Here is a 115343-nt window from a genome sequence, read left to right on the forward strand (position 1 = left end):
GTGTTCAGGAAGAGTGCCCAGATAAGGATATCTGGCTATGGACAGGCTATGTTCTCAGTGAATTAAGTGCAGCTCAACAAGAGGTCATCAATTATCTTCATGTTGTGGTCGATGGGAAATTCGAGCAAAAACTGTATGATCCCTCGTTAATCTGGCGGGGTAGCCATAATCAGGTTATTCACTATTTAAAATAACCCATTACGTTCACTGGGCGGGCAGAGCCATCAACGCTGCCAATGCAATTTTTTGCCAAAACCCAGCGTGTTATTCACCATTTTGATTTCATTGATATTGAGCTGCCAGATTGGAGATTTGGCCTTGAGTGCGATCGGAAACCGGCGGCAATAGCGCTTTCGGGCAGTCGCTTCAGCTTCACCTGTCAACGCAATGACTTCGCCCCGGAATTGAATGCCTTTGATTTGTGCAATGTTGCGTGTTTGCCCTGCAACAGTACCCGCAACAATGGGATTGTTTTGCATCATCTGACCGTGCCGGGTTTCCGATTCAGTCATAAACCAGAATGCCATCCCATCAGCATCAAAGACATAAAAACAACTGGCACACCATAAATCTTGTGTTGAAGAAGTGCAAAGCGTGAAGACATGCTGTTTAGCAAGATACTGGCGGATAGTTAAAATTTCTTTACTTAAATCCATGTATTTCCGTACCGTTATTTTATTTACCTGCTATAGAACACGAATGGATATTATCCGGCTTCGTGTTCTAAATTTAGCAAGATACACCAAGAGGGTTGTACGGAAATACTATAAATTATTTATAGATTTCAGCAACACCATTGAGGTTATTTTGCCCATGAGCAGCAACGATGCGGAAGTATTTCGCCCCAGCTTCATCAGCTTTTTTGGACAACTTTTGCGTCAGAGTATCAAGTGTTTCTGCGCCAGTAACTGAGACAACACCAATTTTGTCGCCTTTAGCATCTTTAACTTCTGTAGCAGCCAATGAGCCAAATGAAACAGCACTTAACGCTAAAACAGCTACGATACTTTTTACAACTTTCATCTTTCGATCCTCTGTTCATACTTGAAATAGAGCTTATCAACTCGTGATGTTGTACATGTTATACGCCTGTTTCCAAAATGATAATTAGCAATTATTGCTATATTATTTCAGTAATTTTGAACAAATAAATTATCGTCGTTCGTTTGATGATATATATTTTTAGATAATTCATCTGGTTACATGATAAGATATCGATAATTCAATCTTAAGCAGAATAATCGATAATCCTTATCCACAATAAAATCGTGATAAATTATTAAAAATAAATAATGAATAAAGACTCCCATTGGTATATTTACCTAATCAGGACACAAAGCGGTTCCGTTTATACCGGGATCACTACCGATATCTCTCGTCGGTTTATGCAACATGAATCAGGGAAAGGCGCAAAAGCCCTCAGGGGTAAGGGACCATTGACATTGGTCTATCAATGTTTGGTTAAGGATCGGGGGCTGGCATCGAAAGCCGAGTACCGTGTGAAGCAGCTCAATAAGCAGCAAAAAGAGAGACTGATCATGAACCAGCCTCCCTGTATAGTGACTTACTTGATGGCAATTGGCTTATCTGAGAAGTTTTTCACTCACTCAGTGAGTTCTCAAGCAATCATCACTCAGACGGCTACCAGAGAGCCTCAAATTGAGTTGGATACGTAACCAGACCTTGATATTCCTTCAGCGAGAAATCAGCCAAAGGATAAATCAGGAAATATTCCTCACAATCAGGCCACGGGCAATGTAACTGATATTCACTGGCGGGCTTGAAGCCAAAACGAAGGTAATATTCCGGCTCTCCCAGTACAACAACTGCGCTATATCCAAACTCATTCAGGCTATCTAAGCCTTCATAAACCAATTTTTCACCAAGCCCACGATGACGGTATTGTTCTGCCACCGCCAATGGCGCGAGACCAACCCATTGACGATCTTCGCCATTGATGTCGACTGGCGTAAAGCCGGCATAACCAATCACTTGACCTTCATCGTCAGTCGCAACAATACCCAGTGTCAACAAGCCATCTTCTCTTAATTGTTGAACTAACTCAGCTTCTGCCGATGTCTCAAAAGATTGACGCAATAAACTGTCAATCCCCATTGCATCGACTGGAATTTCGACCCTGATTAACATGACGATAATGCGCGATCTTGCTGATCAACGCCCTCTTTCTGTCCCGCTTTGATCAATTCAGCCAGACGTAAAAAACCAAAGCGAAGAATGGATGGCCTAAATCTCATATCAATGAGATCCGTCAGATTTTTCACATGCAGTCCCAATTCTGTATTTCCTTCAATCCGTAAGTGACGCTGAAAAAACAGTGTATCAGGATCTTTTCTGCGGATAGCAATCAGGATGAAATCATTTGCATCACCACTGAAACTGATTTTTTCATTGGCATTCTGCCGAACTATCAAACGATTACTCAACACTGCGGCCTCCTTTTCGTGTAAAGCGATCCGCTATTCCGCCAAAACCCTGCTACATTTCCCGATCCTACATCAAGAGTCGATAATAAATCTCTCATAACAAAACGTCTACAGATTGACATACCCCTCGCTCTAAAGGACGAAGATCCCTGCCACGCCCAAATCGATGTCTGAATCATTTCGGCAAGCGCCAAAACAAAGTTAAAACAATTTTTGAGCATGGGCACAGGAAGTTTGTTCTTGGCGTTGACACATACAGTGAAGGACTGCGGGGTACAGGAAATGCGGGAGTATAGGAAATAGCCGCATGGCTGACCGGATAGCACACACTATTTCCACTGTTAACGATTCCTCTGTTAACGACTCCCCTGATAACCACTTTGATATTCGCTATTTTTCTACTAACGGAGAAAAAGCTCCACCAGCGGGAAAAATACTACTCCGTATGCGTTTTCTGTTTATTGTTATTGGCAAAAAAGCGTTTGATGCTCTGGGTAACTTCCCTCATTTCCCCGTTACGCAACGTTCCCATCAAAATGCCGAGGAACATATATATCACGCCAAGCAGCAGCATCATGCCAATATCCTGCAATACACTGTATATCGGCATCCCCATCTGATTGACTCCCGCGATCGCTTTTGTCGCCCAAGTGGATGGCAAAGAAGATGAAATCACTTTTACCCAACCAGGCATCGATTGAATCGGCCAGATGGTGCCTGAAATGTAAAAAATGGGGGTCGTAATAAAAGCCAATGTCAGGTAAATCATTTCCACACTGCGCAAGCACTCGGTGACCAATTTCCCCAATCCCAACACAGCCAGCAGGAATGGAAATGTCAGCAGCAGCACAATATGAATCGACGCATCCTGCCGGTATCCCAATACCCACGGCCACAGGACAAAGAAAATCACGGATAAGAACAGCCAGATGGGAACCAAAGCAGACAACGCCCCCAAATAAACAGGAAGGGGGGGCTTGCCCTTGGGAGCGCCTCGTACGGCAATGCTGACGCGAACACAGGCAATCAATAAGGAATGCTGCAACAACATGACCAGCAAACCGGGAAAGACTATCGCCGCATAACTCACTCCCGGATTAAATAACCCAATGGTTTCGCCCTTAATCGGTTGCAGCAATATTTTTACCTGTTCCACGCTAAAGCCTGCTTTCAAAAGCAATACCCCGTTGTATTCAGATAAAAGCTCTTGATAAGCCAGCGCCAAATCCTGTTGGATCTGCCCATTGGCAAGCCGGTTCGTGGCATCCCCGTACACCGGCACTGTCAAATTTTGCCCATTAATCAGACGCTTTTCAAAATTGACGGGGATGATAATGATGGCGAAAATTTTTCGCTGCAACATGTCACTACGCGCGTTATTTAGATTGCTATAGCTTCGGGTTTCAACTTTTGCCGTCGAATCAATGTGGCGAATCAGCGCCCGGCTCGCATGGCTATTGTCCTGGTCGATCACCGCAACCGGCAAATCCCATAGGGAAGGACGAACATAAACCAAACTCATTATGCCCAATGAAACTATGAGCAATAGCCACATGGGTTTTTCCAGCATGCTCAACAATACATTGCGAAATGTTTGCCAGTACAGCTTCCAATTGACTTGTTCATTACCCGGCATCATGCAACTCCTTCTGGTTGGTTTAATCGTACCCATAAACGGTTGCGGATTAAAAACCCACAGACTGCCGGGTAGATAGACAATATCAGGCAAACATGCAGGATAACGCCCAGTGAAACTTCCCGCAGGAAGATGTCGAACATGGCATTCAAGGCGTGCGTCAATGGCTCAAGGTTAGAAATGATCCTTGCCGGTAATACCATCGATAATTCAGGTACAACCATGCCGGAAAAGGCCATTGCAATACTGACCAACATCCCGATTAAGGTGTAAGCCGTGATTGCACTGCTGGTAAAAGTAAACAGCAACAAGCCGATGCTTTGTGCCGCGATAACATAGAAGAACCCAACAATCGGCATATACAGTGGGTTGCCTGTCACTTTTGCATCAGAAAAAGCAACCATTGCCGTGATTTCGACTATCAATAACAACGTGTAAATCAGGGTATAAGGAACCAGTTTTCCCAATAATGCCCCTACGAACGATTTCGTTTTCAGAAGCTGCTTGTCTTTGGACATCGTATAAATGGTCGATGTCACGACAAAAAGCTGCAATAGGTGGATGATCGCGGCAAATTGTTGGTAGTAAATATAGCTGCCACTGGCATTGAACAAGCTGTCATAAGACATTGTGGCTTTCGCCAGCGGAGGAAGTTTCTGACCGATTTCTGACGCAATGATTGCACGGTATTTCGCATTTGCTTCCGCCATCAACCCGCTGAAATCTTGGGTGGAATAACGGCCGGCCCCATAAAATAACGCATTGTAATACATTCTCACTGTTGGCTGTTTGCCGCTCAATGCGTCTTTTTCAAAGTTTTCAGGAAAATACAGCAGTGCATAATCCTGCGCACTGCCCAGCCGCTCCAAAGATTTTGACAAGCTATTATCATAATATTTGATATCCGCATGAGGTGCGGCATTCAAATTACGGCTCAACGTACGTGATAGCGTACTTTGATCATTATCCACCACTGAAACGGGCAGGTTTAACAATGTTCCTTCTGAAAAGTTTGCATTGATGAGGATAAACAGCAACAAAGGAAACAGCCAACCCAGCCAGTGAAAAATCGGGCTGCGAAGCGCAGCCCTGACTTCTCGTGTAAATGCCTGTTCGAAACTGATCCATGCAGCTTTTTTGTTCATCAGACCGCCACCTTACTTATCCCAGACCCACAAGGCACTCATGCCGGGACGTAATCCATCAATGGGTTGCAATGGGTATAACCTGATCTCAAACGTTCTCAGGTCAAAATCCCCCGTCGCGCGGGTTGCGCGTTTGGTCGCATAATCCCCCATTGGCGCGATATAACGGATTTCCGCTTCAATTTTTTTATTGCCCAATGCTGGTACACTCAGTTCAATTTTGTCGCCCTTGCGCACTTTTGCCAGAATATCTTCGCGCAAGTTATAGACAAAATAAGCCTGCGGAATGCGAACCAGTGTCGCCAGAGGGCTATTGGCATTAAAGAGCTGGCCAACCTCTGCGGGCAACGGCCCGACTTCTCCATCAACAGGCGCCTTGACTTGTAAATCATCGTGCTGGATTTTCAATTCTTGCAGCTTTTCGCTCGCTTCATTCAAAGCAGCCCGATACTGTTGCCGCAACTCAATGCGATCGCCATTTTTTCCGGCATCCAGCTCTGCTTTCGCCCCTTGCATTTTCTGATAGGCAATATCCCGCGCATTGCGCGCATTGTCCAACTGACTGGCGGAGACATAACCTTTAGACGAGACATTACTGAGGCGCTCATATTCACGTTGTGCGTTTTTATATTCCGATTGAGCTTGTGCAAGAATGGATTCCAGATTGCGGAGACTTTCTTCACGTGTTCCATGCAAAGACAACTCGAGTTTTGCCTTTACCTGATCACGGGCCGCCTGCGCGGCGGCAACTTTGGCTGCCAGTTCAGGGCTGTCAAGACTCACCATCAGTTGCCCGGCTTTAATATCATCACCCCGATTAACATGGAGCTGGGTAACCCGACCAGAGGCTTTTGAAGCAACGATGACTTCTGGCGCATCAACTTCTCCCTGCAATAACAACTCTTGATTTTTAGAGTGAAAAAGCACCGCCATCGCGATCAGGAAGATGATTAGCAATATTGTGAAAAGTGTTCTTTTCTTCATTATGTTCTGTAAGCCCCAAGAATACTGTCAGGTCAAGGTTCTCTATAAAATTGACGGGTTGTAAAAAATAACGGCGTAGTGTGACACTACTAAGCAAGATTCTTTTTAGAAATCCGTGCGCCTGATCACTGAAAAAATAAAGTTTCCCATTGAAGTACACGAACACAACACTAAAGCGTGTAAACCTTAACCGCACCTCAATTTTAGCAGCCATCCGGCAAATCGCCCGAATGTTAGCTATAAATATCACCTTAAATAATATATAAGATAATTAATCTTAAATGGAGCACTGGTAAATGCAAATTACAGAATTATATTTCGTAAAACCACAATGATTAATATATCATCACGTCAATTTGAAATAGTAAACAACAAAAAATCAGTTAAGTAATTTTGATATTCTTCTGATATTGAGAAGTGAAATAGGCAGAAAATCGAATTAATTGCTGAATTAAAACATCTGGTTATCATGATAATCAACTAGAATTATTGGTTATCTAATTATTACCAATTAATACATATTAACGCTAATGTCATTCTTTTCAAGAAATAGATTTGCGCAAGATATGGAATGGCAGCTTCAAGGCGAGATCAACAAACGATTATGAAGAAAAATTTCACATTAAAATTTCACAACAATTAACGATGATATTTTATATATTAATTTTTTTAAGATATTTGAGTGTGACATTCCTTTATTACCCATTCTAACCAGCATTTTTGTTATTAAGGTTTCATTGTATTTTCATTAGGGAATATAGGGGCATTTATACCTTATTTGACTTCATTTTATTTCGCGTTTGAGTTCAATTTAAATAACATACTATAATAATAACAAACCAATAATTGCATATAGAAATAAAAACTCTCGGTATAAAAATCATCTTATTCAGTTTTATAATATTCCGATACCTTGATGGAATAAATAAAAAAACCGGATAGATACAGTGATCTCTCCGGTTTAATTTTGATTAATTGACCGAATATTTATTCTATCCAAACATGGTGTTATTCAAAAATAGCGTTATTCAAAAACCGTATTATTCATAAACCATGTTATCCAAAAGCTATGTTGCCCAAAAGCTAGGTGTAATTTACCAACAGCATTTGGCATCATTGTAAAGAAAAGCGTATACCCTATGGTTTCGAATGGCGTCGAGGCTGCAATAGCCATCTTTCATATAAGCCAGCCATTAAGAGATAAAGTATGCATTACCTTCTATTTTCAGCTTCTGCTTACGCTGCCAGGCCTTCTGGAAGCGTTCTGGATTACTCGCAGTATAATGCATGGTATGACGTATATTTCGGTGCCCCAGATAATCCTGAATAAGGCGTGTATCCAGCCCTTGGTTAGCCAATTCGAACCCGCAGGAATGCCGCAATTTATGTGGGTGCAACTTGATGGATAACCCCGCCTTTTCGCCATACCGCCCCATTAATACATGTACCCACTGACGGGATAATCTTCCTCCTTTGCGCGAAGGAAATAGCCACGGAGAAGACAGGTATACTGAGTTGCAATTTCTGACTTGCAACCATTTTAAAATAAGGCTTCTTTCCGTTGTTGAGATGGGATGTGTCGTCGAAAAACCGTTTTTTAATCGCTTTATATAAATGCTTCTTCCTGTGATATCGATATCGGAGACTTTTAATGCAGTCAACTCACTCACACGCAGGCCATGAATATAGGTTAAGTATAACAAACACTGATCGCGTTCTTTATTTACAGAATTATTTAATGTTAATACAGCAAAAACACGCGTCCATTCGTCTTGTGTGATGTATTTTCTCATGACAATCTCCAATAAAACGAACCCAGCACTACTCCAATTTCATACTTTATGTTTGAACAAAATACTAACTTGATAAGAATATCGATGTGTCTATTACTCTTGCAGCAATAAGATTTCCCCTGACAGAAAAATATCTGTTAATAATGTTGTTGCGATCATTTTTTGGCCTATGACATAAAATATTTATGCCTTATTAATTATATGACCTATATGCAAATTTGCAGGATATAAACAACATCTAAATCACAAAAAACATATTAACTGGTTGTAAAGCATGATGAACAGTAGTGCCAACCTTACATAATAAATTCTTAACGCCATTAATAGATCACTTTTTGATCTGTGAAAAATAATTCATCAATTACAAATAGCCATTTATGATAAAAATTAGTATTGCAATAGTGTTATGTGATTAATGACTGTACATTATTGCATCAATGATGACAGGAATAAGAAAAGGGAAACACAAACAAAAGAGAGAAATAATAGGACTCGACAAAATGCGTAAATACATCATATTTTTTTATATTTTATACAAATCTTATTCCGGTTGGTTTGACGATATATAGATAATATAAAAGAAAATGATAACTATTTGTTTTTACTTAACTAATGAAATAAAACATATTTTAATTTCTTATATAATATCTTATTCCACCAAGCCTATTTTTTCCTCCACTCTTTTATTTGTTCAAAATGATTTATAACAAAAGTTATATTGATCGTTAAATGATTTTATGCTGGAATAAAAAACCTCTCAAAGAACAAAATTCAGATCAATAGTCTGGACATTACCATACTACAAAATTTTTTAACTGCTTTGAGATATCTCTGATCGGGCAATGACGTGTTGTCATTTTTAATTCCGTCATTACCTGATGTCGTTCCTCCTGATTACATGACTCATGACCAGCTATAAACAACAGGTAATATCCTGAAATGGATAGGTTTGATGCTGGTTATCGCTTGATGTTTTTTGATTGTTACAGGTTTACAATTATGAACAAAAAATTCGATAAGCAGTGGTTGCAAAACCAGCAAATCCTGCTGAAACGTGTAGCTTGGGTAAACATTTTCACCCAGCTTGCGTTTCCAGTTGCTAGTGCACTCACTCCCTCTATCGCCGCGGCTAAAACACACACAATTTTTCAAAATAAAAATGGAGAGTGGGCAATACCAACAGAGCCTTATCTTCTGAAATCCGGGGAAACGGTTGGTAGCGTCGCGGCACGTTACGGGCTGACAGTGAATGATCTGAGAAAAATTAATCAACAACGTGTCTTTGATAAACCTTTTATAAAACTTGGGGCTGGCAGTGAAATTGATGTGCCACAACCTCGAAAGAATAAATTCCTGCCTTTCAACTATTCCTCATCAGAACAAGCAGCCGCAACGGATGAAAACCCCCGCCGTTTGGCCGAAGTCGTTTCTCGTGTTGGCAGCTTGTTAGCCAATGAAAATACGGAGAAAAATGCTGCCGGGGAGTTAAGCAATCTAGCTATCGGCGAAGCAAACCAGCAAATTCAAGATTGGTTGGGGCGCTATGGTACAGCACGTATACAGGCCAATATCGATAACCACGGCCGCCTGAATGGCAGCCAATTTGATATGTTGCTGCCCCTGTATGACACTCCCGGCCAAATCACTTTTACCCAATTCGGATTACGCCGTATCGATAAGCGCAATACCGTCAATATTGGCTTCGGGAAACGCCATTTATTCCACGATTGGATGTTGGGATATAACGTTTTTATCGATCATGATATCACCGGTGATAACTCGCGCTTTGGTCTCGGTGCAGAATATGCCCGCAATTATCTGAAGCTGAGTGCAAACGGCTATTTTCGCCTGAGTAATTGGAAAGAATCCCACCTGCTGACTGATTATGATGAGCGTCCGGCCAACGGATTCGATCTGAGAGCGCAAGGTTACTTACCCGCATATCCACAACTCGGTGGAAAGCTGGTGTATGAGCAATACTTTGGTGATGAGGTTGGGTTAATCAATAAAGATCACCGCAGTAAAAACGCAGCTGCATTTACCGCCGGAATCAAGTATACCCCTATTCCATTACTGACTTTCGGCGTTGACCGCAGGCAAGATATGTCCGGTAGCGGAGAAACCCGGTTCAATATGGAATTGAATTATGAAATCAGTACACCGTGGTCAAAACAGATTGATCCGCAGGCCGTGACGTTTAAACGCACGCTGCAAGGTAGTCGCTATGATCTGGTTGATCGCAATAATCAGATTGTGCTGGAGTACCGCAAGCGTGAAGTGATCTCTTTAGCCATGGACAATCTGGTTATTGGCCATGACGGTGAGACTAAGCCTCTGAATGTTACAGTAAACAGCAAGTATGGATTTAAAAATATCCAATGGAACAAAGCCAGTCTGGTTGCCAACGGCGGTGAAATCGTTCATCAGGGCGGTACACACTATCTGCTGACTCTGCCGAGATACCAATATCACGGCAATAACAGTTATACCGTCGGTGCCATTGCTTATGATGAACGCGGTAATGCTTCCAAACAAATGGAAATGCAAGTTCAGGTGCTTCCCGCAGAAATCAGTGTCAATCAATCGACTTTCATCGCGAAAGATCCGGAGATGGCCGCGGATGGTCATTCCACCACCCGTTTGATCCTGACGTTGAAAAATAAGGATAACAAACCAATCAGCGGTATTGCCTCGAATATCAAATTGCTCACTAATGAATTAAGCGGGGAAGGCAACGCGCCCAAGATTGAAAGCATGAAAGAAACCCAGCCGGGTATCTATGAATCCCAATTAGTCGCGGGTAAAAAAGTCGGGGTACTGAAAATTACGCCACAAGTCGATGGCATTACCATCAAACCCGTTGAAATTTTGTTCGTGCATCCTGATGCCCCCCTTGTCAAAAATCTGACCCTCGTTGGTAAGTTAGAAATGGGGCAGAAATTGAGTGCCACTTATACCTTTAACGCCAATCATGGCGATACAACAGATAAATCCCGCTATATATGGGGCAATAAAGGGCATACTGACATCACCAAAGGCCATACGATCACTGAATCGGGTAAACTTCCTGACTATACCCTGACTCTGGAAGACGCAGGAACGGTGAAAGAGATTGCGGTACAGGCCCAGAATGCACTTGGGATCATCGGAAATACGAAGGTTGTTGATACCGGAATGAGCGCCGAACAAGGCAATTACACCCATGATGGCGGAAAAAACGGCACTGTCAGAGGGCTTGCCGATAAAATGACGATCACGATGAGCGCCGACAAGGCCAAAAGGGACGACCCAATTACCCTGAAAATACAGACATTCAATCACGGGCAGCCAGTCAAAAATGTAGCAACCAGAATCAAGGCCATCAAAGCATTGAACCGCCAAGAGCACAGTGAAAAAATAACTCTATTGCTCAATGATGATCTTGGAGAAACCCAAGATTATACGGGTGATCAAGGTGTACTTTCTGTCCGCGTAGCCGATCCGTTTGGACTTGGGGTAAAAACGACGATGTCTATCTCGGCTGATGGCACTGTCTCATCCGAATCAAGAGATGCGACTTTTACGGTTGCAACCAGCCCCGACGTATCAGTCGCAAACTTTTGGGGACATATGGCGGACACCATCACCGTTAATGGCATCACTTTGAGACGTCCAGTACTGGAAGCCGAGCTGATAAAGAATCAGGAACACAGGCATGAAACCATTTTTACTGAGTACGGTGAAATATGGCCACGCCGCATGAATACAGGTGCCAAGTGGTTCTGCGGGCTGACAAACACCACTGTCCCGACAAAAGACGATTTTCATAATCTGTACCAAGCCTATTCTGAAAACAGAATTCATGAGCAATTCGGCTGGCCACAAGGCCGCTCTTATCGTACTTCAACACCGGGAATTAACGATAAAGGAAAAAATGCCCATTATTCAGTGAACATCAGCGACGGATACGCGCATATCATTGACGAAGATGTCACCGATTATGTTGCCTGTAAGCAATAATCTGTTTATTGGCGGTTAGCGAAAATAACTGACGAAATTATCCGCCTCCATCCGGGCGGGTAATTTCTCTCCACTCAATCTTGTTCAATTCATTGCCAATCATTTACCCCCCGGCCATTTGCTACTAACGGCTTGCTCGCCCTGTGAGGCAATGCCCTATTGACGAGGCTAAATTCCACCTTTGATAATGGCTGAATCAATATATTAATCACTCAATAAAAATATGTACGAATTTAACCTCGTGTTGTTATTGCTGCAGCAGATGTGTGTCTATCTGGTGATCGCCTGGCTGCTGAGTAAAACACCACTATTCATCCCCTTGCTGCAAGTGACCGGTCGCTTGCCTCACAAGTTGATGTGTTACGTTATTTTTTCCATTTTTTGCATTATGGGCACCTATTTCGGGCTGAATGTTAATGATTCAATCGCAAATACCCGTGCTATCGGTGCAGTACTGGGTGGCTTTCTCGGCGGGCCGACGGTAGGCGCAATGGTAGGATTTACCGGAGGGTTACACCGTTATTCCCTCGGAGGAATGACAGCGTTCAGTTGTATGGTATCCACTATTGTCGAGGGCGTATTGGGCGGTCTGGTACATAATTACCTGATGAAACGCGGGAGAATTAATAATTTATTGAATCCGTGGACAGCCGCCATTGTTACTTTCTTCGCTGAATGTGCCCAAATGGGCATTATTTTGCTACTGGCAACGCCTTTCGATGAAGCGCTGAGTTTGGTGAAAAATATCGCCGCCCCCATGATTATCGCCAATAGTATTGGCTCGGCTATGTTTATTCGCATTCTGTTGGATAGACGGGCTATTTTCGAAAAATATACCAGCGCTTTTTCTGCCCAAGCGCTGAAAATCGCGGTCTGCACGGAGGGGATACTGCGTAAGGGATTCAATGAAGATAACAGTATGCGTGTAGCAAAAGTCATTTATCAGGAATTGGAAATCGGTGCCGTTGCTATCACGGACAGAGAAAAATTACTGGCGTTTATCGGTATTGGCTCCGACCATCATTTGCCCGGCACGCCCATTGCTTCGGAGCAATCCCGCCGAGCCATTGAAAACAATGAAGTCGTGTATGCTGATGGTAATGAGACGCCTTACTGCTGCTCTCTTGACCCAACGTGTAAACTTGGCTCCGCGCTAGTGATCCCTTTACGGGGAGAAAATCAGCAGGTGATCGGCAGCATCAAACTTTACGAGGCTAAAAATCGTTTATTCAGCTCAATCAACCGCACACTGGGTGAAGGAATTGCCAGTTTGCTCTCTGCCCAAATTCTTGCCGGGCAGTATGAACGTAATAAACAGTCTTTGCTGCAATCAGAGGTGAAGCTGCTTCACGCGCAAGTGAATCCTCACTTTTTATTTAATGCCCTAAACACATTACAGGCAGTGATCCGGCGGGATAAACAGCAGGCAGGCCAACTGGTGCAGTATATTTCAACATTCTTCCGTAAGAATTTGAAGCGACCGGAAGAAATTGCCACGCTGGAAAATGAAATAGAGCATGTAAATGCTTACTTACAAATTGAGAAAGCCCGTTTTCGTGAGCATCTTCAAATCACCATAGAGATACCCGAATCCCTGCGCTCGGCAAAATTGCCAGCATTTTCCCTGCAACCCATGGTAGAGAATGCCATTAAACACGGTACTTCACAGTTGCTCGATACAGGAAGAATTACCATCAGAGCCTATCAGGAAGACAGTTTGCTCATAGTGGAAATAGAAGACAATGCGGGACTTTATTGCCCCAAACAAGCAGGAGATGGACTTGGGATGAGTCTGGTAGATAAACGTTTACAGCTTCGTTATGGTAAGCAGTATGGCATCAGTGTTAATTGCCAATCAGAAGAATTTACCCGTGTCATTTTACGTTTACCATTAGAAAAAGAGGCTGAAAAGGCGGCGTAAATATGAATGTATTGATTGTTGATGATGAGCCGCTGGCTCGCGAGAATCTACATTGCCTACTGGAAGAAGAAACGGATATTCAAATCATTGGTGAATGTGCCAACGCCGTAGAAGCGATTGGCGCCATCCATCGACTGAAACCGGATGTCGTTTTCCTCGATATTCAAATGCCCCGCATTACCGGGCTGGAAATGGTCGGTATGCTCGATCCTGAGCATCGTCCTCATATTGTTTTTCTGACAGCATTCGATGAATATGCGATACAGGCCTTTGAAGAGCACGCATTTGATTATTTATTGAAGCCGCTGGAAAAAGAACGTTTGGACAAAACATTGCAGCGGCTGCGCTCTGGTTATCAAAAGCAAAATCTGGCGGAATTACAGCGCGAAGATGAGCACCTGAAATATATTCCTTGTACAGGGCACAGCCGAATATGGTTGGTGCCGTTGGATGATGTCCTGTATGTCACTTCTCGCTTGAGTGGTGTGTATGCAATGAGCACCAGCGGGCAGGAAGGTTTTACTGAGTTAACGCTGAGAACGCTGGAGAACAGAACGCCATTAACCCGCAGTCACCGTCAATATCTGGTCAATATGACCCATTTGCGGGAAATTGTTTTCGGAGAAAGTGGTCAGGCTGAGTTGGTTCTAAGTAATGATGAGCGTATTCCGGTCAGTCGCCGCTATTTACGGCCACTGAAAGAAGAATTGGGGCTAAATTAAACAAAGGAGATATTCTTGGCAGATTTTTATTTCAAAATAAAAACAAACCACATGATTCTGAAAGACCTTAAGACACAAAAAGAGCTAGAGATTAAAGGCAATTTCAGTACCTCACGTTTGCTGGTTGGTGACTTTTATAACGCAACATCTCAGTTGGCTACATTAGTTAATCAACATGGTTTCCGTAAAGGGCTAAGAAGGCTTTTAGACAGGAGCCATCGAGTTGTTATTCATCCTTTGGATCAAAGTGAAGGAGGCCTGTGTTCTGTAGAAGAGCGTGTTTTACTGGAAGTTACTCATGGTGGTTTCAGATGTATTCTAAAGAAAATGGTGATTCATCAAGGTGAGCGCTTACTTTCAGATATCGAAATCAAAGAAAAATTGCAATCCAGCCCCAAAAGACCTAAAGGCCACTAATAACTACAAACTGGCGCATACTGACGCCAGTTTGCGCATATTGGCGACCATTTAATGATATTGCTTCTTATCATCCCGTGAGTGCCTCTATCTACGGGCTCCATAATGAAATCTAAAATACTGCCCAAATACCACCCCCACCATATTCGGTACTTTAATTTCGACTCTAAACAGTCCGCGAAGAATGTCGTTAAATTCGTCATCTGAACTGGCACTTAGAATAACCTTTTGATCTTCCGCGTTTAATTCTCTGGCTACCTCTATAATTGATAAAGCCAGTCCGTTTAGAATATCTTTTCGGCTATAAAAGCAGAGTGAATGGCGTTTGTATAAATAGAAACGCATGCTTAGAGTTCGCAGCCCCTCGCGACTTAATCCGCCTATTTGACAGGATGGGGTCTCCAATGTGAGTAGATCCAAAAGAGCCATGGATGAAAAATCAAAAATAGAATTGGTGAAAGGAATTTTATATAACGTATTTCCGAATCGGCTGCCTTTGCCATCTATCGGATTTTTGCTGGGTTTAAGACCAATTTCCAATGAGAAAAATACATTATCGTCACTTGCAATCATGTCTATATCATGGCGGTTTGTGTTTTCTTCCGGAAATGGAATATTTTTTGCGATCAATTTTTTCCTGGAAAATAAAACCAAATCTGCTTGGCGGTTCATAACATCTTGGCTATTTGTCGCGTGAACAGCGTAAAAATCAGCACCTAACAACCGCCGGTAGAAATCTCTCTCCTCTATCGTTAACGGATTTAATCTTGCCTTTAGTTCATCAAGGTTTGTTTTTGATAATGTTGGCAGGGAAAGGTTCCGTTTCCGCCTCCAAAACTTCCCCGTGTTTATCATTTTATCATTGGTTTTTGTTGCCACTAAATGGCGGTAACGATCTCTGAACGTCGTACCTGCAATGTCATTTTTCTCTTGATCTGTCAAAATGTTATTTAACAATGACTGGGGCTGGCGATATTTCTTAAACATGGGAACACCTCGAGTGAATGCAAATTTCACGTCACAGCTTGAGGTTCTGATTTTCCTTCAAGATCAATTGAGTTAAATCCAATCAATGGGGTTCGAGTTGCAGTACGACGGCAAAGGGAAGCTCCATCAACAGCATAGATACCGATAGCGATAAATTTATAAAAACAGTATCTGGAGCGCAGTTATAAGAAATTGCAGTTTTAGAAAATAGTGTTTGAAAATAACCGGTTCGAAAATAACCGTTTCAAACATAACATAGTGATGAAGCCAACAAGGCTACAACTTGAACGATGCCGGATAAAAAATATCCCTGCATGGAAACCTTACTATTCCATCCAAGAAAATGAAAGCCCTTTCTCCTGTTCAGAGAAAGGGCTTATTTCAATTTAATCTTTCAACATATTATGTGTTGTTGACGCACGTATGATGCCTCAGCCAACAATAAACGATGGATTAAACGTTACCATTGCCTTGTGGCTGTTGCTGACGGCGACGTGTTGCTCCGCCATTGGAATCATCGTTGTTGCGACCACGGAAAGAACCACGCTCACCGCCACCACGACGTTCGTTGTTAAAACGACGACCGCCATTGCCAGCATTATCGCGGTCACGGCGATGACCATTGCCACCGTTGCCGTTTCCATTGCGGCCACCACCACCACGACGCTCACGGCGTTCGAATGGTTGTGCATCGCCCATCAACTGCATGTTCAGAGGCTTGTTCAGGATGCGAGTACGGGTAAAGTGAGACAGTAATTCGCCTGGCATTCCTTTTGGCAGTTCAATCGTAGAGTGAGTTGCAAACAGTTTGATATTGCCGATATAACGGCTGCTGATATCGCCTTCATTCGCAATGGCACCCACGATGTGACGCACTTCAACACCATCATCACGGCCCACTTCAATGCGGTACAGTTCCATATCACCCACGTCACGACGTTCACGGCGTGGACGATCACCTCTGTCACTGCGATCACCGCGGTCACCGCGATCACGCTCACCGAAACCATTGCTGTTACGGCGACGGTCGTCACGGTCGTTGAATTCACGGCGAGGACGACGGACTGGATCTGGTGGCAGGATCAATGGACGCTCACCTTGTGCCATTTTCAGCAGGGCTGCGGCCAGTGTTTCCATGTCCAGCTCTTCATGCGTACCCAATTTAGACAACAGGGCACGGTATTGATCCAAGTCGCTGCTTTCCAGTTGTTGCTGGACATTGGTAGCAAATTTTTCCAGACGACGCTGGCCCAGCAGTTCCGCATTCGGCAGTTCAACTTCTGGAATGGTCAGTTTCATCGTGCGTTCGATGTTACGCAGCAAACGGCGTTCACGGTTTTCAACGAACAACAGAGCACGACCCGCGCGACCTGCACGGCCTGTACGACCAATACGGTGTACATAAGATTCTGCATCCATTGGGATGTCATAGTTGACAACCAGGCTAATGCGCTCAACATCCAGACCACGCGCAGCAACGTCTGTCGCGATCAGAATATCCAAACGGCCGTCTTTCAAACGCTCAAGTGTCTGCTCACGCAAAGCCTGGTTCATATCACCATTCAGCGCCGCAGAGTTATAGCCGTTACGCTCCAGCGTTTCTGCCACTTCCAGCGTTGCATTTTTGGTACGTACGAAAATGATAGCAGCATCAAAATCTTCTGCTTCAAGGAAACGTACCAGCGCTTCGTTTTTGCGCATACCGTAAACAGACCAGTAGCTCTGGCTAATGTCAGGACGGTTTGTAACGCTGCTCTGAATGCGAACTTCTTGTGGATCATTCATGAAACGACGCGTAATACGGCGAATCGCTTCTGGCATAGTTGCCGAGAACAGCGCAGTCTGGTGTTCAGCAGGGATTTGGCTCATGATGTTTTCAACATCTTCGATAAAGCCCATACGCAACATTTCGTCGGCTTCATCCAATACCAAACCTTTCAGGTTGGACAGATCCAAAGTTCCGCGTTTCAGATGGTCAAGCAAACGGCCTGGTGTTCCTACCACAACTTGTGGCCCCTGGCGCAGGGCACGCAATTGAACGTCGTAACGCTGTCCACCATAAAGAGCGACAACATTCACATTACGCATGTGTTTGGAAAAATCTGAACATGCTTCAGCAACCTGTACCGCCAGTTCACGGGTTGGTGCCAACACAAGGATCTGTGGAGCTTTAAGTTCAGCATCAATGTTATGCAGCAAAGGCAAACTGAATGCCGCAGTTTTACCACTACCAGTCTGTGCCATGCCCAATACGTCACGGCCATTCAGCAGGTGAGGAATACACTGTTGTTGAATAGGAGAAGGCTTTTCGTAGCCCATGTCTCCCAGTGCAGAAAGAATAGGTGCCGATAATCCTAAATCAGCAAAAGAGATTTCAGTCTCAGTGGTCATGTAATGGTGCCTCATTAATCGTGGCGGCCAGTCTACATAACACAGTGAAAAGAATTTCTGTCATTTTCATTTAAAATGTGAACTGGCTCAAATTATGTTATTAAACGAACAAACAAGCCCTCACCCTTGAAGGTGTGGACTTTAAAATCTGTCGTGAAAATGTTCGTCAGCTATTGTTGGTTCGATTCCGATAAGTCATCTTGTCTTTGGCCCAATAATGCCAATTCCAACAATGCATAGCGGTGCTCAACAAAGTTATGAACGTTGTTAGCTACCGTCAGCTTGAATAACGCAGATGCGCTATCCTCATCCCCCAGACTTAGGTAATGCTTACCTAAATAGAAGTCAGTTTCACTGAGATGCTCAGCGAGCGAAGTGTTATCTGTTGAACTCTGTTTCAAACGCTCCATCAATGTTTTCTCACTGATTTTGCCCAAATAGAATTCAACGATATTCCAGCCCCATAGCCCCCGGTTCGCTTTGTCAATACGATGTGACAAGTTAGTCATTGCAACCTTAGGATCAATTTTTTCTTCCACAAGGTACAACCACAACGAACGGAAGGGATCATTTGGATCGTCTTGATAAAACGCCTGCAGATCATCCTGCGCCAATCGATAGCGGCCGCCGTAATACAGAGCAATGCCGCGATTCATTCGCGCGTAGTTGTAAGTTGGATCAAGCTCTAAAACAGAATCAAACGCTTCATAGGCAGAATCAAAATTGCCTGCCTGCGTAAAATAAATTCCCAGATAATTAAAAATCTCAGGAATATCAGGGCGAATAGACAAAGCCACCGAAAAATCATTCTGTGCCAGTGCCCTCAGCCCGAGACTATCATACAGCACACCTCGCTCATATAAAAGCTGTGCGTACTCATCTTCCGTAAGTGAGCGACTCGCAAGTATTTGCTCCATACGAGCCAAGATAACCTCTTGTTGCAATGTTGGCTGTAACGGAATAGCAATAACTTCATTTTTACGCCACCCAGTGCTGCCACATCCCACAAGGAGAAAAATAGCCGCAACATAACACCAGCGCAGAAAAGAATTCATTTCCCACTCCCGAAGTCAGACATTAATCAGAATGCCCTGTTACTCCACCCACATTGTAAATTTCAGGCATCCTGCCCAAAATTGACTTTCCCTTTGTTTTCCGCCAGTAATCATTTCATGGGTTACAATTCGGAAAATATTTTGGGAACAAACGGCGCCCTTTTTACAGGACGCCGCTCTTTACGTCAAATTTATTCTACTGATGATTCTGGTGCTTTTGGCTCTTCATCGGTAGTAGATACTGCTTCTTTCATGCTCAGGCGGATACGACCCTGACGATCGATTTCCAATACCTTAACAGGTACTTCCTGGCCCAGTTGCAGGTAGTCAGTCACTTTTTCTACACGCTTGTCTGCGATCTGAGAAATGTGTACCAGACCTTCTTTTCCACCGCCAATGGCAACAAATGCACCAAAGTCAACAATACGGGTTACTTTACCGGAATAGATGCGGCCAACTTCAACTTCAGCCGTAATTTCTTCAATGCGGCTGATAGCATGACGTGCTTTGTCGCCATCAGTTGCGGCAATCTTCACCGTACCATCATCTTCAATTTCAATGGTAGTGCCGGTTTCTTCGGTCAGTGCACGGATCACTGAACCACCTTTACCGATCACATCTTTGATCTTGTCTGGATTGATCTTGATGGTGTGAATGCGTGGAGCAAATTCAGAGATGTCATTACGTGGGCTTTCGATAGCTTGTTCCATCACGCTCAGGATGTGCAAACGAGCACCTTTAGCCTGATTCAGAGCAACCTGCATGATTTCACGGGTAATGCCTTCAATTTTGATGTCCATCTGCAATGCGCTGATACCATCACGGCTACCTGCAACTTTAAAGTCCATGTCGCCCAGATGATCTTCATCACCCAGAATATCAGACAGAACAACAAAGTTATCGCCTTCTTTAACCAGACCCATAGCGATACCCGCTACAGCGGCTTTAATTGGTACGCCAGCATCCATCAGTGCCAATGACGCGCCACAAACGGAAGCCATGGAAGAAGAACCGTTGGATTCAGTGATTTCAGATACGACACGCACGGTGTATGGGAATTCGTTAGCGTTTGGCATCACTGCCAGTACACCACGTTTCGCCAGACGGCCGTGACCAATTTCACGACGTTTTGGTGAACCAACCATGCCTGTTTCACCAACAGAATATGGAGGGAAGTTATAGTGGAACAAGAAGCGATCTGTACGCTCGCCCATCAGTTCATCGATAACTTGAGCGTCACGCTCTGTACCCAGCGTTGCAGCAACCAATGCCTGTGTTTCACCACGGGTGAACAAGGATGAACCGTGAGTACGTGGCAATACGCCAGTACGGACATCCAGAGCACGTACCATGTCTTTTTCGCGACCGTCAATACGTGGCTCACCACGCAGAACACGACCACGAACAACATTTTTTTCCAGCGCAGACAGAACATCAAGAACTTCTGATTCTTCTAACTCAACGCCTTTTTCCGCCGATTCTGCCACGATAATTGCAGAAACTTCTTCTTTGATGATATCAACTTGAGCATAGCGCTCTTGTTTTTCAGTAATGCGGTAAGCATCGCCCAGACGGCTTTCAGCCAATTCTGCAACACGATCATGCAGTGATTGGTTAACAGGCTCTGGAGACCAATCCCATTTATCTTTCCCTGCTTCAGCAGCCAAAGAATTAATGTTATTAATCACAATCTGCTGTTGCTCATGACCAAATACAACCGCACCCAGCATTTGCTCTTCAGTCAACAGTTCTGCTTCGGATTCAACCATCAGAACTGCACCTTCAGTACCTGCAACCACCAAGTCCAAACGGCTGTGCTTAAGCTCATCACTTGTTGGGTTCAGCACATACTGGTCGTTGATATAACCAACGCGGGCAGCACCGATTGGGCCATTGAATGGAATGCCAGACAATGCCAGTGCAGCAGATGCACCAATCATAGCAACGATATCAGGGTTAACCTGTGGGTTAACAGAAACCACGGTCGCGATGATCTGAACTTCGTTCAGGAAACCTTCTGGGAACAGGGGACGCAGAGGACGGTCAATCAGACGGGCAACTAATGTTTCGCCTTCACCAGGGCGGCCTTCACGACGGAAGAAGCTTCCAGGGATACGACCCGCAGCGTAAGTACGCTCTTGATAATTTACGGTCAGTGGAAAGAAATCCTGACCTGGTTTCATTTTTTTCTGGCCGACAACGGTAACAAATACCGCCGTGTCATCCATATTTACCATAACGGCTGCTGTCGCTTGACGAGCCATCATGCCGGTTTCGATGGTCACAGTGTGTTGACCATACTGGAATTTACGAACAATCGGATTCAGCAAAATTATTTACCTTTGTTAGTGTTGCCGATTCTCAATCTCAGCAACAATGGATTATATCTTCTTGCTACACCCTCACGACTAATGACAGTGCTCAAGCCATTAAGGACTCTCATTAGCCGCGCGAGTCACTGTAGCGGAAGAGGTTCAATTTTCTAGAAGAAAAGGGGCCCAATTTGGCCCCTTTCCTCTGAAACTTGTCGATTAGCGACGCAGACCCAGACGCTCAATCAGCGCAGTGTAGCGAGCCAAATCTTTGCGCTTCAGGTAGTTCAGCAGCTTACGGCGGCGTGCAACTTTTTTCAGCAGACCACGACGGCTGTGATGATCTTTTTTGTGCTCAGAAAAGTGACCTTGCAATTTGTTGATGTCAGCGGTCAGAAGGGCAACCTGAACTTCGCTGGAACCACTGTCGTTCGCGCAACGGCCGAAATCAACAACAATCTGCGCTTTTGCAGTAGTACTTAGAGACATAGTATAACTCCAAATATGTAGTTTTTTAAAATGACGAGCGCCGATCTCTAATTCAGCTACTCAGTAGACAGACGCGGTATTCTACGCTGCAAATAGATGAAGCGCAAGACAGCACAATCGCCGCCATTCCCGACTTCGATACAATTTACCTGCTTAAAATTTCTCATCTGCTATATCATTAATTAATATCAAATTAATTAATGAACATTACTCAATTTCAGCTTCAACAACCAAACGGCGTGGCGCAATCATCCCATCTTGGTCAATGACAGCGATACCGATGAATTTATTTTCATCCCCTTCGGCAACGCGTACCCATTCACCTGTAGGCAAATCATGCCCGCTTCTGACTGGTTGTCCCTGCTTAAAATATGATGCAACTATGGATGGCAGATGGATCAGCGGAAAATGTGCAACGGCAGTATCCATTGGCAGCAGCAATGGATCAAGCAATTCCCCTGCTTCAATTTCTTGATCTTCAGCCTGTTGTTTTAGCTCAAGCAACTGCTCCAGTGTCACCATCCGCTGGTTGGGATAGTTAGCCACTTGCAGGCGGCGCAGATAAATAACATGAGCACCACAGCCCAAAAGTTCACCCAAGTCATCAATGATGGTACGGATGTATGTTCCCTTTGAGCAGTGAATTTCCAATTCCAGCTCATTCCCTTCCCAGCGAATGAACTGCAATTCATAAACAGTAATTGGGCGAGCTTCCCGCTCAATTTCAATGCCTTGGCGGGCATATTCATACAGCGGCTTCCCTTGATGTTTCAGAGCTGAATACATTGAAGGAACCTGCATGGTATCACCACGGAATGTATCCAGAGCGGCATCAAGCTGCGCTTGGGTAATTTGTACTTCACGTTCACTAATGACAGAGCCATGTGAATCCGAAGTATCTGTACGCTGCCCCAAGCGTGCAATCACCCGGTAGCGTTTGTCAGAATCCAGCAAAAATTGGGAAAATTTGGTTGCTTCACCAAGGCAAATCGGGAGCATGCCTGTCGCCAGTGGATCTAGCGCGCCTGTATGACCTGCCTTGCTGGCATTAAAAATCCGCCTGACTTTCTGTAACGCATCATTGGAGGAAATTTCCTGTGGCTTATCCAGCAACAGTACACCGTTTATTGCACGGCCTCTACGACGGCGTCCCATCACTTTTCCTCATTGCGATCCGTAGAAACCCGACGTTGTTCATCATTTTTTACAACGTTGCTAACTAGGTTCGACATGCGCATCCCTTCCACCAGGGAACTGTCATAAGAAAACGTCAGCTCAGGAACAATTCGCAGGCGCATCGCTTTCCCCAACAGGGAACGAATGAAACCTGATGCTTCGTTCAATGCCTTGATGCCTTCGTTAACCTGAGATGCATCGTGACCGTCTACCAGTACATTCAAAAAGGTTACGAATACCTTAGCGTAGGCCAGGTCACGGGAAACCTCAACACCAGAGACAGTCGCCATACCGATACGCGGATCTTTGACTTCACGCTGTAAGATGATGGCAATCTCTTTTTGCATTTCCTGTGCAACGCGCTGAGTACGACTATATTCTCTTGCCATTGTTGTATCTCCTGACATTTTGGGGGGCATTAAGCCCCCCAAGAATGGAATAAATCTATTGGATAGATGGTGGTATTAATCGATGGAGCGTTTAACTTCAATCACTTCAAAGACTTCAATCATGTCGCCAACGCGAACATCATTGTAGTTCTTCACACCGATACCACATTCCATACCATTGCGGACTTCGTTAACGTCATCCTTAAAGCGGCGCAGGGATTCCAGTTCACCTTCGTAAATCACCACGTTATCACGCAATACACGGATAGGGTTATTACGTTTGATGTTACCTTCAGTCACCATACAACCTGCGATTGCACCAAATTTCGGTGACTTAAATACGTCACGTACTTCAGCAAGTCCCATGATCTGCTGTTTGAATTCTGGTGCCAGCATACCGCTCATCGCCTGTTTGATTTCGTCAATCAAGCTATAGATAACGGAGTAGTAACGCAGATCCAGACTTTCGTTCTCGATGACACGGCGTGCAGAAGCGTCAGCACGAACGTTGAAGCCCAGAATGATTGCATTGGATGCTGCAGCCAGAGTTGCATCAGTTTCAGTGATACCACCCACGCCAGAACCGATAATTTTAACTTTCACTTCATCGGTAGACAGTTTCATCAGTGAATCAGAAATTGCTTCACATGTACCCTGAACGTCAGTTTTCAGGACGATGTTCAGTTCAGATGCTTTACCTTCTTCCATGTTAGCAAACATGTTTTCCAGTTTAGATTTCTGCTGGCGAGCCAGTTTCACTTCACGGAATTTACCTTGACGGTACAGGGCCACTTCACGCGCTTTTTTCTCGTCACGAACAACAGTCGCTTCATCACCTGCAGACGGAACATTGGACAGACCCAAAATTTCCACTGGGATAGATGGGCCAGCCGAAGTCACTTCGCGGCCAAGTTCATTACGCATCGCGCGGATACGGCCATATTCGAAGCCACACAGAACGATGTCGCCTTTGTTCAGAGTACCTGACTGAACCAGAATGGTTGCAACTGGGCCACGGCCTTTATCCAAGAAGGATTCGATAACCACACCGTTCGCCATGCCGGTACGCACTGCTTGCAGCTCAAGAACTTCAGCCTGAAGCAGAATCGCTTCCAGCAGTTCATCAATACCGATACCTGCTTTAGCAGAAACGTTGATGAACTGAGTCTCGCCGCCCCATTCTTCAGAAATGACGCCGTACTGAGACAGTTCGTTCTTAACGCGATCAGGATCAGCTTCTGGCTTATCAATTTTGTTCACTGCAACAACAACAGGAACATTTGCAGCCTTCGCATGCTGGATAGCTTCTATCGTCTGAGGCATGACGCCGTCATCCGCAGCGACAACCAGAACCACGATATCCGTTGCCTGTGCACCACGAGCACGCATTGAAGTAAACGCAGCATGGCCCGGAGTATCCAGGAAGGTGATCATGCCTTTTTCAGTTTTCACATGATATGCACCAATGTGCTGGGTAATCCCGCCAGCTTCTCCAGAAGCCACTTTGGTGGAACGGATGTAGTCCAGCAGAGAGGTTTTACCGTGGTCAACGTGACCCATGATGGTCACTACCGGTGCACGGGATTCTGCTTGAGTTTCACCTGTATCACGATCGCTCATCAGCGCTTCTTCCAGCTCGTTTTCACGACGCAGGATAACTTTGTGCCCCATTTCTTCGGCAACAACTTGCGCAGTTTCTTGATCGATAACTTGGTTGATCGTTACCATTGCGCCCATTTTCATCATGGTCTTGATGACTTGGGAGCCTTTAACAGCCATTTTGTTAGCCAGTTCTGCAACTGTAATTGTTTCACCAATCACAACATCACGGTTAACCGCCACGACAGGTTTGGTAAAGCTTTGCTGCAATGTGCTGGTTTTACGCTGCTTACCTTTAGTACGGCCTACAGCGCGTGCTTCTTCGCGGTCAGCTTTAGATTCAGAATGTTTGTTATTCTTCTTCTGGCGGGTAGCTTTGCCTCCGCGGGAGCGGGAACGGCGATCGCCTTCAACCTTGGCGTCATTTTCGTCTTCCGCATCACGAGCGTAACGGGAAGTAGTTACATGGTAATCACTGTTGTCACTAGAATCAGAATCATTAGACCATTTTTCTTGGTTCTCTTCTGCCATCCGGCGAGCCTCTTCTGCAACACGTTTCGCTTCAGCTTCAACCTTACGGCGCATTTCTTCTTCAGCTTTGCGTTTTAAATCTGCTGCTTCAGCTTCACGGCGCGCTTTTTCATTTAGCGCGGCAGAATCATTCTGAACTGGTTTTGATTTGTTTTCGGTATGTTGCTTAGTCACTTTTTCTTTTTCCGCCGCCTTACGGTGAGACAATTCAGCCTCTACGCGCTTGGCTTTTTCTTCTGCTTCACGTTGAGCGCTCACTTCAGCTTCACGCTTCGCTTTTTCTTCAGCTTCGCGTTTAGCTTGCTCTTCCGCGAGTTTTTTCGCTTCAGCTTCAAGCCGCGCCTTCTCTTCTGCCTCGCGCCGAGCTTGCTCTTCCGCTTCACGCTTCGCCTGTTCTTCCGCTTTAGATTCTTCAATCACATCGCGGTTTACATATGTGCGCTTTTTGCGGACTTCAATCGCTACCGATTTACTTTTGCCACCGGTGCCAGGGACGTTCAATGTACTACGCGTTTTACGCTGTAGTGTTAATTTACCTGGCTGGCCGCCAGAACCACCTTGTTCGCGGTTCAAGTGAGCCAGCAAAGATTCTTTTTCTTTCTGGGAAACAGAGTCAGTTGCGGTTTTCTGAATGCCAGCATCAGAAAATTGCTGGATTAGACGCTCTACCGATGTCTGGATCTCTTCTGCCAGTAATTTTACGGTTACCTCTGTCATTCTGTTCCTTCCTGCTACAGTTTATTTATGCATCATCGCCAAACCAACAGATATTACGGGCCGCCATAATGAGTTCTCCTGCTTTCTCATCATTCAGTCCTTCGATGTCAGATAAGTCGTCGATACCCTGCTCGGCAAGATCTTCCAGAGTGCAGATGCCACGGGCAGCCAGGTTAAACGCCAAAGTACGTTCCATGCCAGGCAGATTCAATAAATCTTCGGCAGGTTGCTGATCACCAAGACTCTCTTTTTGAGCCAGTTCCAGCGTAGTCAAGGCCGCTTTTGCACGTTCACGAAGAACTTCAACGGTTTCCTCATCAAGACCTTCTACCGCCAGAAGTTCATTGATTGGCACATAAGCCAATTCTTCCAGAGTAGAGAAACCTTCCTCGACCAATACGGTGGCGAAATCTTCATCAATGTCGAGATGCTTAGTAAAGGTATCAATAGAAGCATGAGCTTCTGCTTGATGTTTCGCTTGCAGCTCTTCCGCAGTCATGACATTCAGTTCCCATGAATCATCACCACGATGCTTTTTCAATAGTTGTGCCGCCAGACGAACGTTTTGACCATTACGGCCAATCGCCTGAGCAAGATTGCTGTTTTCAACAGCAACATCCATTGTGCAGTTGTCTTCATCTACTACGATAGATGCGACATCCGCCGGAGCCATTGCATTAATGACAAACTGCGCAGGGTTATCATCCCACAGCACAATGTCAATTCTCTCACCGCCCAGTTCGCTGGAAACAGCCTGTACCCTTGCACCACGCATACCAACACACGCACCAACTGGATCAATACGCTTGTCATTGGTTTTTACAGCGATCTTAGCACGGGAACCTGGATCACGGGCGGCCGCTTTGATCTCAATAATCTCTTCGCCGATTTCAGGTACTTCGATACGGAACAGCTCGACCAGCATCTCAGGACGAGAGCGAGTGATGAAAAGCTGTGCACCACGTGCTTCAGGGCGAACATCATACAGTACACCACGCACACGGTCACCCGGGCGGAAGTTTTCCCGTGGCAACATATCTTCACGTAAAATAACCGCTTCTGCGTTATTACCCAAGTCCAGTGTAATATTTTCACGGTTCACTTTTTTGACCTGAGCAGTCACAATTTCACCTTGCTGCTCACGGAATTGCTCAACGACCATCGCTCGTTCAGCTTCACGTACTTTCTGTACGATTACCTGTTTCGCTGTCTGGGTTGTAATGCGGTCAAAAGTTACTGATTCAATTTGGTCTTCAATATAACCACCCAGATCAATTTCTGGGTCTTCATATTTTGCTGCATCCAGCGTGATTTCACGAGTTGGCAGGGTGACTTCTTCAACCACTAACCAACGGCGGAATGTGTCGAAATCACCAGATTTACGATCAATACAAACGCGGACATCGATTTCCTGTTCATATTTTTTCTTGGTGGCTGTCGCCAGTGCAATCTCTAATGCTTCGAAGATTTTTTCGCGAGGGAGAGATTTTTCATTAGAAACCGCTTCCACAACAGCCAGAATTTCTTTATTCATCCTAGTTGCCTCATCCGAACTTTAAAAGTGGGGTACCAGGTTCGCTTTCTGGATGTTGCTCAGTGCGAACACTTCGTCTTTTCCATCCACCGTAACCGTAATCATTTCACCATCAACAGCCTTGATGATACCTTGCCATTTGCGGCGGTTCTGCATTGCCATGCGTAAAACCAAACTGACTTCTTCCCCTACGAAACGCTGATAATGTTCAGCCTTAAATAGTGGACGCTCAAGCCCCGGCGAAGATATTTCCAGGTTATAAAGCACCGAAATCGGATCTTCAACATCAAGCACTGCACTGACCTGGTGGCTAACATCAGCACAATTATCAACAGTGATACCTTCTTCACTATCGATATAGACCCGCAAAGTTGATACTCGTGCGCGAATAAACTCCAGGCCCACTAATTCAAAGCCCAAAGCTTCAACTGGTGCTGAAATCATCTCTGTTAATTTTTGCTCTAATGTGGACAAGCCCACCCCCAAGACATAAAAAAAGGGCTATATTAGCCCAGTAGTTCTGCTGTCAAATAACAAAAAACCCCGACACTCGGGGCTTTATGCAACTGGACCCTATTTACTGCCAGTGGTCTCAACCAGCTTCTTTCTATACCTTTCAAAGCAACTTTGCAAATTAGGATCGATGTCTTAAGGTTGCTGAATGACTACTCTGGAAAAGGTACTTGTTGTTAAGAAGTGGTTGCGGGAGCCGGATTTGAACCGACGACCTTCGGGTTATGAGCCCGACGAGCTACCATGCTGCTCCATCCCGCGTTCGAAAACGTGGCAAATCTTACGCTGATAATACTAAAAACGCAAGTTTCTAGATTTATGGTGCCGAGGACGGGACTTGAACCCGTACGCCCGTTGTTTAGGCACTACCACCTCAAGGTAGCGTGTATACCAATTTCACCACCTCGGCACTGATTTTACAGGACTGTTACTTTAAGGGTTAACTACAACTAAAATGCTTAATCATAACTAACTATCTAAACCAACAACCCTATTTAAATTTTTTACTGAATATTACTGTGGGATATCACTATTTGGCTTTTCATGCGCTGTCGGAACTTCTGATTGTGTTTCAACTTTCGCTGGTTCAGACAGATTATCCCATTTACTGCTCGTTCCCGTCTTATTGCTGGTCATGTTACCAAGAATCAAACTGATAACGATGAATAGCGTTGCGAGAATGGCTGTCATACGGGTCATAAAGTTACCAGAGCCCGATGAACCAAACAGTGTGTTAGATCCACCCGCACCGAAAGAAGCACCCATATCAGCACCTTTACCCTGCTGTAGCAGAACCAGAGCAATTAGCCCGATACCAACTAGCAAGAATATACCTAAAAGAGCTTCATACATATGTTGTACCCATTTCCTCGTGGGGATTTCCACAAATTCGTAGCGACGTTAACTTGCATCACCCGCCCAAAATTAGAAAAATTAACTGATTGAGCGGGTGTGAATACTAACCAAAGCATTTCAGACAAGCAAGGTTAATTTTAAATACTGCTGCTGATCGCGGAAAAAATCAACAAATTAACCTATTTTTTTCACGGCATCAGCAATGCGGTGTGCCAGTGCAGTGACCAATTCTTCGTCTTCGCCTTCAACCATGACACGAATCAATGGCTCTGTACCCGATTTACGCAATAAAACACGACCGCGCCCATCCAATTCAGTCTCAACAGATTTAACGGCTTCAAGTACTGATTCAGATTGCAAAGGATCTGTCTTGCCCGCAAAGCGAACATTAACCAAGATCTGCGGCAACAATTTCATTCCGCTGCACAGGTCATGCAAGCTCATATTATTGCGTACCATTGCACTCAGCACTTGCAATCCGGCAACAATGCCGTCACCCGTTGTCGTTTTATCCAGTAAAATTACGTGGCCTGAGTTTTCAGCGCCCAAACGCCAGCCTTTTTCCTGCAATTTTTCCAGCACATAGCGATCACCCACTTTCGCTCGCTCAAATGGAATACCGAGCTGTTTCAACGCTAATTCCAGCCCCATATTACTCATCAATGTGCCGACAGCACCGCCGCGCAATTGCCCTTGTCTCAATGCTTCACGCGCAATGATGTAGAGGATTTGGTCACCATCGACCTTGTGGCCCAGATGGTCAACCATAATGATGCGATCACCATCGCCATCAAATGCCAGGCCTACGTCCGCCTGCTCTTCCAGTACGCGCTCTTGCAATAGACGGACATCTGTTGCGCCGCACTCTTCATTGATGTTAATGCCATTTGGTTCACAACCGATGGTAATAACATTTGCGCCCAACTCTCTGAGAACATTTGGCGCAATGTGGTAAGTCGCCCCATTGGCGCAATCCAGTACAATTTTCAGCCCATTGAGGTTCTGCTCGCTGGGGAAAGTACCTTTACAAAATTCAATGTAGCGGCCTGCTGCATCGACGATACGATTGGCACGGCCCAATTCAGCCGATTCGACGCAGGTCAATGGTTTTTCCATTTCGGCTTCAATTGCTTCTTCAACATCATCAGGCAGCTTTGTCCCATCAATGGAGAAAAATTTAATGCCGTTGTCATAGTAAGGATTATGGGATGCGGAGATAACAATTCCGGCTTCTGCGCGGAAAGTACGTGTCAGATATGCCACAGCAGGTGTCGGCATTGGCCCCGTGAAAGAGGCAGATAAACCCGCCGCCGCCAGCCCAGCTTCCAATGCAGATTCCAGCATATAACCTGAAATTCGAGTATCTTTACCAATGATAATTTTGCGAGAACCATGGCGCGCCAGTACTTTTCCCGCAGCCCAACCCAGTTTCAATACGAAGTCTGGGGTAATTGGGGTATTACCTACCTTGCCACGTATACCATCAGTACCAAAATATTTACGGTTACTCATAAATTTCTTTTTCCTTTGCTGAACTTATTCTTTGCTTACGGCATGCTTTTTCTGGCATCGTATTTTAGGCGGACAATGTTTTTTTAGAGAACAATGTTTTTTTGAGAAGACAAAGTTGCCTGTACAATTTTCATTGCCTGAACGGTTTCTTTTACATCATGCACGCGGATAATCTGAGCTCCTTGCATGGCTGCAATCACAGCACAAGCAACGCTTCCGGCTACTCGCTCTTTCGGTGGAACGTTAATCAATTGACCGATCATAGATTTACGTGACATTCCCGCCAAAATAGGCAATCCCAAGTCATGGAATTCTTGCAGATGAGCCAATAGCTGGTAATTATGCGATAAGTTCTTACCAAAACCGAATCCAGGATCAAGGATCAGGTTATTTTTTGTGATACCCGCGGCAACGCAAAGCTCTATTTGCTGTATCAGGAATGCCTTAACTTCAGTCAAAACATCATCATAGTCAGGCTCGGCCTGCATTGTACGAGGTTGTCCCTGCATATGCATCAAACAAATTGGCAATCCAGTCTGTGCCGCAGCAGTGAGAGCCCCCGGTTCCTGTAATGCACGGATGTCGTTAATAATATGCGCTCCGGCATTGGCGGATTCACGAATCACAGCAGCCTTGGATGTATCCACAGAAACCCAGGCATCAAAACGCTGTGTCAGTGCCTCAATCACGGGAACAACGCGATCCAGCTCTTCCTGATCACTCACATCATCTGCACCTGGACGTGTTGATTCGCCCCCCACATCAATAATCGTTGCCCCTTCCTCGATCATTTTAGCTGCGTGCCTTAACGCTGTATCAAAGGTGTTATAGGTTCCACCATCAGAGAAAGAATCGGGGGTAACGTTCAAAATTCCCATCACTTGTGGGAAGGAAAGGTCGAGGACACTGCCTCTGACTGTCAGTTTCATCGTTTAGGGTGCCTTAATGTCAAAACCCCAGGCGAACCTGGGGTTTTAGAGTACAGTCTTTCAAGAGACTCAGAACCGCCATTAATAACGGTTCTGTATTTGAATAGCCTGATTAACTACATTATGCAGTTGGATTATCATCCGCAGGTTTCACAGTCTGTTTCGGTGATGATGGAGTTTGACGGTTATTGCTATTGCCACCGTTACTATCGCCTTCCCAACCTGCTGGTGGACGCACAGTTACGCGGTTCATCAGGTCATCAATTTGTGGGGCATCAATAGTTTCATACTTCATCAACGCGTCTTTCATTGCGTGAAGAATATCCATGTTATCCGTCAGGATCTGGCGAGCACGGATATAGTTGCGATCAATGAGAGCTTTCACTTCCTGATCAATTAAGCGAGCTGTATCTTCAGACATATGCTTCGCTTTAGCCACTGAACGACCGAGGAAAACTTCACCCTCTTCTTCTGCGTACAGCAATGGCCCCAGTTTTTCTGAGAAGCCCCACTGCGTTACCATGTTACGTGCAATGGATGTTGCCACTTTAATGTCGTTAGACGCGCCTGTAGAAACATTATCTACACCATAGATAATTTCTTCCGCCAAACGCCCGCCGTATAAAGTTGAAATCTGGCTTTCCAGTTTCTGGCGGCTTGCGCTGATTTGATCGCCTTCCGGCAAGAAGAAAGTTACACCCAATGCGCGGCCACGAGGAATAATAGTGACCTTGTGAACCGGGTCGTGTTCTGGAACCAAACGACCGATGATCGCGTGCCCAGCTTCATGATATGCGGTGGATTCTTTCTGTTCCTCCGTCATTACCATTGAGCGGCGTTCCGCACCCATCATGATCTTATCTTTGGCTTTTTCGAACTCAACCATAGAAACAACGCGCTTGTTGCCACGTGCAGCAAACAGAGCCGCTTCATTCACCAAGTTAGCTAAATCCGCGCCGGAGAAGCCAGGTGTACCACGGGCAATGATAGATGCATCGATATCAGTATCCAGAGGGATACGGCGCATGTGGACTTTCAGGATCTGTTCGCGGCCACGAACATCAGGCAGACCAACAACAACTTGACGGTCAAAACGGCCTGGACGCAGTAATGCAGGATCCAGAACATCAGGGCGGTTGGTTGCTGCAATAACGATGATACCTTCGTTACCTTCGAAACCATCCATCTCAACCAGCATCTGGTTCAGGGTTTGTTCACGTTCATCATGACCACCACCGAGACCAGCGCCACGCTGACGGCCTACCGCATCGATTTCGTCAATAAAGATAATGCAAGGTGCTGCTTTCTTAGCCTGTTCGAACATATCACGAACGCGGGAAGCACCCACACCAACAAACATTTCAACGAAGTCAGAACCGGATATGGTGAAGAACGGGACTTTCGCTTCACCTGCAATAGCTTTCGCCAGCAACGTTTTACCGGTACCTGGAGGACCAACCATTAAGATACCTTTCGGGATCTTGCCGCCCAATTTTTGGAAACGGCCTGGCTCGCGCAGATATTCAACCAATTCACCGACTTCTTCTTTTGCTTCGTCACAGCCAGCAACATCGGCAAACGTGGTTTTGATCTGATCTTCGGTTAACATTCGGGCTTTGCTTTTGCCGAAAGACATCGCCCCTTTACCGCCACCACCTTGCATTTGGCGCATAAAGAAGATCCAGACGCCGATCAGCAGTAGCATTGGGAACCATGAAATAAAGAGGGTCGCCAACAGGCCTTGTTGCTCTGGTGGTTCACCAACAACTTTTACCTGTTTATTGAGCAGGGTATCCAGCAGCTTTTCATCCTGAATCGGCATATAAGTGCTGTATTTTCCACCGTTGTCTTTCTTAGTGAAATCAATGTCACGACCCGAAATACGTACTTCGCTTACTTGATTCTGCGATATCTCATTGATGAAATTAGAGTAATCCACCCTACGACCGCTAGAATCGCTGGGACCGAAGCTCTGGAACAATAACATCAAGACAACTGCGATGACTAACCAGAGAATCAGGTTTTTCGCCATGTCACTCAAGGGATTAACCTCATATTACAACTGTGTTAACAAATAGTAGTCAGGGTACTATACTTTCAGCCCTGTCGCTACAATGTATACTTCACGTGATCGTGCCCGCGAAGCTTCTGGTTTACGAACTTTTATCTTCGTAAAAAGGGAGCGAATTTCCCTCAGGTACTCATCAAAGCCCTCTCCCTGAAACACTTTGACGATAAAACTACCCCCAGGGGCCAGCACATCACGACACATATCCAACGCTAACTCAACCAGATACATGGATCGGGGAATATCGACCGCGGGGGTCCCACTCATATTGGGAGCCATATCCGACATGACGACCTGGACTTTATTATCACCAACTCTTTCAAGCAATGTTTTCAATACAAGCTCATCACGAAAATCCCCTTGAAGGAAATCGACCCCAACTATCGGATCCATTGGTAAAAGATCACAAGCAATAATTCGCCCGTTATTACCAATCTGACTGACTACGTATTGAGACCACCCACCCGGGGCAGCGCCTAAATCAACAACGGTCATGCCCGGTTTAAAGATTTTGTCGCTTTGCTGTATCTCATCAAGTTTAAACCAAGCGCGAGAGCGAAGCCCTTTTTTCTGCGCCTGAAGAACATATTTATCACTAAAATGTTCTTGTAACCAGCGACTTGAGCTTGCTGAGCGTTTTTTATTGGCCATTGTTCTTTCCAATTATACTAATTCGAGAACCTTATTTTTGCGTTCTCTCATCAAACCACACCACACTTTTATGGTGATAGATATGAGATGGCGGTAGAATACGTCGTTTTCAATCCCAATTAAGCAAAAAAACGATGACTCTTAACAAGAAACAAGTCCAATATCTGAAAAGCCTTGCTCATTCACTAAAGCCTGTCGTTATGATAGGCAACAACGGTCTGACCGAAGGTGTATTGGCTGAAATCGAACAAACTCTTTCACATCACGAGCTTATCAAAGTCAAAGTTGCAGGCGAAGACCGTGAAATCAAAACTTTGATCGCGGAAGCGATTGTTCGTGAAACTGGTGCACATAATGTGCAAATCATTGGAAAAATGCTCGTTCTCTACCGTCCATCACAAGAGCGCAAAATTAGTCTACCTAAATAACCTCGGCATACTTATACAAAAATGCCATATCTATTTTACCTTGATAAAAAAGGCCAAATTTGGCCTTTTTTCATATCAACCAATGAGTGGAATGGCTGATGACCATGGTATTTGTTAAATATAATCCACGCTCAATACTTCGTATTCCACTTGGCCGCCAGGCGTGGCAATCACGACAACATCATCCACTTCTTTACCAATCAATCCACGAGCAATCGGTGAGTTAACAGAAAGAAGGTTTTCTTTGATGTTCGCTTCGTCGTCACCCACGATACGGTAAGTTTGCTCTTCATCTGAGTCAACATTCATTACCTTTACCGTTGCCCCGAAAATAACCCGACCATTATTGGTCATTTTCGTCACATCAATCACCTGTGCATTAGAAAGTTTAGCCTCAATTTCCTGAATGCGGCCTTCACAGAAACCCTGTTGCTCACGAGCGGCATGATATTCTGCGTTCTCTTTCAAATCACCATGCTCACGCGCATCAGCGATTGCAGTAATAATCTGAGGGCGACGTACATTTTTCAAATATTCTAATTCTTCGCGCAATTTATCCGCGCCACGTACCGTCATCGGAATTTGTTTCATTTATCAAACCTCTAAATCAATCCTAAGCCCAAAACCACATCTTCCTGATTTTTTTGCAATAACAGCACAATGAGCACACCTTATCAGGCGGGCTTCCAGACAATAAAAGGAGTGTAAACTCAGCATTACCTGAAGTTCACGTACATATTTCACCTGCTAATCTATCATTCTAACGTAGAGTTGATGATGGATCATCGTTTACTTTTCCCTGAATTGCACCTTAGTATTATTAATACAAATATTCTTGAAATCCATCCACCTTCATACGCGAGAACTATGGCTCTTTTAAAAATTACCAGCAGAATAGCTTGTATGCTCAGTTTGAGCCTGAGCATTTCCAGTGTAAATGCCTCTTCAATTGAAGAAATTGGCCAACATTTACCTACGGGAACGAGTTTTTCATTTATTGCCCAAAAAGTTGGCTCAAACAGCCCTATTCTTGATTATCAAGGACATAAACTGGCGCTACCGGCCAGCACGCAAAAAGTTGTGACCGCCTTGGCAGCTTTGCTTCAGCTTGGTAAGGACTACCATTTTGTAACAACACTGGAAAGTGACGCGAATGTCTTAGATGGCACATTAGAAGGTAATTTAACCGCACGTTTTGTCGGCGACCCTATGCTGACACGTACCCAGTTGCGCAGTATGGTTGAAAAATTGAAGCAATCTGGCATAGAGCAGATTGATGGCGATCTCATCATTGATACTTCTATCTTCGCCAGCCATGATAAAGCACCGGGATGGGTATGGAATGACATGACCCAGTGTTTTAGTTCCCCACCTACTGCTGCCATTGTTGATAAAAACTGTTTTTCAGTTTCACTGCATAGCGCAGAACAACCCAACGAAATGGCATTTGTTCGAGTGCCCTCTTTTTACCCTGTCAGTGTATTCAGTGAAGTAAAGACATTGGCCAAAGGCTCTGCGGAAGCAAAATACTGTGAGCTTGATGTTACGGTTGGTGATTTAAATCGATATACCCTTACCGGCTGCATGGTACAGCGCGATGATTCATTCCCATTAGCTTTCGCCATTCAGAATGGTGCCAGTTATGCGGGCAATATTCTGAAAAATGAACTGCGTATTGCAGGCATTGAATTAAAAGGCCATATAAGACGCCAAGCTACCCCCCAGCATCCGCAAAAAATCCTCGCATTGAACCAATCAGTGCCACTGGATAATATGCTGAAAATCATGCTGAAAAAGTCAGATAATATGATTGCCGATACGATTTTCCGTACCCTCGGCCATCGCTATTATAACGTTCCGGGTACATGGCGTACTGGCTCTGATGCGGTTCGTCAGATTTTGAGGCAGAAAGCCGGCATTAATTTAGGTAACACGGTGATGGTGGATGGCTCCGGCCTTTCACGCCACAATCTCATTTCACCCACAACCATGATGGAAATATTACAATTTATTGCCCAGCATGATAATGAATTGGATTTTATTTCAATGCTGCCCCAATCAGGACATGACGGCACCTTAACTTACCGCCCAGGTCTGCATGAAGCCGGCCTTGATGGCAAAGTATTTGCCAAAACAGGCTCGTTGCAGGGCGTTTATAATCTTGCAGGGTTTATGACTGCAGCCAGCGGGCAGAAAATTGCTTTCGTCCAATTTGTTTCCGCTTATTCTATCGTTCCTGAAGATTTCCGAACCCGTCGTGTTCCTCTGACCCGCTTCGAAAATAATTTATATAAATCATTATATAAAAATAATTAATCAGAAATGATTAGATAACAAAAGGGCGCTATCTTGAGCGCCCTTTTATCATATTCGATGTTTTTACAGGTTAACGTTTATAAATAAACTCAACGCCTTCATCATCGCCTTCGTCCCAGTCGTCGTCCCAATCATCATCTTCATCCTCAGATGACTGCTCCAACTGTTCCTTATGGTAATCATCCCACATGAACTCAACTTTCTCAGGTTGAGCTTCTTCCGAGGTTTCCTGGCTACGAGGCTGCGCCTTCATGAATTCCATGATATCCCAGCAAAGCTCTTTTACGCCCTGACGGTTCACCGCAGAAATCATATAATAATCGCCTTCCCAACCCAGCTCATCAGCAATGGCCTTGGCCCGTTGTTTGGCTTCTTCTGGATCAGTGAGATCAACTTTGTTGAACACCAGCCAACGCGGTTTCTCTGCCAGTTTTTCACTGTACTTGTGCAGCTCTTTGATGATGATACGAGCATTCTCAACCGGATCAGATTCATCGATCGGGCACAAGTCAATTAAGTGCAACAATACGCGGCAGCGCTCCAAATGTTTCAGGAAGCGAATACCCAAACCAGCGCCTTCTGCTGCCCCTTCAATCAAACCAGGAATATCAGCGACCACAAAGCTCTGTTCATTATCCATGCGCACAACACCAAGGCTTGGTACCAGTGTTGTAAATGGATAATCGGCGACTTTCGGTTTTGCTGCCGAAACAGCGCGGATAAAGGTAGATTTGCCGGCATTTGGCATGCCCAACATGCCCACATCAGCAAGAAGCATCAACTCCAGCATCAGTTCGCGGCTTTCACCTGGCGTACCCATCGTTCTTTGGCGAGGAGCACGGTTCACAGAGGATTTGAAGCGGGTATTGCCAAGGCCGTGGAAGCCCCCTTTTGCCACCATAAAACGCTGTTCATGGCGCAACATGTCACCCAATATCTCCCCTGTGGCAACATCACGCACACGAGTTCCGACCGGAACCTTGATGGTGATGTCCTGACCACGTTTGCCGGTACAATCGCGGCTTTGTCCATTTTGACCACGTTCTGCACGGAAGGACTTTTCAAAACGGTAGTCAATCAATGTATTTAGGTTTTCATCAGCCAACAGATAGACGTCACCACCATCTCCGCCATCACCGCCGTCTGGCCCACCTTTTGGAATATATTTCTCACGACGGAAGCTGACGCAACCATTGCCACCATCTCCCGCTACAACCAGTATTCTGGCTTCATCTACAAATTTCATCTTATTTCTCCGTAGGATAGCCACTGTAAAGCTGGATGGCAGTACCCAGAGATGGCGTAATCCAGAATATAAAAAGCCCCGCAACACACATTGCAGGGCTTCCGATTCGATTAAGATTCAAAAAACTTATTCAGCTTCGATGCTGATGAACTTACGGTTTTTTGGACCTTTAACTTCGAATTTAACTTTCCCGTCAGCTAATGCGAACAGGGTGTGGTCACGGCCACAGCCTACGTTGTTGCCAGCGTGGAATTTAGTACCACGTTGACGAACGATGATGCTACCAGCCAGGATAGACTCACCGCCAAAACGTTTTACACCCAGACGTTTGCTTTCAGAATCGCGACCGTTACGAGTCGAGCCGCCAGCCTTTTTGTGTGCCATTTATCTGCTCTCCTAAGATCTTAAGCGATGCCAGTGATTTTAACATCAGTGAACCACTGACGGTGGCCCTGCTGCTTACGGCTGTGTTTACGACGACGAAACTTAACAATTTTAATTTTCTCGCCACGACCGTGAGCAACAACTTCAGCTTTAACTTTAACGCCTTCAACTACTGGAGCGCCGATTTTGATGTCTTCGCCATTAGCGACCATCAGTACCTGGTCAAACTCAACAGTTTCACCTGTTGCGATGTCCAGTTTTTCCAAGCGAATAGTTTGACCTTCGCTTACTCGGTGTTGTTTACCACCACTTTGGAAAACCGCGTACATATAAACTCCGCTTTCCGCGCACCCCCTAAAATTCATCCAGAGTGCGCTATAAAATATTCACAATAGGGCGCGAATTCTACGCAAAAACCACTTGGAAGACAAGTGCAGAATTAGAACAGATGAGAAAAAAACGGAGTTTTTCGATTGTCATTTATTTAAGCTGTTTTTCAAGTACAATCGATACATCGTAATATCTGTTGATATGCTAATTTAATGAGCACTGCTCTGAATCAGAGTTAAAAGCCAAAACATGAATTTAGAATCGATAATAAAACTTACCGCTGACGATATGGCCGCGGTTAATGAAACCATTCTTAACCAATTAAATTCGGATGTTGCGCTAATCAATCAACTCGGCTACTACATTATTAGTGGCGGTGGTAAACGTATTCGCCCGATGATTGCGGTACTGGCGGGTAAAGCGCTTCATTGTGACAGTGAAAAACACGTCAAAGTTGCGGCATTGATTGAGTTTATCCACACCGCAACATTACTGCATGACGATGTCGTTGATGAATCTGACATGCGTCGCGGCAAGGAAACAGCCAACGCTATTTATGGTAATGCTGCCAGCGTTCTCGTTGGTGATTTTATCTATACGCGCTCATTTCAAATGATGACAGATCTTGATTCCATGCGCGTATTGAAACTGATGTCTGACGCAACAAATGTCATTGCTGAAGGTGAAGTGATGCAGTTGATGAACTGTAATGATCCTGACATTTCAGAAGACGATTATATGCGGGTCATTTACAGTAAGACAGCTCGCCTGTTTGAAGTTGCCGCCCATTCAGCAGCCATTCTGGCCAGTGCCTCTACCGAGCAAGAAATCGCCCTGCGCGACTACGGCCGCTACCTTGGCACTGCATTCCAATTAATCGATGATCTGCTGGATTATGATTCTGATAACAACACGCTCGGCAAGAACACAGGGGATGACCTGAACGAAGGCAAGCCAACGCTGCCGCTCCTGCATGCCATGAACCACGGTACCCCCGAGCAATCTGCATTAATACGCAATGCCATTGAGAAAGGAAACGGCCGCCATTTACTGGATACCGTACTGGCAACAATGAAACAGTGTGGTTCGCTTGAATACACCCGCCAACGGGCGGAGGAAGAAGCCGATAAAGCTATTTCAGCGTTGCAAGTGTTGGATGATTCTCCATATAAGGCGGCCTTGGTTGGTTTGGCCCATGTCGCGGTACAACGACTTTCTTGAGCGACGCCAATCGGTATCCCAGATAATTCAATCTGGGATACCGTTTTTATTTTCAATATCTTTAATTTCAATATCTTGAATTCCGACGTATTGAACAAGACTGGACAGCCCTTTTCTCAAGATAAATTTTACCATTCGTTCCCTCTCAGATTTGGTTAGCTGATAATAAGCCTCCACCCAAATCATAAATGGGTCCTGTCGTTTATTCCGGTAGTATTCAACTGAGCTTTCGCTGACTGTCAGGACATTCAAAACTTCTTCAGGCAAACTGCTGACATTATATTCGAGTGCTTTCCCTTGTACCCCACGCTTACGGCGTTGTTCCCAACCTTCGCGTCTTGCCATCAGGTTCACTCCTTGGGGAGATGATGGCAGCCCTGCGAGGCCGATGAGTTCCTTTGCAGAATACCATTCTTTTTTCATCTCTTGCTCCTCGCTTTGTATCAGGACAGTGAAGAGAAAGCCAAATATTGGACATTTGGCTTTTCAAAAGCTGCCTTAGGTTGCTGTGATTTTTTCCAAAAAACTTCTTATTCCATCACGCAATATCACTTCGGTAATTACCTCCTTTTCTTCCTCTGTCAGTAAATTAAATGCACTCACCCAAATAGAGAGAGGATCTTGTTTCTGAACCTGATATTCTGGTGACATTTCATGAAGTTCTAAAGCCGCCAAAGTTGATTCTGGAAAACAAGAATAATGGTATTCAATTGCCCTGCCTTGAACACCCGTTCGTTTTTGCCTCAACCATTCTTCACGTTTTGCCCTGGCATTAACTCCTTGTGGTGATCTAGGTAACTCGCCTACACCGGTCAACTCCATTGCCGTATACCACTCTTTTTTCATAATGTTTCTCTATTTTTGTAACCAAGTTCAAAAAAGAAGTTATTAAGAAAAAATTAGAAATATTTTTAGAAAAAATAATGTTATTTTATTTTCTTAATAACAGATCCGTGTTCGTTATTAATTTCACACTAACACTTTAGTTATACCACTAATGTGGCTTCAAATTTAATAGGAAAGGATTAAAAAAATGATTTCTATGAAATCGGATTGGCATCCTGCTGATATTATTGCCGCTTTACGTAAACGTGGGACTACACTGGCAGCAGTGTCTCGTGAGGCTGGGTTAAGTTCATCAACTTTGGCGAATACTCTTTCTCGCCCGTGGCCCAAGGGAGAATGGATAATAGCGAATTATTTAGAATTACATCCATCTGAAATATGGCCAAGCCGTTATTTCAATCCTCATACTGGAGAATTATTAGAAAGAAAGATTCGAAATAAAAAAAATAATTAGCTATCGATTTAATTATTAAAAAAACCGCTAGTTAAAAAATAACTAGCGGTTTAAGTTATCTAATATATTTAGCTTAATTCGTATATTAATAAATTACGAATTAAATAAATTAACCATTAATGAATTTTTCGCCTAATGCAATATCTGCCTTCAGAACATCAAGCATGTCATTTAATGCATTCTCTTCAAAAGCACTTAACTGACCAATATCTAAACGTTCTTCAATACCATTTTTACCTAGACGAATAGGCTGAGCGAAGAAACGGGCATATTTTCCGTCACCTTCCACGTAGCTGAATTCGATAACATTGCTTTCGCCTTGCAGGCCACGAACCAGAGACAGGCCAAAACGTGCTGCGGCTTGCCCCATAGACAGAGTTGCAGATCCGCCACCGGCTTTTGCTTCAACCACTTCAGTACCCGCGTTTTGAATACGTTTGGTCAATGCTGCAACTTCTTCATCAGAGAAGCTGACACCCGGAACTTGAGACAGCAGTGGCAGAATAGTCACGCCAGAATGCCCGCCGATAACAGTCACTTCCATTTCTTGTGGGTTTTTGCCTTTCAGCTCAGCCACGAAAGTATTAGAGCGGATAACATCCAGAGTCGTCACGCCAAACAGACGGTTTTTATCGTAAACACCTTCTTTTTTCAGAACTTCAGCCGCGATTGCCACGGTGGTATTCACTGGGTTTGTGATAATGCCGATTAATGCTTTAGGACATGTTTTCGCAACTTGCTGAACCAGATTACGAATGATCCCTGCATTGATGTTGAACAGATCAGAACGATCCATGCCAGGTTTACGCGCTACGCCCGCAGAAATCAACACAACATCAGCGCCTACCAGTGCAGGGGTTGCATCTTCACCTGCAAAACCAGCAATTTTGACATCCGTTGGGATATGGCTCAAATCGGCGGCTACGCCTGGAGTTACCGGAGCAATGTCATACAAGGAAAGCTCTGAACCTGAAGGAAGCTGGGTTTTAAGTAGAAGGGCGAGGGCTTGACCAATACCACCGGCTGCACCGAGAACTGCAACTTTCATCCTGATACTCCTTAAAATAAGTGCTGTAAAAAACTTAAATTTGTCTGGTTAAGAGAGTTATTTCACTCTTTCCATCAAAACCACAATGATAAAGAGGACTCTCATCTCGTTCATCACTACGTATTAAAAACAATCTGTTAACAGCTAGATTATCCACCTAATGGCTTGATGATGGAACACCAAAGTTGTTTTATTCTAGACAAAAGGCTTATCTGTTAATGAGATAACGGACACTTTTTTGATAATTATTCCCGTTATATCATTAATTAATTAGCCAACTACCTTACTCTTCCCTTCAATTTCAAACAACACCATTTAATTAACAATACATTTACCATATCGACTTTATGTGCAGGCTTTATAAACAAAGAGAGCCAATAAAAATAAATACGTCTATATTCGGACATTAATTAAACAACGTTAATGAAACAATATGTCCAACATCAGCAATTATGTTCTATCCATCCCCTTTAAACGGCCAAATGGGTGCCGGCGCATTTGCCACGCCCTTTCCGCTGCAATGAAACTTAGAATTCATTGGGTTATATTCCAGTTTTGTCCGCTCTTTCTTGAATAAAAATTCACTGTTTTGCATAATATCCGTCTCATAACGGATCTAACGATGGTGAAATATGCGTGTTCCTTCGAAACAGGAAGATTTGGTAAAAGCTTTCAAGGCATTATTGAAAGAAGAAAAATTCAGCTCCCAAGGTGAAATTGTTTCAGCGCTTCAGGATGAAGGGTTTGAAAATATCAACCAATCTAAAGTTTCCAGAATGCTGACAAAATTTGGTGCTGTCCGAACCCGTAATGCCAAAATGGAAATGGTTTACTGCCTGCCGGCAGAATTGGGTGTCCCCACGGCAACCAGCCCACTAAAAAATCTGGTATTAGATGTCGATTATAACCACAGCATTGTAGTGATACGCACCAGTCCGGGTGCGGCACAGTTAATTGCTCGTCTTTTAGATTCATTGGGGAAAGCGGAAGGGATCTTGGGCAGTATTGCGGGCGATGACACTATTTTTACTACGCCAGCGCAAAACCTGACGACAAAACAGCTCTATGAAGCAATCCTGAATTTATTTGAGCAAGAACTTTAACCCTTTTCTGTCATCTGTCTCCTATGGATTTTGAGTCGCATCAACGTGACAAGGAACTGACGGCAGATAAACATGGAGGATCGCCCAATCGGAGCGAGCCTCCATGTCTATATAATAAAGCTAATGAAAGCCGCACGAATTATCCAATCAAACAGTCACTGCTTTCTTGGCCAGCTCTGTTAATAATTTTTCATGGATACCGTCAAAACCGCCATTGCTCATAATCAAGATATGATCACCCGGCTGTGCTGTTTCAACAATCATCCGTACCAACACATCTATATCAGCACTCCAGCGAGCTGGTTGAACACACTGCTCGGCAATTTCAACAACCTGCCACGGCATATTGGTCGGCTGATAGAGAAAAACTTCATCTGCACGCCCCATAGAAGGTGCAATATCATTTTTGCTCATGCCCATTTTCATCGTATTCGAACGTGGTTCCAATACAGCAAGAATGCGGGTTACACCGCCGACTTTACTTCTCAGTGCTTCCAATGTCGCCAAAATGGCCGTTGGGTGATGAGCAAAATCATCATAAACTGAGATGCCATTCACTTCTCCACGCAACTCAAGGCGGCGGCGGGCATTAATGAATTTTCCCAGTGCCAGGCAAGCATCCGCAGGCAATATGCCAACATGATGGGCTGCGGCAATTGCAATCAGACCATTATGCATATTGTGCTCGCCGACTAATGACCAGCTCACTTCACCCACCAATTCCCCACGGTGGAATACTTGGTAATGGCTACTATCCTGACTGATTTTTTTCGCCTGCCAGTCTCCGGTTTCACCAAGCTGTTCCAGCTCGCTCCAGCATCCCATGGAAAGTACGTGTTTCAGGTTGATATCATTATCAGGAACGAGAATTTTGCCCGTACCAGGCACAACTCTGACAAGATGATGGAATTGTTTTTGAATGGCAGCCAGATCCTCGAAAATATCAGCATGATCAAATTCAAGATTGTTCATGATCAGCGTGCGAGGGCTGTAATGTACAAATTTAGAACGTTTGTCAAAAAAAGCACTGTCATATTCATCCGCTTCAATCACAAAAAACGGGCTTTCGCCAAGTTGTGCTGAAACTTCAAAATTGCCCGGAACCCCACCAATGAGGAACCCCGGTTCATAACCACAAGCTTCCAGAATCCATGCCAGCATACCCGCGGTTGTTGTTTTGCCGTGAGTTCCCGCAACTGCCAATACCCAACGCTCCGGCAGCACGTTGTCATGCAGCCATTGTGGGCCGGAAGTATAAGGTATGCCACGATCCAATACCGCTTCCACACAAGGATTGCCGCGTACCATAGCATTACCGATGATCACTATATCCGGTGCAGGATCAAGCTGTGCGGGATCATAACCGTGAATCAATTCGATCCCCTGTTTTTCCAGCAAGGTGCTCATTGGCGGATACACATTGGCATCAGAGCCAGTGACCTCATGACCCAGTGAACGAGCGAGGATTGCGAGTCCTCCCATGAAAGTACCACAGACGCCAAGAATATGAATGCGCATTTGTTTCTATCCGATATCATGAACTGTATCACTATTCTAACCATCAATTCGAATATAAGAAATGCAATGGCCTATCAATGATTCCATTCTTTAGCTAAACTGCCCGCGCATAAGTGCAACACAAAAGTGAAGCACGCTTCCTAAAACCATAATCAAATTCAAGGCCTTTGTCATGAAAACATTAGGCGAATTCATCGTCGAAAAACAGCAAGACTTTCCTCATGCTACAGGTGAACTGACTGCACTTCTGTCTGCCATCAAATTGGGTGCCAAAATCATTCATAGGGATATCAACAAAGCGGGTTTAGTCGATATCTTAGGGACTAGCGGCGTATCCAATGTTCAAGGTGAAGTTCAGATGAAACTGGACTTATATGCCAATGAAAAACTCAAAGCGGCATTGAAAGCACGTGGTGAAGTTGCCGGTATCGCTTCTGAAGAAGAAGATGAGATCGTTATTTTTGACGGCGACCGTGCAGAAAATGCCAAATATGTTGTTTTGATGGATCCTCTGGATGGTTCTTCGAATATTGATGTAAACGTTTCCGTAGGGACAATTTTCTCCATTTACCACCGCATTACTCCAATCGGGCAGCCTGTGACTGAAGAAGATTTCCTGCAACCAGGGAATCGGCAGGTAGCTGCGGGGTATGTGGTTTATGGTTCATCCACGATGCTGGTATATACCACAGGTTGTGGCGTCCATACTTTTACTTATGATCCTTCCCTTGGTGTTTTCTGTCTGAGCCATGAGAAGGTTCAGTTCCCAGAAAAAGGCAACATATACTCGATCAATGAAGGGAACTACATTAAATTCCCGATGGGCGTAAAAAAATACATCAAATATTGCCAAGAGCAGGACGAAGCAACTCAACGCCCTTACACCACTCGCTACGTCGGCTCCTTAGTTGCTGATTTCCACCGTAATCTGCTGAAAGGCGGGATCTATATTTATCCAAGTACAGCAAGCCACCCAACAGGAAAACTGCGTCTGCTATATGAATGCAACCCAATTGCATTGTTGGCGGAACAAGCAGGTGGAAAAGCCAGTGATGGAGCAAACCGCATTCTGGATATCAAGCCTAATAAATTGCACCAACGTGTACCTTTCTTTGTCGGAACAAAGTCAATGGTAGAAAAAGCAGAAAGTTTTATGGCTGAATTTCCGGGCGAATAATCCAGTGGATTATTAACAGCAATTAAAAGAGGTGATTTTTGCCTCTTTTAATGAAAACACCCATCAACATTTCGACTTACCATAATCTTTATATCATTACTGCATTATGCATTTTAAATGTATCTATTTTAGAACTCTCTATTTTTAAGCTCTCTATTTTAAAACCCTCGATCCAGACAATGTGATAAATCCCTTTATAAAATATCCAAATTTCCATTAGAGTCATCATATTACAAGCTCGGTACGGTTTAACATTCATGGTTTTTATATTGGTAAATTCAATGAATACCTATACGGAAGAACACCGTTTTCCCCAAAAAATAAAAAAATCTCAACAGAGATAACGCCATTACCTTTTTTTATCACCCGATAATAATTATTCATTACGCAGATCAATAAAAAAACTCCTAATGTATGTTAGGCATGGGAAATATTATCTTTTTATATTCATTGGATAGTTTTACCCAATAGGATTTAGGTTGCTGATTGATAAAAAGGAAATCATCTCTATTAGATAAATCACATCACAATCAAGATGATTAAGGAAATATCACCAACACACCAGCGCCTTAAAGATAATTTACCATAAATCTGTCAGTTGGATTGTTAACACTATTTTTTAAAAAAATGTTTTTAACACAACATGTTTAACACAATAAAGATCAAGCGCTGGCAACAGCCCATATTTCGTGAGGAATTCAGATATGGACTCGTATATTAACCATAAATCGATCCGATTTTCCGTTCTTTTATATTCGCTTTTGCTGCCCATGACGCCCATGAATGCCTTTTCGGCAGGGGAAAAATCGCTTGAGGACAAGGCCGCAAAAGGAACCTGGCTGAATCCAGCCACTGCCAATCCAGAAGAAAATGATAAAGCCGGGGTGGTTACCCAAAATATCCAGCAGGTGAGCAATGTGCTGTCCTCATCCCCCGCTCAATTGGCAGAACAAGCCAAGTCTTACGCATTAGGTAAAATAAATAACACCATTGCGACAGAAACCCAACAATGGCTGTCCCGTTATGGCACCGCCAGAATTAATTTTTCCCTTGATAGAAAGGGGAAATTGGATAACAGCGCGGTCGACCTGTTGCTGCCGCTGTATGACAACAAAACCGACTGGCTGTTATTTACCCAACTGGGGTATCGGCACAAGGATAGCCGCCACACCCTCAACCTCGGGCTAGGCGGACGCTATTTTACGCCCGGTTGGATGTACGGGATCAATACCTTCTTTGACAATGACGTGACGGGAAAAAATAAACGATTGGGCGTAGGGGGAGAAGCCTGGACGGATTATGTCAAGCTCTCGGCCAATACCTATTGGCGGGTCACTAAATGGCATCAATCCCTCAAAGGCAAAGAGTACGAAGAGCGACCCGCCAACGGGTTTGACCTCAGTGGCGAATTTTACTTACCCGCCTATCCCAACCTTGGCGGGAAGCTGGCCTATGAACAATACTACGGCGATAACGTTGCCCTGTTTAACCGTGATACCCAGCAGAAAAACCCCAGTTTGGCCAGGATCGGCCTGAATTATACCCCGATCCCGCTGGTGACCATGGGGGTGGATTACAAATACGGCAGTGGCGGAAAAAGTGAAACCCTGTTTCAGGCCAACCTGAATTACCGTTTTGGCACCCCTTTTGATGTCCAGATCTCCCCCAGCAGTGTAGCGTCCCTGCGGACATTGGCGGGAAGCCGCTATGATCTGGTGGAAAGAAACAACAATATCGTGCTGGAATACAGGAAAAAACCGGAATTCAATATCACCCTACCCAATTTCGTGAGCGGATACAGTGCCCAGCAACTAAACACTGTGGCGAAAATCATTGCCGCAAAACCAGTGAAACAAATTGACTGGCAGGCTGACCCTCAGTTTATTCAAAATGGCGGAGTAATCATCCCTCGGGAAAACCAGATTGATCTGGTGCTGCCAACGTATACGCCAAATGGAGTCAACGACTATACCTTAATGGCCCGCGCCGACAGTCATGATGGCAGACAACGGGCAGCTCAAATGAAGATTATTGTTGAGCCTTTTATCGTTAAAGAGAAAAGCATTGAGAAAACGGCAGAAGGCCCCTTGGTGACCAATGGCCAGTCAGCTTATGATCTCGCCGCTACCATCACCTATGGCCTGAACAAAAACAACAAATCGCTTGCGAATCACTCGTTCTCAAACGTGGAATGGTACCTCAAACCAGAGAATAAAGAGGCCATACTGACGTGGGATAAATCAGGGAAAAGTGGCACTAAAGGACAATTGACCGCCACCCTCGCGAGTAAGACCCCCTTGGATAAAAATACCAAGATTTATCTGAAGATGGATGGCATGGAAGAGACCCTTATCGGAGGCGGGGGCGGCACAATCAATTTCGACAATGTCAAATTTGACAAGAAAATGCACCAACAGGCCTCTGGCTCTCTCCCTCTGAAAGGCAACGGCCAAGACACATATACCTTTAAAGTCAAGGTGCTCAATGCCCAGAATGAACCGATCAAAACACAGTTCATTCCCGGTGTGACCTGGAAAATCAAAGACAACAAGGACGCCAAAGAGCAGATGAAGTTGGTGACGCCGGAGAATTCCATGACCGATGGAGAGGGGTATTTAGTCGCCAAGTTAACGAGCCAGTATGGGTTTGATGACATCATTGTGGAAGCCACTCTGAATTCCTCAACTGATGGCGTTCAAACCTTGTCATCAGAGCCGGTGAAATTTGAGGTTATTCCACAATTCGCCGGTATTTTGTTGAAGTCAGCCACTGTCCCAGACTTTAGCAAAGAGTTCTCTGCCCAAGAACAAGAAAGGCCTCGCAACGTGCATGATAAACTGGAAGTATACCTGACCCGGAAACAACCAAACCAAGCCACTACATCGCCGATAACGCCAGATACCGGGGGATCATCAGAACATATTCATTTCAGCATTGGCAAAGAAAATGCTGCAAATGCAACGGTAGACCAGAAGACGGGTAAGATCACATTCCCTCCAAGCCCCGACGTCAACGCCCCAGATAATATTTATAATTATCAATCAGGCAAGGCCAATGTTACTGCGCATATTACGGATAGAACTACAGGAGCCAAAGCAACTTATACCTATAATTTCAATATAAAACAGACCTTCCATTATTTCCCTAAACCAAGTAAAGTGCCTTTCCAGAAGATGGGTGATCCTTCGACAAGCCCAACAGCATGTCATGGGCAATCAGGCACTTGGGCCTCGACCCCGGTTTCTAGTGCTCTAAGAGATTTAGTCGATGAGTATGGTTCCACAGATCCAAAAAATTCAAATCTTGGCATTTTTCATAATCCGTCTGGTTCAAGCGAATATATATTAATGTTTGCGTCACTAGACCAAAACCCTAACTCACCTATGGCCATGTTCCTGCTGTACAATTACAAAACTAATTCAGTGAAACCGCGAGATCCATCCGATAAAATACCAGGGCATAACCCCAACGACAGTGAACGTGAGAACGATTTAAATACCCCTCCTTACATAGATACAAATCTAATAGGAAATGTGCTGTGTATCCCCTCCAGATAAGTGATTGCAAATATGGCGCGTTAAGTGCAAGCAGTCACAAAAACAGGCCCAATTATATTTGGGCCTGTTTTTTTATCCTATATGCCGTAAACCTCTCGTGTTCACAACGTATCAGACGATAACGTTAAAACCAAAATCAGATTGCCAGAGCAGCACAGCATTGCTGCCATGCCCTACCTTGCGGTAATAAAATGCAACCGAAAAATCTGAAGATTTTAAACCTCTTTTAGCTATAATACCCCGCACTCCATTTTGGTTTGAAATTGAAGGAAACCTTTTATGAGCCTGAACAACGTCCCAGCGGGCAAAGAGCTGCCTGAAGATATCTATGTCATCATTGAGATCCCTGCAAATGCAGATCCTATCAAATACGAAGTAGACAAAGAGTCTGGTGCCCTGTTTGTAGACCGTTTCATGTCAACGGCTATGTTCTATCCATGCAACTACGGCTATATCAATAACACACTGTCCCTTGATGGTGACCCTGTGGATGTGCTGGTTCCAACGCCATACCCGTTACAGCCAGGCTCCGTGATTCGCTGCCGTCCTGTCGGTGTTTTGAAAATGACCGATGAATCCGGTGAAGATGCGAAATTAGTTGCGGTTCCTCACACCAAGTTAAGCAAAGAATATGATCACATTAAAGATGTGAACGATCTGCCAGAGTTACTGCGTGCGCAAATCACCCACTTCTTTGAGCACTACAAAGATCTGGAAGCAGGCAAATGGGTTAAAGTAGACGGCTGGGATAACGCAGAAGCCGCTAAAGCTGAGATTGTCTCTTCTTTTGAGCGTGCTGCAAAAAAATAATCCGTATGGATAACAACGGGTTTTGATTTCAAAAAAACCTCTGTTTTTTACAAATACAGAGGTTTTTTTAGTTTGATTCTCGATTGTATGAAAATAAATTACAGCGATTCAATGAGCAGTCAGAACAGTCACTGACCCCTACCCTTCTTCATGGCGTTTCAACCAATCACCACTTGCTATCCGACACAACCCTTCAACAGGCAATTTATAAAGATAGATCCATGCCTTGCCGTAAGGTGTTTCAATGAGTTCCCTTAGATATTCCTGAGAGTTCTTTTTCAATTCATCCAACTCTGTCAGGATAGATGGCGTTATGCGATATACTTCGCACTCAATTGCCCCTTCTCCACGAATAACCGCCGGATAATGCCCCAGATCATAAATTTCATAACCTTCTAATCTGTGTTCTCCCAACAATTGGGCATCCGTCATCCAGTGATGATTACCTTGCTTGTGCCTCAGGCTACCATAAACAATAACTCGCATTTTAAAACTCAAACTCATAGAGCAGATCTAAAGTTTTATCAATACCAGATACTGCTTCCAGATACAATCTTGGCATAACACGATAGCGCAATGTCAATGTCGCCAAGGAGTCGAAAATACCAACACCATACTTCACTTGTAAGTCCTGGTTAATCCTCCCACTTACAACGACCTGAGATTTGTCGCCAACGCCTTGTGTATCCAGAGCCAGATCTGAAACACCAAAGGTCTTTCCAATCTTACCCACTAATTGACCACTCTGGGCAACCCCCAAACCAATCAACATGGCCGTCATCTGAGAGTTATCCGACCCTCCTTTTTCCAAACCTTCACCACGTAAAAGATAGGAAAGCGCTTCCTGTTGTGATTTTGCAGGATCAGAGAAAATCTCCACTTTGGGTTTATCTGCAAGCCCCGTCACTCTTACACCTGCAATAACATTATTTGCCGTCGATTCAGGGTTGCGGATAGCTTCAATATTTAGCAAAGGCTGATCCGGCGGGCCAGAAAACATAATCGTTCCCTTACGTACCTGTAGATCTTGCCCGTAAGCATGGAAACGGCCTTCAGGAATATCTATCTGACCGTTCAGCCCCAGCCCCTGCCGATCCTGAAGAACGCTTAAAGCTCCGGTAAGCCGTGCTTGCAGACCAAATGCATTCAAGCGTACATCATCACCAACCCGAATATTTAAGTTGCTTTGGATCAAGATGGGAGACTTTTTCTTCTCTATCGGATGGAGATTTTTATCCAACATTACCTCATCAGAAGAGATCCCAACCGCTGATTCTGGTAATTCCTGAACCGTAATCCGTGCCCACGGAATATCTACCTTCCCATTTATTTTCAGTAAATTAGGACTGGCTTCCAGTACAATATCTGGGCTAACGTCCACCTTCACCATCGGTGGAACAGTGACACGCAATTTGTCGCCATTGGCAGCAATCTTGGCATACCATGCATCCAGGCGACGCCAGTCAGCATTGCCACGTAGATTTAATTGCCCCTTCGGAGTCTTAATCATCCCGCTCAAATCAGAACGTGTACCATCAAAATGGACTGCCAACTGCCCCTGAGAGATATCAAATGGCAGCCAATGGCTGATCATTTGTAGGTTATCAGCCTTAAGTAAACCGAACAGAAGTGGGTTTTTGGCATTTCCCCCAAGGCGCAAATTCGCATTTATCCCCCCTTCAGCTTTTTCACCTTTACCCAAAATAGGATTAATCAAATTCAAGGAGAAATCTTGCATATCGACATTGCCGGATAACTTACGGCTATTTTCTAAATCAGCGATCTGCACATTCCCCTTCAATTGACCATTTCCAGACAATTTGAAGAGCCATGCTAATTTTGCGTTACCATTTTCCAGCCCCACATTCAATGTGAGTGATTCAAAATCAACCGGCAACGTAGCACCTTCCACAACTTGCCTGACTTGAACACCGCTCCCTTGCAAGGCCACTTTTGCTTGCGGCAAGCCTTTATTTTCTGCCCACCTGATATCAGCATTACCGCTGAATATGCCTTTAAGCTGGGTATTTTTATCAAGAAATGACTGAATCATCGCCAAGTCAAAACGCTCAAGCGCAATTTGGGCATGACCGTTACTTCCTGCTTCAATGGGTTTTGAAATACAGATATGTGCGTTAGGATTGAGCCAACAGTGGGCACCAATCGTGACTTTTTGCGATAATTTCAGATAATCAATGGAGATTGCTTTACTTAAACGCCATTCACCGACTGGCGTATCAAAGTAAGTATTGTTGATATTGCCTTTCCAGCGTTCCTGCTGGCGATCAAAACTACCATTGAGCGCCAATTGGCCTGAAATGGGTTCCCCTTCCATTTTCAGTTGTAAATTATGCTGCTTTTCTGTGCCCTTAGCGTTCAGCATCAGATTATTGATAGTCAAATTCGCTTGTTTCAGTTGGTGAACGGCAACTGATAACTGCCCTTGAATTTGCTCTGTCGAACGGATATCTCCCTTAATTGCGGCACTATCCAGCCAGAGATCATTTTGCCACCTGACTCCCCGCGCATTCAGATCCGCCAAGATTTGAGGTGCTTTCAGATTTCCACGCAGTTTGACATTCCCCGTTACCAGACCAGCCAAACCAGGTAATAATCCATTGAGTTGCGGCGCATTAATTTCGCCATCCAATTTCCATGCTTCATCCGTAAGCCGTCCTTGCACATTCAGTGTATTGCGCCCAAAAGCCAGATCAAATTTGGGGATGTCCCACTGTCCGGCGGCATTACCCGATGCCTTGCCATGTACTTTCACCGCATTCTCTTTTACATGGCCATTAAGGGTAATTTCAGGAATTTGGAGCTGCCAACTGCCACCATACAGGCTACCACGCACCGCCATTCTTCCCTCAATCTTGGCAGGCCATTCTGGCCACTGTTTAGCAGTATTTATCCCCTCCAAAAGCAGTTTGGCATTCCAACTAATCGCCTTGCCCCAGCCAACAACACCAGTCACATCCGCTTTCCCCTGTAGGGCAGCCAAACGCAGGCGGGTTAATCGCAATAGTTCCTCATTTCCTTTCGCATCCAGCATCAGTGATGCAGGAGGAATATCGTTGCCCTTGATATCAGAGCGCAGAGAAAGGGCGTAATTGTTGGCTTCACCATTCAAGCGCAGTTTGACACCATCAAGTTGGTAATCAGGCTTGCCCTTCAATGGCCATTGCAATTTTTGGCTCTGCAACGTCAGGCGCAGTGGTAAACCTGCTTTTGCCAGTTCGGTTTGAGCATCTAAATGGGCGGTTATCGCGCCAGAAAGATGCAATGCAAGATCAAGCTGCTGCAACAAAGCGCCATTCAGCGTTAAATCTATCTTTTGCCCTTTTAGCTCATCCAAATGCACATCAGTTAAATTATCGATATTCCCTTTGATCACCAGCTTGACCGGCCACTGCTGCGCAAGTTCTGCCGTTCCTTGTATCGCAAGTGAGCCTTCTGGAGCCTGCACATTCAGCGTTTTTACATCAATTTGCTGCCCTTGGTTTTGGGCTTGTAGTAGCAAATCATTTACCGTGAGATCTGTATCTCCGGTCAGGCGAAGATTACGCCCGTGGATACCTTCTACCGTTATATCAAGGGGAATAGGAACATTCGGCAGTTCAGACAACAGAGGCTTCGCAAACAACGCTTTTAAGCTATCGCCTAATGACTGCTCACCTAATGATTGCTCAGGTACGATTGGCTGCCCGGTTTTTGATTTAGTTTTTAGTTTAGTTTTCGGTGTAGTTTTCGGTTGCTGATTAATGTGTGCCGGTGATGTCTTTGGCAGTTCCACCAGCAATGTGTTGATTTCCGTCGGCTTTAATATCAGCTTTTTTTCCCGCCATTGTGCAGCCGTTTTAAATTCATTCAAATCAATGGCAATATCATCCACTTTGACATGGATATTTTTTAAAGAGAGTAAATCCAGCGAGATAGGATAAGGTGTTTGTAATTCAGTCAGGGGTTCAGATTCAGGGGTAGGTTCCGAAGGCGGAAGTTCAGCCGTATTGACCGAAACATTAACACCTTCCGTCGTCAGGGCATTGATGCACACATGACTGTGCCGGAAACAAGAAAGTTGTAACGAGAGATGTAGATTGTCGGCACTGACATCCACACCCGGCATCTGATATTTTACGCCTTTTAGCGTTAGATCGCGCCAGCCTCCGCTGACACTGGCGATATCCAGCCCCGGAACCCAACGGGCCGCGCTGTTAATCATAAAATGCAGGCCAGACTGGGTTCCGACCAATCCCACAATCGTCATCAATAACAGGCCAACAAACAACAAGAAAACAATGCTGACCTTTTTTACCCAACTCATAGCTCAGCCCCTAATCCAATATAAAACAGAGTCTTATTTCTGTTTGGATCACCAATTGGCCTTGCTAGATCAAATTTTATCGGCCCGACGGGAGAAGCCCAACGGACACCCATTCCGACACCGGTTTTAAAATTACTCTTTTTAATATCATCCACGGCTTCACCTGAATCTACAAACAACGCCCCCCACCAATTCCCATAAACGTTATATTGGTATTCCAATGAACCCACTACCAGTTTGGACGCCCCGACTAGTTTGCCTTTATTGTTTTTGGGTGAAATTTGCTGGTACTGATAACCGCGGACACTGCGATCACCACCAGCAAAGAAGCGAAGATCCGGTGGGACTTTGTCGAACTCATTGGTTTCTATCCAACCAAAATCTGCCCTCATCACAAAACGGTGATCCTCGTTATATGTTCTGACCCAGACGTGGTTTGCCTGAAACACGATAAAATCCACATCGGATTGCCATGTTTTATTGGAGATATCAAACGAATAACGTTGACTGTCTCCCCAATAAGGCATCGTGCCGCCCCGTTGGCGAATACGGCTGACGTTCACTCCCGGATAAAGCAACATGGTGGTATTGGTTACATTCGCCTGAGTAAAGTGGCTGAGGCTCCAGCGAAGATTGATGCCATATTGCCAGCCGGTAGAACGATCCCAATTGCGGGCAAGATTCAGCGTTGCTGTGTCTGAAATCGTATCGTTGAGATCTTTACGTTTATAGCCGGTTTGCAGCTCGAAATATTCTTCAAGTGGATTGGTTTTAAGCGGCATTTTATAGGATGCATCAATGATTTGCTCCCGCGCTGACACATTCAGGCTGGTACTCAGGCTGTGACCACGGGAATTGAGCCACGGTTTTTTCCATTTCGCCTGAGCGCGGGGGCCGACATCCGTTGCATACCCTCCCCCCAATTCAACATAGTTGGCAGAGCGGGGGACTAAAGATGCATCCAATGGCAATAACTTATCTTTACTCTCGCGCCCTATTTTGAAATCTGGCACAACAACGGCGGAATTGAACCACCCGGTATCCACCAAGCGACGGTTGAACTCAGCCAACTGCTCTGAGGTGTAATATTCCCCCTGCTTGAATGGGACAAGGTTATTCAGATAACTGTCACGGATTTGCGAACCGTGGAATGCCACCGGGCCAAAGCGATAGCGTTGTCCGCTATCAAAATCGAAATTCCAAATGGATTCGTGTAATTCTTTTGATACACCGAGTTCGCTTTTCTTCATTACCGCATCAAAATATCCTTTTTTGACAGCCAAATTCGCCAATGAACCCTTAAAATCTTCATATTCACCATGATTAAGAACTTCCCCTTCCTTTGGCATATTTTTTTTAATAAGGGCGGCATAATCTTTATCGGTTTTCGCGCCACCTTCCAGCTCAATGTTTACCTTAGCAACACGCACGGGTTCGCCAAGCGTTACTTTTGCTGTCAAAACAGGACGGGCCGGTGGTGTATTTTCTTGATAGGTAAATTCAACGGTGGGATCATAATATCCCAATGGACGAAGCCCTTGCCGTATTGCTTTTTCTACGCGGGCACGGAAACGTCCATCAGGAGAAACTTCATCAGTGCTGATATTTGAAAGCTGTACTCTGGCATTTTTTTCTAATTGGCCAGAAAGCCCTTCCACTTTCAACCGTAAATTTGCACTATAAGCCGATGGAGTTGCGATAGATACAAAAAGCGCACATATGAGGTGGTATCGTGACACTCGAACTCCTAATATTTATCTATCTGTAAGGTAAAATCCAATAATATAAAAAAGCTGCAATAAATTAATTCTGGTAAAGTTTTAAATATATACAAGCAGCACGCAACTATAAATTTCGTGAATATGAGGAAGAAAATTTTGCCAAATTCAGCCCATGAAAGCCAACACGTTTCCACACAGAATAGCCCATCTGCCGGAAACACGCCCTTAACTGTATCACCCTATCATGTCATCACGCAGCATGCGATAGATAACATTCCTGAAAATATGGAAATTGCTTATGTCGGCATGGGGTGTTTTTGGGGCGTTGAACGCCTTTTCTGGCAACAGGAAGGGATATATACAACCTCTGCGGGTTATAGTGGCGGCACTACGCCAAACCCAACCTATGAAGAAGTTTGCACAGGCCTGACCGGGCATGCTGAAGTGGTCAGGATTGTATTTGATCCAACCAAAATCACTTATGCGCAATTGCTGACACTGTTCTGGGAAAACCATGATCCCGCCCAAGGCATGCGCCAACACGGCGATATCGGTACCCAATACCGTTCTGCTCTTTATACTGTTTCGCCACAACAGCATGAACAGGCACTTGCCAGCCGTGAACAATTTCAGCAAGCCATGATTCAAAATGGTGATCAACGGACGATTACAACAGAAATCCATGAAGCCGGGCCTTTTTATTTTGCGGAAGACTATCACCAGCAATATCTCCATAAGAATCCGGAAGGATATTGTGGATTGGGTGGTACCGGTATTTGCTTCCCTCCCGCGCACAAAAACTAGCCGACTCAATTAGCCCAATGTTATAATAATTGGGCTAAAATTATTTAGTTACCGCATGTTGTGGTGATACTTTTTATTGGTATATTTTTTTTATCTCTCTTCCAGTGTTATTCAAATAAAACCTACCCTATTACTGGAGATGAAACACGGATACTTTATGTTAAACAGTTTATTGATAATAGTTTTGCTTTGTGCGATCAGCGCATTTTTTTCTCTATCAGAAATTTCATTGGCGGCTTCAAGAAGAATTAAACTAAAACTCATGGCCGATGAAGGAAACGTCAACGCCGCCCATGTTCTCAAACTTCAAGAAACTCCCGGTATGTTCTTCACTGTGGTGCAAATTGGTCTGAATGCCGTTGCAATCCTCGCCGGGGTAGTGGGTGAATCCGCATTTTCACCTGCACTGAAAACCCTGTTCATGAAGTTTATGAACCCTGAGTGGGCTGACCAACTCGGTTTCATCTGCTCTTTCACTATCGTTACCAGTATCTTTATCCTGCTTGCTGATTTAACACCTAAACGCATTGGCATGATTAGACCTGAAGCTGTTGCTGTGAAAATTGTCAATCCAATGCGTTTCTGTCTGGCTACCTTCCGCCCTCTGGTTTGGTTATTTAATGGTCTGGCTGATTTTATCTTCAAAATCTTTAAGATCCCGATGGTACGCAACGAAGACATCACACCTGATGATATTTATGCGGTCTTTGAAGCCGGTGCTGTCGCCGGAGTATTGCGCAAGCAGGAACATGAACTCATTGAAAATGTTTTCGAACTGGAGTCCCGCACAGTACCTTCTGCGATGACCTCACGTGAAAGTGTGGTGTATTTTGATAAAAGTGAAGATGAGAACAGTATTAAAGAAAAAATCTCCACTCATCCCCACTCAAAATTCTTGGTTTGTGATGGCGACATTGACCACGTCATCGGATATGTGGACTCAAAAGATCTCCTCAATCGTGTCCTGAGTGGGCAAAGCCTTAGCTTGAAAAATGGCGTCCAGATCCGCAATGCCCTGATGATCCCGGATACCCTGTCGCTTTCCGATACGCTGGAGAGCTTCAAGGCTTCAGGAGAAGATTTTGCCATTATTCTCAATGAATATGCCTTGGTCATGGGGGTTATCACGCTTAACGATGTTATGACGACATTAATGGGTGATTTAATCGGTCAGGGGCAAGAAGAGCAAATCGTTGTTCGTGATGAGAATTCATGGCTGGTAGAAGGCGGTACGCCGATTGAAGATGTCATGCGTGTTTTGGATATCGATGATTTCCCAGACTCCAGCAATTATGAAACCATCGCAGGTTTTATGATGTTCCGCCTGCGAAAAATTCCCAAGCGGACAGACTATGTCAAATTCGGTGGCTATAAATTTGAGGTAGTGGATATTGATAATTATAAAATTGATCAATTGCTGGTAACAAAAATCGCCGCCCCCAATATGCAAGTTCAACCAACCAATACTGAGCAATCTCAGGAAGCTTAAGGCAGAGAAAAGTAACGGTTGGGATCAAAAAACGGCCGAAAGGCCGTTTATTATACTCATGGTGTGCTATCGATAAGGTATGCATCCATCAGTTAGCGAGTAACTGCACGTAGAAGTGAGCAATTGCAGAAAGTTATCCCATCTCGGTCTGTAGGCGCAGCACTTGCTGATTAACTTCACTCATTACATGGAAATGACGTTTATCCTTTATCTTCGGCGGTAAAATTTTCCCATAGTTAAATTCAAAAGCGCCCATATCTTTAATATATAAACGCCCACTAAATAGAGTTTTTACGTAGAGAGCAATTTTCAGTGGGTTATAGTGGTGAAAGATTTTCATCTCTGTTTTTTTCCTCCCATGCTTCTTACCGTACCATTCTTTTACAGCACATAATCAGTGAATCAAACAACGCATCACTGCCATGTACCATCTATAGACTGCCTATATGAAAATTTGTTCCCTTGGCCTTAAGGCTCAATCACTATCTTTACATAACCTTATGAAAGGAATAGAGAATTATAGCCCGACATTTATAAATTTAGCTATATTTTGTGCTGAATGTTATCAAATTGTTTACTTTAATGAGGACAGACCAGTTAACAAGCGCTATGCTGAGTGTGACATTCCCTGATAACATGCCACACCATGCTAAGTAAGGAATAAATATGATAAAAAACATTGTGTTATCTGCAATATTGAGCTTGATGCCAATATTTGCATTCGCCCACAACATCACATTGGGGCAACCAGTCCCTGCGGTCAATGTGACTGATAAAGGTGAGCTGCAACTCAACGATGGCAAGTTCAGCTATAAAAGTTGGAGCAGCGCTGAACTCCCGGGCAAGGTGAGAACAATCCAGCACATTGCCGGCCGCAGTTCCGCAAAAGAGATGAATGATCCGCTGATTCAAGCATTAAAAAATGCCGATTTGCCTAAGGATAAATACCAAACAACCAGTGTTGTGAATACCGACGACGCTATTTTTGGCACCAGCGTTTTTGTTCGCAATAGTCTCGAAGACAGTAAACAACAGTTTCCATGGTCACAATTTATTGTCGACAGCAATGGGCTGGCCAAAAAAGCCTGGGGCCTGGAACCCAACAGTTCAGCAATCATTGTGCTGGATAAGCAAGGTAACGTGAAATTTGTCAAAGATGGCAAATTAAGCAATGAAGAAATTCAGCACGTCATCAGCCTTATCAAAGAAGAGTTGAAGTAATAATCCGCTAAGATCGCTCCGTCAAAATAGTTCCGTGATAATGGTTCCATCGCTGTGAGCCATTATCACCTGAACATTAAAAAATACTGACTCTAAACCCCGGATTCAGAAATGATTCACGTGGAGAGTAATCCAGCGTTTTCCCTTCCCAGTCAGTTACATGTGCGCCCGCTGCAATTGCAACTGCATGACCGGCTCCGGTATCCCAAATATTGGTCGGCCCGAAGCGCGGATACAGTTGAGCCTTCCCTTCCGCAACCATGCAGAATTTAAGTGATGAGCCGACGGCAAGCGTATCGTGTACCCCGAGCTGGGTAAGATAATCATTCAGTTCTTCATCATCGCGATGAGAGCGGCTAACGACTACAACAGGCGGAGTTGCCGGAACCGCTCTAATCGGCAAGGCATGTCCATTGATTTCCTTCCATGCATGGCGATCTTGCCCTGAATACAGAATATCCTGCGCAGGGACGTAAACCACGCCCATCACTGGGATGCCTTCTTCAATCAAGGCGATATTGACAGTGAATTCACCATTCCGGCGAATAAATTCTTTTGTGCCATCCAGTGGATCCACCAGCCAGTAACGCCGCCAGTTTTTCCTCTCTTCCCATGCAGGTGGATCTTCTTCTGACAACAATGGGATATCAGGCGAAATACGCAATAAACCGTCTTTAATGATCTTGTGTGCGGCAATATCCGCGGCAGTAACCGGTGAGTCATCAGTCTTGCGCTCTACTTGCAACGGTTGCTCGGCCTGATAAATCTCCATGATCGCAGCCCCTGCTTCGCGTGCCAATTGGCAGATCTGTTGTAGCATCATACACCTCTACATTCACTGTTCAGCTATTCCCGTCAATAACTCTCGTCAATAACCATTATCTATAATTGCCGCCAATAATTTCAAACCATTGCCTTAATCAGCGCTGCAAGTTGAAAATTATTTTTGGGCACAATATTTGATAGCTACATTTTTAACGCATTTTTTACTGCAATAGCGAGTATTTTATTATTTTCGCACACCTATGAGATAATGGTCTTATATGCCCGTGAAATGTCACCCTGCAGCATTTTTAATCCTGAAAAATTCTTTCACCTTGGGGCGCACTGCTAACAACAGTTGCAGCATCAGCCCTTTTCTAGCTGGAGTGCGCATATGCAAAAACTCAAAAAAAATCCCTCGGATAGACCAAGGGATTTATGCAGGAAATACAACGCTAACTGATTATGTTTAATCAATCGTCAGTTACAGGATTTCCAGTAATTCAACTTCAAAAATCAGCGTGCTGTAAGGAGGAATGGAGGCACCCGCGCCACGCTCACCATAAGCCAAATTATGAGGAATATAGAGTTCCCACTTCGAACCAACAGGCATCAGAGTCAGGGCTTCAATCCAACCCGGGATAACACCACTGACCGGGAATTCTGCTGGTGTGCCGCGCTGCACTGAGCTGTCGAATACCGAACCATCAACCAAACGGCCAGTATAATGAACGCGAACACGGTCTGTACGGGCAGGGATTGCACCTTCACCTTGTGTCAGGACAGAAAATTGCAGGCCAGATTCAGTGCTGCTTACGCCTTCACGCTGCGCATTTTCTGTCAGGAATTTTTTGCCTTCTTCAGCCATCGCTTGCTGACGTTCACGACGAACGCCGTCAGCACGTTCATGAATCTCACGCAGCGCACGATGCAATTCTTCAACAGGGATCGCAGGAGCACGACTTTCCAGTGCATCACACAGGCCAGCCAGCAGTGCTTCCGGCTCCAGACCTTGCAGGCCAGATTCCTGTAATTGTTGCCCAACCTGCAAACCAATACCGTAGCTTGCTCGCGCTTCAATAGATTCCAAAGAAGGTTTTGTCATGAAAATACCTGTTATTAAATGAATGAAGGCTCAAGCATAACAGCACTGTCTGGAAGGGTAAACGCGTGAAAGGTTTTAATCTGTTTTCATCTGGTTAAATCAATAAAAAAACGCCGGCAATGCCAGCGTTTTTTTGTCACATGTTCTTTAGCTAATCAGAGATTAAGCTTCTGGAACGATGTTAACGTTCAATTTTGCGAATACATCGCTGTGTACTTGGAAGTCAACTTCGTGCTCACCAACAGTACGCAGAACGCCGTTAGGCAGGCGAACTTCGCTCTTAGATACTGTAACGCCAGCAGCAACAACTGCATCAGCGATGTCACGAGTACCGATAGAACCGAACAGTTTGCCTTCGTCACCCGCTTTAGAAGCGATAGTAACAGAGCCCAGAGCGCTGATTTGCGCTGCACGAGCTTCTGCTGCAGACAGAACGTCAGCCAGTTTAGCTTCCAGCTCAGCACGGCGAGCTTCGAAAAATTCGATGTTTTTCTTAGTTGCAGGAACAGCTTTGCCCTGTGGTACTAAGAAGTTACGGGCATAACCCGCTTTAACGTTAACTTGATCACCCAGGCTACCCAGGTTAGCTACTTTATCAAGCAGAATAATTTGCATTACCTTATCCTCTCAAAGTCGTTAATGGACTGAGCCTATTACTGATGACGATCAGTGTAAGGCAACAGAGACAGGTAGCGTGCACGCTTGATAGCACGAGCGAGCTGACGCTGGTATTTTGCACGGGTGCCAGTGATACGGCTTGGTACAATTTTACCGCTTTCGGTAATGTAGTTTTTCAGCGTAGCGATATCTTTATAATCGATTTCTTGTACGCCTTCCGCTGTGAAGCGGCAGAACTTGCGACGACGGAAATAACGTGCCATTTGGCTAGTCTCCAGAATCTATCAATTCAATCTGCTCGGCATGAAGAACCAGTTTGCTAAGACCATTGCGCCCATAGTGGGTGTTGATGAATCCTGAAACCGTGATTCGACTGCCGACCGTTATACTGTGAGTATGTTCCTGTAACGATTGTCCGCTGGCAATGACGGGTATTCTGCACCATGATTGCCTGCTGAATCCGGCTTCCTGTTGCTGTGAACGATGTTCGATCACGAATTGGCAATGTGGAATGCCGGAAGGACTAACTTTTCGTATCGGTGCCTTGCACACTGTGCCTGAAAGCACCAACCGATTAGTTGTCACAGTAATTACTCTTCAGAATCCCCAGCTTCATCTGCATCATCGATCAGATCTTCTTCAGAGACCAGATCACGGCTGCGGCGTTCGTCTTTAGCCTTAACCATTGGTGATGCTTCAGTTACTGCGTGTTTAACGCGCATAACCATGCTGCGGATAACGGCGTCGTTGAAGCGGAAGTTAGTTTCCAGCTCATCAATCGCTTCTTGTGGCGCTTCAACGTTCAGCAGAACGTAGTGAGCCTTGTGCAGTTTGTTGATTGGGTAAGCCAGTTGACGACGACCCCAGTCTTCCAGACGATGAATCTGACCTTGCGCGTTAGTGATAGTCGCACTGTAACGCTCGATCATGCCCGGAACCTGTTCGCTTTGGTCAGGATGGACCATAAAAACGATTTCGTAATGACGCATTAGCATTGCTCCTTACGGATTATTCAGCCTCCTGTCAGGGTCAGCCGTGGCCCATGGAGGCAAGGAACGTGTTTAGTACGGCTGAAAAATTGACGCGTAACTATACCCACACAATATAAAAAACTCAAGGTATGGGTACATAAAAAACGCGTTTATTATTCTTTCGGTTGTCTTGTAATGACTTTAGAACGCCTTATGATGGCTATACCCGCCGCCTTTCAAGTGGCTTCTGCTTGGCTTTGTTATTGCTTTGGCTACGTCCACGCCCCCAATCGCCATTGTCATAAACATACGGTTATTATGTTTGGGGATGGGTGACAAACCCCCGCTTCTCACCGGAAACCGGTCTTTAGCCGGGCGAATTCGTTCCCGACGAATTCGCCATGTTCTTGCCGCCGCGATACAACGTAAACCCTATTAGGGATTAACATAGGGTATAGCGCATAAGTTTACTGAGCGCTTCTCTGGCGTACGATCTCGAACAGGCATACCCCTGTTGCCACCGATACGTTCAAGGAAGAAACTGATCCCGCCATTGGAATGCTAATCAGTTCATCGCAATGGTCGCGTGTCAGACGGCGCATGCCTTCACCTTCCGCTCCCATGACCAATGCCATCGGGCCGGTCAGTTTGCTTTCATATAACGCATGAGTCGCTTCGCCCGCCGTTCCGACAATCCAAATATTGTGTTCCTGCAGTAAACGCAAGGTACGGGCAAGGTTCGTTACACGAATGAGGGGAACGCTTTCTGCGGCACCACAAGCCACTTTTTTGGCTGTTGCATTCAGTTGTGCCGAGCGATCACGGGGAACGATAACCGCATCAACACCTGCCGCATCCGCAGTACGCAGGCAAGCACCCAAGTTGTGTGGATCTGTGACACCATCCAGCACCAACAAAAACGGGCGTTCCAGTTGGGACAAAAAATCGGGCAGATCATTTTCCTGATACTGGCGCCCCGGTTTGACCCGCGCAATAATGCCTTGGTGGACAGCGCCTTCGGTCTGGGTATCCAACCATTGGCGATTAGCCAGTTGTACCGAGATACCGATATTTTCCAATTCTTGCAGCAACGGGGTCAAACGGCGATCTTCCCGCCCTTTCAATACATAAACTTCCATGAACCGCTGTGGATCACTTTCTAATAAAGCTTTAACGGCATGGATACCGTAGATAATTTCACTCATGACTGGCTGATACCTGATTCACTGATTAACTATTTACTGCATGTTGACTGAATGCGGTTATACCCGCCGTTTTTCAAGTTGCAACCTTGTCGGATGCACCTTGAAATCCGTTAAGTATATGGCTATTTTTCCGTGCTTTTCTTCGCGCGTTTCGCTTTCAGTTTTGCCGTAATTTTTTTGGTTTTGTCTGACTGCTTTTTCTTTTTGCTTGGCTTATTGCCAGACCTTGTATCACTAAGGCTTGGCGCTTCCGCTTTTTTCTTTTTGTTGCGAAAAGCACTGTCTGGCTCAAAATTGGCGGATTTTTTATTATCACGGCCTTTTTTACCATTTTTACGCTCTGGCTTGCCTTTTTTGGCCTTGTCGCGCGCAGTCTTACCTTGATTGCGAGCCTTACGTGTCGTTGAAAGCAGGGTGAAATCAATATTGCGTTCATCCATATGAACGGCTTCCACACGGATCTCAACCTCATCACCGAGGCGATAAGTTTGGCCGGACGATTCACCAATCAGGCGCTGGCCGACATTATCGTACCTGTAATAATCATTATCCAGTGTTGATACATGAACCAAGCCATCAATGAACAGATCATTCAAGCGAACAAAGAAACCGAAACCCGTCACACTGGTAATCAATCCGGTGAAAACATTCCCCACCTGATCTTGCATGAAATCACATTTCAGCCAATCGGCCACATCCCGTGTTGCTTCATCGGCACGACGCTCAGTCATGGAGCAATGATCACCCAATTGCAGCATGTGCTCCATATCATTGTGCCATCCTCCCGTTGGAGTGCCGCGATGTTCAGGGGCACTATTTTCTGGCGCCAATTTTTCACTTGATAGCTTTTCTTTATGCAACAAGTACTTAATGGCCCGGTGCAATGCCAAATCAGGATAGCGGCGGATCGGTGAAGTAAAGTGAGAATAAGCACGCAAAGCCAAGCCAAAATGCCCCCGGTTTTCCGGCTCATAGATTGCCTGTTTCATCGAGCGCAACAACATGGTTTGCAACAACTCATGATCTGGCCGTTCAGCAACGTCTTTCATCAATTGCGCATAATCTTTTGGCTCTGGGTTCAGCCCGCCCAATAAGCTCAATCCCAGTTCATTAAAGACCGTACGCAGGTTCAGGATGCTCTCTTCCCTCGGGCGGTCATGAATGCGGTACAGCGCCGGTTCATGATTTTTTTCAACAAAGCGGGCTGCCGCAATGTTCGCCAGAATCATGCATTCTTCGATAAGTTTATGTGCATCATTGCGTACAACGGGCTCAATGCGCTCAATGCGGCGCTCTGCGTTAAAGATGAACTTGGCTTCTTCAGATTCAAATGAAATCGCACCACGATCTTCACGCGCATGTTCCAATGCCTGATACAGTTCATGCAGATGCTCAATATGTTGCACCAATGGCTTATAGTGCTCGCGCAGCTCCTGATCGCCCTGCAAAATCTTCCAGACTTTCGTATACGTCAGGCGGGCATGTGAATTCATCACCGCTTCGTAAAATTTATAGGAAGACAGTTTGCCTTGCGCTGAAACCGTCATTTCACACACCATGCACAGGCGGTCAACTTCCGGATTGAGAGAACACAGCCCGTTTGACAGTACCTCCGGCAGCATCGGTACAACCTGAGATGGGAAATAAACCGAATTACCACGGCTGCGCGCTTCTGTATCCAACGGTGTTTGCGGGCGAACGTAGTAACTCACATCCGCAATCGCAACCCACAACCGCCAGCCGCCACCGCGTTTTCTTTCACAATATACGGCGTCATCAAAATCGCGGGCATCTTCGCCGTCAATCGTCACCAAAGGCAGTTCACGCAGATCGACACGGCCTTGCTTGGCGGATTCAGGGACATTCTCATCCAGGTCAGCGACCTGTTTTTCCACCATTGGCGGCCAGCTATGGGGAATTTCATGGGTACGCAGGGCGATTTCAACCGCCATATTCGTTCCCATCGTTTCACCCAAAACTTCCACTATTTTACCAATGGCTTTGGTGCGGCGAGTTGGGCGGCTTGTCAGCTCAACCACAACGACATTTCCCATCCTTGCCCCACAAACTTCCTCTTTGGGGATCAAGATATCGAAACTCAGGCGGCTATCATCAGGAACAACAAACCCCATGCCAGCATCCATAAAGTAACGGCCGACAATTTGGCTACTCTTTGGCTCCAGTACCCGCACGACGCGCACTTCAATACGGCCTTTTCTGTCCGGTCGCAAAGGTTGTGCCAAAATAACATCACCATGGATAGCCATTTTCATCTGTTCAGCAGACAGATAAAAATCGTCCTTATGGCCTTCCACACGCAGGAAACCGTAGCCATCACGGTGTCCAATCACCGTGCCTTTCAACAAATCCAGTCTTTCTGGTAATGCATAACATTGGCGGCGGGTAAAAACCAATTGCCCGTCACGCTCCATTGCCCGCAAACGGCGGCGCAATGCTTCCTGTGCCTCTGCACTGATTAACTCAAGTTCTTGTGCTAATTCCTGACGGCTTACCGGAGTGGTGTGTTTAGAAATGATATCCAAGATGTATTCACGGCTTGGGATTGGAGATTCGTATTTTTCAGCCTCTCGTTCCTGAAAAGGATCTTTTGACATCGTCATTCCTCTGTTGTCATCAGCAAGCTGTTTATCCCCTTACTTCATTTAGCCAGAAGCAATTGATAAAGGGGACGATTGTCTTTGACCATATCGGCCAAAGTATGTTTATCCAACTCTTCCAAAAAATTCTCTACCGCTTGATTCAAAACTGATTTTAAGCGACATGCAGGAGTGATTTGGCAGGCACTACAGTTAACCAATGACAGTGGTTCTAATGAACGAACCACATCACCAATTCTGATTTCACTGGCAGGTTTTCCCAGACTAATGCCACCATTTTTTCCCCTGACAGCATTCACCAACCCCAAGTGACTAAGTTGATTGATGATCTTTACCATGTGGTTACGTGAGACACCGTAAATCTCAGTGACTTCGGTAATGCTCGTCATCTGGCCATCCGGTAATGACGCCATGTAAATCAGGGCACGTAATCCATAATCGGTAAAACTGGTTAACTGCACACTCACCTCTGGGAGACTGAATAGAACGGAAATTATTTGGAGTCTATATATTGGTTTTCGTTAGTTGTTCATCATTATGTGGCTATTTTAAAAATTAAGCAAAACGAGTGACCTAAAAACAAAAACCGGGCATTAAGCCCGGTTATGCGTACTAAAAAGACTAAACTGTCAATTAAGCATCAAATGGATCACGCAGAATCATCGTTTCTGCACGATCTGGGCCTGTAGAAATAATATCAACAGGAACGCCAGTCAGCTCTTCTACACGTTTGATGTAGTTTAATGCTGCCTGTGGCAATTGGCTGTGTTCTTTCACGCCAAAAGTGCTTTCATCCCAGCCTGGCAGGGTTTCATAAACTGCTTCCAAACCTTCCCAGTTTTCTGCTGCCAAAGGTGTGGTATCAATAACAGTGCCATCTGCCTGACGGTAGCCAACACAAATTTTCACTTCTTTCAGGCCATCCAGCACGTCCAGTTTGGTCATGCAGAAACCAGACAGGGAGTTAATCTGGATCGCGCGACGGATAGCCACGATATCCAACCAACCTGTACGACGGCTACGGCCTGTTGTCGCACCAAATTCCTGGCCTTTCTGACGCAGGTATTCACCTGTTTCATCAAACAGTTCAGTTGGGAACGGACCTGCACCAACACGGGTAGAGTATGCTTTGACGATACCCAGTACATAGTCAACGTAACGTGGGCCCAGACCGGAACCTGTTGCAACGCCACCAGCTGTGGTGTTGGAAGATGTCACGTAAGGATAGGTACCGTGATCGATATCCAGCAATGTGCCCTGAGCACCTTCAAACATGACCAGCTCACCTTTCTGAGTTGCTTTGTACAGCAGGTCAGAAACGTCAACTACCATGCCAGTCAGGATATCGGCAACAGCCAGAATATCATCCAAGGTTTTTTGGTAATCTACCGCAGGTTCTTTGTAGTAGTTAACCAATTGGAAGTTGTGGTATTCGATGATTTCTTTCAGCTTGGCAGCGAAAGTTTCTTTATCGAACAAATCACCGACACGAAGGCCACGACGTGCAACTTTGTCTTCGTATGCAGGACCGATGCCACGACCAGTTGTACCAATTGCTTTCGCTCCGCGCGCTTTTTCGCGGGCATTGTCCAGTGCAACATGGTAAGGCAGGATTAACGGACAGGCTTCAGAAATCAGCAAGCGTTCACGTACAGGAACCCCACGTGATTCAAGCTCTTTCATCTCTTTCATCAAAGCATCTGGTGCTAAAACGACCCCATTTGCGATAATGCTAATGACATTTTCACGTAAGATCCCAGATGGGATTAAGTGGAGAACGGTTTTTTCACCGTTGATGACTAGTGTATGGCCGGCGTTGTGGCCCCCCTGATAACGAACTACATATTTAGCTCGTTCAGTCAGCAAGTCGACGATTTTACCCTTGCCCTCGTCACCCCATTGGGTGCCCAATACGACAACGTTCTTACCCATTTCAAAAGTTCACTCGGTTGCTTAAAAATGGATTCTACCATCTCATTTAGCACCTTTCAGTATTTTTTGTTACTTCTGTTATTTCGTTTTGTCATATTAATGGGTGACTAAGTAAACATTAGTAATGATAGATGGGTACAAAAAAGCCACTGCAAATTTTTTACAGTGGCTTTGCATAAGGCCGGATTCACCCGCCCCATTTTGTCAACCAAGTGATTTTAAAGGCAGTTTAACTGCCAGAATCACTGAGCTATTTTAGTCATTTGCCTGACGACGTTGCTTAGATGGCGCTTTCATATAACGGAAGAAATCGCTATCCGGGCTGAGTACCATGACGTTGCCGTCATTTTGGAAACTCTTCTCATAGGCACGCAAACTACGGATAAATGCATAGAATTCAGGATCTTTGCTGAATGCATCTGCGAACAGTTTAGTCGCTTCCGCATCGCCTTCACCACGCAGAACCAATGCCTCGCTGTTTGCCTTGGCTTTGATTTCAGTTGCTGTCTTATCAGCAGAAGCACGGATCTTCTCGGCTTCTTCCAGACCTTGAGAACGGTGTCGACGCGCTACAGCTTCACGCTCTGCACGCATACGCTGATAAATTGCACCTGATACTTCATCCGGCAAGTTAATTTGTTTGATACGAACGTCCACAACTTCAATCCCCAGAGCCGCCATACTGTTCGGGTTCAGGATTGCTTGCTTGCCTTTCGTTTCTTTCTCTACACGAGCCGCTGCTGAAGCAATATCACTATCTGCACTTGATTCACCATCACTTGTTCCCTCGTTCAGCGCATTACGCACATCTGTCGTCAAACGACCACGGGAATCAGTCACGATGCCACGTACATCCAAACGACCTATCTCAGAACGCAAGCGGTCACTGAATTTACGTTTCAATAGCAGTTCAGCCTGAGAAATTTCCCCATTACCTGTTGCCAGATAATAGCTGCTGAAATCTTTAATACGCCATTTCAGATAAGAATCAACAATCAGGTCTTTATTTTCACTTGTCAGGAAACGGTCGGCCTTGATATCCATAGTCTGGATACGTGCATCGAGCATTTTAACAGTTTCAATAAATGGAATTTTGAAATGCGGACCAGGCTGATAAACCACAGGTTTATTTTCAGAGTCACGCTCTACTTTACCAAAACGCAGCACGATGCCACGCTGACCTTCATAGACGATAAATACCGACGAATACAACACAACCAATACGGCGACAATAGCAAAGACGAACGACTTACGCATGATTATGGTCTCCCTAGTCTTTGCGTATCATTACGCAGGTTGCCTGAATTTCCATAGCCTGAATTGCCATCGTAACTTGAATGCCCCTGTGTCGAAGTTGCAGGCATTGTAGTGCCCTGTTCTGGCGCTATCTTAGTACCTGAATGAAGTTTTGGTGCTTCAGATTGATTACGCAGAATTTGATCCAATGGCAATACCAGCATGTTATTGGTTTTTTCGTTAGCAATAACTTTACGAGTATGGTTCAGAACACGTTCCATCGTCTCAATGTAAAGACGCTCGCGGGTAATTTCTGGTGCTGCCTTATATTCAGGCAGTATCTTAGCAAAACTTGCCACTTCACCCTGAGCGTTCAAGACGACACTCACCTTATAGGCTTTGGCGTCTTCAATGATGCGTTGAGCGTCACCATTTGCGATCGGCAGAACAGAGTTTTTATAAGCATCTGCTTCACGGATAGTTTTTTGCTCTTCTTCGCGGGCAGCGATAACATCATCGAATGCGGCTTTCACCTCTTCTGGTGGACGCGCAGTCTGGAAGTTAACGTCTAACAGCGTGATCCCCATATGGTATGGACGAATAGTTTCTTCCAATACCTTCTGAGTATCATTACGCACAATCGTACGATCTGCCGTCAGAATTTTTTCCATTGAATATTTGCCAACGACGCCACGCACTGCACTGTCTGTCGCTTGGCGCAGACTGTTGTCAGGATTGGTGACATTGAAAAGGTAGGCAGCCGGATCGGTCACACGATACTGGACGTTCATTTCAGCACGCACAACGTTTTCATCCGATGTCAGCATGATACCGTTAGTCGCCAGTTCGCGAACAGATTCGACGTTAACGGCACGCACTCGGTCGATAAACGTCATTTTCCAGTTCAAGCCGGGCTGAACAACATGGCTGAATTTACCTAAACGGGTAACCACACCACGTTCTGTTTCTTTAATCGTATAGAAACCACTTACAACCCAGACAACAACTGCAGCAGCAACGGCGATACCAATAAGACGTCCGCCAAATTTAGAGTTCTGTTCAGAACCATTTCCACCTTTGTTTCCACCGAGACCACCGAGCTTTTCACTCAGTTTACGGAACAGATCGTCGAGATCAGTCGCCCCACGGTTTCGACCACCTTTATTGTTGTTGCCGCCGGAGTTGCCGCCATTATTATTGCTGCTTCCCCACGGGTCGCGGTCCTGTCCGTTATTACCGGGCTGATTCCACGCCATGTTTTAGCTCCACTTTTTAGTTTTTCACTGGTTTTTCAGAGGTGACTGCTCTCCACCCAGATGGGTGAGGCTTCCCACTTCCCAGGCCGTTGGCTGTCCTTGATAGGTCTGACAGCGGCCTCCATGGGCAGAAACGACAAACTTCATCGTTTTGTAAGCAACCAATATTATCAGGTGATACTTTTGACCGTGCTAATTTAATCACTGCAATGCTGACACAGTTATTTCACCTCGGTCATTTCATCACCACCATTCCATCACCGCTATTCCATAACTATAAGTACCGAAATGGCGGATAAAATAATACCTTGTTTGTTGCCCTGCGCCAATCAATCAGACAACATAGTCAGGTAAATTGGGTTCTTGTTTGCATAAACGTCGCCAATCTACCATAGGCATTCTGACTTCTAGACCAACCTGTCCATCCTCTTCCATCCATTCACGCTCAATGGCCTGAAGCTGGTAAAAACGGCTGCGCAACCGCCCTGCTTCTGGAGGAAGATGTAATTCGTAGTGCGCAATTTCACCAGAAAGGCGTTCAGTCAATGCCTGAAACAGCAATGGGATGCCTTCGCCGGTCTGGGCTGATAACCATATCCTGACTGGGCGATTTTCTTCATCACGATCAATGCGGGGAATAAAATCTTCCAGCATATCGATTTTATTCATCACCAGCAGAGTTGGGATCTCGTGAGACTCAATCTCTTCCAGCACACTGTTAACAGCGATAATGTTTTCATCCAAACGATTATCCGCAGCATCAACAACATGCAGCAATAATCGGGCTTGTCGGGTTTCCTGCAAAGTCGCCTTGAACGCTGCCACCAAATCATGGGGTAAATGACGAATAAAACCGACGGTATCCGCCAAGACAACGGCACCCACATCATTGACATCGATTCGACGCAACGTTGGATCAAGCGTGGCAAAAAGCTGGTCGGCCGCATAAACTTCGGCAGCGGTTATTCTGTTGAATAAACTTGATTTTCCGGCGTTGGTATAACCAACCAGAGAGACGGTAGGTATGTCTGCTTTATTACGTGCCTGACGCCCTTGTTCCCGCTGTTTTTCAACTTTACTCAAACGTCCCAAAATCTGTTTGATTTTGTCACGCAGCATACGGCGGTCACTTTCCAACTGGGTTTCGCCAGGTCCACGCAGACCGATCCCCCCTTTCTGACGTTCAAGGTGGGTCCAGCCCCGCACCAGACGGGTAGACAGGTGACGCAATTGCGCCAGCTCGACTTGCAATTTACCTTCGTGTGTTCTTGCTCGTTGAGCAAAAATATCCAGAATCACACCCGTGCGATCAACAACACGGCATTGACACAAACGTTCAAGATTGCGTTCTTGCGCAGGACTGAGGCCATGGTTGAACAGCACCACATCTGCGCCGCTGTTTTTTACAGCTTCGGCAATCTCCTCTGCCTTGCCCTCTCCGACAAAATATTTCGGATGAGGCGCCTTCCGGCTTCCCGTTACAATCTGCACAGGAGAAACACCTGCGGAAGTCACCAATGATTCGAATTCACTGAGATTTTCCGTATCTTTTTCCTGTGAGAAGAAAACATGCACCAGAACGGCTAATTCTCCGCCTTCATAACGATCAAACAACGGTGCAACCCCTCAGGCTGAGTAAAAAATCCATAGGAAAAACATAGGTAAAGTCTCCCTACCTATGTTTTTATTTACGTCAGGTACGGCAACTGATTTACTCAGCGCCATCACTTTCCTGTTGCGCAGCTGGGCTAGTGCCAGCATGATAATTTCCAACGCCGGTTGTCGCACCTTGGTTGCTACCATGATGAGATACAGGGCGGGAAGGAACAACAGTAGAGATGGCATGTTTATAAACCATCTGGCTGACCGTGTTTTTCAGTAAAATGACAAACTGGTCAAAAGATTCAATCTGACCCTGTAATTTGATGCCGTTAACCAGATAAATAGAAACCGGGACCCTTTCACGCCGTAAAGCATTCAGGAATGGATCTTGCAAAGATTGCCCCTTAGCCATTCTATATTTTCCTTATTTGTTGTTTTAACTAAGAACCTATTGGTTCGAAAAAGTAACTACTCAAAAATGACACTTTGTACTGATAATTGTACACAATCAATGAATTTATGTACTAATAACCTGTATTACTTTATTTAACGCTTGTTTAGGTTGATCACTATTCAACCACGTCACATTGTCCCAGCTCCTGAGCCACGTGATCTGGCGTTTCGCCAATTGGCGGGTCGCACAGATACCACGATAAACCATCTCATCATGAGAAATCTCGCCTGCGAGGTAAGACCACATCTGACGATAACCGACACAACGAATGGAGGGTAAATCTGTATGCAAATCATTACGAGCATAAAGCGCTTTCACTTCATCTTCAAACCCTGATTTGATCATTTGTTCAAAACGGGCGGCGATGCGCTGATGCAAAATTTCTCGGCTTGCAGGAGCAATCGCAAATTGATGAACTTGATAAGGCAATATTTCTCCAGACGTTTCAGTCAATTCTGTTAGAGTTTTACCCGAAATCCGAAAAACTTCCAGTGCGCGAGTAATACGTTGTGGATCATTCGGATGAATCCTTGTTCCGGCAACCGGATCAATTTCCTGTAATTGCCGATGCAATGCTTCCCATCCCAGCTCTTCCGCCTGCTGTTCTATCTGCGCCCTGATTTCAGGATTGGCAGAGGGTAAAGGAGATAATCCTTCTAACAATGCTTTGAAATATAGCATGGTTCCACCAACCAGGAGTGGAATTCTCCCTGCCGCCGTAATATCTGCCATTTCTTTCAGGGCATCACGACGAAAATCCGCGGCGGAGTAAACTTCTGCCGGATCGAGAATGTCAATTAGGCGATGGGGAGCCTGTAATTGCTCTTCTGCGGACGGTTTTGCGGTTCCCACATTCATGCCACGATAAATCAGCGCAGAATCAACGCTGATAAGCTCAACCGGAAGTTGCTGGCGCAAGGCTATCGATAATGCCGTTTTTCCTGAGGCCGTTGGCCCCATCATAAAAATAGCTTTCGGCAGATGCTGAGTTTTTACATCACTCATGATTAAGAAGTGCCACCACTGCTTGTAAGTCAATTAACTGTAATAATCCGTCTGGTGGCGATGCCACCAATTGGGGACAAAGACGCTCTACATCAGCCAAAAGCTGGACAGCTTGGGCGACGTTCCACGTTTCATGCTCGCTACCTATATGGCGGGAAAGCCAAATTGTAATCTGTTCAGCAGAAGCCGCTGACTTTTCCCCAAGATAACCCAACAGTTCCGGCACAAGTTTCGGCAGGTTCTGTTGGCGCAGAGGCAACGATACCGCATGAATGGTTACTTTTCCATGAGCGACTGAGGATTCAATACCAAAAGTCTTCAGTAGCTCACTATTCTGCTTCAAGACGCCCATTTCTGCCTGATTAAGAGCGAGTTTCAATGGGATCAGCAATGGCTGGGGTTTAAGCCCCTGTTCTCCCGGCGTTAACTGTGCCCGCTTCAACCAGCGTTCTGCCACAGGCAAAGAGAGCAACCCGACTCCCGACGGAGATTCAAGCAAAGCATAAGTATCCGCGTAGATACTCAATACCTTGCCGAAACTGTGATTATTACCCAATTTAGGGTTCTTGCTAACATTCTGGCTAGCGCTAAAATTCGGGTTATTGCCGGAGCCAGAACTGCTGTTTTCGTTGTCTGTCGCTGCCTTCCTTTCAGGAAATAAAGGGCGCCTTTCCTGCGACGGTGTAACCTGCATGAATTTCTGGTACAACTCGCCTTGTTTTTTTTGGTAGCTTTCACCGTGATGCGATTGCGACGCCTCATGACCAGAATATGAGCGTTTCTCTCGTTCCTGCCCCTTGTGGCTGCCACTCTCCTCATGATGCCGAGGATGCTGGGAAGGTGTAACACCTGCTTCTGTGTTCTTTCTTAGAAAATGGTTTTCTCCCGCAGAGGGACGATTCTCCGGCACCCAGCTTTCAGTCGGCTCCTGAAGCGCCAACCCCAACTCAGCCCCTGAACCACGTTGCTTCAATACTGCCGCCACGCCTTGGTAAATAAAATCATGCACCAAGCGAGCCTGATGAAAACGCACTTCATGTTTCGCAGGATGCACATTGACATCCACTTGATGCGGATCGATTTCCAGATACAGCACATAGGCAGGCTGCTGCTCACCGTGAATCAGGTCTTGATAGGCTTGGCGAATCGCATGATTAATCAGCCGATCACGCATCATACGCCCGTTCACATAGCAATATTGGATCTCACTCCCGGCCTTGGCACTGCTGGGATCGGCAACCCAGCCCTTAATCGACAGGGAATCATGCTGCCATGACAAGGCAAGGGACTGCTGCACAAAGCCCGCCCCACAAATTGCCGCCAAACGCCGCTCATGTTGAGACTCATCTTTGGCGGGACGATATTGGCGCACCAGTTTCCCGTTGTGATTCAGATTGATTGCCACATCCAGCCGCGCCAACGCAATCCGGCGCACAACCTCATCAATGTGGCCAAACTCGGTCTTTTCCGTTCTCAGAAACTTGCGGCGGGCTGGAGTGTTATAAAACAGATCCAACACTTCAACCGTTGTTCCCACAGGGTGGGCTGCGGGTTTAACCGTAACGTCCATATCACGCCCCTCAGCATAGGATTGCCACGCTTCGGTCTGGCTTTCCGGGCGAGAAGTCAATGTCAACCGCGAAACAGAGCTGATACTCGCCAGCGCTTCGCCACGAAACCCCATACTGACAATCGCTTCCAAATCATCCAAGGAGGCAATTTTGCTGGTGGCGTGGCGGGCAAGCGCCAAAGTAAGATCTTGTTTGCTTATCCCGCACCCGTTATCACGGATCCGAATCAGCTTCGCGCCACCCCGTTCAATATCAATATCAATGCGGCTGGCACCGGCATCAAGGCTATTCTCCACCAGCTCTTTTACTACCGATGCTGGGCGTTCAACGACTTCGCCGGCAGCAATCTGGTTCGCCAATTGTGGGGGGAGTATCTTGATAGCCATATTCGACCTTATTTACTATTCCAATATTGATTATTTCGGTACTTACTGTTTTAGCGATTGCTATTTCAAAACCTAGCCTATTTCCAAGCCTGCTTTTATCGGTAGATACTGATTATTTTGGGGCTTTCTGCAATGGATTGGCCTGAAAATAGTGGCGCAATCCCAAATGAATAGCTTGAGCCAGTTTTTCCTGATATTGGTTGGAACCCAATAATTCTTCTTCAGACAAATTGCTGATAAAGCCCGTTTCCACCAAGATGGATGGAATATCCGGTGAGCGCAAAACACCGAGGCTTGCATGTTCCGGCATTCTCTTGTGCAAAGAACCTATTCTGGTAAGTTGATTCAATACCTGCACAGCAACATCATAGCCAACCCGTTGAGAATGTCCGAATTGTAAATCCAGCACCGCTTGACTCAGAAACGGATCTGAACCATTGGCAAGTGCATCTCCCGCCCCGCCCAATAATTCTGATTGTTTTTCATGTTGCTCCAGCCAACTGCCCAATTCACTGTTTGCACGGCGATTCGAAAGCACCCAGACAGATGCGCCTTTAGCACTGCGATTAGGGGCCGCATCTGCATGGATTGATATCAGCATATTGGCCTTGTGCTTACGGGCAACCTCAGAACGCCCGGCTACCGAGATAAAATAGTCACCATTGCGCGTCAAGACAGGCTTAAACATCGGGTCATCACGCAAAAGCGCTTCCAGTTTACGCGACACATGAATAGTGACCTCTTTTTCCTTTAATCCCTTTTGGCCAATAGCTCCGGGATCTTGCCCTCCATGTCCCGCATCAATCGCAATCACAATCGGGAGTATGCCTTTTCCCTTTGTTGTTTGGACAGCCGAGGCTTTCGCATTTTGCTCATGGTGATTTGATACCGGTTTTTTTGTCTCCGGCGATGTTATCTGGGCTTGATTTGTAAGCGAACGCTCACTTTCATTTTGAGCATTGTTATTCCTGAAAATGGATGGTTTATTCACTGAACCATTGGCTTTCAATGTCAGCACAACCTGAGATTTACCCGCCGAATTTTTCACCACAGAACTTGCTGTAGCTTTATGCTCCAATTCCAGCACAATTCGCTGATGTTGAGCATCTGGTGGCCGGCTGGAGCGAACTTGCTTTACTAAATTCTGCCCTGATAGATGCATCGGCAATCCTGCAATTTTGCCGGATTGGCGAATATCGACCACCAACCGTTCAGGGGAATTCAGGGGGAAAAAACGATAATCAGGATGCCCGCCGGTAAACTCCAACGTGACGGTAGCTTCAGATGGGCTATTGTTTACATGAACATCAGACAAAGTTGCTGCTGAGGCCGTCGTCGCCACCAACTGACTCAACATGACAAACAAAGCACAGGCTATCACCCAATGGGCAAGCCATTTTTTGCGTATGTTCACAAAAAAAGTGTTCACAAAAGAAGTGCTCACAAAAAAGACATTCACGAAAAAGGCATTCAGCATGGTCGGGTATTCCTTCATCAGGACTTCAAATTATCCAACAAACTTTCACCATATTCAGATAACGCGACAAAACGCGCCTGTCGCCCTTCATTGTCATAACTCAAGTACAGCTCAATATCCGCATTCGGTAAAACGCCTTCGCCTTGCTGGGGCCATTCCACTAAGCAAATGGCATCCTGATGGAAATAATCACGGATCCCCATAAACTCCAGCTCTTCAGGATCTGCCAAGCGGTAAAGGTCAAAGTGATAGACAGGGCGTGGCTGTAAAGCATAAGGTTCGACCAGCGTATAAGTCGGGCTTTTTACATGTCCCTGATGACCGAGAGCCTGCAAGAAACCACGGCTAAAAGTGGTTTTCCCGGCACCGAGATCACCATATAAATAAATAACATAGCCGCGATTGCTGATTGCCGCCACTGCATTACCCAATGCAACTGTGGCATTTTCATTTGGAAGTGATAAAACGAGTTCTTTCATCGAAAAATATCTATTTTTATTTATTGAATGATGCCCTGAAAAATGGGCTTATTTATTAAGTAGCTTAACGAATAACCGTGACATAACCCAGACATTATCATTGAATATCGTCATCGTGTTAATGCCGCGACACTGTATTTTTTCTATTCAATCTACAGCATTCACATCACATTATGTTAAGCTACGTTTCCTTTTTTAGCAGTAAACTGATATTCCATGGCAACCCCTCTCGATCTGAACCTTCTGGCTGCAAACATTAAACAATGGGGCATTTCCCTTGGTTTCCAGCAAGTTGGCATCTGTGACACTGATTTATCAACAGAAGAACCCAGGCTACAGCAGTGGCTTGATAAACAATACCACGGCGAAATGGACTGGATGGCACGCCACGGCATGATGCGCGCCCGGCCTCACGAATTACTGCCCGGAACCCTGCGGGTCATCAGCGTACGCATGAATTATTTGCCCGCAAAGGCAGCGTTTGCCAGCACATTGAATAATCCGCAAATGGGATATGTCAGCCGATATTCGCTGGGCAGAGATTACCATAAACTCCTGCGCCAACGTCTCAAAAAACTGGGTGATCAAATACAAAACTATTGCACCTCCCATGACTATCAGGGAACTCTGAATTTTCGTCCTTTTGTCGATTCTGCGCCGATCATGGAGCGTCCGTTGGCAGCAAAAGCCGGACTTGGTTGGGTAGGTAAACACTCACTAATATTGAATCGAGAATCTGGCTCTTGGTTTTTCCTTGGCGAATTGCTGATTGATCTTCCTCTGCCTGTTGACGCTCCCCAAGAAGAGCAATGTGGGCGTTGTGTTGCTTGCATGACCACTTGCCCGACCGGCGCAATTGTTGAGCCATATACGATTGATGCCCGACGCTGTATTTCCTATCTGACGATAGAACTTGAAGGTGTAATACCAGAAGAATTTCGTCCGTTAATGGGTAACCGGATTTATGGTTGTGACGATTGCCAGCTAATTTGCCCTTGGAACCGTTTCTCACAGTTGACTGATGAAACCGATTTTAGCCCCCGTGCTGCGTTGCATACTCCGGAATTATTGGATCTATTTAATTGGAGTGAAGAAAAATTCCTGCGTATTACGGAAGGTTCTGCAATTCGCCGAATTGGTTATTTGCGCTGGCTACGTAATATTTCTGTCGCATTGGGCAACGCCCCTTATCAAGATAATATTGTATTGGCGTTGGAGAAAAGAATCGGCTTAAGTGATGTTTTGGATGAACATATCCACTGGGCTATTGAACAGCAAATAACCCGCCGTAATAGTCAGGCAATTGAAGTTCAAACGTCACAACAAAAACGGTTGATACGTGCAATTACCAAAGGACTCCCAAGAGATGCTTAATAATCAACCACGCCGATTTGTTATTAAAAAGCGCTTCTGTTTCCTTGTGAATAAAATAAAAATGTGTTTCTGATCAAGAAACAAATACAGCATAAATATCAATCAATGAGTTATATAAATAAAGTCAATAAAGTTAATTTATCAATAAGTTAAAAAGAAATTACTTTTTGGAAAAATAAATTAAAAAATTAGAATACAGGAATGGTTCCTGTGGATAACTCTGTGCAACAAGTTGAGCGTTACCAGCTAGCCCAATACAGCAGCAATCTTTAATATTGTGGATAAAAAATAGGAATTGAATTTTAGTAGAAAACGTCAGATATCAGCAGTGACACAAAAAAACATACACCCATTCTGGATGCCGGTGGAGAAATTTTCCCCTGCCACTTCAAAAATGAGGCGGCATTATGGACTTGTTGATGCAGGATAGCAAGCGCTTTATCGACAATTTATTTCGGCTGTTTTTGTTGGAGTATTTAGAATAAGTCAGTGCCAACATCAGCATGCTGGCACTCTTTCCTTCCAAGCGTCATTGCGATGATACGCGTTAAACACCCGCTCAGAGCGTTTTAATTTTTTCAACCAACTCTCGCGAGGCTCCCCAATCATATTGATTATAAAGACGCCCCAGCGTCTGATAAGCGGCACCTGCATAAAACAGCTCATATTGGTGATGCCTTGACGCAAACTCCGATCCAATAACATCCCACACCAATTTCATCATCCTGACTCTTTCGACCGGAGAAACGATAGACGAATATTGAGCCTTTTCAATGATGTTTAAAATTTCTTCATTTTCTAAATCAGCTTCACTTGATGGCAACATTAGAACACCACCACCTGCCAGTTTTCTGATAATTTCCAGTACCTTTGGATATGTTGACTGCGAGATGACACGATACGTATCAAGCTGCGTTTTATCCGGTAAATAAAACCCGTTATGAAATTTTGGGCAATGGAGTGCGCTATTGAACAGAGTCTCAACATGCATTGCATAACAGGCCAACTGGCCGAGAGATTCCTTGACGGCGGGGATTTGGGCAACGCCGTTTACTTCAACCATGGATTGAGCCAGCCCCGCCAGAAAATGTAATTTCACCGCATAACGGGCCAAACTCTGGATATCCATCATCGCTTCTGACACCGTTAACCTTAGCTGATCGACAACCATCTCAATGTCTTCAAGAACAAAGACTCTTTCCCACGGCACCAGCACGTCATCAAAATAGATCATCGAATCAGTTTCATCGAACCGAGACGATATCGGATAATCCTTCGGGTTTACCCCGGATTCGTACGATTTCCTTGAAAGGATTTTGATACCTTTCGTATTGAGCGGCAGGGCAAAAGAGAGCGCATATCGCTCATCAATACCCTGCTTAAGTGGCTTGTGTGAACCAACCAGCACCTCGTCTGCCAGAACCGCCCCCGTTGCCAGCATTTTTGTGCCTCTGACAACAATGCCCTTCGCATTCTTTTCCACGACACCCAGCGTGTGATATAGATTTTTCGTGTGCTCGCCGGGAGTTTTTGAACGATCGCCCTGCGGATTAATCAGCGCATAAGCCAAATAGAGATCATTTTCACTCACATAGGAAAAATAATTTCGCAAAGCATCAGCACGTTCCTGTGAGTAAGACTCAAACAGCTCAATATGCGTCATCATTCCTGTCAGCGCCGATGCAACATAATCGGGGCTTCTTCCCAGCCAGCCCATTGTTTGCTTAGCCCATTCATACGCGGCATGACCACGGGCAATTAATTTTTCCGGTGTGGACGGCAATTGCCAGTACAGGCTCATCTGATCACCGGTTTCCGTCTTAAAAGTCATCGTATCGGCATGGGCAACTTTATAATCATATAAATTTGCAACCGACCTGATCGCATTTTTAAACGCAGGATGATCTACATGATTTGTGATTTTCTCACCATTAATAAAAATGGTTCGCCCATCACGCAGATCATTAAGATACTTTTCTCCGGTTCTTATCATCTCTTCCATACTCCTATCGCCAGCTACGAGTTTTAAAGGTTAAGAAAAGAGATTTTTAATTAGCACCTGTGATTAATAAAACGATAACCGCCCTACCAAGGGAAAATATGACAAAAATACATCAATTGAATATCACAAAAGGAGAGAATCTATTGGTATCACTAATAAACGGGAATACTGCCTTTTTGGTGCTAAAAAAATGACTTTTCAATGCGCTGAAATATATTCCGGTGAATTAATTGAAAAAGCGATATCAAATTCCAATACCATCGTGATCGTGAATAATAGGTGGGTTAATTTAATCAATGGAGGTTATCGTTTTTATGTGCGCTATATTTCAATTTAATTATCTTCTAATTTAAATAGTGCCAATGTTTTTTCACTGGCACTTATTGCTTTTGCTGATTTTTCATTAACGTTCAATTTCCCTGAACCGAGAAGTAAATAGCCTTAATATTTTAGGTTCATACACAAATTCAAGCGGTTTTATCATATTCGCCTTTTTCACCACTTCAATCAGCGAATCCGCGACATAACTCATATGATTATCAGTATACGTTCGGCGTGGGATAGCTAATCTCATGAACTCAAACAAAGACGGCTCCTGTATCCCGGTAATCGGGTTTCTTCCCATGATTAACGAACCTATTTCAATTGATCTAATGCCGCCTTCCAAATACAAGGCATTACACAGCGCCAAGGCGGGGAAATTCTCCGGTTTAATATCAGGCAGTATTTTACGTGCATCAACATATACAGCATGCCCCCCGACAGGAGTTTGGATAGGAATACCTGCCTGTTGTAATTGATTGCCCAGATATTCAACTTGCCCGATTCGGCTCCGCAAATGATCTTCATTCAATGCTTCCTGCAACCCGATAGCCATAGCGGCCATGTCTCGTCCTGCCAGCCCTCCGTATGTCACAAACCCTTCCATGGGCACACATCTAAGCTGAACTTGTTTAAATAGAAAAGCATCATTACGGAAACAACATAAGCCGCCAATATTCACCATGCCATCTTTTTTGGCTGACATCGTAAATATATCTGCTTCACTAAACATTTCTTTAACTATTTGAGATATGCTCTGATTAAAAAACTCACTCTCTCTTTGTTTGATGAAATAAGCATTTTCTGAAAATCGCGCGGCATCAATAATAACAAGAATACCCGCATCGTGGGCCATTTTTGCCGCAGCACGAATATTTTCCATGGAAATCGGTTGTCCACCTACACTATTACAGGTAATTGTTATAATAATGGCGACAATATTCTTCTTATTGTTTTTAATTTCATTGGCTAGTGCATTTAAATCAAAATTACCCTTCCAGTCATCTGCAATTTCTGTCTGTAAAGAAGAAGAGCAAATATAATTTTTAGCCTTGCCTCCTGATAACTCGATATGGGCTTGTGCGGTTTCAAAATGGTGATTGGACAAGAATACTGGCTCAGTAACGCCTTTTTCCTTGGCTAACTCAACAAGGACTGGAAACAGGATTTGTTCTGCTCCCCGCCCCTGATGCACTGGGATAGTATATTGATAATCAAATATCTCTTTAACAACCTGCGATAATTGATAATAACTTTTACTTCCTGCGTAAGATTCATCACCCAAAAATAGGTTGGCCCATTGCCTGTCACTCATGGCGCCAGTACCGCTATCGGTAAGTAAATCTATAAATACATCTTCTGCTTTTAAGAGAAAAGGATTCAATCCCGCTTCTATTAATGCATGTTGACGTTGAGCTTTAGTTGTCACTCTTATTGGTTCAACCATTTTAATACGCCAAGGTTCCGGCAAAGATTTAAACATGACGGTTACCCTCAAATCATAATTATCGATTCAAAATACTATTGGTACATTAGGTACTTTTCCAATACAGTAATTCGCTCATTATCCAACGATGATTTTCTCTCGCTATTTAAGATGTGTTTTATGGAATTCACGCCACGCTCACCATATTTATTAATATATTCTTCGACAAATTCCATTGATTCTGAAAGAAATACGATATCTGCTTCCAATATTTCCCTGATGGCTAATAGTGGTATGGGAGAACGTAAAGGGTAAAAATTAGCATTCCATAATCCTCTTTTTTTACAAGAGCTAAAAAATTCACCAAACATTAACCCCTCATGTAAAAATACTGGTTTCATTTCCTGATGAAAACGAGCCAGCGCCTTTACTGAGATATCACTCCATACGCTCACAATCGTCTTAAATTGGGCGTCTTCACCTTCCTGTGGCTCTTGCTTATGAAATAGATAAGCAAGACTGATAATATCTTGTTTAATATCCTCCTCTTTTCGTCCTTCGGTTTTTATTTCAGTAAGCCAAAATGTTTTCTTTTTAATGGAAATAGGCGTATAGGGGCAAACAACGCCTGCTCTACCTAATTCCGGATGTGGATGACATAAGTAATCAATGCTCCATTGAGCAATCGTCTTTAATGCACTTGAAGTGGTTTCCTCAGACGATAGCACGTCTGATATCGGAATAAGTTTTGGGGCAGAATATGATTGTTCCGCTGATGGAAATAAATTCGTTTTCATAATAACATTCCCAAGCAAAGTTATTATAATAGCTTTATTAATATGTACATTAATTTGAACGTATATCTATACGATCATCTCTCAAAGCCAAAAAACAAATAACGGCAGCCAATAATGTTATTCCCACCAAGGCATAAAGCAGAAGGCTAAACGCATCACTATAAATGGCCATCAAGTCCTGTTCTGATAAATGGGCAAACAGTCCTTTGGCATGCTCAAAATTTCCCGTTGTCAGATTATTTGCTGCTGCCGAAATCACATTATTTGACGGTTGAAGGGAAGCCTGTCGCAAGCCCACGTGCAGAAGGGAATTTAACATTGCCAGTGATCCCGCCACACTTATTGCTTCACCACAAGCTCGCATTGTCGTGAAAATGCCTGTCGCCATCCCCGCCCGTTCAATCGGAACGACCCGGATTGAAAGATCATCCATCAACCCCCAAGGAAAACCCGTGCCAATACCAATCAACAATAGTGGAAATATCCACATGGTGGGTTCGGAGCCAACAGCCATATTCGCTAGCCATGTTAGTCCAATGGTTGCACACAGTAAACCCATGCAAGAGAGTACCGGAGGTGAAATCCAACGGGTCAGCAAGGCCGCCAGGAAAGGCACAAAAAGCATTGGCGCTGACAGTGCAATTATCATCTCTCCTGCCTGAATTGCGTTATAGCCTTCAATGCCAATCAGACGAAGAGGCAACAATATCAGCAAAACAATAAAACAGATGGCCGTTGCCAATGGTAGAAACTGTACTCCCACAAATCTTTTGATCCGAAATAGGGAAATATCCAACATTGGACGTGCATGAGTTAGCTCACAGGCAATGAAAATAGCTAACATTGTTACAGAGGCACTGAGTAGCAAAATAACAGTGAGGCTGCTTATCCCACTTTGCGGAATTTGCATGATGCCGAATGTCAGCAAGACTAAAAATGATGTAAAGCTGACCAACCCCTTGATATCAAGCCTGCCCGCATCGGGATCTCGCGATTCCCGCATGTGGAACCCGCCGATTATCAATGCAATGGCACCGAATACCGCCCCCAGCAGAAAAACCGAGCGCCAGCCAAAAATCTCTATCAAAATGCCTGATATCACCGGCCCGAATGCCAAGCCTGCACCAAAGGCCGTTCCCAGCAATCCAAAAGCCTTGGTTCTTGCACGCCCGTCAAACTCCTGAGCCAAGGATGCATTTCCTCCCGCCATCGTTAAGGCGGCAAAAAAACCTTGGAGACCCCGTACTAAATCTAGAAAAATGACATTGCTGGCAACACTGACAATGATCGAAAAGAGCGTGAAGCCCGTGATGCCTATTACAAACATCTTCTTGCGCCCATATTGATCAGCCAATGCTCCCGCAGCCATGACCGCACTACCAAAACTTAATGCAAATGCATTGATAACCCAAGATAACGCAATTCCGCTGCCGCCCAATTCGTTTTGGATCGCAGGCAAAGCCATTGCCGGGCCTGTATATTCCAAGGGCAGAATAAGCCCGGCCATACAAACAGAAGCTAAAACCCAGTAACGGCTCAATGATTTTTTCTGCACTATTTGCATGTTGCATTCTCCACAATATCTTTCGATAAATGATTTTCAAGGAATGCCTTTCAATACATTCCCTTCGGTCAATAGATTTCAATCAATAGGTTTCAATCAGGAGAAAACTTTCTCGAAAGTTTGATTTTACTTATGTAAAAACAGCAATAATATTGCTATATGCTCAAATATTAATTGCGGAAATAGCATGAATTACGATCTGGCACTCTGGCATCTCTTTTTTCGCATTGTTGAAAGAGGCAGCCTGATAAAAGCAGCAAAAGACTTACACATAGATCCTTCTGTTGCCAGCCGACGGTTGGCAACACTTGAACATCAGCTCAAAGTCCAATTGATCAATCGTTCGACCAGAAAACTTAGTCTGACAGCGGCAGGAGCCGTGGCATATGAACAAATGCGTCCATTGCTGGATGAAATAGAGGGTGTATTGGGTGATATCAGCAATAAATCATTGGCTGGAAAAATCAAAATAACTGCTCCAGTGAATTTCGGGGAACATTATGTCACGCAATGGCTGACGATTTTTCAACTCCGGCACCCCGATATTACTTTCGACTTGGTACTTTCGGATCAGTGTTTGGATCTTCGGCAAGAAGGCATTGACCTTGCCATCCGTATTGGGGAACTGCCGGCTTCGACCTTGATCGCCAAGAAGTTGGGCAATATGTCGAATGTATTGTGCGCCAGTCCTGAATATTTGCTGAAACACGGGACACCAGAACACCCCCAAGACCTGAGTTATCATAAATCGGTGATTTATTCTCTCCATCAGAATACCTCCCCAACCCGCTTGCAGTTTTCTCGTGGGCATGCCGTAGAGCACGTAGATCTATCCGGTAATTTTTATCTGAATAACGTCGGGGCAATTTACCAAGCCGTATGTCATGGCGTCGGAATTCATGCCGGCCCCGCCTGGCTTTTCAATGATGCCATTCTCAATAAAAAATTGGTCAGACTCTTACCTGACTGGCAGCTACCGACGTTGCCGGTTCATCTGCTGAGAATGAAAAGTCACTATGTTCCCAGCCGAATATCAGCATTAATTGATTGGATAACGTTGCGTTGGAAAGATAATGAAGCTGAAATCAAATTATCACAAGATATCAACCAGTGATGGCGGAACCTGACAAATGCCATAGAAACTATCTACCAGCGATTTGGTTTCAATGGAGTTTGGCTACGGTAAAGAATATAAGGAAATACTGTCTGGAATTATGGTGAGGGGATAACTTTCTGTAAGATTTGAATTTTATGATTTGGAGCGGGAAACGAGACTCGAACTCGCGACCCCAACCTTGGCAAGGTTGTGCTCTACCAACTGAGCTATTCCCGCGTCGCTGATGGCTGTGTTAGCCAGAGATGTCTGATTGTTTGTTTCAAAATGGATTTTTTTGAATCTGCATATCAGGAACGGGCGCCATTATGAACGTGTTCCGGTAAGATGGCAAGTCCTTTACATGCATAACCGCGCCAACCGCTCAAAAGATACTCTTTCTCCCTTCAACACAAAAAATACGTACCATAATCTAGACAATTATCTAAAATAAACAGCAACTAACCTGCAACATAAATAACACATTTAAACTACATCTAATAAGATTTATGCTTGTCGTTAGTATATTAGGGAAATAGATTAGCATCTATTTTGGTAGCAACTTAGATGATTATTCTCTCCAGAGAGGGTCAAAGATATGGCTCGACATTATCACTCTAAATTCGTTACAGGCACAGAAGCTCTGGTCGACCTTTTACTTGCTCAGGCTGGAATGGATGAAACCCACAATCTCAGTACAGCAGGGTTTGTTTCAGGCTATCGCGGCTCCCCTTTAGCGCGTTTAGATCAAGTATTATGGCAACACAGCAAAGAACTTATTCAAGCAAATATTCGCTTTCAGCCCGCAATTAATGAAGATCTCGCAGCAAGTGCACTGATAGGCACGCAAAAAGTAGAAACTGATCCTGACAAACAAGTCAGTGGTGTTTTCGGGATGTGGTATGGCAAAGGGCCGGGCGTGGATCGCTCCGGTGATGCACTCAAACATGGCAATGCTTATGGCTCTTCCCCACACGGTGGTGTACTTGTTATCGTCGGGGATGACCACGGTTGTGTCTCCTCTTCGATGTCCCACCAATCCGATCTCAGTCTGATGTCATGGAGTATGCCTATTTTACATCCGGCATCGGTTGCCGATTATATTGATGTCGGCTTATGGGGCTGGGCCGCATCCCGCGTGAGCGGCGCATGGATTGGATTCAAGGCAATCAGTGAGGTCGTGGAAAGTGGCGCAGTCCGGGTAGGTAAGCCATACCCTGAGTATAAAATACCTCAGGTTGATCCCGGGCCTGACGGGCTTCATTGGCGCTGGCCCGATCTCCCCGGCCCACAGATTGAAAAACGCCTAGCCTATAAACTCAAAGCTATTGAAGACTTCGCCAGACTGAATCCCATCGATTTCCTCCTTGCCCCCTGTGAACATCCGAAAGCCTTATTAGTCACGGTTGGCAAAGCTCATCAGGATGTCATGGAGGTTCTGCGCACCGGCGGTATAACGCCAAACGAACTGGCACAGCAAGGAATCGCGGTTCTCCATGTCCGTCTGGTTCATCCCCTGTCACCCCTTCTTGCTGAACTCGCAACACAGGTCACTGATATCTTTGTCATTGAAGAAAAAGCCGCTGTGGTTGAAATATTACTTTCGCATCAGCTGGTTAAGTTGGAGAAAAATGTCAGGTTGATAGGCAAGCACAATCATCTTGGCCAAAAATTATTGCCAGCGGACATTGAATTGCGCCCTTCTCGTGTCGCCGCTCCCCTTGCCGGATGGCTACAGCAATTCAACCTGTTTCTTTCTGTGCCACTAGAATGGTCGGCAGCCACCACTACATACGATAACAGTTTGCCAAAACGTACACCTTATTTCTGCGCAGGCTGTCCTCACAGCACATCAACCCGCTTGCCAGAAGGAAGCCATGCTCAAATTGGTATCGGATGCCATGTCATGGCTGCCTGGATGGATCGCAGCACAGGAAACGGCCTCCTGCCGATGGGAGGGGAAGGCGTCGACTGGATAGGCCATTCTCCATTTATTAACCGCTCCCATGTATTTCAAAATCTGGGGGACGGCACCTATTTTCACTCCGGTCACTTGGCCATTCGGCAATCCGTAGCAGCGGGAAGCCGCATTACCTATAAGCTACTGTTTAATGAAGCGGTAGCCATGACCGGCGGGCAACCAGTGGAAGGCAACATTACTATCCCGCAAATTGCCTCCTCAATGCTCGCGGAAGGCGTATCGGAAGTTGCCGTCGTAACGGAAGATCTCGGTAAATATAAAGACAAAAACATCCTTCCGGCTAAGGTAAAGCTATATGGCCGAGATTATCTTGAAGATGTGCAAAAGCGTTTTCGGGAAATAGTGGGCGTAACAGTGATCATTTATGAGCAGGCCTGTGCGACGGAACTGCGCCGCAAAAGAAAGCGTGGCCTAATTCCAAAAGCGCCGCGCCGTGCCGTTATTAACGAATCGGTCTGTGAAGGATGCGGTGATTGTCAGGTACAATCGAACTGCCTTGCCGTTATTCCTACCAAAACCCCACTGGGGACTAAACGCAAAATAGATCAGCACGTTTGCAACTCTGATTTATCTTGCCTGAAAGGATTTTGCCCCAGCTTTATCACGGTTGAGAATGCTAACCCCCGCCCCGATCTCAGCAGAATCATCTCTTCAGATGATCTGGAAAAAATGATTTCCCAATTGCCGCAGCCAATACTTCCCTCTGTGGATAACCCTTATGAAATCCTATTGGTGGGTATCGGCGGAACAGGTATTGTTACCGCAGGACATTTATTGGCAAATGCAGCTCAGATAGATAATTGCTCGGTTAGCCTACTCAATTTTACTGGTTTTGCCCAAAAGGGAGGTGAAGCCATAACCCATGTTCGGTTAAGCCGCGATAGAAGCAAATTGCATCAAGTCAGAATTGATAAGGGGCAGGCTGATCTGGTTATTGCGGCTGATTTGGTTGCGGCCACTGGGCAAAACTCATTGGAAGTGATGTCACGGGGTTTAACGAAATGCATACTGAATACTCATGAAACCCAAGTCGGCACGATGCTCAGAGATCCCATATTGGATTTAGACCACCCCAAAATGCTTAATACCCTGCATCAGCACATCCAAACACTGCGCTCAATTGATGCAGAGATCATGGCTTCGCATCTGGTGGGGGACAGAGATCAAACAAACATCGTGTTGATCGGTTATGCATGGCAGCAAGGCAAGCTCCCAATCGCGCTATCTTCTATCGACATTGCCATCCAAGAATTGGGGCATGCCGCCGATAAAGCCCGCAGAGCCTTTCACATAGGTCGCATTGCTGCGGAACAGCCGGATATTTTGCAGGAACGTCTGGGTATTCATCCGAAAGAAAGCATAAAAAATTTAGATGATCTGATTATGGAAAGGTATCAATTGTTGGTTGAATATCAAAACGAACAATATGCCATGCGCTATCTCAGCCGTATTGCACAGGTTCAGATCGCTACCCAACAAATTGATGCAGAAAATCTTACCAAATCCATTGCTGAAAATTTATTCAAATTGATGGCGTATAAAGATGAATATGAAGTTGCCCGTCTCTACACTAAAACCGGTTTCTTCGATAATCTTCGCTCACAGTTTGATAATACGGATGACATTCGTTTTCACCTCAGCGTGCCTCTTTTTAATCGTAAAGATCCCCGCACAGGTCAACGGGGGAAAAGCGAATATGGCCCGTGGATTATTCCTGTATTTCGCTTTCTGGCCAGATGTAAATCACTTCGCGGTACAGCTTTCGATGTCTTTGGTTATCAGGAAGAGCGTAAACAAGAAAGAAATTTGCTTCTCGAATATGAGCAACTCATTGATTTTTTGATAGGAAAAATGGACTACAATAATTTGGCTACCTGTCAGAAACTCGCAGAGCTTCCCGATCAAGTACGTGGTTTTGGTCATGTGAAGCAAAAAGCAATAAAAAACATGATGGAACGTAAGGAAATATTGTTGAAAGAGTTGGAAAAGGCGGTGTAATAATGACAGTTAAGCGCTAGTGAAAGTCGGTAGAGAGAATTAAGAAACGAAAAAGCGCCTTTAGGCGCTTTTTCGTATTTACTGCGGAATTGCAGGCTTCTATACAATCTACAATCCTGAATTTGGAGCGGGAAACGAGACTCGAACTCGCGACCCCAACCTTGGCAAGGTTGTGCTCTACCAACTGAGCTATTCCCGCATTTTTGATAATTTCTATCATCTCTTATTAATTCATTGTGTCAGAGTTGGCTAATCACAGCCTATAACACATTGATAAATAAATATTTTCTATTACAAGAATAATAAGAAGGACGCTATTATTACTTTGTTTGGTAGCGATGGCAAGTCTTTTACACACAACTTAATTCCAAATGCTCAAAATACATCCTAAATGGCGTAAAAAAGAAAAATGGAATGCTGTTGATTACGGGGCATTGACGAAATGATAAAGGCATATTGAATTATTATTCAATTATTACATTGAATATTTTAAATTTGTAAGTCATTTTATTTTATACTTCAACTTATCAATCAGGAAACTTTCCTCATTCATTTTGCAGCATTGCTGTCACTACAAACCAAGATATCGTTGTCAATAAATAGGCAAATCTCATCACGAATCGAGTTCAATTGAAGGAAAAAACCTGAAAGCCTCATCAGAAATGAGGTCATCAGTACCGAAACAACAAAGCATACCCATTACCATCTATTTACTTGGGCTGACTATATTCACACTCACAACCTCTGAATTTATGGTTGTAGGTATGATGTCATCGTTGACGGATGTGTTTGGTGCCACTGCTGATATTCGCCCTTTTCCCAGAGAATCACTACATCAGTGTCATTGCTTTTTTAGTTATCGGTCTTGTCGGTGTGCCGATGAGTCCAGCAATGATTACACGAGTGATGCGGGTCTCGAATGCAGGCTCATTAGTCAACAGCGGGCTGGCATTTATTTATTGCGTGGGCTGGCGGGTTAAATATCGGAGCAGGATATGGATTGATTGCACCACTGTGGATTGGGTTAGTTCTGGCTATTTTTGCCTTGCTTTCACTCGTACCTTCCAAAGTCAGGATTGCAATGAAGCCGTCTTGATGACTAAGAGAACTATCTTAGATATTGAAGATTTAACGTATGGAAAAAATTAAGATTTGGAGCGGGAAACGAGACTCGAACTCGCGACCCCAACCTTGGCAAGGTTGTGCTCTACCAACTGAGCTATTCCCGCTTACATTTCGATATGAAATATTTTGGTATGTTGCTTGGTACTTTTGAAATTCTTCTCCGGTACGGGGAGCGAATTATACGGGGAATTATTCTTCTGACAAGCCCTAATACACAAAAAAATCGTTTTTTTCTCTGATTGATGATTAAATCGGCAAATTATCCGCTTAATCATCAACCACAGATTTCGTTATCGACCCAAATACTATGCCAATACACCCGGCACCAAATGCAGTGCTCTGCTTTTGGCCATCTACTTCTGAATAAAATGCTCGCGGTAATACACCAGCTCTGCAATGGATTCCCGGATATCATCCAATGCCTGATGGGTATTTTTCTTGCTGAATCCCGCGAACATTTCAGGTTTCCAACGGCGTCCCAATTCTTTTAATGTACTGACATCCAAATAACGGTAGTGAAAATATTTTTCCAATTCGGGCATATAACGGAACAGAAAACGACGATCTTGCCCGACACTATTGCCACAAATGGGGGATTTCCCTGCCGGAACCCACTGCTCAAGAAAAGCAATGGTCTCTTTTTCAGCCTGGGCATCATCGAACTGGCTTTTTTTCACACGTTCAACCAACCCGCTGGCAGTGTGCGTCCGGACATTCCAGTCATCCATCAATGCCAACTGTTCATCAGGCTGATGAACCGCTATCACAGGCCCTTCCGCAAGGATATTCAACTCCGAATCAGTAACGATGGTCGCAATTTCAATTATGCGATCGCGCTCTGGATCTAACCCAGTCATTTCCAAATCTATCCAGATAAGATTGTTCTCACTTTTTGACATGATATATCCTAGTTTCCTTCAAACAGGTAGTCTGTATCCGTGATGTATCATAACGTTTTTGATCACACACAGCGATAATCAGCAAGATAGATGAAATAAGTGAGGTTCGGTGGCTAAAAGTAAACTCTCCAAAGGGCAGCAACGCCGCGTGCAAGCTAACCATCAGCGTAGGCTGAAAAAGGTTGATACCCATAAACCAGAGATGGATGACAGCCAGTTTGGTGAGCCACAAGAAGGATTGGTGATCAGCCGATTCGGCCAGCATGCCGATATTGAGGCCGCAGATTCTTCTGTACAGCGATGCAACATCAGAAGAACTATTACCTCATTGGTGACCGGCGATCGCGTTGTATGGCGACCCGCTCTGCAACGCCAATCTGACGTCAAAATTAACGGGATTGTCGAAGCGGTGCATGAGCGTACTTCCGTTCTCACTCGCCCTGATTATTACGATGGCATAAAACCCATTGCATCAAATATCAACCAAATCGTGATTGTTTCCGCTATCTTGCCTGAACTCTCACTGAATATTATCGATCGCTATTTAGTCGCATGCGAAACGATTAATATCGAGCCTTTGATCGTACTCAATAAAATCGATCTGCTTGATGCCGAAAGCCGTGAGTGGGTCAACAGTGTGATGGATATTTATCGCGATATCGGCTATCGCGTGCTGGAAGTTTCCAGTTACACCGGTGAAGGGATGCCTGAACTGACGGCAATGCTGGCAGATAAGATCAGTATTTTTGCAGGGCAATCCGGAGTCGGGAAATCTAGCCTGCTCAATGCGCTCCTGCCGGATGATGAAGCTGACATTCTGGTCAATGAAGTCTCTGATAATTCCGGGTTGGGCCAACATACCACCACAACCGCGCGCCTTTATCACTTCCCGCAGGGAGGAGATGTGATTGACTCTCCGGGTGTCCGTGAATTCGGATTATGGCATTTAACGCCAGAGCAAGTGACACAAGGTTTTATTGAGTTCCATAAATACCTAGGCGAGTGCAAGTTCCGCGATTGTAAACATCAAGATGATCCAGGGTGCGCCTTAAGGGAAGCATTGGAACAAGGCACCATCGCAGAAGAACGTTTCGAAAATTACCATCGAATTCTGGAAAGTATGTCACAGGTTAAACCGCGCAGAAATTTCACAGGCGGCGAAAAATAAGACAATAATTAACAAGACCCTGACATTAAAAATAATGGCAGGTACAATAGTAGACTTTTGTCCAATTTGCCAAGAGAAAGTCAAAGAGGTTGACGTGCTGGATAATATTAAAATCAAACTACAATATTTGCTGCCAAAACAATGCATTACAAATTTGGCAGGCTGGTTCGCCAATAAAAAAGCGGGTTGGCTGACACAACTTGCAATCAAGGCTTTTGCTAAAGCCTATAAAGTGGATATGAATGAAGCGAAAAATCCTTCGTTTACCGCTTACTCAACATTCAACGAATTTTTTGTTCGCCCCTTAAAGGACGAGATGCGCCCGATTGTTGATGGAACGCATCAGTTGGCACTGCCGGCAGACGGTGTTGTCAGCCAGCTTGGGGCAATCCGGGAAGATCAAATTATTCAGGCCAAAGGCCATTATTACACCGTAGAAGCTTTGCTGGCCGGGCAACACCAAATGGCCAAGCAATTCAGCAATGGCCAATTTATAACTACCTACCTATCGCCAAAAGATTATCACCGTGTCCATATGCCGTGTGATGGCGTGCTCAAAGAAATGATCTATGTTCCCGGTGACCTGTTTTCAGTCAACCTATTGACCGCCGCGAATGTACCGAATCTGTTTGCACGTAATGAACGCGTTATCTGCTTGTTTGAAACGGCATTCGGCCCAATGGTACAGATTTTGGTTGGCGCAACCATTGTAGGCAGCATTGAAACCGCTTGGAGTGGCTGTGTGACTCCTCCGCGTGAAGGTATCATCAAACGCTGGACTTACCCGTCAGCCGATCAAGAAGGAGCTGTTTCCCTCAAGAAAGGGGAAGAAATGGGTCTGTTCAAACTCGGCTCAACGGTGATTAACCTGTTTGCCTCCAATCAGATTAGTTTTGCCAACAATTTATACAGCGGTTCACAAACCCAAATGGGTGGTTTGATGGCTCAGTCTGTCACCGCCGAAGAAACTGCAATCAGCATTGATGAATCAGTGAATAAAGATATCGTCAGTTAATTTTAGACCCAAGGAGCCCCTTATTGTGCGCCTGTTTATCAGTATTCTCCTCTGCTTGTTAATGACTCATCCGGCTTTTGCTGTTCTTCCGTCGTTGAGTGGGAGTCAGCTAAAGCAAGAATCGAAGCAGGCTGATGATGGTAAGCAGTCACAATATTCTGAAGTCGCGCAACTGCTTCAAGGGGCAGCCAATTTGGCTAACGATGCCAAATTGTCTAATGAGCGCACACAAAAATATCAACAGTCCATTGATGATTTTCCTTCCATCATCAAAGACCTGCGACAAAAAATCATTGCCGAAAGCGAAGCGGTTTCTTCAATTCCAGCCAATCTACCTATCAGTAAGTTAGAACAGCAAATTAAACAAACCAGCAGCGAATTACAGGAAAAAGAACGGCAATTACAGGAAGAGCAGGATCAAATCCGGGAAATCAGTGAATCCATGAATTCACTGCCTCAACAGCAAGTTGAAGCTAAACGCCTGCTGACTGAAGCAACCATCCGCCTGCAAACGTTGGGAGCATCCTCCACCCCGCTGACCGAAGCCCAATTGACCCTCACTCAAGCTGAAATCAGTGCCCGTAAAGCGATGGCCGCCGAATTGGAAATGGCGCAGCTTTCTGCCAGTAATCGGCAGGAAATTGCTCGCATACGCGTTGATTTATTAAAAAAAATCAATCAGCGGCTGGATCAAAAACTTCAACAATTGCGTAAGCAGTTAAATGACCAACGCCAGCAAAAAGCAGAATCCGCACTTGAGCATACTGAAATGCTGGCAGAGCAAAGCGGCGAAAAACTTCCCCCGTTTTTTGAAGCTGAGCTACAGAAAAACCGCCAATTGTCACAAATGCTCAATAAGCAAGCTAAAAACATGGATGCCATTAGCTCGCAACAACGCAAAGCGACCGCCGATAGCCTGCAAATTACCCAGACACTGAATATCATCCGTGAACAGGCTCAATGGTTAAATGATTCCAGCGCTTTTGGCGAAGCCTTAAGAGCGCAAATTCCCCCAATTCCTGATATCCCCAAAACTCGGCAGCTTGATAAAGACATTGCGGAAGTTCAGATTGAAAAACTGCAATATGGGAAGATGCTGGAGAGTGCGCAGCGGGAGATAGAGGAGAATTCACCTGCTTACAGCGCGCTGACACCTGTGCAAAAGCAAATTTATGAGTCCCTTATCCGAACGCGGAAAGAATTGCTGAACTCTCTGCTTTCAGGATATGACAACGAAATACTGGCTCTGACAAAGCTGAAAGTTGCAACCCACCAGTTGAACAACCTACTGACAGAAGTACAGGAAGCGACACATCGTTATCTATTCTGGGTAGCAGATGTGAATACCATTCCGTTGAATTATCCGCTGCTGGTTGTGCAAGATCTGACACGTCTGCTGTCTCTGGATACATTCTCCCAACTGGGAGCCGCGATCCACAGCATGCTGACCACGAAAGATACCTTGCTCTACCTGCTGGGGACTCTGCTGATTGTGATTTTCAGCATTAGCTCACGCCGGCAATACCATGCCTATCTTGAACGCTCCAGCAATCGTATTGGAAAAGTGACCCAAGACCATTTTTCCCTTACCTTGCGTACTGTTTTTTGGTCTATCATTGTCGCCCTGCCTGTCCCCATGCTCTGGTCAGCCATCGGCTATGGGTTGCAAAACGCCTGGCAATATCCCATTGCCAGCGCCATAGGCAACGGAGTACGAGAAACAACGCCGGTTCTATGGGTCTTTATGCTGAGTGCTGCATTTACCCATCCCAACGGTTTATTTATCGCCCACTTCCGTTGGCCAGAAGAGCGTATAAAACGGGCAATGCGTTTTTATCGCCTGTCTATCTTTCTGATAGTGCCACTCATGATGGCCTTGATCGCCTTCAAGCATTACAGCGACCGCGATTTCATGTCCACCCTTGGCAGGCTGTGTTTCGTGATGCTCTGTATTTCCCTGAGTCTAGTCACCAGCAGCTTAAAACGTGCCGGCATTCCGCTTTATATGAACAAACACGGCTCAGGTGACAATATCATCAACTCCGTCTTATGGTGGATACTGCTTTCTGCGCCGATCTTAGCTGCATTTGCTTCGTGCCTCGGTTATCTGCAAACGTCACAGGCCCTGTTGGCGCGTCTGGAAACGTCTGTTGCCATCTGGTTTTTCCTGCTGGTTATTTATCATATTATCCGCCGATGGATGCTGATCCAGCGACGTAAAATCGCCTTTGAGCGAGCCAAGCAACGCCGGGCAGATATATTGGCTCAACGCGCCAAAAATGAAGAAGATACCGCTAATCTCAATAGCAGTGTTGAGGGAGCGATTGAGATTGAAGAACCCGTTATTGATTTGGATGCAATGAGTGCCCAATCGCTAGGATTGGTTCGCTCCATTCTGACAATGATAGCGTTGGTTTCGCTTATCCTGCTGTGGTCTGAATTACATTCCGCCTTCTCGTTCCTGGAGAGTATTTCACTTTGGAACGTCAGCACAACGGTTAACGGCGTCAATACCATTCAACCCATCACGATTGGGTCGGTATTAATCGCTGTCTTAGTCATCATCATTACCACACAACTTGTCCGCAACCTGCCGGCTCTGCTGGAACTTGCTTTACTGCAACATTTGGAACTGGGACCGGGTACGGGTTATGCCATTACGACACTGACTAAATATGGCATCACTCTGGTTGGCGGTCTGGTTGGTTTCTCTCTGATTGGCTTTGAATGGTCGAAACTCCAATGGTTACTTGCTGCAATGGGGGTCGGCCTTGGTTTTGGCTTACAAGAAATCTTCTCCAATATCATATCCGGTTTGATGATCTTGTTTGAAAAGCCAATCCGGATCGGTGATACCGTGACTATCCGTGGCTTAACCGGCAGCATCACGAAAATCAACACACGGGCAACCACGCTGTCTGATTGGGACAAAAAGGAGATCATTGTTCCCAACAAGGCCTTTATTACAGAACAATTCATCAACTGGTCGCTGTCCGATACCATTACCCGTATCGTTTTGACTGTCCCTGTACCAGTAGATACAGAATCAGCACATGCGACGGACATATTAATGTCCGCAGCCAGCAGTTCACCCTTGATACTTGATAATCCGATGCCGGAAGTCTATCTGGTTGATTTACAACAAGGCATCCAAATTTACGAGTTGCGTGCTTATGCCGCCGAAATGGGGCATCGCATGCCTGCACGTCACGAAATTCATCAACACATTTTGCAGGAATTCCGCAAGCATGATATTACCTTGCCATTCCCACCATTTCAGGCACGTGTTGATATTTTCGGTCAGGAGATCCGCAGTGCTACGACTAACTATACGGGCCGCAGCAATCCGCCACGGAAACCAGGAGAACTCTAAAATCCATTCGATATGAACAGGCGCATACCTTTTCAAGTTAGTGGGTTACTGATATTTAATGGCGTTTCTATCTTGGGGAACGCCATTACGGAAATAGCGATTCCGTGGCTAATATTGGAAATATCAGGCAGTCCTCTGCTGGTTGCTACAGTCATGTCGGCAAAAGTACTGCCGCTGATATTTTCCATGTTCTTTAGCGCGCCATTGGTGGATAAATACGGTGCATACCGCATTTCACTGTTGTCTGATTTAGTGAATTTCCTGAGTGTCCTGCTGATCCCTGTGTTTTATACAATGGATATCCTGCACTTTTATCTGCTGGCTGTTCTGCTGATATTCTCCACCATTTTGGATCTCCCCGGGCGTCTGGCAAAAGACGTCATGCTGGCAAAAGAGATAAAACAGAATAAAAGCGAGCATGAATTGATCAACGGGATCAACAGCACGATTGAAAATATTTGTGATCTGATTGGCCCCATGATTGGATCATTGATTATCACCCTGCTCGGTACAATCAACGCCCTGTATTTCGATGCGATAAGTTTTTTGGTCGTTGCGCTGGGTGTAATCATTTTGAAAAAACATTTTGTCGCCGATATTAATGACGTGATTAAAACACCTTTCCGGCCACATCATTATTTCTTTGAAACATTCAGCTACATAAAATCCAAGAAAGAAATTTCTTCAGTGCTGATAATAAGTTCGGTAGTGAATATTGTGATCACACCATTCCTGATTGTTTATTTGCCGTATATCAACAAACAAGCATTTAATTCAGTTTGGAGCCTCGGTGTCTCCATGACCTGTTTTGGTGTAGGAACCACACTTTCTTCATTGCTGTACAGCGCTTACGGGAAATATTTTTCCAGCAACCGCATCATCCTTTTCGGCTACGGGTCACTTGCTCTATTCCTGTTCTCCCTGCACTTGTTTAGTGGACAATATGCTCTATTCACCCAACTTTTTGCCATTGGCATGTGCATTGGCTTTTCAGCTCCCGTAGAAATCACATTGATCCAGCGCCAAGTACCTGAAAATCTGTTTGGCAGAGTGATGACCTTGTTCTCCTCCACACGCACCCTTGCTGTGCCTGTTGGCTATCTCTGTTTTGGCTCCTTGTTGGAATCCGGTTTTGCCGGGCAAACACCCCTGATAATGGCTGTCGTCGTCTTGGCAGGATTAGTGGTTTATCAGAAACTCCGTAAAACCCTATAGTTCAGGGCGAGGGGATAAAGCGGAAATCCCAGAAAGTTTTAACGATCAGTTAGGCGTTTCCAGTTGCGACGTTCTATTGTCAATTTTGAACAGAACCAAATTCAATAAACGAGCTTCATTCAGTATCAGATAATAACTGCCTTTTAACCGCTCATTGGATTGAGCCACAACATACGTCTTTTGTTGCGGGCATACATCCCTTACAGTTGTCTCACGCCATTTCAAAAAAGTTGAATATACCAATATACGCGTAAATGGTGATTTATTTCGGAAATCTCTCTCGACTTAAATTGAATTAAAGGAGAAAAAAACCATATTCAATGCACGTTTTTATTCACAAAAGATAAAACTATCCACCCGCTATTTATTTGCCGTTTTCGCCACTGTCACTATAACCAATTAATGAAATAGGGTTCTCTTCTCAAAAAAGAAAATCTCTGATTATTTATTAGATATCGCTAACTTTTTTGGTACGTCATTGACGTAAGTTTGGAATTTCTGACTATGAAAAGTTGTTTACAAAAAATTAGTTATAAAAAAACACCGCCTAAAATAATAGGCAGTGTTTTTATATTACATAGCAAACTAGGTAGTATGTTTATACTATAAATTACAGTTTTCTTTTTGGATCTGCGCCGTAATCATTATCACCCTGCGTACCTTCCAGCAGAGTAAATACAAATACAGCAAGACCTGCCACTGGAACGAAAACTAATAAAAACCACCAGCCAGAGCGGTTAGTATCATGCAGACGACGTACTGTTACTGCAAGGCTTGGAATCAAAGTAGCAACTGCATAAATAACGTAAAATACTGCACCTAAACTTTCATCGATTATTGAGCCGATTAGAGTAAGAGCGAATATCACGATTATCTGGAACAGATAAAACATCCAATACTCTTGACGACGCGCACGTCCTGAGAACGTAGCGTAGTTTTTTAAAACATTAAGATACCAATTCATAATATCACTTTATTGAAATAAGATTGTAAAAAAGAAAAGCAAGCAAACTACAAAAGGATAATTAATTTTACCCTAATTTACATTTCCAAGTCCACTTTATATTCTTTATGATTCACTCTCATATTATTCACAATATCTTTGAATATTTGATTTAAAAACCTTTCCCAAGGAGAATTTTAAGGAAAATAATATAAATAGCTATTCCCTATATCAAAGCTATGCTTAAATCTATCTGAAAAACAAAGCCCATTAATTCATTATTAATATTGATTAGAATCTAACTATAAGTTCAGTGAAATAGTTTATTTAGTTACTTATTCGAAATAAGTAAAAACTCCATGAAACTTATTGGCATAATTTCAGCAAAGGGGAAAAACTAAAAAATGCTCTATCTATAGGCAATCCATTTACATAAATTTAGCAAGAGCCTATCATCGAAGAAAAAACAACCAACACGTCACTCACTCCTACATTAGAGATGGTATGAAAATTTTATCTGGTCGGCCCTGGCTATTGATAGCATTTTTTTTGATATCTAACTTATTTTCATCGATTGCTGTTTCGATCGGGATGTACCTTATTCCGTGGTATATCAGCAGTAATGCTGCTGATCCTACATTCCTAGCCACAGTTGCCACGTTTTCTGCCATCTTGATCCTTTTTTTAACTCCTTTTATTGGAAGGCTGATTGATTCTTTCAATCGAAAATCGATCCTCATATTTATCACTGTCATCATTCTGGTACTTTTTCTGTTTCTTTCTTTTTCTGACCATCTTGTTTTAAACCGCTTATATGCCCTGATTATCGCCTATTTCTTTATTCAAATTTACTATGCCATTTTCTATACCACCCGACAGGGGTTTATCAAAGATGTCTTTATGGAAAGTCAGTTGTATCGCATCAATGCCATTTTGGAGATTGAATCCCAGTCTTCAGTGCTAATAGCATCTGCGCTGGTTGTTGTCTTTTCTGGTTCATTGAGCAGCACAAGCATTTTTATGCTGCTGGCAGGCATGGCATTTATTTCTATGATAATGTTGGTGGTTATTCCTTATACTTCTAAAATCGCGACCGACAGAAAAAATCGCCGACATCCATTACCGAAGCTGCCACTTTCATTTTTAAAAACAGAACTGTTTTTCTATATGGCATTAGGGGGTATTCCGTTTATCTGCATAATGACAACCACTGCTATTCAAGCCCCCTTTATGAATGATGTGCTCCATAAACCCATAAGTTCTTTTGCTTACTATGGCATCATATATGGCAGTGGTGCCATATTGGTGGGTTTCATCATGGGAAAAATTTCCGGCCGTTATTCCCAGCGCAATCTGGTACTTTTCTTTACCTCTATTTTTGCTGCAACACTTGGTGTTATTGCTCTCAATCCGACATTTGAATTTATTATCATTGGTGGTTTTTTCTTCGGATTTTGTAATTCTGCCGCACGGATTTCGAGTAATAATCTTATTTTGCGTGAAGTCGAGTCAGCATTGATTGGCCGTGCATTTTCTTATGGTCAATTTTTCACCCTGTGCGGGAGGATTATTGCAACGGGGCTGATCCCTCTGATTTTTATCAACGACTATCAGAAAGTCTGGAATTATGTTTTTGCAATCAGCATGATTGCACCAATCGGGTTACTCTTCAGAAGATATTTAGATAGAAATGCCACTGTACCCACTAAAGAATAAAGTGAGTGTGGCAGTGTCATTTTAATGTGATGGGCTATCATATGAATTCACCCGTTTGACAAACCTAATCTATGATCTGGGCTTACAACCACAAGACTCACCAATTTGTAATTCAAATTCGAATTCACGCTCCTGTGCTTTCCCATCCCATGTCCGTAATATTTCGATAGCCATTCGTGCCATTTTGTCGACGGGTTGCCTCACCGCGGTTAAAGAAGGCACATTAAACAGCGACTGCTGAGTCGCATTAAAGCAAACTAAGGCGATATCATCAGGTACGGCTACCCCTTGTTCAGCCAATGCCCGCAGGCACCCAAAAGCCTGTAATTCATTGGTCGCAAATAATGCGCGAGGCCGTTTCCCTTTCAGCATTTGCAAAGTGGCGTCATAACCTCCCTGACGGGTATATTCCGTAGGAAAAACCCATTCATCATGTACCACCAAGTTGGCTTGAGTTAAAGCATCACGCCAGCCAGAAAGCCTGTCCTGTGTATTCAACATATCCAGAGGGCCACAAATAATGGCTATATCGCGATAACCATGCTGTACAAGATGTTGGGTGACTTTGAATGCGGCAATGCGTTCATTGACACGAATGGTACTGACGTTTGAGCCGGCGTTTACCCAGTCCAGCATCACACAAGGTGTTCCACTGGCCTGAATCAGGTCGATATATGGGTGGCGATCAACGCTGGTATACAGTAGCCCATCAATTTGACGGTTAAGTAAATTGTTGAGCAGATCTTTTTCACGCAGAGGATTATCGCCTGAATCCCCAGGCAATAATACCTGACCATGCTTAAAAGCCTCCTGTTGCAAAGCATAAGCAACAGAAGAAAGAAAAGGGTTGCCGATATTAGGCAAGATAAGGCCGTAAGCGTGTGTCGAGCCAGAAACCAGAGCTTTCGCAATGCCATTGGGGCGGTATCCGGTTTTTTGAATCGCGGCCAGCACACGCTGGCGTGTCGCTTCGGCAACAGGCCGCGGACCACCGTTGATAACATAACTGACGACAGCGACCGAGGTTCCGGCTTCTTTCGCAACATCACTACGAGTCACTCTTTTCAGAAGTGCATTCATAATATCTCTGGAGTCCGTAAGTTAAAGCAGAAAATCAAGGTGATAAAAATCAGGATCATCAGGTGGACGCTAAATCGCATCCTCAACTAAGTTGAGATCCCTGCCACGCGTTTCTGGTGCAAAGAAGGTCGTGATAAATCCAATAAGTGCCATCAGTGCAAAATAGCAGGCTATCGGCCACCAATGCCCAGTGAAAGACAAGAGTGCCGAAGATATCAAGGGAGCCGTTCCTCCCGATAATATTGCCCCCAGCTCTTTTGCAAACGCCATTTTTGTATAACGGTTCGCGACCCCGAAAAGTTCTACTCCCCATGCAGCTTGGGCACCAAATATACCCAACGAGGCCAGCCCCATCCCGACAACAATCGCAGGAATAACAATCATGGGTTCACGACTTTCCAGTAAAAGAAAAACAGGAAATGCGTAAAGTATGAGTAACAAGCAAAACCAGCGGTAAGTGATACGACGCCCAAAACGATCGGAAAAATAACCAGATAGCGGAATTATCAAAAATCCCAGAATGGATGCGATGAATACGGCTATTGTTGGTATAAATTTATCCAACATTAGCGCGTTGGCGACATAACCAATAATGAACCCTTGAGCCAGATACGACGGGCCATTCTCGCCAATCCTCAAGCCAACCATTAACCAAAAAGCTTTTGTTCGTAGCCAGAAAGGTTGAGTTTCAACTTCCGTTTGCTGTTTTTCATTTACGGATAATGAATGCAAGCGTTGTTCTGCCAGCATGGCTTTATGGCGTTCAAAAACAGGCGTCTCATTCATGTATCGACGAATATAGAGTGCAGCTATCGCAATCAAGACACTGGTCAAAAAAGGAATGCGCCATCCCCAATCCAGCAAAACCTCTTTATCCATCGTCAACACCAGCAACCAAACCAATGAAGCCAATAATGTCCCACTGTTCGAACCAAGGGCAATGACAGACGAAACTAATCCTCTTTTTGCCGGCGGCGCAAATTCGCCCAATATGACAGTTCCGCCAGATAGCGCTGCACCGGCTCCCAGGCCTTGCATAAATCGCAGGAGCACCAAACAGGTTGGAGCCAAAATGCCAATATGGGCATAACTTGGGATAAGCCCGATAAATGTGGTTGAAACCCCCATCAGGATAACCGTCATCATCATGACGGTTTTGCGGCCTTTCCGATCTCCCAGCCAACCGAACACAAGCGCACCAATGGGTCTGGCGATAAAGCCGACGGAATAAGTGGCAAAACTGGCAAAAAGGGCAGCAGTGGATGATAATTCAGGAAAAAAAACATCGCCAAAAATAATGCCGGCCGCTAAACCGTACAGTGCAAAATCGGCATATTCCATTGTTGTCCCCAGCCAACAGGAAAAAATGGCCCGCCTAAACCCTTCCCGACCTTCTTTGGTTGCTAGGCATGCTTCCGAAGCATGCTGTATTTGAGTGGCAGCCAATGCCGTATTTTCATACGGCATTGCAAGGTATTCCCTGAATGTTGGAACAGCAAAAATTTAATTCCAACGAGGTATATAATAAAATATTATTGTTATTCATGAATCTTCTTTATACATAAATTTATCTACTCGCGTAGATTATTCAAATAGGCACATTGAATAATTTAATCTCAGTCACGAATATCAGTTAAAATTTAATTATTGTAATTAATAAAATTTAATGGACAGTAATAAAAATTATTTCATGCCATAATAAAACCCCTTCTCAATCACTAACAATCAAGATAAATCGTTATTTATTTTAATTTTAAAAAACAAAAATCTTCTTAAGGTAATATTTGAAGATGATAAATCCATAAAAATGAAATGACACTCACTATAAATATGCATGACAATTCATATTTAAAATACTTGATAAGAAAAATCATTGCTTTTAACTTAGTTATTTCTCGGAAAAATAAAATGGAATTACTTCATAGGAATTTAAAACCAACAACATGATTGATTAATGAAAACTTTAATTGTTCGGTGATTATCTAAGCAGTAAAAAAAACAGCATCGGATGGGATGCTGTTTAATGTTATCGATTCAAATTATTAACTTCAAACTTGGTACATTTTCCGCAAATAATGAGATACGGCATCATCAGCATTGGAGCCAATCACTTCCATATCGGGCAACATGTCTTTCAAGCGCTGATGAGCTTCCTGCATAATGCAGCCCTTGCCCGCCATACTCAACATTTCCTGATCGTTCATGCCATCCCCAAACGCAATGCAGTCGCTTAGTTGGTAGCCCATGGATTGGCAAACCTGTTCCAATGCATGACCTTTAGAAACGCCACCCGCCATGACTTCCAGACAATTTCTCAGTGAAAAGCTGACATTCACCTTTTCTCCCCAACGCGCTTTAATTCTTTCTTCCAGATTGACTAAATAATCATGGTCATCACTGGTGTAATAAACCTTGCATACCCCATCCGTCGGAAAATTATCACGCTGGAAAAGCTGATAATGGAAAGTAGATTCCTGGAAAAATTCTTCCTGTTCTGGTGCCTCGCGATTAATTAACCAATCGTCGTTATTGAAGTAGTTAGTCAGGACATCAGGATTATCAAACTCCAGCAGGCATAAATCATGGGCAATTTCAGATGGCAAGTTATGACTGAATACCAATTCGTCCTGGATATTGTGAACTCGGGCACCATTGGAGGTAATCATGTAAGCATCTATGCTCAACCCATCGCGGATTTGCCCTACATCAATGTGATGACGCCCGGTTGCAAAAATAAAGTGGATCCCTTTCTGGGTCAGCAGGTTCAATGTTTCCTTGGTATAGGATGTCAATTTATGGTCGGGAGACAACAACGTTCCATCTAAATCTGAAGCAACAACATGATACATAGTTACAGTTCCTAAACTAAAATCAATTCTGGTCAAAAAAATCACAAATTGCATTGAGAGCCTGTGCCCGCAATACGTCTTTTTCGAACAGGATTTCGTGATGGGCCCCTTGGATGACCAGAGGCTTTTGTTCTTTTTTTCCTGTTCTGGCTTTTTGGTTTGATTTGCAAAAAGCCAGTAGCTCCCGATTACTCACTATTTTATCTTCACTCGCTTGCAACACCATGAGTGGAGTCTGAATCTTATCCGCATTCTCGATCAGCTTATCGCCCATCAGCATGCTTTCACGCATCCAATGGTAAGTCGGCCCGCCAAGGCGTAATTCAGGATAATCAGCATAATAGCGCAAATAACGCTGATAACGAGCATAACTGTGCGTTAACAGATTGATAAGATAAGGCAAGGGTCGCCAACGGCCAGTTGATAATGCGTAAGCGTTGCGTTTTTGAATCTTAGGTTCTGCCTGATTGACCAGAAAGTTTGCCAGCCAGCGGGGCATCGGCAAGTTGATGCCAAACATGGGGGCGCAGAGTGCCGCAGCACAGAAGACCGCTTTTTGATTACGCAATAAATAACGGCTCAGGATAGCGCCTCCCATAGAATGGGCCAGGGCATAGCAACGATGAGACCGGCGTGGTGTCAGTTCCAGCTCGACCAGTTTGGCAAAATCATCCACATAATGGTCAAACAATTCGACATGCCCCTTTTGCCGATCATCCAGCATACGCCCTGAACAGCCTTGCCCACGATGGTCAATGATAAGAATATCGTAGCCCAAATGGTAAAAATCGTAGGCCACTTCAGGGTATTTGACGTAGCTTTCACTGCGGCCGGGTGAAATCACGAGTATTTTATCGTGGTGGGGAGCACAAAAGGAGACATAATGGATCGGCACATCATCCACCCCGATGAATTGCCGTTCTTCTCTCGTTTGCCAAAAATCCAGTAACAATCCATTTGTGAAGGCAGAGAACTGAGGTTCGCGGTTTAACCAGCTTGCTTTCAATATCTCAGGGGGCATTTATCATCCTCTGTTAACAGCCTATTCCTTTAGGCTATGAGTTTCCTTCGACTATTCGAACCCTTCAAAATGCTCGCGAATAAGTGTCATAAAGGCATCACCAAAACGCTCCAGCTTTCGCTGCCCAACGCCATTAATCAGCAAAAGTTCATCCGGCGTTATCGGACATTGTTCTGCCATTTCAATCAATGTAACGTCATTGAAGACAACGAAAGGTGGAATATTATTTTCGTCAGCAATGGACTTGCGTAATTTGCGCAACTTGGCAAATAACTTACGATCATAGTTGCCGCTGTATGATTTGCTTTGCTGATTGCGGCTTTTCAAGGTTTGGATACGTGGAACAGCCAGTTGCAAAGGTACATCGCCCCGCAGTACTGGCCGGGCTGCCTCTGTCAGTTGCAACGCAGAGAAATTGGCAATATTTTGGCTAATCAACCCCAGATGAATAAGCTGGCGCAAGACGCTTACCCAATGTTCCTGCCCCTGCTCTTTACCGATGCCATAAACCGGCAGCTTATCGTGCCCGAAATCCCTGATGCGTTGGTTATTTGCACCGCGCAGGACTTCTACAATATAGCCAATCCCAAAACGCTGCCCGACGCGGTAGATGCAGGACAACGCTTTCTGTGCCTCGACCAGACCATCGTAACTCTTGGGAGGATCAAGGCAGATATCGCAGTTGCCGCAAGCTGTCTGGCGGCTTTCACCAAAATAATTCAGCAAAACCAGACGACGGCAGGTCTGGGCTTCCGCGAATGCGCCCATGGCGTTGAGTTTATGCCGTTCTATATCTTGCTGTTCACCCGCCGGTTTTTCTTCCAAACAACGGCGCAGCCAAGCCATATCAGCAGGATCGTAAAAAAGTACGGCTTCAGCAGGCAACCCATCCCGGCCCGCACGCCCTGTTTCCTGATAATAAGATTCAATATTGCGGGGAATATCAAAGTGCACAACAAAACGTACGTTGGGTTTGTTGATCCCCATGCCGAATGCAACCGTTGCCACCACTATCTGCAAATCGTCCCGCTGGAAAGCATCCTGCACCCACGCCCGCTGGTTATTTTCCAATCCAGCATGATAGGGAGCCACACTCAAGCCCCGTTTTTGCAGGCGCTCCGCGGTTTCTTCCACTTTGGTGCGGCTATTGCAGTAGATGATCCCGCTCTTGCCTTGCTGACCACGGATAAATGACCAGAGCTGATCGAGCGGTTTATATTTTTCTATCAACGTATAACGGATATTGGGGCGATCAAAACTGCTGATGTGGATAATCGGGTCATCCAGTTCCAATAAACGCACGATATCTTGGCGAGTCGTTTTGTCTGCCGTTGCTGTCAACGCAATTACAGGAAGGTGGGGGAAACGACGACGAAGTTGCCCCAATGCCCGATACTCGGGGCGAAAATCATGTCCCCATTGGGAAATACAGTGAGCTTCATCGACCGCCAATAAAGCTGGCTGCCAGCCATCAAGCTGATCAAGAAAGTTATCTGTCACCAAGCGCTCGGGGGCAATATAAAGCAGTTTAATGATCCCCTGACGGCAACGTTGGATAATATCAAACTGCATCTCACGGCTTTGGGTCGAATTCAAGCATTCCGCTTCAACACCATTCGCCTTCAACTGATCGACCTGATCTTTCATCAGTGAAATCAGTGGCGATACCACCAGAGTCAGCCCGTTTTTAACCAAAGCCGGAATTTGGTAACAAAGGGATTTGCCGCCACCCGTTGGCATAACGACTAGACAGTCCCGCCCACCGAGAATGGCGTCGATAACCTGTTGCTGCCCCGGACGGAATTGCTGGTATCCGAATGTTTCTCTTAATGCTTGTTCAGCCAGCGATGCCGTGCTGATGAGTTCTGCGGTAGACACGCCTTTCCTCAATCTTTGAAAACTGTCCCTGAAAAAACCTTAAAAAAGGCTGTAAAAAATACAGCCGCGATCCCAGCGCCTGTATATTGAATATCACTATTTATCCAGCAGATTATTGCTCATCATATCTCTTACTGCCGGAATAATTACAGCATATCATTCAGCATGACACCGATACCAAAACGTGTCTGCTTGAAATTGTAGTCAATCATCGATTCACCATATCCGCAGAAAAGCTGTGTATATAAACGAACGTGTTTCGATACCGGGTAACTCCAACCCAGCTCTCCAGAACCATACCCGCTATTCCAGTTATAACGCCCCTGAGCGGTAAATACACTGTCTCCCCAAGCATAGCCAACTTTCAGGCGATAATGGCCCATGTAACGGCTTATATCTGAATTATCATCTTTACGGGAACTTTCAGGCAGACGATACCACGGTTTAAAATCTATCTGCCAATTGTCTTTCTGCACCATGAAGCGGGCATAGAGCCGATTCCAGCTACGGGAGGTTGATTCCGATCTGCCATTAGATTGATGGTTGAAACCTGTTTCTATTTCCCTCAGGTGCCAGCCTGCAAATTCATAGTCCGTCAGCCATGCCAGAAAGATTTGTGGCTCATAATTGGTTTCACGAAACGGGGATGATTCTGTTTTGTTGCTGAGTTGCCACCATGAGCGTTGTGTATAGGAAGCCCCAAGCAATGAGTTTTCCCCAATAACTCCCCGCCACAATGGAAAACCAAAACTGATTTGAAACGCAGCTTCATCATGGCGAGCGCTATCTGCCCAGTTGTAGCTATGTATTGCCTGTTTATTGGTTCTGTCACTGTAAGTATAAATAATGTAATTCGTATCATACGGATAGAACATAAACGGAAAACTTTGTTCATCCAGCATGGTTGAGATGACACTTCCTCTCACGTCACTGACTTGATTTTCTGTTCCATAAGCCAAGGGCGATAATAAACAAATGGTAACCAGTATTTTCCATAACAAACGCATTACTGATGTTCCTATTATGATAGTTATAAAAAACAGTTTTTAAGAAAATTTTATGATAATAACCCTTAAAGATATTTCTTAAGAGTAACAGCGGTAAAAAGAGCACTAAGTAAAACCACCGCTTATTCTACACGCTGGATGGTTATTTTTTGTAGTTTGTTTTTTCCAATGAATTCTTTTTCGAAGTGCTTCACAGACTGGAAAGGTCGTTAATAAAAGCATAGACTTAACAAGTTATTAACGATAAAGATCCATTAAATGACAGCTGTTTTACATTTTCATTATCAGGAAACTCACAATGGAAACTATGCCGCAAGTGGATAAAATATTAACGCCAGAAGAAGCCCGTAAATTTATTGGTGACGTCTTTGTTTATCAAATGCCATTCAACCGGCTTTTGGGGCTTGAACTACTCCGTCTCGAGCAAGACTACGCAGAACTGCAATTTCGCAATCAAGAAAAACTGGTCGGCAATATCATTCAGAAAATCCTGCATGGCGGGGCGATCGCCAGCATACTGGACGTTGCCGGAGGGCTGGTTTGTGCGGCCAATGCCTTGACTTCATTGGAAACACTGACAATTGCAGAGATGCAAAAGCGTCTGACTACACTCGGTACAATTGATTTACGCGTGGATTACCTGCGTCCCGGACGCGGCGAAATATTCACGGCCAGTTGCAATATTATCCGTAATGGAAATAAAGTTTCTGTTGCCAGAATTGAACTGCATAATGAAAACCAAATGCATATTGCCAGTGCAACAGGAACTTATTTAGTGGGTTAAAAATCTTTGACCTGATACTTTGAAGGTGCTGATGGTGAACGTAAAATTTTCTTTTTCTCCTCCCACACACCTTCTCATTTTTCATAGCCTATCATTTTACGCATACTCAATAGAACCAATAAACTTCAGCTGAAGCTAGATTTTCCCTTAGAAAGAATTAAAATCAAAATAGACTATGCTATTTTTAATAGTTTATTTATGAAACTTCATAGCCAATCTAATGAATAAATGTAGCAATTTATAAACCTATAAACCATGATATAAAAGCATATATATTGATAAAGGGGATTAATCAAATGGCTTTTTTAAAAGAAAAAAGATCAAGAAAACCTTACATAAGTGAGCCTATACACTACAAGCTGAACGAGAAACATTTAACAATAGCATTTCGTTGGGATAGTCGGCCTCCAGAAATAATAAATACAGTTGGATTTCAGGGCTCTAATCAAGTTTATTTTAATAAAATTTTTGGGAAAAGAACCGTTTTTTGCGCAGCAGATGAGCAAGGTGCTGACTATTATTTTCAAGAGTTAGAAAATGGCATGTGGCGATATGGTTCATCCATTACATATTATCTATATAAAATCGACTTATCAGGTATACCAACTGTTCCCATTTATGAAAATAGAAATTTAGGTTTTGCGAAACAATTAGCAACCAGAGATCCTAAAATCGAATCATTTATCGAACCGGCGAATAAAGATTATGCTCTTCCAGCTGGTTATATATTAACTCGAGTAAGTAATTATCTCGAACAAGTTGCTGCTAATAGCCATGAAATTCAAATCCTTGGCCCAATCAAACCAGAAAAAATACGTTTCTGTGAATCAAGAACTCTTCGGAGTATAAGAGCGCGAGAACACTATTTGGGTCAATGATTATTCCTTAAAAATCAACTTTAACTGTGTATATGTTGCATTAAACCTGACCACACAGCAGCCATTTATACTTTAAAAAAAATAAAGGATTAAATAAAACACTGACATTTTTGGTTAAAAAGAAACCAATAATCAATTGCATTATGGTGCGTTACAAAGTAATTGAATGAAAATTTATTAATAGTTAAGAGATATTTTTTATCACGCAGTCTAGGTAGCATTTCCTTAAACACTCATAATAGATACCTCTCTTTAAAATAAAACAAAGCTCGCATTGCCTAAACTCAGATCATTTTTTCTCTTTAAAGAAAAAGTTAAATATAACATTTCATCTAAGTGCTCAATAAATTTTGATTTATTATTCATATCTATTAACACCCCGCCATTCTGAGTATATACTGCCTCCATCCATCACACATCGTGCTGTTACAACCCTTCATTGCATATATTCCGTTACACAATATTTCGTTACACAAAACCCATTGCACAACATCCGCCTTAATAACCCTCAATCAGGTAATAGCAAAAACCACAACAATTTGTCTTGCAATGTCATTGATTGAAACGCCAGTCAATAAGCCAGCCGGGAAAAAAAACCATGAGCCCAGGAACTAAAGCAGAACAAGAAATTATGCGTGGAACCCCCGTTTCCGCCGTTGTCTATATCTGGTATCAATGTTCCAGATATCCGGTAGGGCATACCGCTATTTATATTGATGGAGTCCCTCAATGCCCTTGGCAGATTGGTGTTCCGCAAGACTCAACACAGCCACTTCACGCAGCCCCCAGACTTCAACCGCCAAATGCGCCACTCCCAAGAAGAAAGGCATTCTCTCCTGCGTCTTCAAATCCTGAACAAAACCTTCCAATGAACCCTGCCGTTTCAGGAAATAACAGACCGCCCAGCCCTTATAACGTCAGCCCTTATCACGTTACAGAACAAAACGCCCCGTCAACGTCCTCACAGAATAGGTCTGATTTAGCACGAGGCATACAAAGTAAGAATTATATTAGTTTCTATTCCACCGCCTCCAATGTACTGCAAGGGATCTCATACGCAACAGGTACTCTCGTTGATATTAAAGATGATTTTGAGATTCTTCCTCATTTGGAGTATTACCTCATTGATTTAGATATTGAAAGAATGAAGGCTAAAAGAAATGAAATCTATAATGGGAACACCAGAACTTTACTCACGTATCACAGATACCATTTCATCAATAAAAATTGTGCAACGATGGTTGCGAGAGTATTAAAGGCCGGTGGTGTGGAAAGCTTATTAAATCGTATTCAACGAATCGGTTACGCTAAAAATCTCTATTGGACTCCTCACGATATTGCACAATTATGTGATGAGCTAAGAGCTAATGATAAAGCTGTCAAAATCAGAGGGCTGAATTGCCCAGATAAACTTAAATCACCTTTGAGGGCATTATTCGGTTTCAGGTAGATATAAAACATTAAAAAAATTTAACAGTAATTAAAAGTTAGTATTGTGTATTTTTCCGGTTTCCCCCTTACTCGCCGGTTACTTTTTATACACCTTGAAACACGTAAAAATTGAAATGAAACAGAAATAAGAGGGCATGAAGATAGATAACTACTACATTCAAGCGCGGTAACACAGCAAAAAATGCTGTTTTGGTGATTTTGAAAATTTAATTCTTTACTCTTATCTATTAACTACTTGCAAATAATATAACCCAATGCCACATTGTGTAATGTGCATGGGCCAATACTCCCACATATCTTCTTACTTCTCGAAATACTCAAGGATATTATGAATAACCAAAACACGGCCAAAGGTATACTCTATGCCTTGGGGGCTTACCTTATTTGGGGGCTAGCTCCCATTTATTTCAAACAAATACAATATGTGCCACCCGATGAAATAGTCTCGCACCGGGTTATCTGGTCGGTTTTCTTTATGGTTCTGCTATTGACGGTAACCCGTCACTGGCGCCAAGTTTCGGCTGTCCTTAAAAAACCGAAAACCCTGCTGCTGTTAGGTATCACTGCTTTCATGATTGCCAGTAACTGGCTGACTTATATTTGGGCTGTGAATAACAATCATATGTTGGAAGCAAGCCTAGGCTATTTCATTAACCCATTAGTCAGCGTGCTATTTGCTATGCTGTTTCTCGGTGAAAGATTTCGCCTGATGCAATGGGTTGCTGTCGGATTGGCTGTTACAGGTGTACTTATCCAGTTATGGCAGTTTGGATCTATCCCCGTGATTGGCTTGTACTTGGCAACATCGTTTGCACTTTATGCGTTGATCCGCAAAAAACTGGGCATAGATGCACAAACAGGTATGTTGATTGAAACAATCTGGGTATTCCCGGTTGCACTGGTTTATCTGCTGTTTTTCACCCATACCCCAACCAGCAATA

At 44.5% G+C, this 115343-nt stretch carries 95 protein-coding genes, 5 tRNA genes and 1 pseudogene (2 of these 101 only partly in view); 30 read left to right on the forward strand and 71 right to left on the reverse strand.

Features of this window, described 5'->3' with window-relative positions:
- Positions 1-194 carry the 3' end of an anaerobic ribonucleoside-triphosphate reductase-activating protein gene (nrdG, locus tag BM100_RS04110; RefSeq protein WP_092508209.1) on the forward strand. The gene continues 271 nt to the left of window position 1, outside the view, so only the last 194 of its 465 coding nucleotides appear in the window; its start codon lies beyond the left edge, outside the window; the stop codon is at positions 192-194.
- Between the two features lie 30 nt (positions 195-224).
- Here the strand turns inward: nrdG and BM100_RS04115 are convergent, their stop codons facing one another.
- Both BM100_RS04115 and bhsA read right to left on the reverse strand, forming a co-directional pair.
- Positions 225-656 carry a YhbP family protein gene (locus BM100_RS04115; RefSeq protein WP_092508211.1) on the reverse strand — a complete coding sequence of 144 codons (432 nt, stop codon included), beginning with the start codon at positions 654-656 and terminating at the stop codon, positions 225-227.
- A gap of 115 nt (positions 657-771) precedes the next feature.
- The gene (bhsA, locus tag BM100_RS04120) at positions 772-1023 is read right to left on the reverse strand and encodes a multiple stress resistance protein BhsA (protein WP_092508213.1); all 252 of its coding nucleotides are present in this window, start codon (positions 1021-1023) and stop codon (positions 772-774) included.
- A gap of 269 nt (positions 1024-1292) precedes the next feature.
- On the opposite strand from bhsA, the gene BM100_RS04125 reads away from it, so the two are divergent.
- Positions 1293-1676, forward strand: a complete 384-nt coding sequence (locus BM100_RS04125; protein WP_092508215.1) for a GIY-YIG nuclease family protein — start codon at positions 1293-1295, stop codon at positions 1674-1676.
- Here the strand turns inward: BM100_RS04125 and BM100_RS04130 are convergent.
- The 6 genes and pseudogenes from BM100_RS04130 to BM100_RS04155 all read right to left on the reverse strand — a co-directional run bounded on the left by BM100_RS04130 (position 1642) and on the right by BM100_RS04155 (position 8002).
- Positions 1642-2148: a GNAT family N-acetyltransferase gene (locus BM100_RS04130; protein WP_092508217.1), complete on the reverse strand. Its 507-nt coding sequence runs from the start codon at positions 2146-2148 to the stop codon at positions 1642-1644. The genes BM100_RS04125 and BM100_RS04130 overlap by 35 nt on opposite strands.
- A pseudogene (ubiT, locus tag BM100_RS04135) lies at positions 2142-2447 on the reverse strand (ubiquinone anaerobic biosynthesis accessory factor UbiT); the annotation flags it as partial. The pseudogene ubiT and the gene BM100_RS04130, both read right to left, overlap by 7 nt.
- 433 nt (positions 2448-2880) lie before the next feature.
- On the reverse strand, positions 2881-4083 hold the full coding sequence (locus BM100_RS04140; protein ID WP_244590593.1) for an ABC transporter permease: 1203 nt from the start codon (positions 4081-4083) through the stop codon (positions 2881-2883).
- Positions 4080-5225 carry an ABC transporter permease gene (locus BM100_RS04145; RefSeq protein WP_092508223.1) on the reverse strand — a complete coding sequence of 382 codons (1146 nt, stop codon included), beginning with the start codon at positions 5223-5225 and terminating at the stop codon, positions 4080-4082. The genes BM100_RS04140 and BM100_RS04145 overlap by 4 nt, the downstream gene beginning before the upstream one ends.
- A 12-nt stretch (positions 5226-5237) precedes the next feature.
- The gene (locus BM100_RS04150) at positions 5238-6209 is read right to left on the reverse strand and encodes an HlyD family secretion protein (RefSeq protein WP_092508225.1); all 972 of its coding nucleotides are present in this window, start codon (positions 6207-6209) and stop codon (positions 5238-5240) included.
- Positions 6210-7402: 1193 nt separating this feature from the next.
- Positions 7403-8002: a tyrosine-type recombinase/integrase gene (locus BM100_RS04155; RefSeq protein ID WP_092508227.1), complete on the reverse strand. Its 600-nt coding sequence runs from the start codon at positions 8000-8002 to the stop codon at positions 7403-7405.
- Positions 8003-9001: 999 nt separating this feature from the next.
- Here BM100_RS04155 and BM100_RS04160 point away from each other — a divergent pair.
- The 4 genes from BM100_RS04160 (at position 9002) to BM100_RS04175 (ending at position 15061) form a co-directional block, all read left to right on the forward strand.
- A complete protein-coding gene (locus BM100_RS04160; protein ID WP_092508499.1) occupies positions 9002-12001 on the forward strand; it encodes an inverse autotransporter beta domain-containing protein in 3000 nt (999 codons plus the stop codon).
- A gap of 223 nt (positions 12002-12224) precedes the next feature.
- The gene (locus BM100_RS04165) at positions 12225-13922 is read left to right on the forward strand and encodes a sensor histidine kinase (RefSeq protein ID WP_092508229.1); all 1698 of its coding nucleotides are present in this window, start codon (positions 12225-12227) and stop codon (positions 13920-13922) included.
- 2 nt (positions 13923-13924) lie between these two features.
- Positions 13925-14644: a two-component system response regulator BtsR gene (gene btsR, locus BM100_RS04170; RefSeq protein WP_092508231.1), complete on the forward strand. Its 720-nt coding sequence runs from the start codon at positions 13925-13927 to the stop codon at positions 14642-14644.
- Positions 14645-14659: 15 nt separating this feature from the next.
- Positions 14660-15061, forward strand: coding sequence for a hypothetical protein (locus BM100_RS04175; RefSeq protein WP_092508233.1), 402 nt, complete (start codon positions 14660-14662; stop codon positions 15059-15061).
- Positions 15062-15148: 87 nt separating this feature from the next.
- Here the strand turns inward: BM100_RS04175 and BM100_RS04180 are convergent, their stop codons facing one another.
- From BM100_RS04180 to rlmE, 17 genes are all read right to left on the reverse strand, one after another.
- The gene (locus tag BM100_RS04180; RefSeq protein WP_092508235.1) at positions 15149-16048 is read right to left on the reverse strand and encodes a hypothetical protein; all 900 of its coding nucleotides are present in this window, start codon (positions 16046-16048) and stop codon (positions 15149-15151) included.
- A gap of 453 nt (positions 16049-16501) precedes the next feature.
- Positions 16502-18439 (reverse strand): DEAD/DEAH family ATP-dependent RNA helicase, encoded by a 1938-nt coding sequence (locus tag BM100_RS04185; RefSeq protein WP_092508237.1) that lies wholly within the window; start codon positions 18437-18439, stop codon positions 16502-16504.
- 170 nt (positions 18440-18609) lie between these two features.
- The gene (nlpI, locus tag BM100_RS04190; RefSeq protein WP_092508239.1) at positions 18610-19494 is read right to left on the reverse strand and encodes a lipoprotein NlpI; all 885 of its coding nucleotides are present in this window, start codon (positions 19492-19494) and stop codon (positions 18610-18612) included.
- 191 nt (positions 19495-19685) lie between these two features.
- Positions 19686-21824, reverse strand: a complete 2139-nt coding sequence (pnp, locus tag BM100_RS04195) for a polyribonucleotide nucleotidyltransferase (protein ID WP_092508241.1) — start codon at positions 21822-21824, stop codon at positions 19686-19688.
- 201 nt (positions 21825-22025) lie between these two features.
- On the reverse strand, positions 22026-22295 hold the full coding sequence (gene rpsO / locus BM100_RS04200) for a 30S ribosomal protein S15 (RefSeq protein WP_092508243.1): 270 nt from the start codon (positions 22293-22295) through the stop codon (positions 22026-22028).
- 207 nt (positions 22296-22502) lie between these two features.
- Positions 22503-23450 carry a tRNA pseudouridine(55) synthase TruB gene (gene truB, locus BM100_RS04205; protein WP_092508245.1) on the reverse strand — a complete coding sequence of 316 codons (948 nt, stop codon included), beginning with the start codon at positions 23448-23450 and terminating at the stop codon, positions 22503-22505.
- A complete protein-coding gene (rbfA, locus tag BM100_RS04210) occupies positions 23450-23860 on the reverse strand; it encodes a 30S ribosome-binding factor RbfA (protein ID WP_092508247.1) in 411 nt (136 codons plus the stop codon). The genes truB and rbfA overlap by 1 nt, the downstream gene beginning before the upstream one ends.
- A 75-nt stretch (positions 23861-23935) precedes the next feature.
- Positions 23936-26707: a translation initiation factor IF-2 gene (gene infB, locus BM100_RS04215; protein WP_092508249.1), complete on the reverse strand. Its 2772-nt coding sequence runs from the start codon at positions 26705-26707 to the stop codon at positions 23936-23938.
- 25 nt (positions 26708-26732) lie between these two features.
- A complete protein-coding gene (nusA, locus tag BM100_RS04220; RefSeq protein ID WP_092508251.1) occupies positions 26733-28241 on the reverse strand; it encodes a transcription termination factor NusA in 1509 nt (502 codons plus the stop codon).
- A gap of 21 nt (positions 28242-28262) precedes the next feature.
- Positions 28263-28715: a ribosome maturation factor RimP gene (gene rimP / locus BM100_RS04225; RefSeq protein ID WP_139216932.1), complete on the reverse strand. Its 453-nt coding sequence runs from the start codon at positions 28713-28715 to the stop codon at positions 28263-28265.
- A gap of 223 nt (positions 28716-28938) precedes the next feature.
- A tRNA-Met gene (locus tag BM100_RS04230) sits at positions 28939-29015 on the reverse strand.
- Positions 29016-29073: 58 nt separating this feature from the next.
- Positions 29074-29163, reverse strand: a tRNA-Leu gene (locus BM100_RS04235).
- 104 nt (positions 29164-29267) lie between these two features.
- Positions 29268-29606: a preprotein translocase subunit SecG gene (gene secG / locus BM100_RS04240; RefSeq protein ID WP_092508255.1), complete on the reverse strand. Its 339-nt coding sequence runs from the start codon at positions 29604-29606 to the stop codon at positions 29268-29270.
- A 177-nt stretch (positions 29607-29783) separates the two neighbouring features.
- A complete protein-coding gene (glmM, locus tag BM100_RS04245) occupies positions 29784-31121 on the reverse strand; it encodes a phosphoglucosamine mutase (RefSeq protein WP_092508257.1) in 1338 nt (445 codons plus the stop codon).
- An 83-nt stretch (positions 31122-31204) separates the two neighbouring features.
- Positions 31205-32050: a dihydropteroate synthase gene (gene folP / locus BM100_RS04250; protein WP_092508259.1), complete on the reverse strand. Its 846-nt coding sequence runs from the start codon at positions 32048-32050 to the stop codon at positions 31205-31207.
- Between the two features lie 121 nt (positions 32051-32171).
- On the reverse strand, positions 32172-34082 hold the full coding sequence (gene ftsH, locus BM100_RS04255) for an ATP-dependent zinc metalloprotease FtsH (RefSeq protein ID WP_092508261.1): 1911 nt from the start codon (positions 34080-34082) through the stop codon (positions 32172-32174).
- A gap of 57 nt (positions 34083-34139) precedes the next feature.
- Positions 34140-34769 carry a 23S rRNA (uridine(2552)-2'-O)-methyltransferase RlmE gene (gene rlmE / locus BM100_RS04260; protein WP_092508263.1) on the reverse strand — a complete coding sequence of 210 codons (630 nt, stop codon included), beginning with the start codon at positions 34767-34769 and terminating at the stop codon, positions 34140-34142.
- Positions 34770-34903: 134 nt separating this feature from the next.
- Here rlmE and yhbY point away from each other — a divergent pair, with 134 nt between their 5' ends.
- Positions 34904-35197 carry a ribosome assembly RNA-binding protein YhbY gene (gene yhbY, locus BM100_RS04265; protein ID WP_038237672.1) on the forward strand — a complete coding sequence of 98 codons (294 nt, stop codon included), beginning with the start codon at positions 34904-34906 and terminating at the stop codon, positions 35195-35197.
- A 114-nt stretch (positions 35198-35311) separates the two neighbouring features.
- Here the strand turns inward: yhbY and greA are convergent, their stop codons facing one another.
- The gene (greA, locus tag BM100_RS04270; protein ID WP_092508267.1) at positions 35312-35788 is read right to left on the reverse strand and encodes a transcription elongation factor GreA; all 477 of its coding nucleotides are present in this window, start codon (positions 35786-35788) and stop codon (positions 35312-35314) included.
- A 276-nt stretch (positions 35789-36064) separates the two neighbouring features.
- Between greA and dacB the strand changes: the two genes are divergently transcribed.
- The gene (dacB, locus tag BM100_RS04275; RefSeq protein WP_169924673.1) at positions 36065-37513 is read left to right on the forward strand and encodes a serine-type D-Ala-D-Ala carboxypeptidase; all 1449 of its coding nucleotides are present in this window, start codon (positions 36065-36067) and stop codon (positions 37511-37513) included.
- Positions 37514-37583: 70 nt separating this feature from the next.
- Here the strand turns inward: dacB and cgtA are convergent, their stop codons facing one another.
- The 3 genes from cgtA to rplU all read right to left on the reverse strand — a co-directional run bounded on the left by cgtA (position 37584) and on the right by rplU (position 39472).
- The gene (cgtA, locus tag BM100_RS04280) at positions 37584-38759 is read right to left on the reverse strand and encodes an Obg family GTPase CgtA (protein ID WP_092508271.1); all 1176 of its coding nucleotides are present in this window, start codon (positions 38757-38759) and stop codon (positions 37584-37586) included.
- 126 nt (positions 38760-38885) lie between these two features.
- On the reverse strand, positions 38886-39143 hold the full coding sequence (rpmA, locus tag BM100_RS04285) for a 50S ribosomal protein L27 (RefSeq protein ID WP_092508273.1): 258 nt from the start codon (positions 39141-39143) through the stop codon (positions 38886-38888).
- 20 nt (positions 39144-39163) lie between these two features.
- On the reverse strand, positions 39164-39472 hold the full coding sequence (gene rplU, locus BM100_RS04290; protein ID WP_012986964.1) for a 50S ribosomal protein L21: 309 nt from the start codon (positions 39470-39472) through the stop codon (positions 39164-39166).
- Between the two features lie 250 nt (positions 39473-39722).
- Between rplU and ispB the strand changes: the two genes are divergently transcribed.
- The gene (ispB, locus tag BM100_RS04295; RefSeq protein ID WP_092508275.1) at positions 39723-40694 is read left to right on the forward strand and encodes an octaprenyl diphosphate synthase; all 972 of its coding nucleotides are present in this window, start codon (positions 39723-39725) and stop codon (positions 40692-40694) included.
- A 27-nt stretch (positions 40695-40721) separates the two neighbouring features.
- On the opposite strand, the gene BM100_RS04300 is transcribed toward ispB, so the two are convergent.
- Together BM100_RS04300 and BM100_RS04305 are read right to left on the reverse strand one after the other, a co-directional pair.
- Positions 40722-41117, reverse strand: coding sequence for a DNA-binding protein (locus BM100_RS04300; protein WP_092508277.1), 396 nt, complete (start codon positions 41115-41117; stop codon positions 40722-40724).
- Between the two features lie 75 nt (positions 41118-41192).
- A complete protein-coding gene (locus BM100_RS04305; protein ID WP_092508279.1) occupies positions 41193-41540 on the reverse strand; it encodes a DNA-binding protein in 348 nt (115 codons plus the stop codon).
- Positions 41541-41727: 187 nt separating this feature from the next.
- Here BM100_RS04305 and BM100_RS04310 point away from each other — a divergent pair, with 187 nt between their 5' ends.
- Positions 41728-41994 (forward strand): helix-turn-helix domain-containing protein, encoded by a 267-nt coding sequence (locus BM100_RS04310; RefSeq protein WP_092508281.1) that lies wholly within the window; start codon positions 41728-41730, stop codon positions 41992-41994.
- Between the two features lie 109 nt (positions 41995-42103).
- On the opposite strand, the gene mdh is transcribed toward BM100_RS04310, so the two are convergent.
- Both mdh and BM100_RS22940 read right to left on the reverse strand, forming a co-directional pair.
- On the reverse strand, positions 42104-43042 hold the full coding sequence (mdh, locus tag BM100_RS04315) for a malate dehydrogenase (protein WP_092508283.1): 939 nt from the start codon (positions 43040-43042) through the stop codon (positions 42104-42106).
- 457 nt (positions 43043-43499) lie between these two features.
- Positions 43500-43637 (reverse strand): hypothetical protein, encoded by a 138-nt coding sequence (locus tag BM100_RS22940; protein WP_169924674.1) that lies wholly within the window; start codon positions 43635-43637, stop codon positions 43500-43502.
- 37 nt (positions 43638-43674) lie between these two features.
- Between BM100_RS22940 and argR the strand changes: the two genes are divergently transcribed.
- Entirely contained in the window at positions 43675-44145 is a 471-nt protein-coding gene (gene argR, locus BM100_RS04320) for a transcriptional regulator ArgR (protein ID WP_092508285.1), read from the forward strand.
- A gap of 147 nt (positions 44146-44292) precedes the next feature.
- On the opposite strand, the gene mpl is transcribed toward argR, so the two are convergent.
- Positions 44293-45663, reverse strand: coding sequence for a UDP-N-acetylmuramate:L-alanyl-gamma-D-glutamyl-meso-diaminopimelate ligase (gene mpl, locus BM100_RS04325; protein WP_092508287.1), 1371 nt, complete (start codon positions 45661-45663; stop codon positions 44293-44295).
- A 172-nt stretch (positions 45664-45835) separates the two neighbouring features.
- On the opposite strand from mpl, the gene fbp reads away from it, so the two are divergent.
- The 3 genes from fbp (at position 45836) to ppa (ending at position 51207) form a co-directional block, all read left to right on the forward strand.
- On the forward strand, positions 45836-46840 hold the full coding sequence (gene fbp, locus BM100_RS04330) for a class 1 fructose-bisphosphatase (RefSeq protein WP_092508289.1): 1005 nt from the start codon (positions 45836-45838) through the stop codon (positions 46838-46840).
- Between the two features lie 704 nt (positions 46841-47544).
- Positions 47545-50397, forward strand: a complete 2853-nt coding sequence (locus BM100_RS04335; RefSeq protein WP_092508291.1) for an inverse autotransporter beta domain-containing protein — start codon at positions 47545-47547, stop codon at positions 50395-50397.
- 279 nt (positions 50398-50676) lie between these two features.
- A complete protein-coding gene (ppa, locus tag BM100_RS04340) occupies positions 50677-51207 on the forward strand; it encodes an inorganic diphosphatase (protein WP_038242388.1) in 531 nt (176 codons plus the stop codon).
- A gap of 138 nt (positions 51208-51345) precedes the next feature.
- On the opposite strand, the gene BM100_RS04345 is transcribed toward ppa, so the two are convergent.
- Genes BM100_RS04345 through tamA form a run of 3 tightly spaced genes read right to left on the reverse strand, consistent with a single transcriptional unit; the run spans position 51346 to position 57270 of the window.
- Positions 51346-51693: a gamma-glutamylcyclotransferase family protein gene (locus BM100_RS04345; RefSeq protein WP_092508293.1), complete on the reverse strand. Its 348-nt coding sequence runs from the start codon at positions 51691-51693 to the stop codon at positions 51346-51348.
- Position 51694: 1 nt separating this feature from the next.
- Positions 51695-55531, reverse strand: a complete 3837-nt coding sequence (gene tamB / locus BM100_RS04350; RefSeq protein WP_092508295.1) for an autotransporter assembly complex protein TamB — start codon at positions 55529-55531, stop codon at positions 51695-51697.
- Positions 55528-57270 carry an autotransporter assembly complex protein TamA gene (gene tamA / locus BM100_RS04355; RefSeq protein WP_092508297.1) on the reverse strand — a complete coding sequence of 581 codons (1743 nt, stop codon included), beginning with the start codon at positions 57268-57270 and terminating at the stop codon, positions 55528-55530. The genes tamB and tamA overlap by 4 nt, the downstream gene beginning before the upstream one ends.
- Positions 57271-57408: 138 nt before the next feature.
- Here tamA and msrA point away from each other — a divergent pair, with 138 nt between their 5' ends.
- Together msrA and paeA are read left to right on the forward strand one after the other, a co-directional pair.
- Entirely contained in the window at positions 57409-58056 is a 648-nt protein-coding gene (gene msrA / locus BM100_RS04360) for a peptide-methionine (S)-S-oxide reductase MsrA (protein WP_092508299.1), read from the forward strand.
- Between the two features lie 157 nt (positions 58057-58213).
- Positions 58214-59545: a polyamine export protein PaeA gene (gene paeA, locus BM100_RS04365; RefSeq protein ID WP_092508301.1), complete on the forward strand. Its 1332-nt coding sequence runs from the start codon at positions 58214-58216 to the stop codon at positions 59543-59545.
- 133 nt (positions 59546-59678) lie between these two features.
- On the opposite strand, the gene BM100_RS04370 is transcribed toward paeA, so the two are convergent.
- On the reverse strand, positions 59679-59885 hold the full coding sequence (locus BM100_RS04370) for a DUF1107 domain-containing protein (RefSeq protein ID WP_092508303.1): 207 nt from the start codon (positions 59883-59885) through the stop codon (positions 59679-59681).
- A gap of 326 nt (positions 59886-60211) precedes the next feature.
- On the opposite strand from BM100_RS04370, the gene BM100_RS04375 reads away from it, so the two are divergent.
- Positions 60212-60766, forward strand: coding sequence for a YtfJ family protein (locus BM100_RS04375; RefSeq protein ID WP_092508305.1), 555 nt, complete (start codon positions 60212-60214; stop codon positions 60764-60766).
- A gap of 76 nt (positions 60767-60842) precedes the next feature.
- Here BM100_RS04375 and cysQ read toward each other — a convergent pair whose 3' ends face one another.
- The 18 genes from cysQ to tsaE form a co-directional block, all read right to left on the reverse strand.
- The gene (gene cysQ / locus BM100_RS04380; protein ID WP_092508307.1) at positions 60843-61586 is read right to left on the reverse strand and encodes a 3'(2'),5'-bisphosphate nucleotidase CysQ; all 744 of its coding nucleotides are present in this window, start codon (positions 61584-61586) and stop codon (positions 60843-60845) included.
- A 426-nt stretch (positions 61587-62012) separates the two neighbouring features.
- Positions 62013-62633, reverse strand: a complete 621-nt coding sequence (bamJ, locus tag BM100_RS04385) for a BamJ family beta-barrel-assembly machinery protein (RefSeq protein ID WP_092508309.1) — start codon at positions 62631-62633, stop codon at positions 62013-62015.
- Positions 62634-62795: 162 nt separating this feature from the next.
- On the reverse strand, positions 62796-63248 hold the full coding sequence (gene rplI, locus BM100_RS04390; protein WP_092508311.1) for a 50S ribosomal protein L9: 453 nt from the start codon (positions 63246-63248) through the stop codon (positions 62796-62798).
- Between the two features lie 38 nt (positions 63249-63286).
- The gene (gene rpsR, locus BM100_RS04395) at positions 63287-63514 is read right to left on the reverse strand and encodes a 30S ribosomal protein S18 (RefSeq protein WP_000135199.1); all 228 of its coding nucleotides are present in this window, start codon (positions 63512-63514) and stop codon (positions 63287-63289) included.
- Between the two features lie 4 nt (positions 63515-63518).
- Positions 63519-63836 (reverse strand): primosomal replication protein N, encoded by a 318-nt coding sequence (gene priB, locus BM100_RS04400; RefSeq protein ID WP_092508313.1) that lies wholly within the window; start codon positions 63834-63836, stop codon positions 63519-63521.
- Positions 63837-63841: 5 nt separating this feature from the next.
- The gene (gene rpsF, locus BM100_RS04405) at positions 63842-64240 is read right to left on the reverse strand and encodes a 30S ribosomal protein S6 (RefSeq protein WP_092508315.1); all 399 of its coding nucleotides are present in this window, start codon (positions 64238-64240) and stop codon (positions 63842-63844) included.
- A gap of 449 nt (positions 64241-64689) precedes the next feature.
- Positions 64690-65427 carry a 23S rRNA (guanosine(2251)-2'-O)-methyltransferase RlmB gene (gene rlmB, locus BM100_RS04410; protein ID WP_092508317.1) on the reverse strand — a complete coding sequence of 246 codons (738 nt, stop codon included), beginning with the start codon at positions 65425-65427 and terminating at the stop codon, positions 64690-64692.
- Positions 65428-65549: 122 nt separating this feature from the next.
- Complete coding sequence (rnr, locus tag BM100_RS04415) at positions 65550-68042, reverse strand: ribonuclease R (RefSeq protein WP_092508319.1); 2493 nt, start codon at positions 68040-68042, stop codon at positions 65550-65552.
- Between the two features lie 44 nt (positions 68043-68086).
- Complete coding sequence (gene nsrR / locus BM100_RS04420; RefSeq protein ID WP_092508321.1) at positions 68087-68506, reverse strand: nitric oxide-sensing transcriptional repressor NsrR; 420 nt, start codon at positions 68504-68506, stop codon at positions 68087-68089.
- 172 nt (positions 68507-68678) lie between these two features.
- Positions 68679-69977 (reverse strand): adenylosuccinate synthase, encoded by a 1299-nt coding sequence (locus BM100_RS04425; protein WP_092508323.1) that lies wholly within the window; start codon positions 69975-69977, stop codon positions 68679-68681.
- Between the two features lie 255 nt (positions 69978-70232).
- Complete coding sequence (hflC, locus tag BM100_RS04430) at positions 70233-71234, reverse strand: protease modulator HflC (RefSeq protein ID WP_092508325.1); 1002 nt, start codon at positions 71232-71234, stop codon at positions 70233-70235.
- A gap of 2 nt (positions 71235-71236) precedes the next feature.
- Complete coding sequence (gene hflK, locus BM100_RS04435; protein WP_092508327.1) at positions 71237-72469, reverse strand: FtsH protease activity modulator HflK; 1233 nt, start codon at positions 72467-72469, stop codon at positions 71237-71239.
- A gap of 333 nt (positions 72470-72802) precedes the next feature.
- Positions 72803-74083, reverse strand: coding sequence for a ribosome rescue GTPase HflX (gene hflX, locus BM100_RS04440; protein ID WP_092508329.1), 1281 nt, complete (start codon positions 74081-74083; stop codon positions 72803-72805).
- A gap of 97 nt (positions 74084-74180) precedes the next feature.
- Positions 74181-74483 (reverse strand): RNA chaperone Hfq, encoded by a 303-nt coding sequence (hfq, locus tag BM100_RS04445; protein ID WP_092508331.1) that lies wholly within the window; start codon positions 74481-74483, stop codon positions 74181-74183.
- A gap of 105 nt (positions 74484-74588) precedes the next feature.
- Positions 74589-75530 carry a tRNA (adenosine(37)-N6)-dimethylallyltransferase MiaA gene (gene miaA / locus BM100_RS04450; RefSeq protein WP_092508333.1) on the reverse strand — a complete coding sequence of 314 codons (942 nt, stop codon included), beginning with the start codon at positions 75528-75530 and terminating at the stop codon, positions 74589-74591.
- A complete protein-coding gene (gene mutL, locus BM100_RS04455; protein WP_092508335.1) occupies positions 75523-77487 on the reverse strand; it encodes a DNA mismatch repair endonuclease MutL in 1965 nt (654 codons plus the stop codon). Before mutL ends, miaA begins: the two co-directional genes overlap by 8 nt.
- Before the next feature lie 112 nt (positions 77488-77599).
- Positions 77600-78895, reverse strand: coding sequence for an N-acetylmuramoyl-L-alanine amidase AmiB (amiB, locus tag BM100_RS04460; protein WP_420855310.1), 1296 nt, complete (start codon positions 78893-78895; stop codon positions 77600-77602).
- An 86-nt stretch (positions 78896-78981) separates the two neighbouring features.
- Complete coding sequence (gene tsaE, locus BM100_RS04465; RefSeq protein ID WP_092508339.1) at positions 78982-79443, reverse strand: tRNA (adenosine(37)-N6)-threonylcarbamoyltransferase complex ATPase subunit type 1 TsaE; 462 nt, start codon at positions 79441-79443, stop codon at positions 78982-78984.
- Positions 79444-79659: 216 nt separating this feature from the next.
- Between tsaE and queG the strand changes: the two genes are divergently transcribed.
- A complete protein-coding gene (queG, locus tag BM100_RS04470; RefSeq protein WP_092508341.1) occupies positions 79660-80817 on the forward strand; it encodes a tRNA epoxyqueuosine(34) reductase QueG in 1158 nt (385 codons plus the stop codon).
- Positions 80818-81376: 559 nt separating this feature from the next.
- Here queG and BM100_RS04475 read toward each other — a convergent pair.
- The 4 genes from BM100_RS04475 to BM100_RS04490 form a co-directional block, all read right to left on the reverse strand.
- Positions 81377-82819, reverse strand: coding sequence for a 4-hydroxyphenylacetate 3-hydroxylase family protein (locus BM100_RS04475; protein ID WP_244590606.1), 1443 nt, complete (start codon positions 82817-82819; stop codon positions 81377-81379).
- Between the two features lie 403 nt (positions 82820-83222).
- A complete protein-coding gene (locus BM100_RS04480) occupies positions 83223-84623 on the reverse strand; it encodes a tryptophanase (RefSeq protein ID WP_092508345.1) in 1401 nt (466 codons plus the stop codon).
- 38 nt (positions 84624-84661) lie between these two features.
- On the reverse strand, positions 84662-85363 hold the full coding sequence (locus BM100_RS04485) for a DUF6875 domain-containing protein (protein ID WP_092508347.1): 702 nt from the start codon (positions 85361-85363) through the stop codon (positions 84662-84664).
- A gap of 49 nt (positions 85364-85412) precedes the next feature.
- Complete coding sequence (locus BM100_RS04490; protein WP_175494909.1) at positions 85413-86927, reverse strand: MFS transporter; 1515 nt, start codon at positions 86925-86927, stop codon at positions 85413-85415.
- A 187-nt stretch (positions 86928-87114) separates the two neighbouring features.
- Between BM100_RS04490 and BM100_RS04495 the strand changes: the two genes are divergently transcribed.
- A complete protein-coding gene (locus tag BM100_RS04495; RefSeq protein ID WP_092508349.1) occupies positions 87115-88041 on the forward strand; it encodes a LysR family transcriptional regulator in 927 nt (308 codons plus the stop codon).
- Positions 88042-88184: 143 nt separating this feature from the next.
- Here the strand turns inward: BM100_RS04495 and BM100_RS04500 are convergent.
- Positions 88185-88260, reverse strand: a tRNA-Gly gene (locus BM100_RS04500).
- Positions 88261-88618: 358 nt separating this feature from the next.
- Between BM100_RS04500 and BM100_RS04505 the strand changes: the two genes are divergently transcribed.
- Positions 88619-91999, forward strand: a complete 3381-nt coding sequence (locus BM100_RS04505) for an indolepyruvate ferredoxin oxidoreductase family protein (RefSeq protein ID WP_092508351.1) — start codon at positions 88619-88621, stop codon at positions 91997-91999.
- Positions 92000-92122: 123 nt separating this feature from the next.
- Here the strand turns inward: BM100_RS04505 and BM100_RS04510 are convergent.
- Positions 92123-92198 (reverse strand) — tRNA-Gly (locus BM100_RS04510).
- Positions 92199-92791: 593 nt separating this feature from the next.
- Between BM100_RS04510 and BM100_RS04515 the strand changes: the two genes are divergently transcribed.
- A complete protein-coding gene (locus BM100_RS04515; RefSeq protein ID WP_092508353.1) occupies positions 92792-93148 on the forward strand; it encodes a hypothetical protein in 357 nt (118 codons plus the stop codon).
- Positions 93149-93152: 4 nt separating this feature from the next.
- On the opposite strand, the gene BM100_RS04520 is transcribed toward BM100_RS04515, so the two are convergent.
- Both BM100_RS04520 and orn read right to left on the reverse strand, forming a co-directional pair.
- Positions 93153-93228 (reverse strand) — tRNA-Gly (locus BM100_RS04520).
- 249 nt (positions 93229-93477) lie between these two features.
- On the reverse strand, positions 93478-94023 hold the full coding sequence (gene orn / locus BM100_RS04525; RefSeq protein WP_092508355.1) for an oligoribonuclease: 546 nt from the start codon (positions 94021-94023) through the stop codon (positions 93478-93480).
- Positions 94024-94132: 109 nt separating this feature from the next.
- On the opposite strand from orn, the gene rsgA reads away from it, so the two are divergent.
- The 4 genes from rsgA (at position 94133) to BM100_RS04545 (ending at position 100794) form a co-directional block, all read left to right on the forward strand.
- Positions 94133-95191 (forward strand): small ribosomal subunit biogenesis GTPase RsgA, encoded by a 1059-nt coding sequence (gene rsgA / locus BM100_RS04530; RefSeq protein ID WP_092508357.1) that lies wholly within the window; start codon positions 94133-94135, stop codon positions 95189-95191.
- A 97-nt stretch (positions 95192-95288) separates the two neighbouring features.
- The gene (asd, locus tag BM100_RS04535; RefSeq protein ID WP_092508503.1) at positions 95289-96206 is read left to right on the forward strand and encodes an archaetidylserine decarboxylase; all 918 of its coding nucleotides are present in this window, start codon (positions 95289-95291) and stop codon (positions 96204-96206) included.
- Positions 96207-96267: 61 nt separating this feature from the next.
- Entirely contained in the window at positions 96268-99579 is a 3312-nt protein-coding gene (gene mscM / locus BM100_RS04540) for a miniconductance mechanosensitive channel MscM (RefSeq protein WP_244590609.1), read from the forward strand.
- Positions 99580-99591: 12 nt separating this feature from the next.
- Positions 99592-100794 (forward strand): MFS transporter, encoded by a 1203-nt coding sequence (locus BM100_RS04545; RefSeq protein WP_092508361.1) that lies wholly within the window; start codon positions 99592-99594, stop codon positions 100792-100794.
- 610 nt (positions 100795-101404) lie between these two features.
- On the opposite strand, the gene BM100_RS04550 is transcribed toward BM100_RS04545, so the two are convergent.
- Positions 101405-101758: a DUF805 domain-containing protein gene (locus BM100_RS04550; protein WP_092508363.1), complete on the reverse strand. Its 354-nt coding sequence runs from the start codon at positions 101756-101758 to the stop codon at positions 101405-101407.
- A 570-nt stretch (positions 101759-102328) separates the two neighbouring features.
- On the opposite strand from BM100_RS04550, the gene BM100_RS04555 reads away from it, so the two are divergent.
- Positions 102329-103453 (forward strand): MFS transporter, encoded by a 1125-nt coding sequence (locus BM100_RS04555; protein WP_244590610.1) that lies wholly within the window; start codon positions 102329-102331, stop codon positions 103451-103453.
- A gap of 69 nt (positions 103454-103522) precedes the next feature.
- Here BM100_RS04555 and BM100_RS04560 read toward each other — a convergent pair whose 3' ends face one another.
- From BM100_RS04560 to pldA, 6 genes are all read right to left on the reverse strand, one after another.
- Entirely contained in the window at positions 103523-104533 is a 1011-nt protein-coding gene (locus BM100_RS04560) for a LacI family DNA-binding transcriptional regulator (protein WP_092508368.1), read from the reverse strand.
- 69 nt (positions 104534-104602) lie between these two features.
- Positions 104603-106000 carry an MFS transporter gene (locus tag BM100_RS04565; RefSeq protein ID WP_092508370.1) on the reverse strand — a complete coding sequence of 466 codons (1398 nt, stop codon included), beginning with the start codon at positions 105998-106000 and terminating at the stop codon, positions 104603-104605.
- 581 nt (positions 106001-106581) lie between these two features.
- Positions 106582-107382, reverse strand: coding sequence for a sugar/pyridoxal phosphate phosphatase YigL (gene yigL, locus BM100_RS04570; protein WP_092508372.1), 801 nt, complete (start codon positions 107380-107382; stop codon positions 106582-106584).
- Positions 107383-107404: 22 nt separating this feature from the next.
- Positions 107405-108403: a lysophospholipase L2 gene (gene pldB, locus BM100_RS04575; protein WP_092508374.1), complete on the reverse strand. Its 999-nt coding sequence runs from the start codon at positions 108401-108403 to the stop codon at positions 107405-107407.
- Between the two features lie 51 nt (positions 108404-108454).
- The gene (gene recQ, locus BM100_RS04580) at positions 108455-110281 is read right to left on the reverse strand and encodes an ATP-dependent DNA helicase RecQ (RefSeq protein WP_092508376.1); all 1827 of its coding nucleotides are present in this window, start codon (positions 110279-110281) and stop codon (positions 108455-108457) included.
- Between the two features lie 146 nt (positions 110282-110427).
- Positions 110428-111288: a phospholipase A gene (gene pldA, locus BM100_RS04585; protein WP_092508378.1), complete on the reverse strand. Its 861-nt coding sequence runs from the start codon at positions 111286-111288 to the stop codon at positions 110428-110430.
- 298 nt (positions 111289-111586) lie between these two features.
- Between pldA and BM100_RS04590 the strand changes: the two genes are divergently transcribed.
- The 4 genes from BM100_RS04590 to rarD form a co-directional block, all read left to right on the forward strand.
- The gene (locus tag BM100_RS04590) at positions 111587-112072 is read left to right on the forward strand and encodes a thioesterase family protein (protein WP_092508380.1); all 486 of its coding nucleotides are present in this window, start codon (positions 111587-111589) and stop codon (positions 112070-112072) included.
- A 296-nt stretch (positions 112073-112368) separates the two neighbouring features.
- Entirely contained in the window at positions 112369-112950 is a 582-nt protein-coding gene (locus BM100_RS04595) for a hypothetical protein (protein WP_092508382.1), read from the forward strand.
- 598 nt (positions 112951-113548) lie between these two features.
- Entirely contained in the window at positions 113549-114400 is an 852-nt protein-coding gene (locus BM100_RS04600; RefSeq protein WP_092508384.1) for a hypothetical protein, read from the forward strand.
- A 330-nt stretch (positions 114401-114730) separates the two neighbouring features.
- On the forward strand, positions 114731-115343 hold the 5' portion of the coding sequence (rarD, locus tag BM100_RS04605; RefSeq protein WP_092508386.1) for an EamA family transporter RarD. The gene runs 278 nt beyond the window's last position; the window shows 613 of its 891 coding nt (coding positions 1-613); it begins with the start codon at positions 114731-114733; its stop codon lies beyond the right edge, outside the window.

Source organism: Xenorhabdus mauleonii (assembly GCF_900113945.1).
GTDB classification, from domain to species: domain Bacteria; phylum Pseudomonadota; class Gammaproteobacteria; order Enterobacterales; family Enterobacteriaceae; genus Xenorhabdus; species Xenorhabdus mauleonii.

Bases quoted from the DNA above. Each gene is read 5' to 3' on its own strand.
- BM100_RS04160 (WP_092508499.1), top strand. From the start codon at position 9,002: ATGAACAAAAAATTCGATAAGCAGTGGTTGCAAAACCAGCAAATCCTG.
- BM100_RS04490 (WP_175494909.1), bottom strand. From the start codon at position 86,927: ATGCAAATAGTGCAGAAAAAATCATTGAGCCGTTACTGGGTTTTAGCT.
- miaA (WP_092508333.1), bottom strand. From the start codon at position 75,530: ATGAGTGATGTAAAAACTCAGCATCTGCCGAAAGCTATTTTTATGATG.
- rplU (WP_012986964.1), bottom strand. From the start codon at position 39,472: ATGTACGCGGTTTTCCAAAGTGGTGGTAAACAACACCGAGTAAGCGAA.
- BM100_RS04475 (WP_244590606.1), bottom strand. From the start codon at position 82,819: ATGGAAGAGATGATAAGAACCGGAGAAAAGTATCTTAATGATCTGCGT.
- rpmA (WP_092508273.1), bottom strand. From the start codon at position 39,143: ATGGCACACAAAAAGGCTGGCGGCTCGACTCGTAACGGTCGCGATTCT.
- infB (WP_092508249.1), bottom strand. From the start codon at position 26,707: ATGACAGAGGTAACCGTAAAATTACTGGCAGAAGAGATCCAGACATCG.
- tsaE (WP_092508339.1), bottom strand. From the start codon at position 79,443: ATGAAAGAACTCGTTTTATCACTTCCAAATGAAAATGCCACAGTTGCA.
- BM100_RS04545 (WP_092508361.1), top strand. From the start codon at position 99,592: ATGAACAGGCGCATACCTTTTCAAGTTAGTGGGTTACTGATATTTAAT.
- BM100_RS04485 (WP_092508347.1), bottom strand. From the start codon at position 85,363: ATGAAAACGAATTTATTTCCATCAGCGGAACAATCATATTCTGCCCCA.
- BM100_RS22940 (WP_169924674.1), bottom strand. From the start codon at position 43,637: ATGCAAAACAGTGAATTTTTATTCAAGAAAGAGCGGACAAAACTGGAA.
- nusA (WP_092508251.1), bottom strand. From the start codon at position 28,241: ATGAATAAAGAAATTCTGGCTGTTGTGGAAGCGGTTTCTAATGAAAAA.
- btsR (WP_092508231.1), top strand. From the start codon at position 13,925: ATGAATGTATTGATTGTTGATGATGAGCCGCTGGCTCGCGAGAATCTA.
- queG (WP_092508341.1), top strand. From the start codon at position 79,660: ATGGCAACCCCTCTCGATCTGAACCTTCTGGCTGCAAACATTAAACAA.
- hflK (WP_092508327.1), bottom strand. From the start codon at position 72,469: ATGGCGTGGAATCAGCCCGGTAATAACGGACAGGACCGCGACCCGTGG.
- BM100_RS04180 (WP_092508235.1), bottom strand. From the start codon at position 16,048: ATGTTTAAGAAATATCGCCAGCCCCAGTCATTGTTAAATAACATTTTG.
- ftsH (WP_092508261.1), bottom strand. From the start codon at position 34,082: ATGGCGAAAAACCTGATTCTCTGGTTAGTCATCGCAGTTGTCTTGATG.
- rpsR (WP_000135199.1), bottom strand. From the start codon at position 63,514: ATGGCACGTTATTTCCGTCGTCGCAAGTTCTGCCGCTTCACAGCGGAA.
- yhbY (WP_038237672.1), top strand. From the start codon at position 34,904: ATGACTCTTAACAAGAAACAAGTCCAATATCTGAAAAGCCTTGCTCAT.
- BM100_RS04140 (WP_244590593.1), bottom strand. From the start codon at position 4,083: ATGATGCCGGGTAATGAACAAGTCAATTGGAAGCTGTACTGGCAAACA.
- BM100_RS04300 (WP_092508277.1), bottom strand. From the start codon at position 41,117: ATGAAAAAAGAATGGTATTCTGCAAAGGAACTCATCGGCCTCGCAGGG.
- greA (WP_092508267.1), bottom strand. From the start codon at position 35,788: ATGAAACAAATTCCGATGACGGTACGTGGCGCGGATAAATTGCGCGAA.
- paeA (WP_092508301.1), top strand. From the start codon at position 58,214: ATGTTAAACAGTTTATTGATAATAGTTTTGCTTTGTGCGATCAGCGCA.
- rbfA (WP_092508247.1), bottom strand. From the start codon at position 23,860: ATGGCAAGAGAATATAGTCGTACTCAGCGCGTTGCACAGGAAATGCAA.
- BM100_RS04335 (WP_092508291.1), top strand. From the start codon at position 47,545: ATGGACTCGTATATTAACCATAAATCGATCCGATTTTCCGTTCTTTTA.
- BM100_RS04425 (WP_092508323.1), bottom strand. From the start codon at position 69,977: ATGGGTAAGAACGTTGTCGTATTGGGCACCCAATGGGGTGACGAGGGC.
- BM100_RS04310 (WP_092508281.1), top strand. From the start codon at position 41,728: ATGATTTCTATGAAATCGGATTGGCATCCTGCTGATATTATTGCCGCT.
- rnr (WP_092508319.1), bottom strand. From the start codon at position 68,042: ATGTCAAAAGATCCTTTTCAGGAACGAGAGGCTGAAAAATACGAATCT.
- BM100_RS04595 (WP_092508382.1), top strand. From the start codon at position 112,369: ATGGCTTTTTTAAAAGAAAAAAGATCAAGAAAACCTTACATAAGTGAG.
- BM100_RS04345 (WP_092508293.1), bottom strand. From the start codon at position 51,693: ATGCGAGTTATTGTTTATGGTAGCCTGAGGCACAAGCAAGGTAATCAT.
- rpsO (WP_092508243.1), bottom strand. From the start codon at position 22,295: ATGTCTCTAAGTACTACTGCAAAAGCGCAGATTGTTGTTGATTTCGGC.
- yigL (WP_092508372.1), bottom strand. From the start codon at position 107,382: ATGTATCATGTTGTTGCTTCAGATTTAGATGGAACGTTGTTGTCTCCC.
- rpsF (WP_092508315.1), bottom strand. From the start codon at position 64,240: ATGCGTCATTACGAAATCGTTTTTATGGTCCATCCTGACCAAAGCGAA.
- glmM (WP_092508257.1), bottom strand. From the start codon at position 31,121: ATGAGTAACCGTAAATATTTTGGTACTGATGGTATACGTGGCAAGGTA.
- BM100_RS04590 (WP_092508380.1), top strand. From the start codon at position 111,587: ATGGAAACTATGCCGCAAGTGGATAAAATATTAACGCCAGAAGAAGCC.
- pldB (WP_092508374.1), bottom strand. From the start codon at position 108,403: ATGCCCCCTGAGATATTGAAAGCAAGCTGGTTAAACCGCGAACCTCAG.
- tamB (WP_092508295.1), bottom strand. From the start codon at position 55,531: ATGAGTTGGGTAAAAAAGGTCAGCATTGTTTTCTTGTTGTTTGTTGGC.
- bamJ (WP_092508309.1), bottom strand. From the start codon at position 62,633: ATGACAAAACCTTCTTTGGAATCTATTGAAGCGCGAGCAAGCTACGGT.
- BM100_RS04375 (WP_092508305.1), top strand. From the start codon at position 60,212: ATGATAAAAAACATTGTGTTATCTGCAATATTGAGCTTGATGCCAATA.
- BM100_RS04555 (WP_244590610.1), top strand. From the start codon at position 102,329: ATGTACCTTATTCCGTGGTATATCAGCAGTAATGCTGCTGATCCTACA.
- BM100_RS04150 (WP_092508225.1), bottom strand. From the start codon at position 6,209: ATGAAGAAAAGAACACTTTTCACAATATTGCTAATCATCTTCCTGATC.
- hfq (WP_092508331.1), bottom strand. From the start codon at position 74,483: ATGGCTAAGGGGCAATCTTTGCAAGATCCATTCCTGAATGCTTTACGG.
- BM100_RS04565 (WP_092508370.1), bottom strand. From the start codon at position 106,000: ATGCCGTATGAAAATACGGCATTGGCTGCCACTCAAATACAGCATGCT.
- BM100_RS04125 (WP_092508215.1), top strand. From the start codon at position 1,293: ATGAATAAAGACTCCCATTGGTATATTTACCTAATCAGGACACAAAGC.
- mpl (WP_092508287.1), bottom strand. From the start codon at position 45,663: ATGCGCATTCATATTCTTGGCGTCTGTGGTACTTTCATGGGAGGACTC.
- BM100_RS04185 (WP_092508237.1), bottom strand. From the start codon at position 18,439: ATGACCACTGAGACTGAAATCTCTTTTGCTGATTTAGGATTATCGGCA.
- BM100_RS04130 (WP_092508217.1), bottom strand. From the start codon at position 2,148: ATGTTAATCAGGGTCGAAATTCCAGTCGATGCAATGGGGATTGACAGT.
- rlmB (WP_092508317.1), bottom strand. From the start codon at position 65,427: ATGAGTGAAATTATCTACGGTATCCATGCCGTTAAAGCTTTATTAGAA.
- orn (WP_092508355.1), bottom strand. From the start codon at position 94,023: ATGTCAAAAAGTGAGAACAATCTTATCTGGATAGATTTGGAAATGACT.
- BM100_RS04115 (WP_092508211.1), bottom strand. From the start codon at position 656: ATGGATTTAAGTAAAGAAATTTTAACTATCCGCCAGTATCTTGCTAAA.
- BM100_RS04505 (WP_092508351.1), top strand. From the start codon at position 88,619: ATGGCTCGACATTATCACTCTAAATTCGTTACAGGCACAGAAGCTCTG.
- mdh (WP_092508283.1), bottom strand. From the start codon at position 43,042: ATGAAAGTTGCAGTTCTCGGTGCAGCCGGTGGTATTGGTCAAGCCCTC.
- truB (WP_092508245.1), bottom strand. From the start codon at position 23,450: ATGGGACGCCGTCGTAGAGGCCGTGCAATAAACGGTGTACTGTTGCTG.
- BM100_RS04155 (WP_092508227.1), bottom strand. From the start codon at position 8,002: ATGAGAAAATACATCACACAAGACGAATGGACGCGTGTTTTTGCTGTA.
- BM100_RS04550 (WP_092508363.1), bottom strand. From the start codon at position 101,758: ATGAATTGGTATCTTAATGTTTTAAAAAACTACGCTACGTTCTCAGGA.
- BM100_RS04600 (WP_092508384.1), top strand. From the start codon at position 113,549: ATGAGCCCAGGAACTAAAGCAGAACAAGAAATTATGCGTGGAACCCCC.
- BM100_RS04370 (WP_092508303.1), bottom strand. From the start codon at position 59,885: ATGAAAATCTTTCACCACTATAACCCACTGAAAATTGCTCTCTACGTA.
- fbp (WP_092508289.1), top strand. From the start codon at position 45,836: ATGAAAACATTAGGCGAATTCATCGTCGAAAAACAGCAAGACTTTCCT.
- folP (WP_092508259.1), bottom strand. From the start codon at position 32,050: ATGAAACTGACAGTCAGAGGCAGTGTCCTCGACCTTTCCTTCCCACAA.
- BM100_RS04165 (WP_092508229.1), top strand. From the start codon at position 12,225: ATGTACGAATTTAACCTCGTGTTGTTATTGCTGCAGCAGATGTGTGTC.
- BM100_RS04305 (WP_092508279.1), bottom strand. From the start codon at position 41,540: ATGAAAAAAGAGTGGTATACGGCAATGGAGTTGACCGGTGTAGGCGAG.
- nlpI (WP_092508239.1), bottom strand. From the start codon at position 19,494: ATGAATTCTTTTCTGCGCTGGTGTTATGTTGCGGCTATTTTTCTCCTT.
- hflC (WP_092508325.1), bottom strand. From the start codon at position 71,234: ATGCGTAAGTCGTTCGTCTTTGCTATTGTCGCCGTATTGGTTGTGTTG.
- argR (WP_092508285.1), top strand. From the start codon at position 43,675: ATGCGTGTTCCTTCGAAACAGGAAGATTTGGTAAAAGCTTTCAAGGCA.
- secG (WP_092508255.1), bottom strand. From the start codon at position 29,606: ATGTATGAAGCTCTTTTAGGTATATTCTTGCTAGTTGGTATCGGGCTA.
- pldA (WP_092508378.1), bottom strand. From the start codon at position 111,288: ATGCGTTTGTTATGGAAAATACTGGTTACCATTTGTTTATTATCGCCC.
- cysQ (WP_092508307.1), bottom strand. From the start codon at position 61,586: ATGCTACAACAGATCTGCCAATTGGCACGCGAAGCAGGGGCTGCGATC.
- BM100_RS04495 (WP_092508349.1), top strand. From the start codon at position 87,115: ATGAATTACGATCTGGCACTCTGGCATCTCTTTTTTCGCATTGTTGAA.
- cgtA (WP_092508271.1), bottom strand. From the start codon at position 38,759: ATGAAATTTGTAGATGAAGCCAGAATACTGGTTGTAGCGGGAGATGGT.
- ppa (WP_038242388.1), top strand. From the start codon at position 50,677: ATGAGCCTGAACAACGTCCCAGCGGGCAAAGAGCTGCCTGAAGATATC.
- rlmE (WP_092508263.1), bottom strand. From the start codon at position 34,769: ATGGCCAATAAAAAACGCTCAGCAAGCTCAAGTCGCTGGTTACAAGAA.
- BM100_RS04145 (WP_092508223.1), bottom strand. From the start codon at position 5,225: ATGAACAAAAAAGCTGCATGGATCAGTTTCGAACAGGCATTTACACGA.
- BM100_RS04480 (WP_092508345.1), bottom strand. From the start codon at position 84,623: ATGTTTAAATCTTTGCCGGAACCTTGGCGTATTAAAATGGTTGAACCA.
- BM100_RS04560 (WP_092508368.1), bottom strand. From the start codon at position 104,533: ATGAATGCACTTCTGAAAAGAGTGACTCGTAGTGATGTTGCGAAAGAA.
- dacB (WP_169924673.1), top strand. From the start codon at position 36,065: ATGGCTCTTTTAAAAATTACCAGCAGAATAGCTTGTATGCTCAGTTTG.
- mscM (WP_244590609.1), top strand. From the start codon at position 96,268: ATGACTCATCCGGCTTTTGCTGTTCTTCCGTCGTTGAGTGGGAGTCAG.
- ispB (WP_092508275.1), top strand. From the start codon at position 39,723: ATGAATTTAGAATCGATAATAAAACTTACCGCTGACGATATGGCCGCG.
- mutL (WP_092508335.1), bottom strand. From the start codon at position 77,487: ATGGCTATCAAGATACTCCCCCCACAATTGGCGAACCAGATTGCTGCC.
- rplI (WP_092508311.1), bottom strand. From the start codon at position 63,248: ATGCAAATTATTCTGCTTGATAAAGTAGCTAACCTGGGTAGCCTGGGT.
- bhsA (WP_092508213.1), bottom strand. From the start codon at position 1,023: ATGAAAGTTGTAAAAAGTATCGTAGCTGTTTTAGCGTTAAGTGCTGTT.